This is a genomic window from Mesorhizobium sp. URHB0026, from assembly GCF_054059755.1.
Map to the genome: position 1 here is coordinate 618,188 of NZ_JBSSCN010000001.1, position 107,691 is coordinate 725,878.

119 protein-coding genes, 1 tRNA gene and 2 pseudogenes (2 of these 122 only partly in view) are annotated in these 107,691 nt (G+C 63.4%); 61 read left to right on the top strand and 61 right to left on the bottom strand.

The features are described 5' to 3' along the window. On the top strand, positions 1–295 hold the 3' portion of the coding sequence (locus ACVWWD_RS03065; protein ID WP_352546704.1) for a hypothetical protein. 32 nt of this gene lie to the left of the window's left edge; only the last 295 of its 327 coding nucleotides appear in the window; the start codon falls outside the window, past its left edge; it ends in the stop codon at positions 293–295. Positions 296–668: 373 nt separating this feature from the next. Here the strand turns inward: ACVWWD_RS03065 and ACVWWD_RS03070 are convergent, their stop codons facing one another. After that, positions 669–1,178, bottom strand: coding sequence for a hypothetical protein (locus ACVWWD_RS03070; RefSeq protein ID WP_352546703.1), 510 nt, complete (start codon positions 1,176–1,178; stop codon positions 669–671). Continuing rightward, entirely contained in the window at positions 1,178–1,441 is a 264-nt protein-coding gene (locus ACVWWD_RS03075) for a hypothetical protein (protein WP_457102903.1), read from the bottom strand. The genes ACVWWD_RS03070 and ACVWWD_RS03075 overlap by 1 nt, the downstream gene beginning before the upstream one ends. Positions 1,442–1,516: 75 nt before the next feature. On the opposite strand from ACVWWD_RS03075, the gene ACVWWD_RS03080 reads away from it, so the two are divergent. From ACVWWD_RS03080 to ACVWWD_RS03090, 3 genes are all read left to right on the top strand, one after another. Continuing rightward, positions 1,517–1,843, top strand: coding sequence for a hypothetical protein (locus ACVWWD_RS03080; protein ID WP_352546701.1), 327 nt, complete (start codon positions 1,517–1,519; stop codon positions 1,841–1,843). A 254-nt stretch (positions 1,844–2,097) separates the two neighbouring features. Next, on the top strand, positions 2,098–2,301 hold the full coding sequence (locus ACVWWD_RS03085; RefSeq protein WP_352546700.1) for a hypothetical protein: 204 nt from the start codon (positions 2,098–2,100) through the stop codon (positions 2,299–2,301). Positions 2,302–2,314: 13 nt separating this feature from the next. Then, a complete protein-coding gene (locus ACVWWD_RS03090; RefSeq protein WP_352546699.1) occupies positions 2,315–2,569 on the top strand; it encodes a DUF6894 family protein in 255 nt (84 codons plus the stop codon). Positions 2,570–3,023: 454 nt separating this feature from the next. Here ACVWWD_RS03090 and ACVWWD_RS03095 read toward each other — a convergent pair whose 3' ends face one another. The 4 genes from ACVWWD_RS03095 to ACVWWD_RS03110 all read right to left on the bottom strand — a co-directional run bounded on the left by ACVWWD_RS03095 (position 3,024) and on the right by ACVWWD_RS03110 (position 4,067). Then, the gene (locus ACVWWD_RS03095) at positions 3,024–3,227 is read right to left on the bottom strand and encodes a hypothetical protein (RefSeq protein WP_352546698.1); all 204 of its coding nucleotides are present in this window, start codon (positions 3,225–3,227) and stop codon (positions 3,024–3,026) included. Next, a complete protein-coding gene (locus ACVWWD_RS03100; protein ID WP_352546697.1) occupies positions 3,224–3,442 on the bottom strand; it encodes a hypothetical protein in 219 nt (72 codons plus the stop codon). Before ACVWWD_RS03100 ends, ACVWWD_RS03095 begins: the two co-directional genes overlap by 4 nt. Then, positions 3,439–3,675: a hypothetical protein gene (locus ACVWWD_RS03105; protein ID WP_352546696.1), complete on the bottom strand. Its 237-nt coding sequence runs from the start codon at positions 3,673–3,675 to the stop codon at positions 3,439–3,441. Before ACVWWD_RS03105 ends, ACVWWD_RS03100 begins: the two co-directional genes overlap by 4 nt. A gap of 302 nt (positions 3,676–3,977) precedes the next feature. Continuing rightward, positions 3,978–4,067 (bottom strand) — tRNA-Ser (locus tag ACVWWD_RS03110). Positions 4,068–4,468: 401 nt separating this feature from the next. Between ACVWWD_RS03110 and ACVWWD_RS03115 the strand changes: the two genes are divergently transcribed. From ACVWWD_RS03115 to ACVWWD_RS03130, 4 genes and pseudogenes are all read left to right on the top strand, one after another. After that, positions 4,469–5,170, top strand: coding sequence for a hypothetical protein (locus ACVWWD_RS03115; protein WP_352546695.1), 702 nt, complete (start codon positions 4,469–4,471; stop codon positions 5,168–5,170). Between the two features lie 132 nt (positions 5,171–5,302). Next, positions 5,303–5,627: pseudogene (locus tag ACVWWD_RS03120) on the top strand (hypothetical protein). A gap of 245 nt (positions 5,628–5,872) precedes the next feature. Further along, positions 5,873–6,862, top strand: coding sequence for a BMP family lipoprotein (locus tag ACVWWD_RS03125; protein ID WP_015315759.1), 990 nt, complete (start codon positions 5,873–5,875; stop codon positions 6,860–6,862). Positions 6,863–6,962: 100 nt separating this feature from the next. Further along, positions 6,963–7,439, top strand: a complete 477-nt coding sequence (locus ACVWWD_RS03130) for a GNAT family N-acetyltransferase (protein ID WP_352546694.1) — start codon at positions 6,963–6,965, stop codon at positions 7,437–7,439. On the opposite strand, the gene ACVWWD_RS03135 is transcribed toward ACVWWD_RS03130, so the two are convergent. Together ACVWWD_RS03135 and ACVWWD_RS03140 are read right to left on the bottom strand one after the other, a co-directional pair. Beyond that, entirely contained in the window at positions 7,418–7,816 is a 399-nt protein-coding gene (locus ACVWWD_RS03135; protein WP_352546693.1) for a hypothetical protein, read from the bottom strand. The two genes, ACVWWD_RS03130 and ACVWWD_RS03135, sit on opposite strands and share 22 nt — an antisense overlap. A 22-nt stretch (positions 7,817–7,838) precedes the next feature. Beyond that, a complete protein-coding gene (locus ACVWWD_RS03140) occupies positions 7,839–8,045 on the bottom strand; it encodes a SlyX family protein (protein ID WP_198026135.1) in 207 nt (68 codons plus the stop codon). 216 nt (positions 8,046–8,261) lie between these two features. Here ACVWWD_RS03140 and ACVWWD_RS03145 point away from each other — a divergent pair, with 216 nt between their 5' ends. The 6 genes and pseudogenes from ACVWWD_RS03145 to deoA all read left to right on the top strand — a co-directional run bounded on the left by ACVWWD_RS03145 (position 8,262) and on the right by deoA (position 14,504). Then, a complete protein-coding gene (locus tag ACVWWD_RS03145) occupies positions 8,262–9,794 on the top strand; it encodes an ABC transporter ATP-binding protein (protein ID WP_457102904.1) in 1,533 nt (510 codons plus the stop codon). Then, positions 9,791–10,930 carry an ABC transporter permease gene (locus tag ACVWWD_RS03150; protein ID WP_352546691.1) on the top strand — a complete coding sequence of 380 codons (1,140 nt, stop codon included), beginning with the start codon at positions 9,791–9,793 and terminating at the stop codon, positions 10,928–10,930. Before ACVWWD_RS03145 ends, ACVWWD_RS03150 begins: the two co-directional genes overlap by 4 nt. Before the next feature lies 1 nt (position 10,931). Beyond that, positions 10,932–11,904 (top strand): annotated as a pseudogene (locus tag ACVWWD_RS03155) (ABC transporter permease). A 65-nt stretch (positions 11,905–11,969) separates the two neighbouring features. Then, on the top strand, positions 11,970–12,362 hold the full coding sequence (gene cdd, locus ACVWWD_RS03160) for a cytidine deaminase (protein WP_023770583.1): 393 nt from the start codon (positions 11,970–11,972) through the stop codon (positions 12,360–12,362). Between the two features lie 13 nt (positions 12,363–12,375). After that, positions 12,376–13,185 carry a purine-nucleoside phosphorylase gene (locus tag ACVWWD_RS03165; protein WP_352546690.1) on the top strand — a complete coding sequence of 270 codons (810 nt, stop codon included), beginning with the start codon at positions 12,376–12,378 and terminating at the stop codon, positions 13,183–13,185. After that, entirely contained in the window at positions 13,185–14,504 is a 1,320-nt protein-coding gene (deoA, locus tag ACVWWD_RS03170; RefSeq protein ID WP_352546689.1) for a thymidine phosphorylase, read from the top strand. The genes ACVWWD_RS03165 and deoA overlap by 1 nt, the downstream gene beginning before the upstream one ends. 6 nt (positions 14,505–14,510) lie before the next feature. Here the strand turns inward: deoA and ACVWWD_RS03175 are convergent, their stop codons facing one another. The 3 genes from ACVWWD_RS03175 to ACVWWD_RS03185 form a co-directional block, all read right to left on the bottom strand. Continuing rightward, positions 14,511–15,074: a TIGR02281 family clan AA aspartic protease gene (locus tag ACVWWD_RS03175; protein WP_352546688.1), complete on the bottom strand. Its 564-nt coding sequence runs from the start codon at positions 15,072–15,074 to the stop codon at positions 14,511–14,513. 120 nt (positions 15,075–15,194) lie between these two features. Beyond that, a complete protein-coding gene (gene upp / locus ACVWWD_RS03180; protein WP_015315749.1) occupies positions 15,195–15,824 on the bottom strand; it encodes a uracil phosphoribosyltransferase in 630 nt (209 codons plus the stop codon). Positions 15,825–15,972: 148 nt separating this feature from the next. After that, entirely contained in the window at positions 15,973–16,947 is a 975-nt protein-coding gene (locus ACVWWD_RS03185) for an adenosine deaminase (protein WP_352546687.1), read from the bottom strand. Between the two features lie 133 nt (positions 16,948–17,080). Between ACVWWD_RS03185 and ubiE the strand changes: the two genes are divergently transcribed. The 3 genes from ubiE to coaBC all read left to right on the top strand — a co-directional run bounded on the left by ubiE (position 17,081) and on the right by coaBC (position 21,063). Then, complete coding sequence (gene ubiE, locus ACVWWD_RS03190; protein ID WP_352546686.1) at positions 17,081–17,857, top strand: bifunctional demethylmenaquinone methyltransferase/2-methoxy-6-polyprenyl-1,4-benzoquinol methylase UbiE; 777 nt, start codon at positions 17,081–17,083, stop codon at positions 17,855–17,857. Positions 17,858–17,927: 70 nt separating this feature from the next. Next, a complete protein-coding gene (gene ubiB / locus ACVWWD_RS03195) occupies positions 17,928–19,502 on the top strand; it encodes a 2-polyprenylphenol 6-hydroxylase (RefSeq protein WP_352546685.1) in 1,575 nt (524 codons plus the stop codon). A gap of 88 nt (positions 19,503–19,590) precedes the next feature. Then, positions 19,591–21,063, top strand: a complete 1,473-nt coding sequence (gene coaBC / locus ACVWWD_RS03200) for a bifunctional phosphopantothenoylcysteine decarboxylase/phosphopantothenate--cysteine ligase CoaBC (RefSeq protein ID WP_352546684.1) — start codon at positions 19,591–19,593, stop codon at positions 21,061–21,063. Between the two features lie 59 nt (positions 21,064–21,122). On the opposite strand, the gene ACVWWD_RS03205 is transcribed toward coaBC, so the two are convergent. Beyond that, positions 21,123–21,704, bottom strand: a complete 582-nt coding sequence (locus ACVWWD_RS03205) for an invasion associated locus B family protein (protein WP_352546683.1) — start codon at positions 21,702–21,704, stop codon at positions 21,123–21,125. 381 nt (positions 21,705–22,085) lie between these two features. On the opposite strand from ACVWWD_RS03205, the gene ACVWWD_RS03210 reads away from it, so the two are divergent. Together ACVWWD_RS03210 and ACVWWD_RS03215 are read left to right on the top strand one after the other, a co-directional pair. Beyond that, the gene (locus ACVWWD_RS03210; protein WP_023781198.1) at positions 22,086–22,394 is read left to right on the top strand and encodes a hypothetical protein; all 309 of its coding nucleotides are present in this window, start codon (positions 22,086–22,088) and stop codon (positions 22,392–22,394) included. A gap of 127 nt (positions 22,395–22,521) precedes the next feature. Next, positions 22,522–22,998 (top strand): NUDIX hydrolase, encoded by a 477-nt coding sequence (locus ACVWWD_RS03215; protein WP_023781197.1) that lies wholly within the window; start codon positions 22,522–22,524, stop codon positions 22,996–22,998. Positions 22,999–23,001: 3 nt separating this feature from the next. Here the strand turns inward: ACVWWD_RS03215 and ACVWWD_RS03220 are convergent, their stop codons facing one another. From ACVWWD_RS03220 to ACVWWD_RS03240, 5 genes are all read right to left on the bottom strand, one after another. Further along, the gene (locus ACVWWD_RS03220; RefSeq protein WP_023781196.1) at positions 23,002–23,853 is read right to left on the bottom strand and encodes a citryl-CoA lyase; all 852 of its coding nucleotides are present in this window, start codon (positions 23,851–23,853) and stop codon (positions 23,002–23,004) included. Further along, entirely contained in the window at positions 23,850–25,034 is a 1,185-nt protein-coding gene (locus ACVWWD_RS03225; RefSeq protein ID WP_023781195.1) for a CaiB/BaiF CoA transferase family protein, read from the bottom strand. Before ACVWWD_RS03225 ends, ACVWWD_RS03220 begins: the two co-directional genes overlap by 4 nt. A gap of 15 nt (positions 25,035–25,049) precedes the next feature. After that, positions 25,050–26,573: a tripartite tricarboxylate transporter permease gene (locus ACVWWD_RS03230; protein ID WP_023793776.1), complete on the bottom strand. Its 1,524-nt coding sequence runs from the start codon at positions 26,571–26,573 to the stop codon at positions 25,050–25,052. A 4-nt stretch (positions 26,574–26,577) separates the two neighbouring features. After that, a complete protein-coding gene (locus tag ACVWWD_RS03235; protein ID WP_352546682.1) occupies positions 26,578–27,114 on the bottom strand; it encodes a tripartite tricarboxylate transporter TctB family protein in 537 nt (178 codons plus the stop codon). Positions 27,115–27,243: 129 nt separating this feature from the next. Further along, positions 27,244–28,221 carry a Bug family tripartite tricarboxylate transporter substrate binding protein gene (locus tag ACVWWD_RS03240; RefSeq protein ID WP_023770597.1) on the bottom strand — a complete coding sequence of 326 codons (978 nt, stop codon included), beginning with the start codon at positions 28,219–28,221 and terminating at the stop codon, positions 27,244–27,246. 184 nt (positions 28,222–28,405) lie between these two features. Here ACVWWD_RS03240 and ACVWWD_RS03245 point away from each other — a divergent pair, with 184 nt between their 5' ends. After that, positions 28,406–29,176: an IclR family transcriptional regulator gene (locus tag ACVWWD_RS03245; RefSeq protein ID WP_023770598.1), complete on the top strand. Its 771-nt coding sequence runs from the start codon at positions 28,406–28,408 to the stop codon at positions 29,174–29,176. A gap of 176 nt (positions 29,177–29,352) precedes the next feature. On the opposite strand, the gene ACVWWD_RS03250 is transcribed toward ACVWWD_RS03245, so the two are convergent. Next, on the bottom strand, positions 29,353–29,886 hold the full coding sequence (locus tag ACVWWD_RS03250) for a GNAT family N-acetyltransferase (RefSeq protein WP_352546681.1): 534 nt from the start codon (positions 29,884–29,886) through the stop codon (positions 29,353–29,355). A gap of 108 nt (positions 29,887–29,994) precedes the next feature. Next, the gene (locus ACVWWD_RS03255; RefSeq protein WP_352546680.1) at positions 29,995–30,195 is read right to left on the bottom strand and encodes a YdeI/OmpD-associated family protein; all 201 of its coding nucleotides are present in this window, start codon (positions 30,193–30,195) and stop codon (positions 29,995–29,997) included. Positions 30,196–30,397: 202 nt separating this feature from the next. Between ACVWWD_RS03255 and ACVWWD_RS03260 the strand changes: the two genes are divergently transcribed. Then, the gene (locus ACVWWD_RS03260) at positions 30,398–30,853 is read left to right on the top strand and encodes a DUF2214 family protein (protein WP_023793768.1); all 456 of its coding nucleotides are present in this window, start codon (positions 30,398–30,400) and stop codon (positions 30,851–30,853) included. Here ACVWWD_RS03260 and nth read toward each other — a convergent pair. Next, positions 30,841–31,653, bottom strand: a complete 813-nt coding sequence (gene nth, locus ACVWWD_RS03265; protein ID WP_023793765.1) for an endonuclease III — start codon at positions 31,651–31,653, stop codon at positions 30,841–30,843. The two genes, ACVWWD_RS03260 and nth, sit on opposite strands and share 13 nt — an antisense overlap. A 22-nt stretch (positions 31,654–31,675) precedes the next feature. Here nth and ACVWWD_RS03270 point away from each other — a divergent pair, with 22 nt between their 5' ends. Then, on the top strand, positions 31,676–32,170 hold the full coding sequence (locus tag ACVWWD_RS03270; protein ID WP_023770603.1) for a DUF2244 domain-containing protein: 495 nt from the start codon (positions 31,676–31,678) through the stop codon (positions 32,168–32,170). 76 nt (positions 32,171–32,246) lie between these two features. Here the strand turns inward: ACVWWD_RS03270 and ACVWWD_RS03275 are convergent, their stop codons facing one another. Beyond that, the gene (locus ACVWWD_RS03275; protein ID WP_352546679.1) at positions 32,247–32,432 is read right to left on the bottom strand and encodes a hypothetical protein; all 186 of its coding nucleotides are present in this window, start codon (positions 32,430–32,432) and stop codon (positions 32,247–32,249) included. A 228-nt stretch (positions 32,433–32,660) separates the two neighbouring features. Here ACVWWD_RS03275 and ACVWWD_RS03280 point away from each other — a divergent pair, with 228 nt between their 5' ends. From ACVWWD_RS03280 to ACVWWD_RS03320, 9 genes are all read left to right on the top strand, one after another. After that, entirely contained in the window at positions 32,661–33,539 is an 879-nt protein-coding gene (locus ACVWWD_RS03280) for a bifunctional helix-turn-helix domain-containing protein/methylated-DNA--[protein]-cysteine S-methyltransferase (RefSeq protein WP_352546678.1), read from the top strand. Between the two features lie 220 nt (positions 33,540–33,759). Beyond that, complete coding sequence (locus ACVWWD_RS03285) at positions 33,760–34,230, top strand: hypothetical protein (protein ID WP_023770606.1); 471 nt, start codon at positions 33,760–33,762, stop codon at positions 34,228–34,230. Positions 34,231–34,251: 21 nt separating this feature from the next. Then, positions 34,252–34,644: a hypothetical protein gene (locus ACVWWD_RS03290; protein ID WP_023770607.1), complete on the top strand. Its 393-nt coding sequence runs from the start codon at positions 34,252–34,254 to the stop codon at positions 34,642–34,644. Next, positions 34,611–35,129, top strand: coding sequence for a hypothetical protein (locus ACVWWD_RS03295; protein ID WP_023770608.1), 519 nt, complete (start codon positions 34,611–34,613; stop codon positions 35,127–35,129). Before ACVWWD_RS03290 ends, ACVWWD_RS03295 begins: the two co-directional genes overlap by 34 nt. Then, positions 35,104–35,586, top strand: a complete 483-nt coding sequence (locus tag ACVWWD_RS03300; RefSeq protein ID WP_023770609.1) for a hypothetical protein — start codon at positions 35,104–35,106, stop codon at positions 35,584–35,586. The genes ACVWWD_RS03295 and ACVWWD_RS03300 overlap by 26 nt, the downstream gene beginning before the upstream one ends. Positions 35,587–35,672: 86 nt before the next feature. Further along, positions 35,673–36,578, top strand: a complete 906-nt coding sequence (locus tag ACVWWD_RS03305; protein ID WP_457102905.1) for a ribokinase — start codon at positions 35,673–35,675, stop codon at positions 36,576–36,578. 1 nt (position 36,579) lies between these two features. Next, positions 36,580–38,025: an amidase gene (locus ACVWWD_RS03310; RefSeq protein WP_352546676.1), complete on the top strand. Its 1,446-nt coding sequence runs from the start codon at positions 36,580–36,582 to the stop codon at positions 38,023–38,025. A 94-nt stretch (positions 38,026–38,119) separates the two neighbouring features. Continuing rightward, entirely contained in the window at positions 38,120–38,734 is a 615-nt protein-coding gene (locus tag ACVWWD_RS03315) for a LysE family translocator (protein ID WP_352546675.1), read from the top strand. A 37-nt stretch (positions 38,735–38,771) separates the two neighbouring features. Then, entirely contained in the window at positions 38,772–38,933 is a 162-nt protein-coding gene (locus ACVWWD_RS03320; RefSeq protein WP_352546674.1) for a hypothetical protein, read from the top strand. A gap of 45 nt (positions 38,934–38,978) precedes the next feature. Here ACVWWD_RS03320 and ACVWWD_RS03325 read toward each other — a convergent pair whose 3' ends face one another. Next, positions 38,979–39,923, bottom strand: a complete 945-nt coding sequence (locus ACVWWD_RS03325) for a nucleoside hydrolase (RefSeq protein ID WP_457102906.1) — start codon at positions 39,921–39,923, stop codon at positions 38,979–38,981. Positions 39,924–40,258: 335 nt separating this feature from the next. Between ACVWWD_RS03325 and ACVWWD_RS03330 the strand changes: the two genes are divergently transcribed. Beyond that, the gene (locus ACVWWD_RS03330; RefSeq protein ID WP_013893014.1) at positions 40,259–40,684 is read left to right on the top strand and encodes an Hsp20 family protein; all 426 of its coding nucleotides are present in this window, start codon (positions 40,259–40,261) and stop codon (positions 40,682–40,684) included. A 64-nt stretch (positions 40,685–40,748) separates the two neighbouring features. Next, complete coding sequence (locus tag ACVWWD_RS03335) at positions 40,749–41,006, top strand: BQ00720 family protein (protein ID WP_023770616.1); 258 nt, start codon at positions 40,749–40,751, stop codon at positions 41,004–41,006. A 70-nt stretch (positions 41,007–41,076) separates the two neighbouring features. Here the strand turns inward: ACVWWD_RS03335 and ptsN are convergent, their stop codons facing one another. The 6 genes from ptsN to lptC form a co-directional block, all read right to left on the bottom strand. Next, a complete protein-coding gene (gene ptsN, locus ACVWWD_RS03340) occupies positions 41,077–41,541 on the bottom strand; it encodes a PTS IIA-like nitrogen regulatory protein PtsN (protein WP_023770617.1) in 465 nt (154 codons plus the stop codon). 57 nt (positions 41,542–41,598) lie between these two features. Beyond that, entirely contained in the window at positions 41,599–42,183 is a 585-nt protein-coding gene (gene hpf, locus ACVWWD_RS03345) for a ribosome hibernation-promoting factor, HPF/YfiA family (RefSeq protein WP_352546672.1), read from the bottom strand. Positions 42,184–42,447: 264 nt separating this feature from the next. Further along, positions 42,448–43,971: an RNA polymerase factor sigma-54 gene (gene rpoN / locus ACVWWD_RS03350; RefSeq protein ID WP_457102907.1), complete on the bottom strand. Its 1,524-nt coding sequence runs from the start codon at positions 43,969–43,971 to the stop codon at positions 42,448–42,450. Positions 43,972–44,170: 199 nt separating this feature from the next. Then, positions 44,171–44,989, bottom strand: a complete 819-nt coding sequence (gene lptB / locus ACVWWD_RS03355; protein ID WP_352546670.1) for an LPS export ABC transporter ATP-binding protein — start codon at positions 44,987–44,989, stop codon at positions 44,171–44,173. Continuing rightward, entirely contained in the window at positions 44,989–45,597 is a 609-nt protein-coding gene (locus ACVWWD_RS03360; RefSeq protein WP_023770620.1) for an LptA/OstA family protein, read from the bottom strand. The genes lptB and ACVWWD_RS03360 overlap by 1 nt, the downstream gene beginning before the upstream one ends. Continuing rightward, a complete protein-coding gene (gene lptC, locus ACVWWD_RS03365; RefSeq protein WP_352546669.1) occupies positions 45,584–46,297 on the bottom strand; it encodes an LPS export ABC transporter periplasmic protein LptC in 714 nt (237 codons plus the stop codon). Before lptC ends, ACVWWD_RS03360 begins: the two co-directional genes overlap by 14 nt. Positions 46,298–46,653: 356 nt before the next feature. Between lptC and sppA the strand changes: the two genes are divergently transcribed. The 4 genes from sppA (at position 46,654) to lhpI (ending at position 49,443) form a co-directional block, all read left to right on the top strand. Further along, a complete protein-coding gene (sppA, locus tag ACVWWD_RS03370; protein ID WP_023770622.1) occupies positions 46,654–47,610 on the top strand; it encodes a signal peptide peptidase SppA in 957 nt (318 codons plus the stop codon). Positions 47,611–47,689: 79 nt separating this feature from the next. Further along, positions 47,690–47,974: an integration host factor subunit beta gene (locus ACVWWD_RS03375; RefSeq protein ID WP_006200394.1), complete on the top strand. Its 285-nt coding sequence runs from the start codon at positions 47,690–47,692 to the stop codon at positions 47,972–47,974. 50 nt (positions 47,975–48,024) lie between these two features. Continuing rightward, positions 48,025–48,441, top strand: a complete 417-nt coding sequence (locus ACVWWD_RS03380) for a DUF1049 domain-containing protein (RefSeq protein ID WP_457102908.1) — start codon at positions 48,025–48,027, stop codon at positions 48,439–48,441. Positions 48,442–48,477: 36 nt separating this feature from the next. Continuing rightward, positions 48,478–49,443, top strand: a complete 966-nt coding sequence (lhpI, locus tag ACVWWD_RS03385; protein WP_352546668.1) for a bifunctional Delta(1)-pyrroline-2-carboxylate/Delta(1)-piperideine-2-carboxylate reductase — start codon at positions 48,478–48,480, stop codon at positions 49,441–49,443. Here lhpI and ACVWWD_RS03390 read toward each other — a convergent pair. Beyond that, positions 49,433–49,870 carry an EVE domain-containing protein gene (locus tag ACVWWD_RS03390; protein ID WP_023770625.1) on the bottom strand — a complete coding sequence of 146 codons (438 nt, stop codon included), beginning with the start codon at positions 49,868–49,870 and terminating at the stop codon, positions 49,433–49,435. The two genes, lhpI and ACVWWD_RS03390, sit on opposite strands and share 11 nt — an antisense overlap. A 204-nt stretch (positions 49,871–50,074) precedes the next feature. Between ACVWWD_RS03390 and ACVWWD_RS03395 the strand changes: the two genes are divergently transcribed. The 7 genes from ACVWWD_RS03395 to olsB all read left to right on the top strand — a co-directional run bounded on the left by ACVWWD_RS03395 (position 50,075) and on the right by olsB (position 57,724). Continuing rightward, entirely contained in the window at positions 50,075–50,584 is a 510-nt protein-coding gene (locus ACVWWD_RS03395; RefSeq protein ID WP_457102909.1) for a DUF1772 domain-containing protein, read from the top strand. Positions 50,585–50,672: 88 nt separating this feature from the next. Then, entirely contained in the window at positions 50,673–51,755 is a 1,083-nt protein-coding gene (locus tag ACVWWD_RS03400) for a class I SAM-dependent rRNA methyltransferase (protein WP_352574472.1), read from the top strand. Between the two features lies 1 nt (position 51,756). Next, a complete protein-coding gene (locus ACVWWD_RS03405; RefSeq protein WP_015315708.1) occupies positions 51,757–52,614 on the top strand; it encodes a TrmH family RNA methyltransferase in 858 nt (285 codons plus the stop codon). Positions 52,615–52,627: 13 nt separating this feature from the next. Next, positions 52,628–53,125 (top strand): signal peptidase II, encoded by a 498-nt coding sequence (lspA, locus tag ACVWWD_RS03410; RefSeq protein WP_023770628.1) that lies wholly within the window; start codon positions 52,628–52,630, stop codon positions 53,123–53,125. Positions 53,126–53,179: 54 nt separating this feature from the next. After that, complete coding sequence (gene acuI / locus ACVWWD_RS03415; protein WP_457102910.1) at positions 53,180–54,169, top strand: acrylyl-CoA reductase (NADPH); 990 nt, start codon at positions 53,180–53,182, stop codon at positions 54,167–54,169. A 144-nt stretch (positions 54,170–54,313) separates the two neighbouring features. After that, complete coding sequence (locus ACVWWD_RS03420) at positions 54,314–56,608, top strand: response regulator (protein ID WP_457102911.1); 2,295 nt, start codon at positions 54,314–54,316, stop codon at positions 56,606–56,608. 240 nt (positions 56,609–56,848) lie between these two features. Then, complete coding sequence (gene olsB, locus ACVWWD_RS03425; RefSeq protein WP_041163320.1) at positions 56,849–57,724, top strand: l-ornithine N(alpha)-acyltransferase; 876 nt, start codon at positions 56,849–56,851, stop codon at positions 57,722–57,724. A gap of 16 nt (positions 57,725–57,740) precedes the next feature. Here the strand turns inward: olsB and ACVWWD_RS03430 are convergent, their stop codons facing one another. Both ACVWWD_RS03430 and grpE read right to left on the bottom strand, forming a co-directional pair. Beyond that, a complete protein-coding gene (locus ACVWWD_RS03430) occupies positions 57,741–58,373 on the bottom strand; it encodes a trimeric intracellular cation channel family protein (RefSeq protein ID WP_352553418.1) in 633 nt (210 codons plus the stop codon). A gap of 104 nt (positions 58,374–58,477) precedes the next feature. Continuing rightward, entirely contained in the window at positions 58,478–59,110 is a 633-nt protein-coding gene (grpE, locus tag ACVWWD_RS03435; protein WP_352553416.1) for a nucleotide exchange factor GrpE, read from the bottom strand. 237 nt (positions 59,111–59,347) lie between these two features. Here grpE and ACVWWD_RS03440 point away from each other — a divergent pair, with 237 nt between their 5' ends. Together ACVWWD_RS03440 and ACVWWD_RS03445 are read left to right on the top strand one after the other, a co-directional pair. Continuing rightward, entirely contained in the window at positions 59,348–59,548 is a 201-nt protein-coding gene (locus tag ACVWWD_RS03440; protein WP_352553414.1) for a hypothetical protein, read from the top strand. A gap of 88 nt (positions 59,549–59,636) precedes the next feature. Next, positions 59,637–60,659, top strand: a complete 1,023-nt coding sequence (locus ACVWWD_RS03445; protein ID WP_352553412.1) for a fatty acid desaturase — start codon at positions 59,637–59,639, stop codon at positions 60,657–60,659. Between the two features lie 46 nt (positions 60,660–60,705). Here ACVWWD_RS03445 and ACVWWD_RS03450 read toward each other — a convergent pair whose 3' ends face one another. From ACVWWD_RS03450 to cysG, 6 genes are all read right to left on the bottom strand, one after another. Beyond that, the gene (locus tag ACVWWD_RS03450; protein WP_023770636.1) at positions 60,706–61,326 is read right to left on the bottom strand and encodes a DJ-1/PfpI family protein; all 621 of its coding nucleotides are present in this window, start codon (positions 61,324–61,326) and stop codon (positions 60,706–60,708) included. A 149-nt stretch (positions 61,327–61,475) separates the two neighbouring features. After that, positions 61,476–62,009 carry a DUF934 domain-containing protein gene (locus tag ACVWWD_RS03455; RefSeq protein WP_352553410.1) on the bottom strand — a complete coding sequence of 178 codons (534 nt, stop codon included), beginning with the start codon at positions 62,007–62,009 and terminating at the stop codon, positions 61,476–61,478. Positions 62,010–62,178: 169 nt separating this feature from the next. Then, entirely contained in the window at positions 62,179–62,943 is a 765-nt protein-coding gene (locus tag ACVWWD_RS03460; RefSeq protein WP_023770638.1) for a phosphoadenylyl-sulfate reductase, read from the bottom strand. Beyond that, positions 62,918–64,588: a nitrite/sulfite reductase gene (locus ACVWWD_RS03465; RefSeq protein WP_457102912.1), complete on the bottom strand. Its 1,671-nt coding sequence runs from the start codon at positions 64,586–64,588 to the stop codon at positions 62,918–62,920. The genes ACVWWD_RS03460 and ACVWWD_RS03465 overlap by 26 nt, the downstream gene beginning before the upstream one ends. 45 nt (positions 64,589–64,633) lie before the next feature. Beyond that, positions 64,634–64,927 carry a DUF2849 domain-containing protein gene (locus tag ACVWWD_RS03470; RefSeq protein ID WP_015315695.1) on the bottom strand — a complete coding sequence of 98 codons (294 nt, stop codon included), beginning with the start codon at positions 64,925–64,927 and terminating at the stop codon, positions 64,634–64,636. After that, positions 64,924–66,372: a siroheme synthase CysG gene (gene cysG / locus ACVWWD_RS03475; RefSeq protein WP_352553406.1), complete on the bottom strand. Its 1,449-nt coding sequence runs from the start codon at positions 66,370–66,372 to the stop codon at positions 64,924–64,926. The genes ACVWWD_RS03470 and cysG overlap by 4 nt, the downstream gene beginning before the upstream one ends. A 380-nt stretch (positions 66,373–66,752) precedes the next feature. Here cysG and ACVWWD_RS03480 point away from each other — a divergent pair, with 380 nt between their 5' ends. After that, entirely contained in the window at positions 66,753–67,202 is a 450-nt protein-coding gene (locus ACVWWD_RS03480; RefSeq protein WP_015315693.1) for a baeRF12 domain-containing protein, read from the top strand. A 224-nt stretch (positions 67,203–67,426) separates the two neighbouring features. Further along, positions 67,427–69,211 (top strand): cation:proton antiporter domain-containing protein, encoded by a 1,785-nt coding sequence (locus ACVWWD_RS03485; RefSeq protein ID WP_457102913.1) that lies wholly within the window; start codon positions 67,427–67,429, stop codon positions 69,209–69,211. A 96-nt stretch (positions 69,212–69,307) separates the two neighbouring features. On the opposite strand, the gene ACVWWD_RS03490 is transcribed toward ACVWWD_RS03485, so the two are convergent. Further along, positions 69,308–70,060 carry an SDR family NAD(P)-dependent oxidoreductase gene (locus tag ACVWWD_RS03490; RefSeq protein ID WP_023770642.1) on the bottom strand — a complete coding sequence of 251 codons (753 nt, stop codon included), beginning with the start codon at positions 70,058–70,060 and terminating at the stop codon, positions 69,308–69,310. A gap of 156 nt (positions 70,061–70,216) precedes the next feature. Here ACVWWD_RS03490 and ACVWWD_RS03495 point away from each other — a divergent pair, with 156 nt between their 5' ends. Further along, positions 70,217–70,582: a nuclear transport factor 2 family protein gene (locus ACVWWD_RS03495; RefSeq protein ID WP_023781171.1), complete on the top strand. Its 366-nt coding sequence runs from the start codon at positions 70,217–70,219 to the stop codon at positions 70,580–70,582. Positions 70,583–70,594: 12 nt separating this feature from the next. Here ACVWWD_RS03495 and ACVWWD_RS03500 read toward each other — a convergent pair whose 3' ends face one another. From ACVWWD_RS03500 to ACVWWD_RS03530, 7 genes are all read right to left on the bottom strand, one after another. After that, the gene (locus tag ACVWWD_RS03500) at positions 70,595–72,868 is read right to left on the bottom strand and encodes a transglycosylase domain-containing protein (RefSeq protein WP_457102914.1); all 2,274 of its coding nucleotides are present in this window, start codon (positions 72,866–72,868) and stop codon (positions 70,595–70,597) included. A 569-nt stretch (positions 72,869–73,437) separates the two neighbouring features. Beyond that, positions 73,438–74,352 carry a hypothetical protein gene (locus ACVWWD_RS03505; protein WP_023770645.1) on the bottom strand — a complete coding sequence of 305 codons (915 nt, stop codon included), beginning with the start codon at positions 74,350–74,352 and terminating at the stop codon, positions 73,438–73,440. 28 nt (positions 74,353–74,380) lie between these two features. Beyond that, on the bottom strand, positions 74,381–74,527 hold the full coding sequence (locus ACVWWD_RS03510) for a hypothetical protein (protein WP_023770646.1): 147 nt from the start codon (positions 74,525–74,527) through the stop codon (positions 74,381–74,383). A 25-nt stretch (positions 74,528–74,552) separates the two neighbouring features. Further along, positions 74,553–74,807, bottom strand: coding sequence for a GlsB/YeaQ/YmgE family stress response membrane protein (locus ACVWWD_RS03515; protein WP_352551559.1), 255 nt, complete (start codon positions 74,805–74,807; stop codon positions 74,553–74,555). A 108-nt stretch (positions 74,808–74,915) separates the two neighbouring features. Further along, on the bottom strand, positions 74,916–75,119 hold the full coding sequence (locus tag ACVWWD_RS03520; protein ID WP_023770648.1) for a hypothetical protein: 204 nt from the start codon (positions 75,117–75,119) through the stop codon (positions 74,916–74,918). A gap of 13 nt (positions 75,120–75,132) precedes the next feature. Continuing rightward, positions 75,133–75,753, bottom strand: coding sequence for a ribonuclease D (locus ACVWWD_RS03525; RefSeq protein WP_031247688.1), 621 nt, complete (start codon positions 75,751–75,753; stop codon positions 75,133–75,135). A gap of 78 nt (positions 75,754–75,831) precedes the next feature. After that, a complete protein-coding gene (locus ACVWWD_RS03530; protein ID WP_352551561.1) occupies positions 75,832–77,217 on the bottom strand; it encodes a M20/M25/M40 family metallo-hydrolase in 1,386 nt (461 codons plus the stop codon). A 427-nt stretch (positions 77,218–77,644) separates the two neighbouring features. On the opposite strand from ACVWWD_RS03530, the gene polA reads away from it, so the two are divergent. Beyond that, positions 77,645–80,575 carry a DNA polymerase I gene (gene polA / locus ACVWWD_RS03535; protein WP_457103613.1) on the top strand — a complete coding sequence of 977 codons (2,931 nt, stop codon included), beginning with the start codon at positions 77,645–77,647 and terminating at the stop codon, positions 80,573–80,575. A gap of 16 nt (positions 80,576–80,591) precedes the next feature. Here the strand turns inward: polA and ACVWWD_RS03540 are convergent, their stop codons facing one another. Then, a complete protein-coding gene (locus tag ACVWWD_RS03540; RefSeq protein WP_015315682.1) occupies positions 80,592–80,996 on the bottom strand; it encodes a Fur family transcriptional regulator in 405 nt (134 codons plus the stop codon). A 171-nt stretch (positions 80,997–81,167) separates the two neighbouring features. Here ACVWWD_RS03540 and ACVWWD_RS03545 point away from each other — a divergent pair, with 171 nt between their 5' ends. Further along, positions 81,168–81,644, top strand: coding sequence for a hypothetical protein (locus tag ACVWWD_RS03545; protein WP_352551563.1), 477 nt, complete (start codon positions 81,168–81,170; stop codon positions 81,642–81,644). Next, a complete protein-coding gene (locus ACVWWD_RS03550; RefSeq protein WP_352551565.1) occupies positions 81,644–82,231 on the top strand; it encodes a trypsin-like serine protease in 588 nt (195 codons plus the stop codon). The genes ACVWWD_RS03545 and ACVWWD_RS03550 overlap by 1 nt, the downstream gene beginning before the upstream one ends. On the opposite strand, the gene mgrA is transcribed toward ACVWWD_RS03550, so the two are convergent. The 7 genes from mgrA to ACVWWD_RS03585 form a co-directional block, all read right to left on the bottom strand. Further along, on the bottom strand, positions 82,182–83,228 hold the full coding sequence (gene mgrA, locus ACVWWD_RS03555; RefSeq protein WP_352551567.1) for an L-glyceraldehyde 3-phosphate reductase: 1,047 nt from the start codon (positions 83,226–83,228) through the stop codon (positions 82,182–82,184). The two genes, ACVWWD_RS03550 and mgrA, sit on opposite strands and share 50 nt — an antisense overlap. Positions 83,229–83,360: 132 nt before the next feature. Beyond that, positions 83,361–84,518 (bottom strand): Gfo/Idh/MocA family protein, encoded by a 1,158-nt coding sequence (locus ACVWWD_RS03560; protein ID WP_352551569.1) that lies wholly within the window; start codon positions 84,516–84,518, stop codon positions 83,361–83,363. Positions 84,519–84,529: 11 nt separating this feature from the next. Next, positions 84,530–85,276, bottom strand: a complete 747-nt coding sequence (locus ACVWWD_RS03565) for a sugar phosphate isomerase/epimerase family protein (RefSeq protein WP_352551598.1) — start codon at positions 85,274–85,276, stop codon at positions 84,530–84,532. Positions 85,277–85,331: 55 nt separating this feature from the next. After that, complete coding sequence (locus ACVWWD_RS03570; protein ID WP_023781074.1) at positions 85,332–86,435, bottom strand: ABC transporter ATP-binding protein; 1,104 nt, start codon at positions 86,433–86,435, stop codon at positions 85,332–85,334. Continuing rightward, entirely contained in the window at positions 86,435–87,370 is a 936-nt protein-coding gene (locus tag ACVWWD_RS03575) for a carbohydrate ABC transporter permease (RefSeq protein WP_023770658.1), read from the bottom strand. The genes ACVWWD_RS03570 and ACVWWD_RS03575 overlap by 1 nt, the downstream gene beginning before the upstream one ends. Beyond that, positions 87,363–88,256, bottom strand: a complete 894-nt coding sequence (locus ACVWWD_RS03580) for a carbohydrate ABC transporter permease (protein ID WP_023770659.1) — start codon at positions 88,254–88,256, stop codon at positions 87,363–87,365. Before ACVWWD_RS03580 ends, ACVWWD_RS03575 begins: the two co-directional genes overlap by 8 nt. A gap of 97 nt (positions 88,257–88,353) precedes the next feature. After that, entirely contained in the window at positions 88,354–89,592 is a 1,239-nt protein-coding gene (locus ACVWWD_RS03585) for an ABC transporter substrate-binding protein (RefSeq protein WP_352551571.1), read from the bottom strand. Between the two features lie 401 nt (positions 89,593–89,993). On the opposite strand from ACVWWD_RS03585, the gene ACVWWD_RS03590 reads away from it, so the two are divergent. Beyond that, the gene (locus ACVWWD_RS03590; protein ID WP_023770661.1) at positions 89,994–91,043 is read left to right on the top strand and encodes a LacI family transcriptional regulator; all 1,050 of its coding nucleotides are present in this window, start codon (positions 89,994–89,996) and stop codon (positions 91,041–91,043) included. On the opposite strand, the gene ACVWWD_RS03595 is transcribed toward ACVWWD_RS03590, so the two are convergent. Next, entirely contained in the window at positions 91,025–91,897 is an 873-nt protein-coding gene (locus tag ACVWWD_RS03595) for an NAD(P)H-dependent oxidoreductase (protein WP_352551573.1), read from the bottom strand. The two genes, ACVWWD_RS03590 and ACVWWD_RS03595, sit on opposite strands and share 19 nt — an antisense overlap. A gap of 95 nt (positions 91,898–91,992) precedes the next feature. Between ACVWWD_RS03595 and ACVWWD_RS03600 the strand changes: the two genes are divergently transcribed. Then, positions 91,993–92,925: a LysR family transcriptional regulator gene (locus ACVWWD_RS03600; RefSeq protein ID WP_023770663.1), complete on the top strand. Its 933-nt coding sequence runs from the start codon at positions 91,993–91,995 to the stop codon at positions 92,923–92,925. 50 nt (positions 92,926–92,975) lie between these two features. Here the strand turns inward: ACVWWD_RS03600 and gndA are convergent, their stop codons facing one another. From gndA to ACVWWD_RS03630, 6 genes are all read right to left on the bottom strand, one after another. Continuing rightward, a complete protein-coding gene (gene gndA / locus ACVWWD_RS03605; RefSeq protein WP_352551575.1) occupies positions 92,976–94,400 on the bottom strand; it encodes an NADP-dependent phosphogluconate dehydrogenase in 1,425 nt (474 codons plus the stop codon). A gap of 116 nt (positions 94,401–94,516) precedes the next feature. Next, the gene (locus ACVWWD_RS03610; protein ID WP_457102915.1) at positions 94,517–96,151 is read right to left on the bottom strand and encodes a copper resistance CopC/CopD family protein; all 1,635 of its coding nucleotides are present in this window, start codon (positions 96,149–96,151) and stop codon (positions 94,517–94,519) included. Positions 96,152–96,203: 52 nt separating this feature from the next. Further along, a complete protein-coding gene (locus ACVWWD_RS03615; protein WP_023781069.1) occupies positions 96,204–96,722 on the bottom strand; it encodes a YcnI family copper-binding membrane protein in 519 nt (172 codons plus the stop codon). 38 nt (positions 96,723–96,760) lie between these two features. Beyond that, positions 96,761–97,303: a copper chaperone PCu(A)C gene (locus tag ACVWWD_RS03620; RefSeq protein WP_352551580.1), complete on the bottom strand. Its 543-nt coding sequence runs from the start codon at positions 97,301–97,303 to the stop codon at positions 96,761–96,763. A 95-nt stretch (positions 97,304–97,398) separates the two neighbouring features. Further along, positions 97,399–97,755: a DUF2946 family protein gene (locus ACVWWD_RS03625; RefSeq protein WP_352551601.1), complete on the bottom strand. Its 357-nt coding sequence runs from the start codon at positions 97,753–97,755 to the stop codon at positions 97,399–97,401. A 118-nt stretch (positions 97,756–97,873) separates the two neighbouring features. After that, positions 97,874–98,776: a GntR family transcriptional regulator gene (locus ACVWWD_RS03630; RefSeq protein ID WP_023770669.1), complete on the bottom strand. Its 903-nt coding sequence runs from the start codon at positions 98,774–98,776 to the stop codon at positions 97,874–97,876. A 206-nt stretch (positions 98,777–98,982) separates the two neighbouring features. On the opposite strand from ACVWWD_RS03630, the gene ACVWWD_RS03635 reads away from it, so the two are divergent. The 6 genes from ACVWWD_RS03635 to ACVWWD_RS03660 all read left to right on the top strand — a co-directional run bounded on the left by ACVWWD_RS03635 (position 98,983) and on the right by ACVWWD_RS03660 (position 106,706). Further along, positions 98,983–100,488 carry a UxaA family hydrolase gene (locus ACVWWD_RS03635; protein WP_352551582.1) on the top strand — a complete coding sequence of 502 codons (1,506 nt, stop codon included), beginning with the start codon at positions 98,983–98,985 and terminating at the stop codon, positions 100,486–100,488. Positions 100,489–100,549: 61 nt separating this feature from the next. After that, positions 100,550–101,548 carry an aldo/keto reductase gene (locus ACVWWD_RS03640; RefSeq protein ID WP_352574455.1) on the top strand — a complete coding sequence of 333 codons (999 nt, stop codon included), beginning with the start codon at positions 100,550–100,552 and terminating at the stop codon, positions 101,546–101,548. Positions 101,549–101,877: 329 nt separating this feature from the next. Continuing rightward, positions 101,878–102,870, top strand: coding sequence for an ABC transporter substrate-binding protein (locus tag ACVWWD_RS03645; protein ID WP_023770671.1), 993 nt, complete (start codon positions 101,878–101,880; stop codon positions 102,868–102,870). A 149-nt stretch (positions 102,871–103,019) separates the two neighbouring features. Next, positions 103,020–104,573 (top strand): sugar ABC transporter ATP-binding protein, encoded by a 1,554-nt coding sequence (locus tag ACVWWD_RS03650; RefSeq protein ID WP_023770672.1) that lies wholly within the window; start codon positions 103,020–103,022, stop codon positions 104,571–104,573. Further along, entirely contained in the window at positions 104,570–105,535 is a 966-nt protein-coding gene (locus tag ACVWWD_RS03655; RefSeq protein WP_023770673.1) for an ABC transporter permease, read from the top strand. Before ACVWWD_RS03650 ends, ACVWWD_RS03655 begins: the two co-directional genes overlap by 4 nt. Before the next feature lie 64 nt (positions 105,536–105,599). Continuing rightward, positions 105,600–106,706: a zinc-binding alcohol dehydrogenase family protein gene (locus tag ACVWWD_RS03660; protein WP_352551587.1), complete on the top strand. Its 1,107-nt coding sequence runs from the start codon at positions 105,600–105,602 to the stop codon at positions 106,704–106,706. On the opposite strand, the gene phnF is transcribed toward ACVWWD_RS03660, so the two are convergent. Beyond that, a complete protein-coding gene (gene phnF, locus ACVWWD_RS03665) occupies positions 106,624–107,373 on the bottom strand; it encodes a phosphonate metabolism transcriptional regulator PhnF (protein WP_352551589.1) in 750 nt (249 codons plus the stop codon). The genes ACVWWD_RS03660 and phnF overlap by 83 nt on opposite strands. A 119-nt stretch (positions 107,374–107,492) precedes the next feature. Between phnF and phnG the strand changes: the two genes are divergently transcribed. Continuing rightward, on the top strand, positions 107,493–107,691 hold the beginning of the coding sequence (phnG, locus tag ACVWWD_RS03670; protein WP_352551591.1) for a phosphonate C-P lyase system protein PhnG. 263 nt of this gene lie beyond the right edge of the window; 199 of the gene's 462 nt are visible here — the first part of the coding sequence; the start codon lies at positions 107,493–107,495; its stop codon lies off the right edge, out of view.

A 107,691-nucleotide genomic window follows, 5' to 3' on the forward strand; every position in this document is an offset into this window, starting at 1 on the left:
GGCCACTATCCCGAAGCCCGGTGATCAGCACGACCCTACTGTACGTGCTCACCAGGCGACGTTTCAGGAGCGGTTCGGCGACTTCAAAAGCCGGCATGTTGTCGGCCTGCACTTCGGCCCGGCGCCGAAAGGCGAATGGGTCGGCATCATCATGGACATGGAAGACGGCTCGACCGTCAAGGTCGCGATCCCGTTCAACTACTGGCAGGCCTTCGGCAATGAGTACGCGCTGGCGATGATGACGGCGGCCGAGCTCATCCAGGTTGCATACGGGCCGGCAGGGGGCCAGGCATGAAAATTACTGCGTTGGAAGTGCCTTCCCACGTCGAACTTGTCGTGGATGATACTCCCCCGTTATGCCGCAATACGGGCAGCGGATGGACAATTTGGTGGGAATATCCGCCCAAAGTGGCTGCTCGCCCTCGACCGACGGCTCTATCTCAATCGGGATCGGTTTCTGGCAACCAGGATTCAGGCAAGTGACCGTCAGATACCATTTCTCTTGCTCAACCATGGCTCCGCCTCCCTGCCCAAGCGGAAGGAAACCAGAAAATCAGAGGGGAGTCGAACGATGATCGCCTGGCTGACCTTCTCGATCGCTTGCGGCGTCGTGCTGGCGATGGCGTGGCCGTTCTGAATGGAGGAAATGAAGATGGAAGACGAAGATGCTATTGGCATCCTGGAAAGCTGCCGGCGACCTGCAGAACAAAACCTGCCAAGATCAGCATGGCCGATAGATTCAACGCTCGCCGTTCAACATTGAGTCCCAAGATCGATAGTTCATCGCCGCGCTGGGCAGCTAGGCCGGCCGAGCGGCGTAAGCTATCTCGGGCTCGACCTGATTCCCTATGCAACTCGGCGCTAGCCCGTTCGAACGATCGCTGAAAATTCTCGATGTCCCTCTGTTGGCGGATCTGACTTACACGTGGCGCTTTGCTCTGAAGTTCAGCCATCTTGCGACCGGCCTGCCATTCGATTTGGTCTGCCCTATCCCCTGTCGCTATAGCGAGCCTCCGGTGTGTTTCAGCCGTTTCGGAGAGGGTCAATTTGTGCTCGGCAGATAGCCACAAGGTGAAGAAACCCGCGATATCGAGCAAAAGGCCTGCGAGGCTGTACCAGTTGGACCCGAAGCCAGCGACCGTGCAGAGCAAGTGGAAGTCGTCGGCGCGAGACATCATCAGGCCGCTCGAACGTCATCTGGAATGTGTTCGACCAACATCGAGAGCGCCGCGCTGATCTCCACTCCTGTAACACCCTGATCGGTGACACCGGTATTGATGGAGCTGGTCATCACCAGCATTCCATATTCTTCGGCGTCGGCCTTCAGCTTTTCGGCGGCGGCAACCGGGTCAGGCGTGCGCAAGCAGTGCTCGACGGCCAACCTCTGGACCAGCCATTCGATCGCGCAAAGGCGATCATGTCCCTCTGGAAATCCTGTCATGGATAAGCCCCCCGATGCCCAAGTTGTCGATGATGCGGTATTTATCCGGTCGTTGTCGAATCCTTGGAGCAGCAAATGCGAGACAGCGAGCTTACCCAACGCCCTGGCCGGGGCTGGTCGAAGTGGGCCGAGGGTAACGGCGACGTCCTGATCGAGCGCACCTGGTGGCAGGCTAAGATCCTGCATTTTCCAAAGCTCAATGTGACGGTCTGGTTTGACGGGTCCGAAGTGGTCGGCTTGGAGCACTGGGGCTTCCGCGATCCCAAGTGGTGCATGCGACTGCCGCCGGCCGATTGGCAGCCGATGCCGGCCGGCTATAGGCAGGGGGCCGAGCAGGCTTGGCTGCGGTGGCAGGCGGCCACAGGGACGCGCCACGACGCGCTGGGCGCTTCGGTGGCGTAGGACAGCGCTGTGCGAGGCGCGCGTTAACGTCCTGTTAACCATTTGAGATCACCGTAACCATGCGGCTCAAGAACCGCATCTTTACAGGCAACCGACAAAAGGCCCGTCGCTCCCCCCCGTACCCCTGCGAGCGACGGGCTTTGCCTTCAGGGCGGGTCGCAAGGCCGATTTGCCTGATTTGTACGATTTATACGCAGGCTTGCGAGCTATTTTCACAAGGGGTACGTTTCGCTTTCGCCATGGGAGCATTTGCCATGAACGAACTCGATAACTCGAAAATTCTCATCGCCAGCACTCGACAAAACATTGCTCGCACCAGAGTTGTTATCGATGAAGCGCGGCTTACGATTGATGGCAGCCGCCGCATCCTTGAAGAGGCGCGCCAGCTTCTACAGCGAGCAACCGAGCAACTCACCCGGAGCCGCACATTAGATGCGGATACAGAGGCGGCGTTTTAAGGTTCGTAGAGTCATGGAACTGTATTATTTCGATTTAACCGACAACGGAACCGCCTACCTGGACACAGAAGGAACCGACCTTCCGAGTCTGGAATCCGCTGAAGACGAGGCATCGAAGGCGCTGCTTGAAATAGCACGGGGGCGGATGCCGGACGGCACTTTCCGAGAGGTCGCCTTGCATGTGCATGCCGGTACGAGCGAACCGCTGTTTGTGGTAAAACTCACTTTCGAACTGGTACGCAACCGGTCTGCTAGACGCGCCGCATAATCGAGGAATCCCGCAAGCTGCTGGATCGGCTTGCCGCCAAGTCAGGCGCTAACGTCCCATCGACCGGGAACTCTTCTTCGCGGTCATCCCTTGCGGGCATCCAGCGAACACGAAACCGGGTTGGAAGCCGACGTTCGAGCGTGGGTGAATCTGGCCAACTGTGCCATTTCGGGACTGCGGGGTGCTGGCATTCATTTTGCATGCTACCAGTTCGCCGGCGATACCGGTCTGATCGCGTAATTCTGATCAGGTAGTAGGCTCGTCGGGCGAGTTTGGGGAATTGGGGTTCCTCGCCCGGCGAGCGCACCTGCTTGCCCCCCACAGACACCCGTCGCCTACGCCTTCCGCAGCCTCACCCCGGCGGCGCCACCATTCTCGGCGATGAACTCGACGCCCGCCACTGAAAAGCCCGCCACCATCGGCAGCGGGCCAAATGCGCCAACGTTGGCGGTTTTCAGTTCGCCTTTTGGCGGATCATCTCGGAAAAATAGGTGCGGAACTCCGCGCCCATCTCTGGCGACATGCGGAGCGAGCGCCCGCCGCTGGCGTCCTCTGTCTTGAACACCAGGATCATATCCCCGTTCGCCATGTCGACTGTCGGGATGATTAGCTCCAGACGCTCGGCGCTCTCCATGTAGTGGCGGATCCTGTCTTTCATGACGCGCGCTCGCCGTGATGCGCCTTATTCACGGCCTCTCTGACTAGCCGCAGGGTGTTGATCGCGTCGTTCAGCGTGTTCGCGATTGCGTCGGTCATCGTGTCGTCGAGCAGGTCGCGGGTGTGTAGCGCCAGCCAAGCGGTGCGCAACAGATCCATGCCGGCGTCCATTTGGTCGATCGCGGCGATGTCTCTCTCTGGCAGGGTGATCGTCATGATGCCCGGCTCCTATCCTCAACGATCAGGGCGAACCCATGCTCATGGTCGACGGTGACCCGCCATTCGCCGCCGTGCATGGCTCTCATTGATGCCGCCAACTTCTCCGCATGCCGCTGAGGGAGGTCGTCCCGTTCATCCAAGTTTTGGAACTCGATCGGGTGCGCTCTGGTGCCCGCCGCGTAGACATGCGCTTTCCAGGCGCCGCCGATGTCAGCGTTCCAATCGACCATTGCGGCCGAGAGCTCCCTTGCAAGGCGCCTGACGCGCTCCGAGATGTGTTCCGGTGTTTCGGTAGCGGGAAGCACGGAAAGCGATCCCGCCGCGGCTGTAGCGGCTCCTATGACGGGGACCGAAGCGAAGGCACTAAGCAGGGCGCGGCGGGAAAATCTCCCGGTGATCGGGCTCTGGGTCTGGAAAAATCGGTGCATAATCCAAGTCTCCTTCGGTTGCAGTTTCCTTTGGGAACGCATTGGGAAGGAGGCAAAAGGCTTGTACGAATAGTCAGCGAAATCAATCTATTATGAGAGAAATCTGGCGGAGAGAGCGGGATTCGAACCCGCGTTACGGTCTCCCGTAAACACACTTTCCAGGCGTGCGCCTTCAACCACTCGGCCACCTCTCCGTCCTTGCATTTTTCGCGACGGCCGGTTTCGCCGCGCGGGTTGGGGACAATGCGGTCCCTTCAGGGAGCGGTAGCGATTTCCGCTATGGGTGCCGCCAACCAGCGGACACCTCTCCCGGCACCTGAGCCGTCAAAGCAACAGGCGCGGGGCTCATCTAGTCGATCCCGCGCCGAATGCCAAGCCATAACGACAGTCTATTCGCTTTGCCGGCCACACAACGCTTCGTGAGGCCGCCGCGGCATCCGGTTCAAGGTGCCGACGCCCCGAATAATGTGCACAGGCGAGCCCGCAAGGCCGGGCGCGCTTGACTTCGTCGCGGGCCACCTGTCGAGTGGAACGGAGGCTTTGCGGGGGGCATCGTCTGGGCATGACATCAGGCAGTGAACAACCGGGCGGTGGCATGCCGGTTAGTGGGCAGGCGCCAACCGGGCGGCCGGACAGCGGGCTGTCCTACGTGCCGGCGGGCTGGCTCATCTTCGTCATGGCATGGTCGGTCTACGGCCTGGCCTCCGCCTGGTGGCTGACCGGCAATTCCGGCCTGCCGGACAGGATCTTCTATTTCCTCCTTGGCGGGCTTGCCGTCGACATCATCACCATCCTGTGGGGGCTTTATTTGCTCGGCCTTGCCTTTGGCCGCTCGGCGCGCTTCCCGCGCCAGTTCATCATCTGGCAGGTGGCGACCATCGCCTGGGTGCTGGCCAGGCAGGCCTATGTGCTCGCCGTGCCCGATTTCGTCTTTTCCGCCAGGAGCCTGCTTATCGGCGGCGCCGAAATCGCCATCGGCCTGCTCTGCATCTATCTGCTGCGCCGTGGCTCCGGCGCCGAGGGCGTCTATGCTAGGCCGCGCGCCGAAGCGCCGTCGGTCTTCGTTTCCATCGTGGCTGCCTTGCTCGGCATCGTCCTGGGCGCGGTCATCGGCGCCGTTGGCGGTTTCCTGGCTGGCTCGGTGATCGCCGATGTCGCCGAGGTCAGCTGCTTCGAGGGCGGCTGCGGCTACTTTGCCGCCTTCATCGGACTGGCCGGGCTGGTGGTCGGCGCCATTGCCGGAGGCATTCTTGCCGTCTGGCTCGTTCACCGCCCCAGGCGCCAGCCGGTCGCATAGGGGCTCAGAAAGCGCCGGCCTTCAAATTCGCGTATCGCGATTGCAGCCGAACCGCACGCATTCTATGTCTGTTTCGGATATGTGCCGGTGGTCTTCTGGTCAGCGTCCAGGGTGAACCGGGGGAGAGCCTTGATGTTTCGCTTCGTCTTTTCGTCTTGCGGCCATGGTCGCGCTGTCGGTTTCCGTCATCATGGCGGTGCTCGACACGACGCGCACGGTGGCGGCTTCGGCCCTTGTGCTGACCCCGCTCAACGCCAGTTGGCTGGCCGTCTCGCCGGACACGCGGGCCGCCTTCGAAACCTTCGTCCGCGCCAAGGCCGGTCCGCTGCTGTGGGACACAGTCATCGCCTGGGGGCTCAACCAGCCGGGCTTTGCCGTCTTCGCGGTGCTGGCCTTCCTGCTGTACGCCATCGGTTATCGGCGGCAGCGGCGCACGGGACAGTTCGCCACCAACTGAACCCATCTCCCGCACCATTCCGGCCGGCTGTTGAAAGCTTGCACGCAAGATCGGATCGCGGCGGGGCTTGCCCATGGTACGCTTTTCCAAAAGGTCAAAATTCCGCGTGAATTTTGTTTCGGGCCGTGCCAGATTGCCCGGGAGCGGGAGGGGAATGCACTCCTGGCTAACGTCGTTTGCTTGCCGGAGAACCGGGCAGGCAGGCGGTGTGTAACGGAAAAAATAACCGACAGGGTGTGGATCACATGAAACGTATCGTTCTCGGCCTCCTGGCCGCAACCGCAATGGTTCTTCCGGCATTCGCCGCGGATGTCCAGCCGGCCATCCTCTATGATCTGGGCGGCAAGTTCGACAAATCCTTCAACGAGGCTGCCTACCATGGCGCCGAAAAGTTCAAGACCGAGACCGGCGTCGCCTATGTCGAGTTCGAAGTATCCAACGCCTCGCAGCGCGAGCAGGCGCTGCGCCGCTTCGCCGAGGACGGCCACAACCCGATCGTCATGGCCGGCTTTGCCTGGGAGGATGCGCTGAAGAAGGTCGCGGCCGAATACCCGGACCTCAACTTCGCCATCATCGACGATGCGGTCGACCTGCCCAATGTCCGCTCGCTGGTGTTCAAGGAGAATGAAGGCTCCTATCTCGTCGGCATCATGGCCGCGATGGCGTCGAAGTCGAAGAAGGTTGCCTTCGTCGGCGGCATGGACATCCCGCTGATCCGCAAGTTCGAATGCGGCTATGTCGGCGGCGCCAAGTCCGCTGGCGCGACCGACGTCATCCAGAACATGACTGGCGATACGCCGGCGGCGTGGAACGATCCAGCCAAGGGTGGCGAGATCGCCAAGACGCAGATCGACCAGGGAGCCGACGTGGTTTACGCGGCCGCCGGCGGCACCGGCGTCGGTGTGCTGCAGGCGGCGGCGGATGCCGGCAAGCTCGGCATCGGCGTCGATTCCAACCAGAACGGACTGCAGCCCGGCAAGGTGCTGACCTCGATGCTGAAGCGCGTGGACGTTGCCGTCTATACCGCCTTCATGGATGGCAAGAACGGCACCTTCAAGGGTGGCGTCGAGAATCTGGGCCTCAAGGAAGGCGGCGTCGACTACGCCATGGACGACAACAACAAGGCACTGGTGACCGACGAAATGAAGGCGGCCGTCGAAAAAGCCAAGGCCGACATCATCGCCGGCACGGTCAAGGTGCACGACTACACAGCCGACAACGCCTGCCCCTATTGATCCGCGGCGCCATACGGCCATGATCCGCAACCGCTGGGCGAAAGCCCGGCGGTTTTGCTTTGCCGATCGAACGAAACTCGCGGATGGCATGGAGCGAGAAATGCAGCCGACGATCGAACCCATGAACGGGCATGACATCGAAGTCGTGGCGCGACTGCGGATTGCCGCCTTCTTCGAGGGGACGGGAAGGACGCTGGAAGAGGAAGCCGCAGGGCTGCGCAACCTGCTGACCAGCGACGGTCTTGAAAAGGCTCTGGTTGCCCGTGTGAACGAAATGCCGGTAGGCACCTGCCTGCTGGTCCGCCATGAACTGGAACCGGCGCATGATCTGACACCGTGGCTGGCCGGGCTTGTCGTCGATGCCGACCATCGGGGCAAGGGAACCGGCACCGCGCTGGTCAAGGCGATCGAAGCGCATGCGGCATCAGCCGGGGTCGAGACGCTCTACCTCTACACCTGGCAGGCGCGCGATTTCTACGCGGCGCTCGGCTGGGACGCGATCGAGGTGTGCGAGCAGGATGGCGAAACGATGATGCTGATGTCGCGCCGGCTCGATCACAATGTGCCCAGGAGATAGCCGAGCGCGAAGGCCGCAATCAGCCCGGCCATGACGACAAGTCCATGCCTACCGCCGAGCGAATGCACGCCGACGCCGTACGGCTGTCGGGACGGGCTTCGGATTACTGTCGGCCACTTGGCATCGTTGCCGCCCAGGCCAACGCCTCGCATCTGCGGCATTTCGGCGAGGCGCTGCGTAACCAGTTCCCAATGATTGACGCCGGCTGGTTGTTGGGCCCGATCGAAGACACGCATGCGTTCGGCCAGCTGCACCACCGCGTCGCGGAACGCAGGGTCGATCTCGAGATCGCGCTCGGCCCGCTCGCGGTCGGCATCGTTCATCAGGCCCAGCACATAGTCGCCGGCCCTTGCGATACGATCGCTCTCACCAGCCATGATCCGTGCCCTCCCCCTCTCCTCACCAGTGTGGCGGCTTGGTCACCGGCACATCCTGTGCCGACTGCTCTTCAAGCGCCAGGAAGCGGTCGGTCAGCGCATCGAGCTTGCGCTGCATGCGTTCGATCACCTTCCACTGCTCGGCGATCTGGCCCGACAGTTCCTCGATGGTCTTCTCCTGCTCGGCGGCGCGGATTTCCAGCGTCGTCAGCCGGTCGGCGGGCATGATCATGCAAAGTCCCCAGTTTGTACCGCGACACCTTGCGCCGCAACGTCAAATCGACCTCGTCATAGTAGCGAATGTGAGAGCTTCGGCCACGTTCGAAATTGACAAGCGTGCGGGGATTTGTCGAGAGTGGATGCTGCTCCGGACAATTGGCATAAGCGGAGCGCCATGCTAGGCGTTTTGACCAAGCGATAAAAAAATAAGAGTGGGACAGGCTGCATGGCGCAAGCCGCAATCGAACTGATCGGCATCAACAAGAGTTTCGGCGCGGTGCGCGCCAACCGCGACATCAATCTGGAGATCGCGCGCGGCACCATCCATGGCATCGTCGGCGAAAACGGCGCCGGCAAGTCGACGCTGATGTCGATCCTCTATGGCTTCTACCAGGCCGACAGCGGCGAGATCCGCGTCGGCGGCAAGCCGGCATCGATCAAGACACCCAACGACGCGATCGCGCTCGGCATCGGCATGGTGCACCAGCATTTCATGCTGGTCGACAATTTCTCGGTGCTGGAGAACATCATCCTCGGCGCCGAAACCGATGCGCTGCTGAAGAGCAGCATTGCCAAAGCGCGCTCCGAGTTGGACCGGCTTGAGCGAGAATACGGGCTGGAAGTCGATCCCGATGCCATCATCGAAGAACTGCCGGTCGGCCTGCAGCAGCGCGTGGAAATCCTGAAGGCGCTTTATCGCGGTGCCGAAATCCTGATCCTCGACGAGCCGACGGGCGTTTTGACGCCGGCCGAGGCCGACCACCTGTTCCGCATCCTCAGGCAGTTGAAGGAACAGGGAAAGACGGTGATGCTGATCACCCACAAGCTGCGCGAGATCATGGCCATCACCGACACCGTGTCGGTGATGCGTCAGGGCACGATGGTGGCGACCCGGGAGACCAGGAAAACCACGGTCGAGGAACTGGCCGAACTGATGGTCGGGCGGCGTGTCCTCTTGAGGGTCGAAAAGGGCGAGGCCGAGGCCGGTGCCGTCAAGCTCGCGGTCAAGAACCTGACGGTCAGGGATTCGCGCGGCGTCACCATGGTCGACGACGTCTCCTTCGATATCAGAGCCGGCGAGATCGTCGGCATCGCCGGCGTCGCCGGCAACGGGCAATCCGAGTTGCTTGAGGCGATTTCCGGCATCAGGCACGCCGTTTCCGGTTCCGTGATGCTCGACGGCAAGCCGATCGATCTCACCGGCAAGGCCGATCCCGGCGAATTGCGCGACCGTGGCCTCGCCCACGTACCGGAAGACCGCCACCATGTCGGGCTGGTGCTGGCCTTCGAGGAGAACGAGAATTCCATCCTCGGCTACCACGACGATCCCCGTTACCTCAGAGGACCGTTCCTCAACATCGATGCAATCATGGCCGACGCCAGGGACAAGATCGAGAAATACGACATTCGTCCCGGCAATCCGCGCCTGAAGACGGCCAATTTTTCCGGCGGCAACCAGCAGAAGATCGTGCTCGCGCGTGAAATCGAACAGGACCCCGGCGTGCTGATCGTCGGACAGCCGACGCGGGGCGTCGACGTCGGCGCCATCGAGTTCATCCACAAGCGCCTGATCGCCATGCGCGACCAGGGCAAGGCGGTGCTGGTGGTCTCGGTCGAGCTAGACGAGATCCGCTCGCTTTCCGACCGCATTCTGGTGATGTTTGCCGGAAGGGTCGTCGGCGAGCGCGGCCCCGACGCGACCGAAGGCGAGCTCGGCCTGCTGATGGCCGGTGTCGAGCATCAGGAGGCGGCGCAATGAGCACGCCTTACGCCAAATTGCCTGCCTGGGCCGACTACGGGCTGATCCCGCTGATCAACCTGTCGGTCGCCTTCATCGTCGCTGGCTTCGTCGTCATGCTGGTCGGCGAAAACCCATTCCGCGCCGCCGTCATCCTGGTCGAAGGCGCCTTCGGCAAGGGCACAGGCATCGCCTTTACCCTCTTCTATGCCACGACGTTCATATTCACCGGGCTTTCGGTGGCTGTGGCGGCGCATTGCGGACTGTTCAACATCGGCACCGAGGGACAGGCCTACATCGCCGGCCTCGGCATCGCCATCGTCTGCCTTCCCCTCGACAGCACACTGCCCTGGTGGCTGACTTTTCCGCTGGCGATCGTGGCCTCCGCACTCGTGGGCGCATTGTGGGCGTTGATCCCCGCCTACCTGCAGGCCAAGCGCGGCTCGCACATCGTCATCACGACGATCATGTTCAACTTCATCGCCGCCTCGATCATGGTCTACCTGCTGGTCGGTCCGCTGAAGCCGGCAGGGTCGCAGGCGCCGCAGACGCGCAACTTCCTCGCCGGCGCGGAGTTGCCGAAACTCAACTGGATCATCGAATTGTTCGGCGCCAAGATCCGATCGGCCCCGCTCAACATCTGCTTCCTGCTGGCGCTGGTGATGGCTTTCCTGGTGTGGCTGCTGATCTGGCGCACCAAGCTCGGCTACGAGATGCGCACCTATGGCCACAGCCCGAAAGCGGCCCGCTATGCCGGCATTTCGGAAACCCGCATCATCATCACTGCGATGATGATTTCGGGCGCTCTGGCCGGCATGATGGCGCTCAACCCGGTGATGGGCGACCAGCACAATGTCGCGATCGACTTCGTTTCGGGCGCCGGGTTCGTCGGTATCGCCGTGGCGCTGATGGGCCGCCTGCATCCGGTCGGCATCGTGCTGGCGGCGATCCTGTTCGGCATGCTTTACCAGGGCGGCGCCGAACTCGCCTTCGAGATGCCGGCAATCAGCCGCGACATGATCGTCATCATTCAAGGATTGGTCATCCTCTTCGCCGGCGCGCTGGAGCATATGTTCCGGCCCTATATCCAGGCTCTGTTCGCCTCGTTCAGCCCGAAGTCGGTGGGCATGCAGGCCGTCAACGGGAAGGGCGCCTGAGATGGATATCTTCAACGCGGTCATCCAGGTGCTGGACTCTACCATCCGCTTGTCGGTGCCGCTGCTGCTTGCCTGCCTCGCCGGCCTCTATTCGGAGCGGGCCGGAATTTTCGACATCGGCCTCGAAGGCAAGATGCTGGTCGGCGCCTTCGCGGGTGCTGCCGCGGCTTCGGTGTTCCATTCCGCGCTTATCGGCCTCGGCATGGCGATCCTGATCTCCGTCGCCTTCGCTTTGGTGCACGGCTTTGCCTCGATCACCCATCGCGGCAACCAGATCGTTTCGGGCGTTGCGATCAACTTCGTCGCCGCCGGATCGACCATCATTCTTGGCCAGGCATGGTTCCAGCAGGGTGGCCGCACGCCGGCGCTACAACCGGGCGAACGATTTCGAGGCGATCATCTGGCCCGGCGCCGATGCAATCAGGGGCGTGCCGATCATCGGTCCGATCTATGCCGAACTGATCTCCGGCCATTCGATCCTCGTCTATTTCGCCTTTGCGATGGTGCCGTTCACCTGGTGGGTGCTGTTTCGCACGCGCTTTGGGCTCAGGCTGCGCGCGGTCGGCGAGAATCCGGCCGCGGTCGACACCGCCGGCATCTCGGTCGCCTGGCTGCGCTATCGCGCGCTGATCTGCACGGGCATCCTGACCGGATTCGCAGGGGCCTATCTTTCGATGGTGCAGAATGGCGGCTTCGTGAAGGACATGACGGCGGGCAAGGGCTACATCGCGCTGGCCGCGCTGATCTTCGCCAAATGGAAGCCGGTCAACGCCATGTTCGCCTGCCTGCTGTTCGGCTTCCTCGACGCGGCGTCGATCCGCCTGCAGGGAACACCGCTGCCCATTGTCGGCAAGGTGTCGGTGCAGTTCATGCAGGCCCTGCCCTATATCCTCACCGTCATCCTGCTTGCCGGCTTCATCGGCAAGGCCATCCCGCCGCGCGCCGGCGGCGTGCCCTATGTCAAGGAACGCTAACGCTCGACAGTTCGGCGCGGACGAAGCGCCGGGTGTTGGACATGATCGTCGGAGAGAACACCTGAATGTCGCATGATCTGTTCGAAGCGGCCAAGGCTGCCATGGCCAAGGCCTATGCGCCCTATTCCAAGTTCCCGGTGGGCGCCGCCCTACGCACCGAGGACGGACGCGTCTTCACCGGCGCCAATATCGAGGTCGCCTCTTATCCGGAAGGCTGGTGCGCCGAGACCACCGCGCTTGGCCATTACATCATGGGCGGCGGCGGCAAGATCGTTGAAATCGCCGTCCTTGCCGAACGCATGGCCAAATGCTCGCCTTGCGGCGGCTGCCGCCAGCGGCTGGCCGAATTCTGCCGCCCGGAAACGAAGCTCTATCTCTGCGATGCTACAGGCGTCGCAGAAACGGTCACGATGGGCGACATGCTGCCCTATGGCTTCCGCGGCGACATCTTGAAATGAAGAGCTGGCTGTTATGACGCAAAAAACGGTCGACCACCTTATCGAAAGGCTGGACGGCCTGGCGCCGTCGACCGCGCTGGTGTTGGGTTCCGGCTTGGGCGGCTTGGTCGACCGGATCGAGAATCCGATTCGCGTCTCCTATGCCGACCTGCCCGGCTTTCCCAGGAGCGGTGTCAGCGGCCACGCCGGCCAAGTGGTCGCCGGGCTGTTTGCCGGCGTTCCGGTGCTCATGCTGTCCGGCCGTGCCCACTACTATGAGCATGGGGACGCCGCGGCAATGCGACCGGTGCTGGAGGTGCTCGCCGGCATCGGCGTCACGAAACTGATCCTCACCAACGCAGCCGGCTCGGTCGATCCGGATATGCCGCCGGGTTCGGTGATGCTGCTCACCGATCATATCAACTTCTCCGGCACCAACCCGCTGATCGGCGAGCCCAGCGACCGCCGTTTCGTCGGCCTGACCGAAGCTTATGATGCCGGCATCCGCGACGCGATCGAAGGCGCGGCGAAGGCGACCGGCACAGCGCTGCACAAGGGCGTCTACATGTGGTTCTCGGGCCCCTGTTTCGAGACACCGGCCGAAATCCGCATGGCGCGCATCATGGGCGCCAACGCCGTCGGCATGTCGACCGTGCCGGAAGTCATTCTCGCGCGTTTCCTCGGCCTGCGCGTCGCCGCCTGCTCGGTCATCACCAATTTGGCCGCCGGCATGACCGGAGCCGAGCTTTCGCACCAGGAAACCAAGGACATGGCGCCGGTCGGCGGATCGCGGCTGGCAACGGTGCTGCAGCGCGTGTTCCGTGACGGGCTGCTGGAGAGCTGATGCTTCCACAGGAAATTATCCGTCACAAGCGCGACGGCCACAGGCTGGCGCCTCACGAGATCGCCGCCTTCATCGACGGCGTGACGTCTGGTACCGTAACCGACGGCCAGGTCGCGGCCTTCGCCATGGCGGTGTTCTTCAACGGCATGAACCGCGACGAGGCGGTGGCGATGACGCTGGCCATGCGCGATTCCGGCGACGTGCTCGACTGGTCGGATTTGCCAGGCCCTGTCACCGACAAACATTCCACGGGCGGTGTCGGCGACAATGTCTCGCTGATGCTGGCGCCGATCGTTGCCGCCTGCGGTGCCTATGTGCCGATGATCTCGGGCCGCGGCCTCGGCCATACCGGCGGCACGCTGGACAAGATGGATGCCATCCCCGGCTACATCAGCCAACCCGACATCGCGCTGTTCCGCAAAGCCGTGCTGGAAACCGGCTGCGCCATCATCGGCCAGACCGCCGACCTGGCCCCTGCCGATCGCCGGCTCTACGCCATCCGCGACGTGACCGGAACCGTGGAGTCCGTGCCGCTGATCACCGCATCGATCCTGTCGAAGAAGCTCGCGGCGGGTCTGCAATCTCTGGTGCTCGACGTCAAGGTCGGCAATGGCGCGTTCATGGAGAAGTCCCGGGATGCGACCGCGCTTGCCAATAGCCTCGTCGAGGTTGCCAGCGGCGCCGGACTGAAAGTCTCGGCGCTGATCACCGGCATGAACGAACCGCTTGCCTCCGCCGCCGGCAATGCCGTCGAGGTGCGCAATGCCGTCGATTTCCTGACCGGCCGCCTGCGCGACCGGCGGCTGGAGGAGGTGACGCTGGCGCTGGCCGCCGAAATGCTGCAGTCGGCGGGACTGGTATCGTCGAACCAGGACGGCATGCGCCGCGCCACCGAGACGCTCGCCAGCGGCCGCGCCGCCGCCACCTTCGCGCGCATGGTGACGGTGCTTGGCGGCCCCATTGATTTCATCGAGAAGCCGGAGAAATATCTGTCGGAAGCAGAAACGGAAATCGCGGTGAAGGCGACGTCAGAGGGTTTCGTCACTGGCATCGCCACCCGCGACATCGGTCTTGCGGTCGTCGGCCTAGGCGGTGGCCGCACCCGGCCCGACGACAAGATCGACTCCTCGGTCGGCATCACCAGGCTGCTGCCCATAGGCGCGGAAGTACACGTCGGAGATGCCCTGGCGCTGATCCACGCCCGCTCACCGTCCGATGCCGAGACGGCAGCCGCGACCGTGCTCTCAGCCTATGCGATCGGTGCTTCGAAGCCGGCCGCCGACAAGTCGGTCATCCGGCGGATTCTGCCGCGTGGCTGAGTGGACCTACTGAACCAGAAGCAATGTGCCGTTCTCAGCCTGGTATTTGCCGAGCCTGTTGAGGAAGCTCATGCCGATCAGGTTGGTGCGCAGTGCCCTGTCGTCGAGCACGATCGCCTGCACACCCTCGACGCTGATGCTGCCGATCTGCAGGCGATCGATCGTCACCACGGCTGCCTTGATGGTGCCGTTGGCGGTGTTGACCTCGTGGCTGAAATCGGAGGGATTGAGCGACAGTCCGATCCGACGTGCCGTCGACATATTGACCGCGACCAGCGTCGCACCGGTGTCGATCATGCCGTCGACTTGACGGCCGTTGAGCTTGAAGGTCGACGAGAAGTGTCCGCGCCCGTCCGCCGCGACCACGACCTTCCGGCCGGTCGGCAGCGGCGCTACCGGCTTGTCGGGAACGGAAGCCAGGCTGACATCCGGTTGCGTCTCGCCCGCTGGCTTGGCCGTCACCGCCGATTTCAGCAGGTTTTCGAATATTCGCGGATTCGACTGGTAAACGACCGGGATCGATGCCGACGCACCGGCAAAGACGCTGAGAATGAGAAGCTTGCGCAGCATGGATCGGCCTTTGTGAAGAGCTGATCATTAGCGCCGGATGGTGTTTGCCGCTTTAAGGCGCGCCGGAACCCCGTCTTTGCGTAAACGCCTGGTAAAAAACACCAAGCACATTGTTCGGTGTTACTTCGTCCCGTACATGCGGTCGCCGGCATCGCCAAGGCCGGGCATGATGTAGCCCTTCTCGTTGAGCTGGCGGTCGATGGACGCGGTAAAGACCGGAACATCCGGATGCGCCTTGGTAAAGCGCTCGATGCCTTCGGGCGCCGCCAGCAGGCACAGGAAGCGGATGTTGGTGGCGCCGCGCTCTTTCAACTTGTCGATCGCCGCGATCGCCGAATTGGCTGTCGCCAGCATCGGGTCGACGACGATGACCAGCCGATCGGCGAGGTCGCTCGGCGCCTTGAAGAAATACTCGACGGCCTCCAGCGTTTCGTGATCGCGGTAGAGGCCGACATGGGCGACGCGGGCCGCCGGCACCAAGTCGAGCAAACCTTCGAGCAAGCCGTTGCCGGCGCGCAGCACCGAGGCGAAGACCAGCTTCTTGCCCTCCAGCGTCGGAGCCTCCATCGTCTCCATAGGCGTTTCGATGGTTGTCGTTGTCAGTTCGAGGTTGCGGGTGACCTCATAGCCGAGCAGCAGCGATATCTCACGCAGCAACCGCCGGAAGCCGGCCGTCGAGGTTTCCTTCTTGCGCATGATGGTCAGCTTGTGCTGGACAAGCGGATGATCGACGACGGTGACGCCCTTCATGATGTTCTCCTGATGCGTGTCGCCCGAGACCGCGCGCATGGATCCTTTCGGATATGCCGCGCTTCAAGCTGCTTGGGCGAACCCTAGCGACAATGGACCGGCCAAGGAACCGCTTGGCCCGCACCGACCACAGCTTTGTCGGAAGAAATCAGCGTGTCGCGCCGTTCAGCCGGGCGAGAAGCGCTGTCTTGGTCTTCCTGTCGACGAAGGCGGCTTCGATGGCTGTTCTGGTGACAGCGGCAAGCGCCTTTTCGCTCATCGAGAAATGTTCGGCGGCGATATCGTATTCGCGCTTCAGCGAGGTCCAGAAATAGGGCGGGTCGTCGGAGTTGAGTGTCACCTTGCAGCCGGCCGCCTGCAGGGCGGGAAAGGGATGATCGGCGAAACTGTCGAACACCTTGAGCGCGATATTGGAGCCGGGGCAGCATTCCAGCACGACACCCTCGTCGGCGATACGCCGGACAAGGTCGGTGTTTTCGATGGCGCGCACGCCATGGCCGATGCGCGACGGGCGGATATGGTCGAGTGCCGCTTGGACGGTTTCCCAGCCCGTCAGTTCGCCGGCATGGACGGTGATGCCGAGCCCGGCCTCGCGCGCGATCTCGAAAGCCCTGACATAGTCCTCCATCTCGCCCACGCGCTCATCGCCGGCGACGCCGAACCCGGTGACCAGCGGGTGGCCGCAACGCGCCGCGAAGCGTGCCGCACGCTCGATCGACTCGACACCGACATGGCGCACGCCGGTGACGATCATGCGCCCCTCGATGCCGGTTTTTGCCTTGGCGCGCAGCATGCCTTCGCCGAGCGCATCGGTGTAGGCCTTGGGTGACAGCCCGGCTTTCGCCGCGTGGTCCGGCGAGGTGAACACCTCGGAGTAGATGGCGCCATCGCGGGCCAGGCTGGTCAGATAGTGGTCGGCCAGCCGCGCATAATCCTCCTCGGTCCGGAACAGGTCGGCGGAGAAATCATAGGCTGCGAGAAAGGAGGTGAAATCGTGCCAGACGAAGGAACCGTTCTGGATATAAGGCGAGGTGTCCTTGTCGTATTTCTGCGCCTGGCGGATGACGAGATCGGGCGCCGCTGCCCCTTCGATGTGGCAGTGCAGTTCCGCTTTCAGAGGCATTCAATCATCCCGTCGGTCAGTCCAGGTCTTGAAACCCACCACCTGGAAGCGCGGCTGAACACCGCGCCTTAAACAATAGCGCCCGCATCATCGATCGGCTATGGTCCCGCCGGTTTTATGACGGATCAAAAAAATGTCAGTTGAGAGAACCACGGCCGCCGGCGGCATGGAAACCTCCTATGGTTTCAAGCGTGTAGGGGAAGGCGAGAAGCAATCCCTGGTCAACGATGTTTTCCACAAGGTCGCCAACCGCTACGACCTGATGAACGACCTGATGTCTGCCGGCCTGCACCGGCTGTGGAAGGATGCCATGGTCGCCTGGCTCAATCCGCCCAAGCTCGCGGGCTGGCGCGTGCTCGATGTTGCCGGCGGTACCGGCGACATCGCTTTCCGCATCGTCGATGCCAGCCATGGGCATGCCCATGCCACCGTGCTCGACATCAACGGCTCGATGCTCGCCGTCGGCCGCGACAGGGCCGAGAAGAAGGGTTTGTCCGCCAACACCGATTTCGTCGAGGCCAACGCCGAGGAACTGCCCTTCCCTGACGCCAACTTCGACGCCTACACCATCGCCTTCGGCATTCGCAATGTCCCGCATATCGACGTGGCCCTGGGCGAGGCGTTCCGCGTGCTGAAGCCCGGGGGTCGTCTCCTGTGCCTGGAGTTCTCGGAGGTCGAGATGCCGCTGCTCGACAAGGTCTACGAAGCCTGGTCGTTCAATGCCATCCCCAGGATCGGCAAGTTGGTCACCGGGGACGGCGAGCCCTATTCCTATCTGGTCGAATCGATCGCGAAATTCCCCAATCAGCAAAACTTCGCGGCGATGATTTCTCGGGCCGGCTTCGGCCGCGTTTCCTTCCGCAACTATTCCGGCGGCATAGCGGCCCTGCATTCGGGCTGGAAGCTTTGAAGCCGTCGCCGATCTTCCTCACGCGACGAGCCTTGCGCCAGTTCGATGAACCGGTAGGGCGGATGCGGCCATGAGCACCGTCAGCGCGGGGTTCCGGCTCGTACGGGCCGGTTGGGTGCTGGTGCGCGAGGGCGTCGTTGCCGCCTTGCCCGGCGAGGAACTGTCCGGCCTGCCGAAATTCGGCTGGCGGCTGGCTCGGCTGTTCACCCGCCGCCGCGCGCTCGCCTATCAGCGCAGTGATCGGCTGGCCAAGGCGGTGGTCCGGCTCGGCCCATCCTACGTCAAGCTTGGTCAGTTCCTGGCCACGCGGCCCGATGTCGTCGGCAACGACATGGCGCTCGATCTCGCCATGCTGCAGGACAAGATGCACACCTTCCCGACGGCCGAAGCGGTCGCCGCGATCGAAGCCTCGCTCGGACGCAAACTCGGCGATCTTTACAAGCAATTCGGCGACCCGGTCGCCGCGGCTTCCATCGCTCAGGTCCATGCCGCTGAAACCGTCGATGGTGGTGTCGTCAGGAAGGTAGCGGTCAAGGTCATCCGGCCGGGCGTGCGACGCCGCTTCTTTCAGGACCTCGAAAGCTATTTCCTCGCCGCCCGCCTGCAGGAGAAATACATACCGTCGTCGCGTCGGCTGAGGCCGGTCGAGGTGACCGAGACGCTGGCGCAGACCACCAGGATCGAGATGGACCTGCGCCTCGAGGCGGCCGCGCTCTCGGAACTTGGCCAAAGCACCAGGGAAGACCCTGGCTTCCGCGTCCCTTCGGTGGACTGGGAACGCACCGGCCGCGACGTGCTGACCATGGAATGGGTGGACGGCGTCAAGATGAACGACATCGCCGGCCTGCAAAGCGCCGGCCATGACCTTAAGGCAATCGCCGCCAACCTCATCCAGTCTTTCCTGCGCCATACGCTGCGCGACGGCTTCTTCCACGCCGACATGCATCCGGGCAATCTGTTCGTCGAGGCGAACGGCACCATCGTCGCCGTCGATCTCGGCATTGCCGGGCGCCTCGGCAAGAAGGAGCGCCGCTTCCTCGCCGAGATCCTCTACGGCTTCATTACACGCGACTATCTGCGCGTCGCCGAGGTGCATTTCGAGGCCGGCTATGTCCCGCGCCAGCACAATGTCTCTGCCTTCGCCCAGGCGATCCGTGCCATCGGCGAGCCGATCCACGGCCAGCCCGCCGAAACCATTTCGATGGCCAAGCTTCTGACGCTGCTGTTCGAGGTGACCGAACTCTTCGACATGGCGACACGGCCGGAATTGATCCTGTTGCAGAAGACCATGGTGGTTGTCGAGGGCGTGGCGCGCACGCTGGATCCGGCTTTCAACATGTGGAAGACCGCCGAACCGGTGGTCGGCGGCTGGATAGCCGGGAACCTCGGGCCGCGCGGCTTGCTGGCCGACGCGCGCGACGGCGGCAAGGCGATGCTGGCGCTGATCCGCCAGGCGCCGGAACTCGCGGCCCGTACGGAACGGCTGTCGCGAGAGATCGACCTGATGGCCGAGCGCGGCCTGCGCTTCGACGAGGCGACCGCCCGAGCCATAGGTAAGGCCGAAGCGCGCTACAACCGTTCCGGCCGTGTCGCCTTATGGGTGATCGCGCTGACGCTGGTCTACATTGCCTGGACGCTTCACTAGGCCCGTATTGGCGGCAAGCCAGCTGGTTGCGGCAATTTGATTGCATTGCTATCATCGCTATCAGGCAAGATGAGTAGAGTGCAATCACATGGCCAGCATCACGATCCGTAACCTAGACGATGAGGTCAAGGAGTTGCTGCGCGGCCTGGCCGCGGCAAACAATCGCTCCATGGAAGAACAGGCGCGGGTGATGATCCGGGCCGCTGTCGACGGCCAAGTGGGCCCGGTTGGTCGTCTCGACCAGATCGAGAAAGCCCTGCAAGAACTCACCAATTCGCAAGGCACGCCGATCCGGGCGTCAGCCTTGACAGGCAAGAGCTTGCCGCGAGGCACGCTTTCCAACAAGCGCATCCTGCTTATCATCGGCGGCGGCATCGCCGCTTACAAGGCGCTCGACCTTATTCGCCGGCTGCGCGAGCGCGGCGCGGCGGTACGCGTCGTCATGACATCGGCGGCGCAGGAGTTCGTCACCACGCTGTCGGTCGGTGCGCTCTCCGCCGACCATGCCTTCACCGACCTGTTCGACCGCAAGGATGAGCACGATGTCGGCCACATCAGGCTGTCGCGCGAGGCGGACCTCCTGGTGGTGGCGCCCGCCACCGCCGACCTGATGGCCAAGCTCGCCAATGGCCATGCCAGCGATCTGGCCTCGACCGTGCTCATCGCCACCGACAAGCCGGTCCTGATGGCCCCGGCGATGAACCCCAGGATGTGGTCGCATCCCGCCACCCGCCGTAACCGCGCGAGCTTGGGCAAGGACGGCATCACCTTCGTCGGCCCCGCCAAGGGTGAGATGGCCGAGAGCAACGAGGCCGGCGAAGGCCGCATGGCCGAACCGCTGGAGATCGTCGCCGCGGTCGAGGCGCTGCTCGATGCCGGCCCCAAGCCACTGGCGGGACGCAAGATCATCGTCACGTCGGGCCCGACGCACGAGCCGATCGACCCGGTGCGCTATATCGCGAACCGCTCGTCCGGCAAGCAGGGCCACGCCATCGCCGCGGCATTGGCAAGGCTCGGCGCCGATGTGCGCCTCGTCTCCGGTCCCGTCACCATCGCCGATCCGACCGGAGTGAAGACCCTCCATGTCGAACGGGCGCAGGAGATGCGCGACGCGGTGGAACAGCTTCTGCCCGCCGACGCCGCGGTGTTCGTCGCCGCCGTTGCCGACTGGCGCACCGAGAATTCAGCCGGTGAGAAGATCAAGAAGGTCGCGGGCGAAGGCCCGCCGGTGCTGCGCATGGTCGAAAACCCCGACATATTGGCGAGTGTCGGCCACCACGAGCAGCGACCAGCTCTGGTCGTCGGCTTTGCCGCCGAGACGCAGGATCTCTTGCGCAACGCCGAGGCCAAGCTCAGGAAGAAAGGGGCCGATCTTATCGTCGCCAACGATGTGTCGCACCAAAGCGGCATCGGTTCTTCAGGCGTGATGGGCAGCGATCGCAACCGGGTGCGGATCGTGTCGAAGGCCGGCGTCGAGGAATGGCCTGAAATGACCAAGGACGAGGTAGCGGCACGGCTTGCCGCGCTCATCGCCGAGCGGTTGAAGACGATCGTCGTCTGACAAGTGTCGGCGGAAGCGTTGGCCGCCAACACCCCTGTCGCTTGCGGTGAGCCAAGCCGTCAGTTGGCCAAAAGCTCCGCCGTGCGGGCAAGCGCACCGCTGAAGCCATTGAGCGGAATGGAAAAGCTTACGACTTGCCCCGTATCGGCCGCGAACGCATCGATCTTGAGTGTGGTGCCGTTCTTGAGCAGCGGCGTGACATTGGCATCGAACGCCACTGGCACTAGGCAGCCGATCACCTGGCAGGTGCTGAACGGCGGGCTGCCGTCGAGCTTCTGATCGTCGACGGTCAGCGCGACACCCTTTGCAAGCGCCAGACCGAAAGGCAGGGCGAGCGTTCCGGTCGCATCCTCGCCGGTCTTGTTCGACAGCTCGATCGACAAAAGCCGCTGGTTGCTTCGCTTGTTAAACTGCTGATGCGACAGGCTGCAGACCTTGTTCGTGCTCGATATCTGGCAATTGACCGTCCAGTCACCATGGGTTTCGGACAAGGCCGAAGCACCACCCGGCAGTTGCGGCGCGTCAGTTGCGGCGGGCGGCGTTGCCGTCACCTTGTCGCCCTTGGTTTGCGCCGCCATGGCCGGCAGGCCTGCGATGCAGGCAGCACCCAGCACTGATGCGAAATACGCGTATTTCCTCATCAAGATCTCACCCGCCCGGCTCCGCCTCCGTTTCCCGAAGGCGCCATTATACCTGACGGACATGCCGACGCCATTGCCGCAATTCAGCTCGAGGCAGGCGCCGACCCGATAGAGCGGCGAATCGATCGCCTCCGTCAGTGCAATGCGGGGTTGCCAGCAGATTCTCCGCCGCGGCGAAGCGGCCTTCGATCTCCCCCTCCTTGGTGGAAAAAGTTGAAACCGGCAACCGACCCTTCTTCCTTACCGGAACACGCAGCCAGCGCGCGGGTACCAGCCCTTGCGCGGCTCGGTTGGCGTGAGGCTGATCGGCATTCGCCATGGCATCGCCGGGCAAACGTCCTATATATCTGGTGTGATGAGATTTCTTGCAGGAATGGATGGATGTATACGCGTCGTTCATCGATGATTTTCCCATTGGTGGTGCTGGCTGGAGCGGTTTCCGCCGGCTTTGCGACGCCCGCTTCCGCGCAGGTGCTCAATCCCGCGGTCAGAAACAACACACTCATCCAGCAGAACGATCTGCAAGCCTTGCAAAACCGGGTTCAGCGGCAGCAGTTTCAGCAGCAGCAACAGCAGTATCGTGCCCAGGATCGCATCATCGTCCAGCAACCGCCGCCGGTCGTGCCGCAGGTCAGGCCGAGCTGCCAGACGCAAATAATCGGCAACACCGCCGTGAGCACCTGCCGCTGACGGACGGGCAGCTTCTTTTATTTAGCCGACTTACATGATAGGGCACTTCGGATGTCCCTGCGGTAGTTTGGATTTTCCAAAGGCGTCGCGGCACGCTAAGGGGCATTGCAGCGACTGGATTATTGAGATGGCAGCCACCAAGAAAAAGGCCGTACGCCAAGCCAAGCGGGGCGAAGGGATCCGCCAGGTGGCGGCGATACCCTTCCGGGTAAACGCGCATGGCGGCATCGAGGTGATGCTGGTTACATCGAGAACCACGAGACGCTTCATCGTGCCCAAGGGATGGCCGATGAAAGGCAAGAGCGGGCGCAAGGCAGCCACCATCGAGGCGCTGGAGGAAGCCGGCGTGCTCGGCAAGACGCTGAAGCAGCCGGCGGGCACCTATTCCTATTGGAAACGCTTGGCCAACCGCTTTGTCCGCGTCGACGTCGTCGTGTTTCTGCTGGAAGTGACGGAAGAGCTTGCCGATTGGCAGGAAGCCAAGCGGCGGCAGCGGGCCTGGCTGGCGCCGGCCGACGCCGCGATGCTCATCGACGAGCCCGATCTCTCGACGCTGGTGAACACCTTGAAGCTTCCCGGGCCCACGCCGCTCGAGCAGGCATAAGCCTCAATTGTCCGCGCCCTCATCTCCGGGAAGCGGCCGTGCCGGCGGACCGCTATAGGCCCACAGCCATTCGCGCGGCAGCGGCCCCTTGTTGCGCTCGGACTGCTGAGATTGCTCCCAGGCATGCGCCAGGATGCCGACGGAACGCGACAGCACGAAGAGCCCGCGCGTCAGCGGCGGCGGAAAGCCGAGCTCGCCATAGATGACGGCGGTGGCGCCATCGATGTTGAGCGGGATTTTTTTGCCCTTGCGCCGCGCTACGTCGGCCTCGACGGCCTCGGCGATGTCGGCAAAGCGGCCGTTGACCACGCCACGCGCGGCAAAATCTCTGACCAGTTCCAGCAGGCGCGGCGCGCGCGGATCGACAGGATGGAAGCGATGGCCAAGCCCCGGCACATAGCCCTTCTCCTGCCCGAAGAACCGGTCGAGACGTGTCGAAACCGCTTCGTTTAGGGCCATGCCGCCATCGAGCGCCACGGCAATATCGCCATAGAAGGAAAGCGCCTGCTCGCCGGCGCCGCCATGCACGTCGCCCAGCACGTTGATGGCCGAGGCCATGGCGCTGTTGATGCCGACGCCACAGGTGGCCGCCATGCGGGCGATGGCGATCGACGGCGCCTGTGGCCCGTGGTCGACGGCCGCCCCCAAGGCAATGCCGAGCAGTGCCGCCTCGTCCTCGCTGGGCAATTCGCCACGCAGCATCAGCCAGATGACAGCCGGGAAGCTGACGCGGCCGATCAGGTCCTGGATCTCGTAGCCGCGCAGCCGGATCACACCGGGGCTCATCTCGATGATGCCGGTCTGCCACCATTCCTCGCCGCGCGCGCGGCCTGTTTTCTTCTCCACGCCGCTCATGTCAGGGCCTTTGCCTTGGCGTGCGGCGGCAGACCGGCGAACACCTCGTCCATGTGCTCGCCCAGCACTGGCGGCGGCCGCGTCGGCAACGGTGCCGTGCCGTCTATCATGAAACCGCCGCGCAGGACGGTCAGCGGCCCTTCCATTCCAGCCACATTCTCGAAACGAGCCGTCACCTGGCGTTCGAGCACCTGTGGTTCGGTCAGCACTTGTGGGATCGTCAGTACCCGGCCCGCCGGCACGCCGGCTCGGTTGAGCGTCTCTTCCCAAATTGCCGCCGGATCGCTTGCCAGAGCATCCTCGATCTCGGCCTTGAGCGCGGCGCGGTTCTGCTTGCGGGTTTCGCGCTCGGCAAAGCGCGGGTCCGACGCCAGTTCCGGCCGTCCGATCAGACGGCACAGCGCCACGAACTGCTCCTGCTTATTGGCGGCGATGTTGATGAGCCCGTCGCCGGTGCGGAAGGCGCCGGAGGGAGCCGCCGTCATGTTCTCATTGCCCATCGGCTTGGGATCGACCCCTGCCGTCAGATAGTTGGAAACAGGCCAGCCAAGTGCGGAAAGCGTGCATTCGAGCATCGACACGTCGAGGAACGCCCCCTCGCCCGATGTCTTCAGCCTGACCAGTGCCGCGGCGATGGAGAACGCGCCGACCAAGCCTCCCAGCGTGTCGGCGACGGGATAGCCGACGCGCAGCGGCGCGGTTTCCGGCGTGCCGGTTATGCTCATGATCCCGGAAAGACCCTGGATGATCTGGTCATAGGCCGGGTTGTCGCGCATTGGCCCGCTCTGCCCGAAACCCGATATCGCGCAATAGACGAGGCCCGGGCGGACCGCCCTCAGCATCTCGTAGCCAAGCCCGAGGCGTTTCATCACGCCGGGACGAAAATTCTCGACCAGCGCATCGGCGCTGGCGACCAGGTCGAGGAAGCGCTCGCGATCCGTCTCGTTCTTGAGGTCGAGCATGACCGATCGTTTGCCGGCGTTCTGGGCCAGGAACGATGCGCCCATACCCGCGCTGTTGAGCTTTGGCGAGCCGCCGAGCTGGCGCGCCAGGTCGCCGCCTTGCGGCCCTTCGACCTTGATCACGTCAGCTCCCAGCAAGGCCAGCTGATAGGCACAGTAAGGCCCGGCGAGAACATTGGTCAGGTCGAGGACGCGGATACCGGAAAGCAGGTCTGTCATATCTTTTCAGATCGCTCAGGCATCGCCCGGCACATGTTCGGGACCACGCCGCCGCCGGTGCTCGATGAAGGCCCAGACATGCGGCCCGACGAGGCCGATGAAGGCGAGCGTCAGCAGGGTCAGCGACAGCGGATGCTTGTAGAACACCGACCAGTCGCCGTTGGAGATAGTCATCGCCCGTCGGAACTGGGTTTCGGCAAGCGGTCCCAGGATCATGCCGATGATGACGGGCGCGGTCGGGAAATCGAATCGCCGCATCAGGAAGCCCGCGGCGCCCAGGAGATAGAGGATGACGAGATCGATCGGCGACTGCGAGATGCCGTAGGTGCCGACAGTGGCGAACACCAGGATCCCGGCATAAAGTTGCGGCGCCGGGATCTTCAGCAGCCGCACCCACAGGCCGATCAGCGGCAGGTTGAGGATGACCAGGATGACATTGGCGATGAACAGGCTGGCGATCAGCCCCCAGACGAGATCGGCCTGTGTCGTCAACAGCAGCGGTCCAGGGTTGATACCGTAGCTCTGGAAGGCCGACAGCATGATCGCCGCCGTCGCCGAAGTCGGCAGCCCAAGCGTCAGCATCGGCACCAGCACGCCGGCCGCGGACGCGTTGTTGGCGGCTTCGGGGCCTGCAACGCCCTCGATGGCGCCGACCGTGCCGAACTCCTGCTTGTGCTTCGACAGTTTCTTTTCGATGGCATAGGACAGGAAGGTCGGGATCTCGGCGCCGCCGGCCGGCATGGCGCCGATCGGAAAGCCGATCGCCGCTCCCCGCAGCCAAGCCTTCCATGAGCGGCCCCATTCGGCCGCCGTCATGTAGAGCGAGCCTTTCAGCGGCACGATCTCGTCCTTGCCGGCATAGCGGCGCGAGGCCATGTAGAGCGTCTCGCCAACCGCGAACAGACCGACGGCGGCGATGATGACGTCGACGCCGTCGAGCAATTCCGTCATGCCGAAGGTGAAGCGCGGCTGGCCCGTCTGCAGATCCACGCCGATCATCCCGATTACAAAGCCGGCAAACAGGCTGGTCAGGCCTCGCACCGCCGACGACCCAAGCACCGCCGAAACCGTGATGAAGGCGAGCACCATCAGCGAAAAATACTCCGCCGGGCCAAAAGCCAGCGCGAACTTGACCACGACCGGGGCCAGGAAGGCGACGCCGAGCGTGCCAAGGGTGCCGGCGACGAACGAGCCGATCGCGGAGGTGGCGAGCGCGGCGCCGCCGCGGCCGGAGCGGGCCATCTTGTTGCCTTCCAGCGCCGTCACGATGGTTGCGCTCTCGCCTGGCGTGTTGAGCAGGATCGACGTCGTCGAGCCGCCATACATGGCGCCGTAATAGATACCGGCGAACAGGATGAAGGACGCCTCCGGCGCCACCTGATAGGTGATCGGCAACAGCAGCGCGATGGTCAGTGCCGGCCCAAGTCCAGGCAGCACGCCGATGGCGGTGCCAAGCGTCGTGCCGAGCAGGCACCACAAAAGATTGGTCGGGCTGAAAGCGACCGCGAAACCATGTGCGAGATGGCTGAGCGTATCCATGGTCTCAGCCTCCCAGCGTGCTTGTGAACGCGTCGATCACCATGTTGAGCTGGTTCTCGACAAAACCGGCGCCGATGTTGACGCCGAGCGCCTTGGCAAAGCCGAAATAAGCAGCCAGCGCCAGCACAAGGCCGGTGAGCACATCCCGCAGCGTATGCCTGCTGCCGAAGCCGTAACAGACCAGAACGAACATGATGACCGATGCGGCCGTGAAGCCGAGCGGCTGGATGAGCACAAGATTGGCCAGCAGACCGATGACGACGAAGCCCATCGCCTTCCAGTCGGTCGGCGTTTCCTTTTCCTCCTCCGGCTGCCAGCCGCCGCGAAGCGCGGCGAGGATGAGTGCCAGGGAAAGCACAACCAGTCCGACCATGGTGAGATAGGGAAAGACGGTCGGACCAACCTTGGAATAGAGCGGCGAGATCGGGATCGCCAGCGTCTGCCAGGCCACGGCCCCGGCGCAGGCCAGGAGGCCGACGCCGATCAGCAATTCCGGCACGGCCAGCCGCGAGGGCGCCGCCTGCTGGTTGATGGTGCTCATGAATGTCCTCCCGCTATGGATGGCCGAGACCGCGGCCAACCTTCGCCGTGCCCTCTAGTACCGATCGCCTCCCTGCGGCCGGCTGCAATTGAAGAATGTGGGACGGCTCGCGCCGTCCCTTGGGGAAAATCAGGCGAGACCGAGATCTTTGAGGATGGCCTCGATGCGAGCCGAATCCTCGGTGACGAATTTCGCGTAATCGTCGCCGGTGAGCAGGATGGACGTCCAGTTGCGGTTCTTGCATTCGGTCGCCCATGCATCGCTCTTGGCCATGGTTTCGACCAGCGTGATCATCGCCGCCTTGTCGGCGTCGGAAATGCCGGGCGGCGCGAAGACGCCGCGCCAGTTGAACAGTTCCACATCGATGCCGGCTTCCTTCAGCGTCGGCGCGTCGATGCCGTCCTGGCGCTTGTCGGCCGAAATGGCGAGCAGCCTGAGCGCGCCCGCCTTGACTTGCTCGGAGAACTCGCCGAAGCCGGAAATGCCGGCCGCCACCTGGTTGCCGAGCAATGCCGACAGAGCTTCGCCGCCCCCCGCGAACGGTACATAGGAGAGGCTGGGAGCCGGAACGCCAACCGTCTTGGCGATCAGGCCGAACAGGATGTGGTCGGAGCCACCGGCCGAGCCGCCCGCGACAGGAACCTTCGTCGGGTCGGCCTTGAGCGCCGCGACGAAATCGGCGGCCGTCTTGAACGGCGAGTCAGCCGGCACCACCAAGGCCTCGAACTCACCGGTGAGACGAGCGATGGGCGTGACTTGGGTCAGGTTGTTGGCTGCCTTGTTGGCGATGATAGCCCCCACCATGACCATGCCCGCGACCATGAGCGAATTGCCTTTGCCGCTCCACTGATTGATGAACTGCGGCAGCCCTACCGTGCCGCCGGCGCCACCGACATTGGTGATCTGGGAGCCGGAGATGAGCTTCTCGCCGCGCAGCACCTGATCCATCGTGCGCGCCGTCTGGTCCCAGCCGCCGCCGGGCGCTGCCGGCACGAAGATTTGGACTTGAGGTGCACCTTCGGCGAAGGCGGGTGAGAAATGCGATGCCACCAGCCCGGCCGCGCCAGCCGCCACCGTGCTCATCAAAAATCTGCGTCTGTTCAGCATGGGATTCCTCCAGATCACGACACCTCCTCCGGTGCCTGCCAAAACGCGCCTGTTCACAGACCCGTGATCAAGTTCAAGCAGATTTTACCTTGTTCCGTCAACAGGAACGACATTCTTCTGGACAGAACGGTGCGGTGGCGCGACAGAGTGGTTCCGCTCGGGCTTCTCCGGATTGGGAACCGCAATGGACTTACAAGGCAACTCGGCTGATGCCGAAATCCGGCGCACCTCCGTCGAAGGTGTTGCGGCACTCGACCGGGCGATCGCCATCCTCGATGCCTTCAGCACGGCCGACCGCTCGCTAAGTCTTGCTGAAATCGCGATGCGCACTGGGCTTTACAAAAGTACGATACTGCGGCTCGCCAATTCGCTGTTGCGCGGGCAACTGCTCGAGCGCCTGGACGATGGGCGCTATCGCGTCGGACCCGCCGCCTTTCGGCTTGGCGCGCTTTACCAGCGTTCGGTGGTGGCGGCGGACATCCTGTTGCCGATCATGCGCGATCTCTCCGAACGAAGTTGGGAGAGTGTTGCCTTCTACGTCCGCTCGGGAGACGTGCGCACCTGTCTTTATCGGGTCGAATCCAAGCATCCGATCCGCTACACGATACGCGAAGGCGACGTATTGCCTCTGCTGGCCGGCTCGGGCGGGCGCGTGCTGGCGGCGTTTTCGGGACAGCAGGGCGAACCCTACGAAACCATCCGTAAAACGTTCAATTGTCTCGCTGTGGGTGACCGGGACCACGAAACGGCAGGCGTCTCGGCACCGGTTTTTGGGCCGGGCCACGTGCTGCTTGGCGCCTTGACGCTGGCTGGTCCAAGCACGCGCGTCGACGCTGCCTTCCTTGGGCGCATGAAGCGCCCGCTGCTTGAGGCGGCGGCCCGCGCCACTCGCGCCTTCGGCGGGGATGCCTCCATGCTGGATCAGGTGAGCCTCGCGACGGAGGCTTGGCCCTAGCTCCCGCCATTATGGCGTCGGAAGACCTCCAACTTCCGTTCGCCGCCCTTGTAGGGAAGCTGCGGCTCAAGGCCGGCCGCGGCAGGTCAGGTGTGCAGCGGTTTTCCGTCCGGAATTGCGCGTTTGTAGCGCCTGGCCGGTTGGTTGTCGGCGCCCTCCGCCTCGCCTGACACCGCTCAGGGCAGCCGCTCCAACAGGATGGTCGGCGCATCGTGATAGAGGGTCTGCGTCAGCTCGGTATAGCCGCACTTCCTGGCGACGTTCAGCGAAGCCGTATTTTCGGGATCGATGATGCAGACGGTTCTGGCACGTCCGAACGTCTCGTCGCCCCAGCCATGCACGCGGCTGACGATCTCCGTGGCAAGGCCGGCGCCGTGCGCGGCCGGGGCGAGCGCCCACCCCGCCTCTGGGATGCCTTCGATCGACGGCTCCATGTCGCGCTTCAGATCGTGGAAACCGGCCTCACCGACGAAGCGGCCGGTCGCTTTCTCCTCGATGGCCCAGAAGCCGTAGCCAAGCAGCGACCACAGGCCGGCATGGCGCAGGAAGCGCATCCAGCTTTCCTCACGCGTGCGCGGCTTGCCGCCGATGAAGCGGGTGACGACGGGGGCGGCCCACATGGCGGTATAGGCATCGAAATCCTCCAGTTGGTGCGCCCTTAGAATGGTTCGCTCGGTCTCGATGACCGGAACGCCGTGCGGATTTTTCATGACGATATGCCTCGCTGATCGTCAGCGCTTAGCAAATCGCTGGTGCGGTGCAAGGGCCAGGGCGATACGCGCCATCATCCAGGGAGGCCTAGTTGATCGAAGAGAACTTCAGCCGTGCCAAACCATATTCATGTAGACACCACCACGCTGCAATTCATCCAGCATCTGGTCGAGCCGCTTTCGCCTGGTGTCCGGACGCTTGGCGCGGCGGATCCAGCCCAGATAGTCGTTCCTCCGATAGTCCGGCCTAGCCTCATAGGCGGTCGTCAGCCCGCGCTCCACCAGGGCAGCGCGGACCGTGTCGGTCATCGGGTTCACGGCTCGTTTCAATCCGGTCACGTCTGCGAACGTAACCTGCCAGGATTCGGCGTCAACGCTGCCTATGGCTAGGTGCGGACTCCGCTATGGGAAATCCATGCGGCGGTGTTATTTTCCCCGCGGGATGATTCAGCACCTGCCAACGCGACCTTTTCACAGGCGAGTTTGGGACCATCGACGTGGAGCGACGAGCATGGATACAACCGACCTTGCGCTTGCCATTGTTCATCACCTGCTGGTGTTCTCGCTGGCGGGGATCATCGGCGCCGAATTCGTGCTGATCCGTGGCGACCTGCCCGCCGCGACACTGAAGCGGCTCGCCGCCATCGACCGCCATTACGGCATCATCGCCGCCCTCATCATCGTCGTCGGCATCGGCCGTCTCGTCTGGGGGCTCAAAGGCTGGGAGTTCTACGTCCACAACTGGGTGTTCTGGGCCAAGATGACGGCGTTTGCGATCGTCGGTCTGCTGTCGATCATCCCGACCGTCCGTTTCATTTCCTGGAACAGGCAGGCCAGCGCCGATCCATCCTTCGCCGTGCCCTTGGGCGAACTGGCTTCGGTGAAGACCTACATCCGCGCCGAGGCCGTCGTCTTCCTGCTGATCCCGGTGTTCGCGGCGGCGATGGCGCGCGGCTACGGCATCTGATCTTCGGCGGCGACAGTTTCAAGCGGAGCGATCGGCACCAGGGGCGCCGGAATGCTGTTCGTCTTCACCTCTGCCTTGCAAATATCGGCAATGACGCAGGCCGGGCAATCCGGCTTGCGCGCCTTGCAGACATAGCGGCCGTGCAGGATCAGCCAGTGATGCGCATGGCGCATATACTCGTCCGGTATGATCTTCAACAACCCCTGCTCGACCTGTTCCGGCGTCTTGCCCGGCGCCAGGCCAAGCCGGTTGCCGATGCGCAAGATATGCGTGTCGACCGCCATCGTATGCTGGCCGAAGGCCATGTTGAGCACGACATTGGCGGTCTTGCGCCCGACACCGGGCAACTTGACCAGTTCATCGCGGTCATCCGGCACCTCGCCGCCATGGTCGCTGATCAGCGCCTGCGATAGGGCGATGACGTTCTTGGCCTTGTTGCGCCAGAGACCGATGGTCCTGATATAGTCGCCGACCTTGGTTTCACCGAGCGCCAGCATCTTTTGCGGCGTGTCGGCAACCTTGAACAGAGCCCGCGTCGCTTTGTTGACACCCGCATCGGTCGCTTGCGCCGAAAGCACCACCGCCACCAGCAGCGTGAAGGCATTGACGTGTTCGAGTTCGCCCCTCGGCTCCGGCCGCTGTACCGAAAAACGCCGGAAAATCTCATGCACTTCGGCCGGGCTGTAGCGGGACGAGCGCCGCAGCGGCCGAGGGCGCGGCTTGGCATTGGACCCATCACGCCGTCCGGCCGGCAGCTCTTTTTCGGGCATGGAAGACTCATTGGACTTGGGACGCGCCATTTCCCTCCTATAATAGTCTGTCATGAGTGACACAAACGCCTCGTTTCAGGCTGACGAGCCCTTCTTTCATGCATTGCTGACCCCGCACCGGTCGCTGGGCAGGACGGGCTTCCTGATCCTGATGGGCGCACTGATGTTCGGCTGGCTGGTGACGGGTGCGTTTTTCCTGTCGCGCGGTGCCTGGCCGGTGTTCGGCTTCTTCGGCCTCGACGTGGTGGCCGTCTACATCGCCTTCCGCGTCAATTACCGGGCTGCACGCGCCCGCGAGGAAGTGTCGGTCTCGCGCACCAGCCTCGACATTCGCAAGACGGCCCCCTCGGGAAAGTCGGAAGCGCATCGCTTCAATCCGTTCTGGGTACGGTTTTCGATCGCCCGGCACGCCGAGATCGGCATCACCAAAATGACCGTGGAAGCACAAGGACAGAACGTGCCGATCGGCGGCTTCCTCGACCCCGATTCGCGCGAGAGCTTCGCCACCGCCTTCTCGCGCGCGCTGGCGACCGCCAAGGCGCGCTAAAGGCAATTCCAGGAAATTTCCGTTGGGAATTGCGTGGAAACAAACAGATAGGGCGGTTCGCGACTAACACTGTGCTTCAGAAGCGATACCGCAGCAGCCTGCCGATCTTGCGCAGCGCCGGAACGTATTTCCAAAGGCGAACGAACAGCTTGGCGGACCAGCCCATTCGGGCAGCGTGCTCAGGCTTGTAGGCCGAGATGCCCTCGCTGAACCGCAGCTTCGGAACCGCCCGTTCCAGTTCGTGCGGGTCGTCGATCGCCAATGGACCTTGGCGCGCCCGTCGCCTTGATCGTCGGATTGAGACGAAGCAGCGTCAGGCCGAAACGGCTATAGGCGTCGAAGACCAGTTCGCCGCCGGGTCCGCGAAATGAACCCAAGCAGCGGATCCGCTCGAACCCCGGGTCTATCTGGGCAAGGGCTGCAAGAAGGCAAGTTTCGGGTGGCGATCCGCGCCCCAAGGGGCGATATTCCAGCCCAAGGAGACAGGTCCATGAGCACACACACGGCAGTCCTCAAGAAGGACATCACGCCTGAGGGCAGCGACTACGAAATCGTGCGCCGCGCCATCGAAAAGATCAGCCTCGACTATCGCGACCAGCCATCGCTGGAAGAACTGGCCGAGGAGGTCGGCGAGACGCCGACCGGCTTGCAAAAACTCTTCACCCGCTGGGCCGGCCTTTCGCCCAAGGCCTTCCTGCAGGCGGTGACGCTGGACCATGCGCGCAGGCTGCTCGATTCAGGAATGCCTCTGCTCGAAACCTCCTTCGAACTGGGCATGTCCGGCCCCGGCAGGCTGCACGACCTGTTCGTCACCCATGAGGCGATGTCACCGGGCGACTACAAGACGCGCGGCGCTGGCCTCACCATCCGCTACGGCTATCACAGCTCCCCGTTCGGCACTGCCCTGATCATGGCCACCGACCGCGGGCTTGCCGGCCTCGCCTTCTGCGACGCCGGCGAGGAACGCACCGCTTTTGCCGACATGTCCGGCCGCTGGCCGAACGCGCTCTATGTCGACGACAGGGAAGCGACAGGGCCCTATGCCGCGCGCATCTTCGAGCCGACGCTCTGGCGCGCCGATCAGCCGCTTCATGTCGTCATGATCGGGACCGACTTCCAGGTCCGCGTCTGGGAGGCGCTGCTCCAGATTCCGATGGGCAAGGCCCGTACCTATTCCTCGATCGCGGCCAGCATTGGTGCGCCGAGCGCCAGCCGCGCGGTCGGCGCCGCCAACGGCGCCAACCCGCTCTCCTTCGTGGTGCCTTGCCACCGCGCCATCGGCAAATCAGGCGATCTCACCGGCTATCACTGGGGCCTGACCCGCAAGCGCGCCATCCTCGGCTGGGAGGCGGGGCAGATTTCGTCGTGAAATGTCGATTTTTGCTTTCCGTCGCATAGAATATACCAATATTTGGAATACGCAGTATTATTGCGCATGAATTTGGAACTTCTGGATACAACCTTGGACAACCGCCGGTTTCTTCACCGCGTTCTTTCAAATCCTTATTTGAGTTTACGCTAAATTAACCACGATAAAGCGATGATGATCCATATTAATTCGGGCGATCCGACTTAATAGGAGGATCTCGATGAAGTTGTTCCGCACCGTGTTTGGTGCAGCCTTGCTGGTCATGTGCCTGGACCACGCGGCGATGGCCACAACGCAGAATGTCATTTTCAATGGCACCATCACCGCGACCTGTACGCTCGTTGTCGGCACCAACGGCACGATGACGGTGAGCGCGGACCTTCAGTCGCTGAGCTCCCACAACAGCGGCGGTTCGGCTGGAACAGTCACGCTCACCACCACGGGGGGTGTTTCACTTAGCGTCGATCCGGTGACCCTCACCACTGTGCCCGCCGCGGACAGCACGGCCACCACCTGGACACCCACCTATTCGGCCAGCGGCGCTCACACGACCGCTGAAACGGGGGCCACCACCGCCCTCACTGTCCCCGGCGCCGACCTTGTCTCGGTCCATCTCGCCGGCACCAAGGGCGGCAGCAACCGCTTCGCCACCGGAAACTATCAGGCAACGGTAACACTGCGCTGCGAATAGGCCGTCGCGAAGGAGGGGTCCTTGAAACATGCACGAGTCCTGGCAACGGCGCTGGCCGTCGGCCTGCCGGCCATTGCCGCCAGCGCCCAGTCGATGTCGCCGATGCGGGGTGAGGTCAACAGTTTCACCGACGCCTTCGCGGTCCGCGTGTTTCCCGCCAATCCCTACGGCCAGAAGATCAAGGTCGAAATCCACGTCTACGATCAGAATTTTCAGCCAGTGGACGCCAAGATCTCTCCGAGCGTTTTCCAACTGGGCTCGCAGGCGTCCCGTCCTGTCCTCGTGGTCGTGCCCTTCGGCGGCGCTGCCGAGCGTAAAGTGCGTATCTGTACCGAGAGCATCCCCTTTCCCAATCAACAGACGCAGATAAGGGCACAGATATGCGGAAAGTTTTTTGGGCACCGCAAGTCCTGACAGTCGCGTTTGCGGCAATCTGGGCAGGGATCTCGCCGGTTTTGGCCGAGGATGTCTACAACCTCAATCAGAATGAGAGCGGCTTCAACCTGCCCGGCGTGACCTTGCCTCAAGGGCAGGATGAGGTCCACGCTTCCGACGGAACCACCTGTCGCTCGGCCGTATCGGGCACCGGTGCCTATCTCGACCTTGGCGTCATCAGAGGCAACAATCAGGCGAACAACGACATCGCCACCTACGGCCGTGTGGTGATTCCGATCGGGCGTACGCCGAAGCGCGTCGATTGCAGCCGCCTCTACGAGCTTGAGGTCGAGCGCCTGCAGCTGGAGCTGAAGCTCCTCAAGATGGGCCTCGGCGGTGACGGGCCGACTGCGAGCGTGGCAGCTAGCGCTCCCACGCCCGTGGCCGCATCACCCGGATGGGCCAACGAAGGCTGGAGCATCAGGACCGGAAGCGGCGATGGCAAGAAAAAGAAGAGGAAATAACCGCGCGCTGCTCGCGATGGCCGCGCTCGCCGGCTGCTGCCTTCCGGCGCAGGCTGCGATCATCGGCACCTGCACCATCATCGTCGGGGCATCGGGCACCATGACCGCAAATCCGGCCATCGGCATACTGGGTTCCAAGCAGGCAGGCGGATCAAGCGCCAGCGCCACCGTGGTGGCAAGTTCCTTTCTGTGCTCGCTGCTCAACTTGCTGGACTGCTATTCGGTTTCAGCACCGGCGCCTGCGGCATTCTCGTCCGCGCCGAGCGGCGGCGGCACCAACGTGACCTTCGCCTCGGTCTTCCGCCTCGATGGCTCGGGGGTCGACAACAACGGAAGCGTGCCGCAAAGGGTCGCCAACGGCACCCACGCCATGCAGATCGACCTCACCGCCACCAAGTCGAGCGGTATCTTTCCCGCCGGCAACTATCAGGGCATCGTCACCGTGCGATGCGAGTGAGGCGGCAAATCACGCTGGACCATTCGCGTGGTCTGGCATCGCAGGGCTCGGCAGGATAGCTTCCGCGCATCAGTAGGAGGCATTTCTTGATTATCGTAGTCGGTTCGATCAACCTCGACCTTATCGCCAATGTCGATCGCTTGCCGAGCCCCGGTGAGACGGTGAGCGGTTCCAGCTTCAAGACGGCCCCCGGCGGAAAGGGCGCCAACCAGGCACTCGCCGCCGCGCGTGCCGGGGCTCAGGTGCGGATGGTCGGCGCCGTCGGCAAGGACAATTTCGCACCGGAGGCACTGGCTTTGCTGCGCGAGGCCAAGGTCGACCTGTCGGGCGTGGGAGAAACCTTCGCCTCGACCGGCACGGCGCTGATCATGGTCGGCGATGACGGCGAAAACATCATCGCCGTCGTGCCCGGCGCCAACGCTTCCGTGGTGCCCGGCGACCTCTCCAAGGCTTTTCTGACAAAGGGCGACGTCGTGCTGCTGCAGCATGAAATTCCGCTCGCGACGGTGGATGCGGCCCTAGACCAAGCAAGGGCGGCCGGCGCGATCACTGTCCTCAACACCGCCCCTTTCCATGCCGGGGCAGCCGCCTTCCTCGGCAAGGCCGACTATGCGGTCGCGAACGAAACCGAATTCGACCTCTATGGCGAAGCCCTTGCCCTGAAAGGCCGCGATCGTGCGGCGCGCATCCGCGACTATGCCAGCAAGACTGGACGCATCATCGTCGTCACGCTCGGCGGCGACGGCGTGATGGCGGCGACGCCGAGCGAATTCCTGACCGTCGCTGCTTTGCAGATCACGCCGGTCGACACGGTCGGGGCCGGCGACACCTTTTGCGGCTATTTCGCCGCCGGCCTGTCGTCGGGCCTCACGCTCGAACAGGCATTGGCGCGTGCCGGCGCCGCCGGCTCGTTGGCTTGCCTCAAGCCCGGCGCCCAGCCGGCGATCCCGCTGGCCAAGGATGTCGACCAGGCCTTGCAGCAAGCCCGTTGAGATGATGCGTCCCCGCACCAGACACGCTGTGCCCGCGGCCAGCGACATCTGCCGCCTGTCGGCTGTCGAGCTTGCCGATGCTATCCGCCGGAAGAAACTCTCCGTGCGCGAGGTGGTGACGGCGTTCCTAGACCGCATCGACGCGGTCAATCCAATGGTTAACGCCATCGTCTCGTTGCGCGACCGTGCCGACATCCTGCGTGAGGCCGATGCCGCCGATATCAGGCGGACGGACGGAACCAGCCCCCTCTTTGGCCTCCCCATCGCCATCAAGGACCTTGCCTCGACCACCGGCCTCAGGACCTCGTTCGGCTCGCCGATCTTCGCCGATTTCGTGCCGCAGGAAGACGATTTCTTCGTCGAACGCATCCGCGACGCCGGCGCCATCATCATCGGCAAGACCAACGTTCCCGAATTCGGGCTCGGCTCCAACACCTACAACAATGTTTTCGGACCGACGCTGAACGCTTTCGATCCGGCGCTGACCGCCGGCGGCTCGAGTGGCGGAGCGGCGGTGGCGCTGGCACTCGACATGGTGCCCGTCGCCGATGGCAGCGATTTCGGCGGCTCGCTGCGCAACCCGGCGGCCTGGAACAATATCTACGGTTTTCGGCCATCGCAGGGGCTCGTGCCCAGCGGTCCCGACTTCGAGGTTTTCCACGCGCAGATGGGCGTCGAGGGGCCGATGGGCCGCAACGTCGCCGACATGGCGCTCTTGCTCGACGTGCAGGCCGGCTACCATCCGCAGGCGCCTCTCTCCTATGAGAAGCAAGGCTCCTTCCTCGAAGGCCTCGCGACGGCGGCGACCGGTGGCCGCATCGCCTGGCTCGGCGATCTCAGCGGTCATCTGCCGACCGAACCCGGCATCCTCGACTTATGCGAGGCAGCACTCGCACGGTTCACGGATGTATCTTTCCTGACCGAGCCCTTGCGACCGGATTTCGATTTCGAGGCACTCTGGCAGGCCTTCGTGGTGCTGCGGCAGGCCAGCAGCGGCTGCGCCTTGAAAGTACACTATGACGATCCCGCCAGGCGTGGCCTGCTGAAGCCGGAAGCCGTATGGGAAGTGGAAAACGCGATGCGGTTGACGGCGCCGGAGATACGAGCGGCCTCGGTCGTCCGAACCTCCTGGTACCGCACGCTGCTGTCGATGTTCGACCGCTTCGACCTTATCGCGCTGCCTACCGCACAGGTCTTTCCGTTCGATGTCGGCACCCATTGGCCCCGCGAAGTCGCGGGACGGATGATGGACAGTTATCATCGCTGGATGCAGGTTTCGGCCTTCGCCACCCTGGGCGGTTGCCCGGCGGTCAATGTTCCCGCCGGCTTCGACGACAGGGGCCGGCCGATGGGCATGCAGCTGATCGGCAGGCCACGCGACGATCTCGCCGTGCTGAAGGCCGCGGCTGCCTATGAGACGACGTTGCCCTGGTCCGCAGGGGCCTGAGCCAGAGGCGGCGCGTGCCGGCTTGCGCCCGTCCTCGCCGCATGCATTGATTGTCGCCTGACAGGCCGTGATAACGGTGTTGCGAGGAAAAATCATGTCGCTGGAACTCTACGCTGCCTATGTCCTTGCCTGCATCGTCATCATCCTGGTGCCGGGACCGACGGTCACACTGATCATCGCCAACAGCATCCGCCACGGTACTCGCGCCGGTCTCGCCAATGTCGCCGGCACGCAAGCCGGCCTTGCAGTCATGATCGCCATCGTCGGCATCGGCCTCAACACGCTGATTTCGGGCATGGGCCACTGGTTCGAGTGGGTCAGGCTGATCGGTGCCGCCTACCTGATCTGGATGGGCGTGCAGATGTTCCGCTCGAAGGGCGCGCTGAACGCCGACGGAACCGCCCGCAAACCGCGCGGCGGCTTCTTCCTGCAGGGCTTGGCCGTGGCGCTGAGCAATCCAAAGACACTGATCTTCTTTGGCGCCTTCTTTCCGCAGTTCATATCTCCCGCCGGCAACTACCCACTGCAGATCGTCATCATGGGCCTGACCGCCATGATCTTCGCCGCCATGTCGGATTCGACCTATGCGCTCGCCGCCGGCCGCGCCGGGCGCATGCTGTCGGCCAGCCGCATCAAGCTCCTGTCGCGGATCAGCGGCAGCTTCATGGTCGGCGGCGGCCTGTGGTTGGCATTTTCGAAGGCAAAGTAAGGCGAAAGCGCGTTCTTCGCAGGGACATGTTGAAGAATTGTACGCTGCTGCACAACTCTACGACGTGCGCCTTGATGACAACACGCCGATATCGATCGACGACGACGTCGAGCGATTGCATCTTGTCGGCTCGCTCGTTCCTATTGAACGGCAACACCACAAGCACGACGTCGACACCTATCGATTGCTCAATGGGTGACAACGCGTGCCGGTGACAACGCGCGCTCGTCGGCGGTTCCAAACGTCAGTTATGCCGCCCCAACCTCTCCACCAGCAGCGCGAAGAAACCATCATGGTCGATGTCGCGCATCACCATGGCGTTCTTTTCCCTGGAGGTAACCCCCCACCAGTCGACCACGGTCATGCCCATGGTCAGTTCGGAGGTGGTTTCCACGGTGACATTGCAATAGCGGCCTTTGAACAGACCTGGCTTCAACAAGTAGGCGATGACGCAGGGGTCGTGCAGCGGTCCGCCATCCGTGCCGTATTTGCCTTCGTCGTAACGCTCGAAAAATTCAAGCATCTCGGCGGCGGCGATGCCGACCTTGGTGCCGAGCTTGCGGAAGGCCTCGATGCGCTTGGACGTGGTCAGCGCCTTGTGGGTGACATCAAGGGGCATCATCACGATCGGGATGCCGGACCGGAAAACGACGTCGGCGGCATGCGGATCGACATAGATGTTGAATTCGGCCGTGGGCGTGACGTTGCCGCCCTCGAAGAAGCCACCGCCCATCAGCACGATTTCCTTGATGCGCGGCGCAATCCGGGGCTCTCGGATCAGCGCCAGCGCAACATTGGTGAGCGGCCCGAGCGGGCAGAGCGTGATGGTGCCGCTCTCTTCCTTCATCAGCGTCTCGACAATGAAATCGACGGCATACTGGTCCTGCAGCTTCATTGTCGGTTCGGGTAAATCCGGTCCGTTCAAGCCCGTCTTGCCATGGACCTCCTCGGCGGTGACCAGTTCGCGAGCCAACGGACGGATGGCGCCGGAGTAGACCTTGATATCGGGCCGGCCGGCCAGTTCGCAGATCTTGCGGGCGTTTTTTTCGGTGAGCTTCAGCGGCACGTTGCCGGCTACGGCCGATATGCCGACGATCTCCAGTTCAGGACTGCCAAGCGCCAGCAGAATCGCGATGGCGTCGTCCTGGCCGGGATCGGTGTCGATGATGATCTTGCGTGGTTGGGGCATTTCAATTCCTTGTTTGGCTGGCCATCAGTTCACCGGACCGGTCCCGCGCCCGAAAGACGCCAACCGGCTGCAAAGCTGCTGAACCGCTTGACGGGGGACGGTTCCGGCCTGCGCGCTTCTCCTTGCATCCGCGCGTCGTTTCAAGCGCCATGTCGATTATTCCTGTGAGTCCACGACCTGATCCTGGGCTATTTCCGTGGGTCCGCGACATGGCCTCCTTGGACGGGTCTTTCGGTGGCTTGAACTTGCTCGCGGGGCGGACCATATCAAGACCATCGGGAAAAATGCCATTTGGGTTTTTCCAGTTTATGTCGCTCTTGAGAGGACAGTGTAACATGAGCCGAATGACGCCTTTCTCCAGCCCGCTTCTCCTGGGTTTCGACGCCATGGAAAAGACCCTGGAGCGTCTGGCGAAGTCCGGTGACAGCTACCCTCCCTACAACATCGAGCGCCTGAGCGGTGCCGACGGCAAGGCCGAAAGGCTGCGCATTACACTCGCCGTCGCCGGTTTCGCCGAAAGCGATCTCGATGTGACAACGGAGGAAAACCAGTTGGTCGTGCGCGGTCGCCAGACCGACGATACCGAGCGCGAATTCCTTCATCGCGGCATTGCCGCACGCCAGTTCCAGCGCTGCTTCGTGCTGGCCGATGGCATGCGTGTGATCGCGGCGGAGCTTAAGAACGGCCTTTTGTCGATCGACCTTGATCGGCCGGAGTCGGAACGGCTGGTACGGAAAATAAACATATCGGTGAAAGACTGATCTTTACCGATGGCTCTCATGCGGGATGGCCTTGAGCGGCGTCCTCGCGCCAAGGAGGCTTGAAATGACCAGAACTGACGAAACCATCACCATGACCAACGGCGAATTCGCCCATCTCGGCGAAGGCTCTGTCGCCTATCTGCGCAAGGTTTCGAGCGACGAACTGCTCGGCCGCTTCCCCAACATCGGTGAAATCGCGCCCGGCATGGAGCTTTGGGCTCTGTTTGGAGCCAATGGCCAGCCGATCCTGCTTTCCGACGCGCGTGACCGCGCGCTGGCCGGCGCCATGGAAAACGACCTGACCACCGTCGCCATTCATTAAAGACAATTGGTTGGCTGAACTGAAAGGGCCGCCCATGGCGGCCCTTGGAGCAATATTTAAAAAGATGGTTTCAGGCCGCGTGCGAGGCCTGCGTATCCGACAAAAGCGCATGGATCGCCGCGGCGTCGCGCGTGCCCCTGACCTTGGCCACGGTGTCGGCGTCGCGCAGCACGCGCGCAATGCGCGACAGTGCCTTGAGATGATCGGCACCCGCCCCTTCGGGCGCCAGCAGCAGGAACACCAGATCGACCGGCTGGTCATCCAGCGATTCGAAATCGACCGGCGTCTCCAGCCGGGCGAAAACGCCGGCGATGCGCTTCACGCCGGCGAGCTTGCCGTGCGGGATGGCGATGCCGTTGCCGACGCCGGTCGAGCCCAGCCGCTCGCGCTGCAGGATGGTGTCGAACACCTCCCGTTCCGGAATGCCTGAAACGGTCGCCGCCCGTTCGGACAGCAATTGCAGAAGCTGCTTCTTGGAGTTCGCCTTCAACGCCGGCAAAATCGCCGGAACGCTGATAAGATCGCTCAGATCCATGCTTGAAAATCCTTGTTCGCCTGCCGCGCCAGTCCCCACCCCTCGTGCGGCTGGCTTTTATCCCTGTGCGACTTTGGTCGTGGACGGATCGATCCAGCCGATGTTTCCGTCGGGCCGGCGATAGACGATGTTGAGATGGTCGGTTCCGGCATTGCGGAAAACAAGCACGGGACTGTCCTTGGTATCGAGTTCGATGACGGCCGAGGCCACCGACATGGTCTTCAGCGTCATGGTCGATTCGGCGACGATGGCCGGTGCGAAATCCTCCGGGATTTCCTCATCGTCATCGGCAAGCGGTGCCATCACCGTGTAAGCGATGTCGGTCAACTCGCCGTTTCCATTGCCTGAATTGTGCGATTTCAGACGGCGCTTGTAACGCCGAAGCCGGGTTTCCAGCCGATCGGCCGCGGCCTCGAAGGCGAGTGTCGGATCCTGGGCATCGCCGGTGGCCTGCAGCGAGGCGCCGGAATCCAGCCGGATCATGCAATCCGCGGAATAGCGCGAGCCCGATTTTATGACCGTGACATGCCCCGCGAAGCCGCGATCGAAATATTTGCCGATCGCTTCACCGACACGATCGGTGATGCGTGTACGGAACGCATCGCCGATATCCATGTGCTTTCCCGAAATGCGCAGATTCATCTGAAAACTGACCTTCCTTGCTCAGGCTTCAAACTGGCCCGAGTTTATACTCGTGATCCGTGCGCACAAGCTTTGCGGCGTCACTCGCGCCGATTTAAATCCGAACTTTCCGGTTGATCACAAGCCGCCTTCTTGACCATCCCGGGTCATTGTCGTGACGGACCATCCGCTAGCGGGCATCAAGCCCGTCTCATGCGGGCGGGCTTCTAGCCACTTCACCGTGGCTTGTCAATGAAACTTGAAAGCTGTGGAAATCGTGAACGCCTAGCGGCCGGCGCTGGCGAGCGCCCGTTTCTCGCGCCGGCGCTGTACCGAGGAGGGAATATTCATGCCTTCCCGGTACTTGGCGACCGTGCGCCGGGCGATATCGACGCCGCTTTCCCTGAGCATGTCCACAATAGCATCGTCCGACAGCACATCGACGGGCTTCTCCTCGTCGATCATTTGCTTGATGCGATCACGCACCGCTTCCGAGGAATGCGCATCGCCACCACCCGATGCCGCGATCGAAGCCGTGAAGAAGTAGCGCAGCTCGAACACGCCGCGCGGGGTGAGCATGTATTTGTTGGCGGTCACCCGGCTGACCGTCGATTCGTGCATGCCGATGGCGTCCGCCACCGTGCGCAGGTTGAGTGGCTTCAGCTGGCGCACGCCATGGACGAGGAAGGCATCCTGCTGGCGCACGATTTCCGAGGCCACTTTGAGGATCGTCTTGGCCCGCTGGTCGAGGCTGCGTGTCAGCCAGTTGGCGTTCTGCAGGCACTCGGCCAGGAAATCCTTCTCCGCCTGGTTCTTCGCGTGCGGCGACACCTGGGCGAAATAGATGTGGTCGACCAGCACGCGCGGCAGCGTTTCGGCATTGAGTTCGACGGTCCAGCTGCCGTCATTGGCCGCCCGCACCTCGACATCGGCGACGATCGCATCGCTGGCACCGCCCGAAAACGCCATGCCCGGCCGCGGGTCGAGCGCCCGGATTTCGGCCAGCATGTCCAGCAAATCCTCTTCGTCGACGCCGCAGAGCCGCTTCAGCGTCTGAAAATCGCGGCGCGCCAGCAATTCGAGATTGGCGACCAGGGCCTTCATGGCCGGATCGAGACGGTCACGCACGGCAAGCTGCAGCGAAAGGCATTCCGCGAGATCCCGGGCAAACAGGCCGGCCGGCTCGAAGGTCTGGCACACGGCCAGCACCTTGCCCACCGCGACCTCGTTGGTGCCAAGCCGCGCGGCGATCTCCGCCAGATCGGCCCTGACATAGCCCGTCTCGTCGAGCCCATCGGCAAGTTCTCCGGCGATCAGCCGCGCGACGGGATCGATGAAGGCGAGCGCGACCTGCTCGCCGACATGGTCGCGCAGCGTGATCCCGCTCGCCGCCATGTCGCCGGCGTCGAGCCCCTCGGACGAGGAGCCTCCACCGCCCGAAGCCGATTTCCATTGCGCCGTCAGGTCGGGCCCCAGCCGCTCGCTGGTGCCGGGGTCATCGGGAAACAGGTTTTCCAGGGATGTGTCGAGCTTTTCCGAGATCGCTTCGGCGCTCCATCCCGCCTCGTTCTCGAACCAGTCGCCATCGGCGGCCGCTTGCGGCTCTACGTCGGGCTTCTGCGCCTGGTCGCTCGCGGCATCATCCTGCGGCTCGGCGCGCTCCAGCAGGGGGTTGCGCTCGATCTCCTCGTCGATGAAGTGCTCGAGTTCGACATGGGTGAACTGCAGCAGCCGAATCGACTGCATCAGCTGCGGCGTCATCACCAGCGACTGCGACTGTCGGAGCTGTAGTTTGGCCGCCAATGCCATGGTTCGGTTTCAAACGCCTCCTCTACGCGTTCCAACTTCCGGAAATGAATTTCACGGCCGGCCATAGAAACTGGCCCGGCTTTTGCTTGTCAAGGCAAAGCCTAGCAAAACCCGCTTACCGGAGCGTTATCCCGGAGCAAAATCGCGGAAAATAGGTCGCTGGCGGGCAAAAAATCGTATCAGGAAACAAATTTCACGCTCAGAGCGTAAAACCCTCGCCGAGATAAAGCCGCCGCACATCGGGATTTGCCACAACTTCGTCGGCGCGGCCGTGAGTGAGCACCTGGCCGGCGTGGATGATATAGGCACGATCGATCAGGCCGAGCGTCTCACGCACATTGTGGTCGGTGATGAGGACCCCGATGCCGCGCGCTGTCAGGTGACGCACCAGTTGCTGGATATCGGCGACGGCGATCGGATCGATGCCGGCGAAGGGCTCGTCGAGCAGCATGTAGGCCGGGCGTGTCGCCAGCGCCCGCGCGATTTCCAGGCGACGCCTTTCGCCGCCCGAGAGCGACATGGATGGCGCCTTGCGTAGATGGCTGATGTGAAATTCCTCGAGCAGTTCGTCGAGGTTGCGCTCGCGGACCTTGCGATCCTTTTCGACCACTTCGAGCACGGCGCGGATGTTCTGCTCGACATTGAGGCCGCGAAAGATCGAGGCCTCCTGAGGCAGATAGCCGATGCCGAGGCGCGCGCGACGATACATCGGCATCGAGGTGACGTCGAAGCCGTCGATTTCGATCGTGCCTTCATCCACCGGCACCAGGCCCGTGACCATGTAGAAACAGGTCGTCTTGCCGGCGCCGTTGGGGCCGAGCAGCCCGACGGCCTCGCCGGCGCGCACGCCCAGCGTAACGCCGCTGACGACCTTGCGGCCCTTGTAGGTCTTGGTCAGACCCTTGGCGATCAAGGTTCCCTTGAACTTCGCCTTGTCGACAGTGACCGTGGCCGGAGCCGAAAGCTTGCCTGCGGCCCGTCCCGGAAGACGCGCCGTCAGCGACGACAGGCTGACCATCAGGGGTTCGTCGCTCCCGATTTCGGCGCATCCGATTTCGGCGGGGGTGTGATCGACATCTGCACACGCTGCCCAGCGCATGGATCGACTTGAGCGAGCCCGGTTTTCATCTGTACGGTGAGCTTGCAGCCGACCAGAACATTGTCGTTTTGCGAAAGGACGACCTTTTTGCCCGAAAGCACCAGCACCTGGCTCTTCATGTCGAAACTGCCCTGATCGCCGGTCGCGACCTGCTGATCCGACTTGATGTAGACCTTGTCGGAGATCTCCAGGTGATCGATGTTGGCCGAGCCGGTCATGGCCGCCGCGCCAGCGGCTTCAGCGCCCTTGGCGCCCGCGTTGGGGTCCTTGACGTAGTAGACCATCATCTTGCCGGCCTTCATCAGCGTCGGCCCCTGGACGACGGTGACATTGCCGGTGAAGATCGCGACGCTGTCGGCCTGATGGACTTCCAGCTTGTCGCTTTCGATCTGGATCGGCTTGTCGCCGGCCAATTTGAGACCCGACACCTGGCTGGCCGCTCCCGACTGCGCCAGCGCCGGCGCCAGGCTGAGCAGGAACAGCGCCGAAGTTGCGGCCGCAAGCCGTGTCGAACTATTGAGCCACATTCGCTTCTTCGCCCTTTGCCTCAGCCGCCTTTAGAACGGCGGGATCGATGTTGACACGAACCTTGTTCTCGAACACCAGGATCTTGCCATTGTCCTGGACCGACATCGAATCCGCCCTGATCTGCGACCCGCCACGGCTGACATCGACGGGATCATCCGTCTTCATAGTGCCTTTGCCCATGTCGAGGAAGACCGATTTGAACTTGGCTTGCAGGCCGTCGGTCGTGGTGATGGTGACGTCGCTGTTCAGCTTCATCGTATTGCCGTCGCGATCGTAGGTACCGCGCGAGGCTTTGATCGCCGCGACATTGTCGGGGGCGATCGGCACCTTGGCGTCTATGCCTTCGAGTTCGATGATGCCTTGCGTGCTCACATCCTGGATGGCACGCAGCGCCGTCATCGAATAGGGCTGCTTCTGCTTGGTGAACCCGTTGAGTTTGGGATTGGCCATCACCAGCTTGCCGTTGGAGAAGGCTGTGCCTTCGGCCTGCACCGCGACGGAGACGGGCGCGGCGAGGTAGGAATAGACCGGGAAGGCGATGGCAATCAGTGCCGCGGCCAAGGGCACGGCGAATTTGAGCACGCGCACGCGGCGCGAATGACGTTGAGCGCGGTCGAAAGCTTCGCCCCGCGTCCAGCCATCCGCCGGGGGAGCCAACTCCGTCTCCGGGTTGGTCGGTTCATTCGGTCGCGCTAACATGACTGCTTTCTTCTAAAAAACCCCTGCCCCGGGAGCACCGCCTATAGGTGGGAGGCCAGCGCCCTCGCGCAAGCACAAGCCGACGAAAACCGCAAAAATGTGACAGCTGCCGTGCACAAACGAAACCCGGGTCGGCGCAACAGCCAATGCTTCATAACAGAAATAGACGCCCTTGCGTCTTTTTTCACCACCGAAGTTCTTCCCACTTACCTTGCGCCGCCCCCACAGGCCAGTCACGAAACAGACAACACGGACCCCTGCGCGCGGATTGCCGCGCCATGTGCGGGACGGAACTGCTTCCCGATGAAGACATCATGGTCTAAAAGCGTCTCTTCCCGATGACTGTGAGGCTGACGATGGCATTGAGAGCCGACGACCTGATCGACCGCCGCCGCTTGCGGCGCAAGCTGACTTTCTGGCGTGTTGCGGCCTTTGGCATCGTGGCGCTCGGGGTGATTGCGCTGTCGGCCTGGTTCTATGGCGACGATTTCGGCGGCTCCGCCGTCGATCACATCGCCAAGGTCAGGGTCGAAGGCACAATCACCGAGGACGACGAACTGATCAAGCGGTTGGAAGCCATCCGCCAGTCGCCGAAAGTAAAAGGCGTGATCCTTGTGGTCGATTCTCCTGGCGGCACCACCGTCGGCGGGGAATCGATCTACGAGGAGGTTCGCAAGCTGGCCGCCGACAAGCCTGTCGTGGCCGAGGTCGGTACGCTCGCCGCGTCGGCGGGCTACATGATCGCCAGTGCCGCCGACCATATTGTCGCCCGCAAGACCTCGATCGTCGGCTCGATCGGCGTGCTGATCCAGTATCCTGACGTCAGCGGCCTGATGGACAAGCTCGGCGTCAAGCTGGAGGAGGTCAAATCCTCGCCGCTGAAAGCCTCACCCTCGCCCTTCAAGCCGACCAATGACGACGAGCGCGCCATGGTCCGCAAGCTCATCCTGGACAGCTACGACTGGTTCGTCGGCATCGTCGCCGAACGCCGCAAGATGACCCACGAACAGGCGCTGGCGCTGGCCGACGGTTCGATCTTCACTGGCCGCCAGGGTGTTGCCAACGGGCTGATCGACGCTGTCGGCGGCGAGTCCGTGGCGATCGACTGGCTGGCGACCAAGGGTGTCGATGCCAAGCTCAAGGTGGTCGAGTGGAAGGACACGGAACGGCGCGGCGGTTTCCTGTTCTCGAAGGCGATGGCACGCACGATCGCCGGCGCGCTCGGCCTGCCGGACTCCGGCGGCGACGTGATCCATGAACTTGGCGCCGACCGCTTGTTTCTTGACGGTCTCGTTTCCGTCTGGCACCCTTGAGACGCGTTGGGACAGCTGAAAAAGCAAGTAAAATCATCCTGATAATTTTGGCCGAACTGCTTTCACGGGGACCCGTCTGATGATCAAGTCCGAGCTTGTGCAGATTATTGCCACGCGCAATCCGCATCTTTTCCTGCGCGACGTCGAAAACATCGTCGGCGCGATTTTCGATGAAATCACCGACGCGCTTGCCGAGGGCAACCGGGTCGAATTGCGCGGTTTCGGCGCTTTTTCGGTGAAGAACCGACCTGCCCGCACCGGCCGCAACCCGCGTACCGGCGAATCCGTCGAGGTCGAGGAGAAATGGGTGCCGTTCTTCAAGACCGGCAAGGAATTGCGTGAAAGGCTGAACGGCGGCAAGTAGGCGCGTCAGCGCCGGACGGCCCTATCGGCCCGCTTGCGACGGAAAACATCATGCTCAATCGCCTCATGCTCATCGTGGTCTTCGTGCCCCTAGCGATCATCCTGATCGCATTGGCCGTGGCTAACCGCGAACTCGTCGCCTTCACGCTGGACCCGTTCAATCCCGGCAATCCGAAGCTGACGCTCACCTTGCCGCTGTTCATCTTCCTGTTCCTGGCGCTCGCCATCGGCATGGTCGTCGGCAGCCTGGCGACATGGGTCAAGCAGGGCCACTACCGCAAACTGGCGCGCCAGCGCGGTGTCGAGGCCGAAAACCTGCGCCAGGCAGTCAGCCGCACGCCCGCGGTGCCGCAGGCATCAGCCCAAGGATCCGCTCAAGGGTCGGCTCAAGGGTCGGCCCAAGGGTCGGCCCAGGGGTCGGCCCAGGGGTCGGCCCAGGGGTCGGCATTGCCGAAGCCGACCAATTGAGCCGCAGGTCGGCGCGTTTCTTTTACGGAGCTTTTCATGCTGACCATTTCGGCCGCGGAGGTCGATCGTGCGCTGACCTTTCCTGGACTGGTCGATACATTGCGCACGGCATTTCGCGAGGGCGCGGTGCAGCCGGTCAGGCATCATCACGCGGTCGAAAGGCCTGACGGCGCGGCGTCGACCTTGCTGCTGATGCCCGCCTGGACCGATTTTCACGCCGCGGGAGGTTCCGCCGGCGGCCATATCGGCGTCAAGATCGTCACCGTCTCGCCTGACAACAACGCCGTCGGCAAGCCCGCCGTGATGGGGCTCTATCTCCTGCTCGATGGCAGCACCGGCGAGCCGGAATCCCTGATCGACGGCCAGCGGCTGACGCAGTGGCGCACGGCGTGCGCCTCGGCGCTCGCCGCGTCCTATCTCGCCCGCGACGATGCCTCGCGGCTGCTCGTGGTCGGCGCCGGCGCGCTGTCGCCCTTCCTGGCCAAGGCGCACAGCGCCGTGCGACCGATCAAGACCATTCGCATCTGGAACCGCACCCCGGCCAACGCCGAGAAAGTCGCGGCCGATCTGCGCGCCGAGGGCTTCGCGGCCGGCGCCGCGACCGATCTCGATGCCGAGCTTGGCCAGGCCGACATCGTCTCCTCGGCGACAATCACCACCACGCCGCTGATCAAGGGCACGTTGCTGCGGCCGGGAACCCATGTCGACCTGGTCGGCGGCTTCACGCCTGCGATGCGCGAAAGCGATGACGACGCGATCATGCGCGCCCGCGTCTATGTCGACACCCGTGCCGGCGCCACCAAGGAAGCCGGCGACATCGTCCAGCCACTGGCCTCAGGCGTGCTGAAGCCGGACGCCATCGTGGCCGACCTGCACGAACTGGCGCGCGGCCAAAAGGAAGGTCGCGGCAGCCCGGACGAGATTACGCTGTTCAAGTCGGTCGGCGCCGCGCTGGAGGACTTGGCCGCCGGCATTGCCGTCTACAAGGCACTCAGGGGCTAGTCGAAGCGAGTTTGGCGCCCATCGTCTCCGCGATCAAAGCGAAATCGGCCATGCTGATGGCGAACAAGCCAAAGCGCAACGGGTAGCCCCAGTTCGATTTGCCTGAGGTGAACTCCAGCCTCTCAAGCAATGGCTTGATCGGCGTTTCCTGTGCCTGTGCCCAGTCGACATCGCGGCGGAACGGCGTGAAGCCGCCGCCCATGTCGCCTTGGTAGGGGTCTCCTTCCCGCACCGTGCCGATCGCCGTGAACGCCTGCAGACCGTCCTTCTCCCCCAAAACCGTGGTCGGCGAGTAATAGACGATGCCGTCACCGGGCCTGACGCGGCGCAGCGGTGCCGCCTTGCCATGGTTGACCTGCATGAAGCCGTCCTGGCGGCCGCGCCGGACATGCTGCGCCGACGCCACCGCGATCCAACAAGCGTTCATGTCTGTTCCTAATTGGCCTGTTGTCCGTCGGCCAACGCTGCCCGGCAATCGGCCCGAAGTGCCGAAGTGCCGAAGTGCCGAAGTGCCGAAGTGCCGAAGTGCCGAAGTGCCGAAGTGCCGAAGTGCCGAACGATAGGGCCAGAGCCGCGGCAATGGCAAGTGCGGCCGTTCGGAACGGCTTCGGCGCGGAATCGTTGTTGCGTCATGCGACTATACGGCTTCCTGCTGTTCTGGTCTGTCTTGACCGCAATGATCGCTGCGCTCAGCCTCGGACCGTCCTTCGCCCATGTCCTGGAATCGGCGCCCCGGCTCACCCGATGGTCCCCGGCGCTTTGGCGCGAGGCCACCGTTTTCAACGGCCAGTTCCTGCTCTTCGCAATCGTTGGCGCGCCGCTGGATGTCGCGGCAATCATTGGCCCGGGACTGCTGGCATGGCTGCTGCGCCAGGATCGGCCGGCGTTCTGGTTCGCACTCGCCGCCACCTTGCTCTATGTACTATCACTCGTGCTTTGGTTCATTCTCGTCAGACCGGCCAATAAAATTCTCGCCACCTGGGTGCCGGGGCGAATTCCAGACAATTTCGAAGTCATACGGCTGCGCTGGGAAACCGGCCACATGGCCGTCACGGCGGCCAAGGCTGCCGGCTTCGTTTCGCTGTTGTCGCACTGCTTTCGATCGGACGTGGCGGCTAAGCCATCGTCCCAATCGCCCTAACCCTCGCAATCGCAATGTGGCTCGGGTTTGTTGCGCCGATGGGCATAGCTGTGGCAGAAGCGGGCCGAACCGCCGGAGAAGCTGTCTCTTGAAGTCTTTTCGCGACAAACGCCGCGACGGCCGCCCGCATCAACCGGGTAAAGGCGAAGCCGCGCAATCGCGTCCACCGGAAGGTCGCGGCGTGGCCAGGCCGGAGGTCAGGCCGCGGCAAGACCTGAAGCCGGACCAGCCCGCACCAAAATCCACGCCCCGCAACCTAGCCCGTCGCGACGGCGTCCTGCCCGCTGAGCAACTTCCGGTAATCCTCGAAGTGGCACCCAACGCGGATTACGCGCTGCTCGACAGCGGCGCGGGACAAAAGCTTGAACAATATGGCCCCTACCGGATCGTGCGGCCCGAGGGCCAGGCGATCTGGCAGAAGGCTCTGCAGGCCAAGGACTGGGAGCGTGCCGACGCGATCTTCACCGGCGACACCGACGAGGAGGGCATCGGCCGCTGGCGTTTTCCCAAGACGCCGCTCGGCGAAACCTGGCCGATGAAGCATGACGGCATCGACTATCTCGGCCGCTTCACCTCGTTTCGCCATGTCGGCGTCTTTCCCGAGCAGGCCTCGCACTGGGACCATATGGCCGGGCTGATCGCCGCCGCCAGGCGGCCGGTCAAGGTACTCAACCTGTTCGGCTATACCGGCCTTGCCTCGCTGGTGGCCGCGCGCGCCGGCGCCGAGGTCACCCATGTCGACGCCTCGAAGAAGGCGATCGGCTGGGCCCGCGAAAACCAGGAGATATCAGGCCTTGGCGCCAAGCCGATCCGCTGGATCGTCGACGACGCGGTCAAGTTCGCCGAACGCGAGGAGCGTCGCGGCAGCCGTTACGACATCATCCTGTTCGATCCGCCGGCCTATGGCCGCGGCCCCAAGGGCGAGGTCTGGCAATTGTTCGAGGACCTGCCTGATTTGACGGATCTCTGTCGCTCGATCCTGACTCCGAAACCGCTTGCCGTGGTGCTGACCGCCTATTCGATTCGTGCCTCCTTCTTCGCCATCCACGCTCTGATGCGCGACACCTTCGCCGGCATGGGCGGCAAGGTTGAATCGGGTGAGCTGATCATCCGTGAAAAGTCCGCCGGCCGGGCGCTTTCGACGTCGCTGTTTTCGCGCTGGGTGGCCTGAGATGAACGAACGGCATGCCGGCGCGCCCGGTCAGGTGAAGGAAGTCACCAGCCTCGCCAATCCGCTGGTCAAGGACATCAAGGCACTTGCCTTGAAGAAATTCCGCGACCAGCAGAACGCCTTCATGGCCGAGGGGCTGAAGCTGGTCATCGATGCGCTCGACTTGGGCTGGCAGATCAGGACGTTGGTTTTCGCCAAGGCCGGACGCGGCAACGCGGCCGTGGAAAAGGTGGCGGCACGCACCGTCGCCGCCGGCGGCACCGTGCTCGAAGTATCGGAAAAGGTGCTTGTCGCCATCACCCGCCGCGACAATCCACAAATGGTGGTCGGCGTCTTCTCGCAGAAATTCCTGGCCTTGAAGGACATCCGTGCCGATAATGGCGATGTCTGGGTAGCGCTCGACCGGGTGCGCGATCCCGGCAATCTCGGCACCGTCATCCGCACCGTCGATGCCGTCGGCGCCAAGGGCGTCATCCTGGTCGGCGACACCACCGATCCGTTTTCGGTGGAAACGGTGCGCGCCACCATGGGGTCGATCTTCGCCATACCGGTGGCCAAGGCAACGACAGAGGCATTCCTTGCCTGGCGCGGCGGTTTTTCAGGGCTCGTTGCCGGCACGCATCTGAAAGGCGCGGTCGACTACCGCTCGGTCGATTTTTCCCGCGGGCCGGTGCTGCTGATGATGGGCAATGAGCAGCAGGGCCTGCCCGAAAGCCTGGCGGCAAGCTGCGACAGGCTGCTCAGGATTCCGCAGGCGGGCCGCGCCGATTCGCTCAATCTCGCGGTCGCCACCGGCATCATGCTGTTCGAGATCCGGCGCGGCGCGCTGAAGCTCGAACCAATTTCGGACCAGCAATGAGGGTTGCCCAATCGTGAAATCATGGTCTCCCTACGCGCTGCTCGTCATCGTCGCCATCGCGCTCGACCAGTGGATAAAGACACTGGTCGAAGCCGGACTGCCCTTCCAGGAAAAGCTCGACCTCCTGCCCTTTCTGGCGCTGTTCCGCACCTACAACACCGGAATCGCCTTCTCGATGTTCTCCTCCTTCGGCGACACCGGCCTGGTTGTCATCGCGGTGCTGGTCGTCGCTTTCGTGCTTTACCTCGCCACGCGCACGCCATCGGGCCATGTCATCGCCCGCACCGGCTTTGCCCTGATCATCGGCGGCGCGCTGGGCAATCTGATCGACCGCGCCGTCTACGGCCATGTCATCGATTACATCCTGTTCCACACGCCGGTCTGGTCCTTCGCCGTCTTCAACCTTGCCGATGCCTTCATTTCGGTGGGCGCGGCGATGGTCGTCTTCGACGAACTCATCGGCTGGCGGCGTGAATCCACGCCTCCGAACGCCAAGCCTTCCGAAGATTGACCTCGCGCGGCCATCGCCGCACAGTCACGCCGAGCAAAGTTCGCGGAGAAAAAGATGACCGAAACCTTCAAAGCCATCCTCGTTTCGCGCGATGCCGAGAAAAAGCAGTCCGTCGCCGTGACCGACCTCACCGACGCCGATCTGATGGAGGGCGACGTCACCATCGCGGTCGAGGCAACGACGGTGAACTACAAGGACGGACTGGCGATATCGGGCAAGGCGCCGGTGATCCGTCGATGGCCATTGGTGCCGGGCATCGACCTTGCCGGCACCGTCATCTCATCTTCCAATCCCCACTGGCGCAAGGGCGACAAGGTCATCCTGAATGGCTGGGGTGTTGGTGAAACCCATTTCGGCGCCTATGCCGGGCGCGCCCGCGTCAAGGGCGACTGGCTGGTGCCTCTGCCGGAAGGCATGAGCGCGCATGATGCCATGGCGGTCGGCACAGCCGGCTATACGGCCATGCTCTGCGTCATGGCGCTGGAGCGGCACGGCATCCTGCCTGAGCGCGGGCCTGTCGTGGTGACGGGTGCTGCCGGCGGCGTCGGTTCGGTCGCCGTCTCAATCCTGTCCAGCCTCGGCTACCATGTCATCGCGTCGACCGGCCGCAACGCCGAAAGCCTCTATCTGATCAACCTCGGCGCCGCCGAGGTGATATCGCGCGACGAACTCAACCAACCCGCCAAGCCGTTGGCCAAGGAGCGCTGGGCCGGCGGCATCGATTCGGTCGGCAGCCACACGCTGGCCAATGTGCTGTCGATGACCTCCTATGGCGGCGCTGTCGCGGCCTGCGGCCTGGCCGGCGGCATGGATCTTCCGTCGAGTGTCGCCCCTTTCATCCTGCGCGGCGTCTCCCTGCTCGGCATCGATTCGGTGATGGCGCCGAAGGCCGTACGCCTCGAGGCCTGGCGGCGCATCGGCTCCGATCTCGATGTGGACAAGCTCGCCAGCCTGTCCACGACCATCGGCTTCGACGGCATCATCGGTGCGGCACACGACATCGTCGACGGCAAGATCCGCGGCCGCGTCGTCGTCGACATGTGACCCGGCTCAGGGGTGGCAGGCGCGGGGCGAAATTCCCCCATTGGCTGGCAAATCCGTCGCCGCCGGGCCAAAAACGCCCGATCAACTAAAATTCGAACGATCCCCCGCAATTTTCCATAATCTCTATCTGGCAAAGGATTTCGCATGATCGCGGAATCCGACAGCCAACAGGCCGACGCCGGCGACGACATCGATGCGGCATCGGCGCAACTGCCGGTATCGGCGCGGCGGTTTATCGCCGCGCCGCCGCTGGTCCCTGATCAGCAACCGGCCAAGCGCGAAGGCCTGCCGGTCCTGACCTTCGTTGCCGTCATGCTGCTGGCCGGCCTCTCATCCCTGACCGGGGCGCCAGTCTTCATCAGCCTTGCCTTGCTGGCAACCGGCCTTGCTGGCCTGGCCATGCATCTGCGCGCCAGACGCAGCGTACGCCGCACCGCGGTCCTGCTCGACGAAACCACCGCCCGCAACCGCGCCGAGATCGAGACGCTGGCCGACCGCATGTGGGAGATGCAGGAAAGCGAGGAGCGCTTTCGCGGTCTCATCGACGCGCTCGGCGATCTCGTCATCCATCGCGACCGCGACGGTTACATCGTCTACGCCAACAAGGTGTTCGCCGACATCGTCGAAACCGATCCGCGCGATCTTGCCGGCAAGACGTTGGCCGAATTCGGGATCGAGGTCGGCATCGTTCCCGATGCGGCTTTCTCAGATCATGAATGCCTGAGTTCCACCGACGTTGCCATCCGCACGCCGACGGGCCCGCGCTGGTTCTCCTGGATCGAGCTGTCGGTGCGCGAAAAGGACAGCGGTGCCGTCTCGCATCGCGCCATCGCCCGCGACATCACAGCACGCAAGCGCGCTGAGTCGTCCATGATCACCGCGCGCGAGCGGGCCGAGTTCGCCAGCCAGGCCAAGTCGCGCTTCCTCGCCACCGTCAGCCATGAGATCCGCACGCCGATGAACGGCATCATGGGCATGGCCAGGCTGCTTGCCGACACCAGCCTTTCGCCGGAGCAGCAGACCTATGTCGGCGCCATCTCGACCTCGGCCAGCGCCTTGCTTGCCCTGATCGAGGACCTGCTCGATTATTCCAAGATCGAGGCCGGACGCTTCGATCCCGAACCGCAGCCCATGTCGGTGCGCGAGATCGCCGACAACATCATCGAATTGATGGCCGCGCGGGCCTTCGCCAAGAATATCGGCCTCGGCTGCCATGTCGAACCGGATGTGCCGCAATTGATCACCGCCGATCCGGGCCGGGTCCGGCAGGTGCTGCTCAACCTCATCGGCAACGCCATCAAGTTCACCGACAGTGGCGGCGTGCTGGTCAGCGTCGCGCGCGCCCGAACCGAGACCAGCGACCGCATCTGCTTCACCATCGCCGATACGGGTCCCGGCCTGCGCGACGAGGACATGGAGCGCATCTTCGAGGAGTTCGAACAGGCCGACGGCACCTCGACGCGCACGCATGGCGGTGCTGGACTGGGACTTGCCATCTCCAAGCGCTTGGTGGCCGCAATGGGCGGCACGATTTCGGTTTCCAGCCGGCTTGGCGAGGGATCGGAATTCGTCTTCGAGATTCCCGCCACGTCAGCCACCGAGCCACCGCAGGGCCGGTTGAACGCGCTTGCCGGGCGACGCGCCGTGATCGTGTCCAAGAACACCGTCGAGGCCGACGCCATCGCCCGCACCATCCGCTCCAATGGCGGCGCGGCCGGCATCGCGACCACCGTGGCTCAGGCCGCATCCTTCGCCGACGGCTGCGACGTGCTTCTGGTCGACGCGGCCATGGAAGAGAGTGACGGAAGGCTGCTCAAGCGGCTTCGCCAGCATGGGTTTTCTGATTGCGAAGCCGTCACGCTGATCGCACCCACCGACCGCGGCATGCTGGGCGAGTTTCGTGCCAGCGGCTACGCGACTTTCCTTGCCCGGCCGGTGCGCGGAGGAACACTTTTGCGTGTCCTTTTGAGCAGCCACGCACCGGTCCGGGCCCAGCCGCAGCCGGAAAAACGCCGCGCGCCGGCGCTTCGTGCCTCAGGCGAACGCCAGCACGGCCTGTCCGTGCTGATCGCCGAGGACAACGACATCAATGCCATGTTGGCCCGCGCGACGCTGTTGAAGGCCGGGCATCGCGTCAAGGTGGTCGGCAACGGCAAGGCCGCCGTCGAGGCGGTCACCGGTGCCGGCAACAAGCACCGCTTCGACGTGGTGCTGATGGATCTCCACATGCCGGTCATGGACGGACTGGACGCCATTGCCGCGATCCGCCGCCATGAAGAGGAGGCCTCCGTGCCGCCGGTGCCGATTATGGTGCTGTCGGCCGACAGCCAGGAAAAAACCCGCCATGCGGTGCTCGCCCACGGTGCCAGCGGCTTCGTCACCAAGCCGCTCGACCCCGATGCACTGGTCAGCGCCGTCGAGGGCCAGGTCGCCGCCTGAGCCTGCTTTTCCGGGTGCGTGGCTGGTCAATGCCGCCGAAAAGCAGCCCATTCTCGGCGCCCGCGAACGCGACGCGCCGTGGGGTCCTGTGACGCAACGTAGCCGGTTGACCGTTTTCGCCAGCCGACGAAGTATTGCCCGCAACGCCGTATCACGGTACTGTCACAATCCTGTTGCACCTACACCGTATCCCCGTGCCAAGAGGGATGGCTCGAAGGAGAATCACTCGTGCATACAGTTATGCCGGAATGTGACACTCGGCCGAACGCCAGCAGCGCCTTGCTCGCCGGACGTAATGTCGATTCCGTCATAAAGGGTGCGGCGCTCGGCCGTATCGGCAATCTCGAAGTGCGGCTCGCCCGCAACGAGGCCGAGATCGCGGCCGCGCAGGAAGTGCGTTACCGTGTATTCTATGACGAGCTTGGCGCCAGGAAGGATTTGTTCCAGGCGCAGGACCGCCGCGACGCCGACCGCTTCGACCCGCTCTGCGACCATCTGCTCGTCCTCGACACCACGCTGTCCGGCCCTGAGCACCGCCGCATCGTCGGTACCTATCGCTTGCTGCGGCAAGAAATCGCGGCAACCGCCGGGGGCTTCTATTCCGAAGGCGAATTCGAGCTGACCAAGCTCATCGCCCGCCATCCCAGCCAGCGGTTCCTTGAACTCGGCCGTTCCTGCGTCTTGCCGGAATACCGTTCGAAGCGCACCATCGAAGCGCTATGGCAAGGCATCTGGGCCTACATCAATCACTACGAGATCGGGGTGATGACCGGCTGCGCCTCGTTCCATGGCACCGTGCCGGCCGCGCATGCGGAGGCGCTCACCTATCTTGCCCATCACTGCCGCACCAACTCGGCCTGGGACGTGCGCGCTGTGTCCGGGCGCTATTGCTCCATGGATCTGATGCCGATCGAGGCGGTCAACACCAAGGCCGCGATCGCGGCGATGCCGCCTCTGGTCAAGGGCTATCTGCGGGTCGGCGCTCGCATCGGCGATGGTTGCGTCATCGACCGCGAATTCTCCACGGTCGACATTTTCGTCGTGATGCCGGTCAAGGAGATCGGTGCCCGCTACGTCAACTACTATGGCGGGGAAGCGCAGCGCTTCGCCGCGTGACGCGAATAGCTTCTTTTCATGGAATGTCTTCCGGCCGCCGGCCGGGCCGGCTCTTGTAGGCTGGAAAGGTCCAGCCGAAACGGAGCGCGCCGCCGCGAACGGCCAACGCCGCGGCGAAGCCGGCCAGCTCTGAAACGATCGGCGGCAATCCTGTGACGTCGCCAGCCGTGAAGATGGCGGCGCCTGCCAGAGCGGCCGTAACATAGATTTCCGGCCTCAGCAGCACCGAGGGCTCGCCGGCCAGCAGATCGCGCAGGATGCCGCCTGACGTGGCGGTGAGCACGCCGGTGATGACGGAGACGACCGGCGAACCCGTAATGGCCAGACCCTTGGCCGCACCCATCACCGAAAAAGCGGCCAATCCGATGGCGTCGAGCCAGAGCAGCCATTTCCAGCGGGATTCGACACGGTGCGCGGCAAAGAACACCAGCACCGCGACCGCCGCGCAGATCAGCACGTAGCTCGAGTTGGCGACCCAGAAAACCGGCAGATTGAGGATGACGTCACGAAGCGTGCCGCCGCCGATGCCGGTGACGCTGGCCAGGAACAGGAAGCCGATAATGTCGAGCTGTTTGCGCGACGCCGCCAACGCCCCCGTCGCCGCGAAGACGGCAACGCCGGCATAGTCGAGGAGGGCGATCGGGTTCATGGAGCGAGTAGTGAAGTAGTCGGTAGTGAATGGCAATTGGCGAAGCAGGCGCCTACTCGTGCCGGTCCTTGCTACTCACTACTCTCTATTCGCCACCCCACTAATCACGCATCTTTCTCGGCCTGCTCATTGACCGGCCCTGGTTCGACCGGCGCGTCGGCGGCAATTTTCGGACCGCCCTTGGCGACGCCGACCATGGCCGGGCGAAGCACCCGCTCGCCGATCGAATAGCCCGGCTGCACGACCTGGACCACGGTGTTGGCCGGGACATCGGGATTGGGCACTTCGAACATTGCCTGGTGGAAATTGGGATCGAACTTCTCGCCCTCGGGAGCAAGTTTCTTGACCCCATGCCGTTCCAGCGCCGACAGCATGGCGCGCTCGGTCAGGTCGACGCCTTCGATCAGCGCCTTGAAGCCGGCATCCCCCGATGCCTTGGCCTCGGCGGGAATGGCATCCAGGGCGCGGCGCAGATTGTCCGACACCGACAGCATGTCGCGGGCGAAATTCGCCACCGCATAAGTGCGCGCGTCATGCACGTCGCGCGCGGTGCGGCGGCGCAGGTTTTCCATCTCGGCCGCGACCCGCAGCGCGCGGTCCTTCAGCTCTTCATTTTCCTTCAGCAGCCGCACAAGCGCTTCGTAGTCGCCATCGATGCTGCCTTCCGTGCGCTCGGCATTGGCCTCGGCCGCCTCGGCTTCATTGGGCGTGCGTTCGTCTTTTGCCTGGTCGCTCATCGCCGTTTCCCGTCATCTCGAATGGCATGGATTTTGTGCCCGATATCGAGGTTCGCAGGCCAAAAATCAAGGGGAAAGCGACGGCAAGAGCCTGCGACCGGATCAGGAAAGCACGGTGGGACGCTTCGATTTTAATTCAAATTTTACCCTACTTGCCGGCTTTGCTTGCCACGAAGCGGTGATGCGGGAACCATTCCGCTGCTGGGGGAGTTTCGGAGCCGACGCAGGATTTTTGAAATGATGACCCGCAACAAGCTTGAAAAAGGAGAAAGGCTCGCTGCGGAGGTTCGGCGCCAGTTTGGCGCCGAGGCAGTGACGCGCTTTCTGCGCACCTTGCCGGCCTTCCGCATCGAACCTGACATCCCGGACCGATTTGAGCAATTGCTCGAGCATCTCGACCGGGTCGAGGATGGCGACGCCGGATGGCCACGGCAGTAAGTCACCCGGGCCTTACGCGACAATTACGCACAGTAACTTTGCGTGATCCCTGGCTTGCGGTGGCGGCACACCCCGCCTATGCTTCCTGATGAACATGATTTCCCCCGAGGCAGCTGCCAACAGCAAGCGCGCCTGGCTAAAGATCCTGGCGCGCTACAAGAAGCCTGACAGGCGGCGTAGCACACTCGAACTGGCCATCACCCTGATTCCTTTCGCCACGCTGTGGGCTCTGTCTTCCGCTGCCTATGCCTATGGTCATTGGTGGGGACTGGTCCTGATCCTGCCCGCGGCCTGTTTCCTGGTGCGGATTTTCATGATCCAGCACGATTGCGGCCATGGCTCCTTCTTTGCCAATCGCATTGCCGATGACTGGATCGGCCGCGCGCTGGGCATCCTGACGCTGACGCCCTACGACTGCTGGCGGCGTGCCCATGCCACCCATCATGCCAGCGCCGGCAACCTCGACGAACGCGGCATGGGCGATATCAGGACGCTGACCGTCGCCGAATACCGGCGGATGTCCTGGCGGGGTCGCCTGGCTTATCGCCTCTACCGCCATCCCCTGGTGATGTTCGGCCTGGGGCCGATCTGGCTGTTCATCTTTTCGCAAAGGTTGCCCGTCGGCATGATGCGCGGCGGCCTGACGCCCTGGGTGTCGTCGATGACCACCAATCTTGGCATCGCGGTTGCCGCGGCCATCCTCATCTGGGTCATCGGCCCTGGTGCGTTCCTGATCGTCCATCTGCCGATCGTCATTCTTGCCGGTTCGGCCGGCATCTGGCTGTTCTATGTCCAGCACCAGTTCGAGGAGACCGAATGGGCGAAGGATGAGGAATGGGAGTTCCAGCGCGCCGCCCTGCACGGCTCGTCCTATTACGACCTTCCGCCGGTGCTGAACTGGTTCACCGGCAATATCGGCGTTCACCACGTCCACCACCTCTCCGCCAAGGTGCCCGGCTACCGGCTGCAGGAAGTGCTGCGGGATTATCCCGAGCTGCGCGGCATCGGCCGCGTCACGCTGCTCGAGAGCCTGCGCTGCGTCAAACTGGCCTTGTGGGACGAAAGCCGCCAAAAACTGGTGTCGTTCCGCGAAGCGCGGATGGCGGCGTAGAGCATACCGCCGCGCCAGCGCGCGGCGGTAGTTCCCCAAACCTTTCTCAGGCCGCTTGCCGCTCGTCGCGCATCAGGATCTGGCCATGGCGGATCTCCGTGCCCAGCACCTTCAGGCATTCGCGGATGAAATTGGACAGGCCCGGCCAGCCCTTGGCCGAAACAAGATTGCCGTCGACATGGGCCCCGTTGGGCGCGACGTCGACATAGATGCCGCCGGCCAGCGTGACTTCCGGCTCGCAATAATGAAGCGCCGCCACTTCCCTGCCCCGCACCACGCCGTCGACCGCGATCAGGATCTGCACGCCATGGCAGATGGTGAAGATCGGCTTTCCTGTCTCATGGAAGTGCCGCACCAGCGCCTGCACGCGCTTGTCGATACGAATGTATTCGGGACCGCGCCCGCCCGCCGCGTAGACGGCATCGTACTGGGCCGGATCCACCTCGGAAAACGTCTTGTTGAGGATGTAATCGTGTCCGGGCTTCTCGGTGTAGGTCTGGTGGCCCTCGAAATCGTGCAGCGATGTCTTCAGCACATCGCCTGCCTTCTTGTCCGGGCAAACGACATGCACGGTATGGCCGACGGCATGCATGGCCTGTTCAAAGACGAAAATCTCATATTCCTCGCTGAACTCGCCAACGAGCATCAATATCTTCTTGCCAGCCATTCCCGGTTCCTCCCTTTGTGGCCATTTATTTCGGGTCGCGAAATAACAGCGATATCCTAAGGGCAAGATGCCGAGAGGAAAAGCGCAAATCGCACAGTTGGTACGACCAGCTTCGAGTGAGAGGGCCTTCGGCCTTCCTGGAAAAAGCGTCAGCTGTTGCGAAGACGCCGCCAGGAATATTTCGGACCCTTGGTCTCCACTATGGCGGCAGGCTGGTAGTAAAGCCCCAACCCGCCGGTTCGGCCCTCTTCAAGGCGCTTCAAGAGCACTGGATTCGAGATCTCGAATTCATCGAAGCCAAGCCGCAGCATGTGCGGCAACGGGTCGACCAGGACCTGCCCGGTGGCACGCAGCGCGCCCGTGAAGTGATAGCGGCTGCGCAGCAGTTCGCCCTTGGAGAAGGAGCGGCCGTCGCCGAAAGCCGGGAAGGCCAGCGCCACCAGCGACAACTGGTCGAGCAGGTCGGCGATCTTGTCGAGCTGGTCGCCGGGCTGCAGCACGACGCCGAGCCGCTCCTTCGCCGAGCGGCGCACCTCCGGGTCGAGATCGAGGAACGCCTGCAGCGGCAGGATGAATCGGCCATTGCCGGAAAGCGCGTCGGCACTTTCGGCATGGCGCCACTCGTCCTCGCGAAAACCCTCCGGGGTCCAGAGCCGGGTCTCCGGTGTCGTCAGTCCAGTCATCAAAATTCCTAAAATTCGAAGAGCTCGAGCATGTGTTGAAATTCAGGTCAGGCTGTGTCGAAAACGGCTGCTTGCGAGAACCGGAGCGGAACGTACTTGAAGTCCATGGGCACCGGAAGCGCAGGAAGCCGCCGTTTGCAGGCCTGCCTCACCTGAATTGCAACATACCCTATAGTGATGCGTCGGTCAGCGACACTTCCAGTCCCGACAGATGGATGCCGCACTCGGTCTTGGCGTGGCCGGCCCAGCGGCCGCTGCGCGCATCCTCGCCCGGCTGCACCGGCTGCGTGCATGGAAAGCAGCCAATCGACAGATAACCATAGGCAACCAGTGGGTTTTCGCGCAGCGCATGCGCGCGCATGTAGTCGGCCTGGTCCGACGTCGTCCAGTGCGCCAGCGGATTGATGCGGATGCGAGGGCCTACCGCCTCGAACACCGGAAGTGCGGCCCGTGTCGAGGCCTGGAAGCGTTTGCGGCCCGTGAACCAGGCGCGGAAGGGTGCGACGCCACGTGCCAGCGGCTCGACCTTGCGCACGTCGCAGCAGGCATCGGTGTTGTTCTGGTGCAGATTGCCGGTCGGGTCGATCCGTTCGAGCGCCGCTTCGTCCGGCTTGATCACCCGGATGTTGGTCAATCCGAAATCGGCGACCAGCGCGTCGCGATAGCCGAGCGTCTCCTCGAAATGCTTGCCCGTATCGAGGAAGATGACCGGTAGCGTACGGTCGATCTTGGCGATCATATGCAGCAGCACCGCCGAATCCGCGCCGAACGAAGACACGGCAGCGATCTCGTCGTGAAACAGATCGTTGGCCGATCGTTCGATGATCTCGATCGGGCTGAGATGACCGTAAAGCGCGTCAAACCCCGCCGCTTTGGCGGCGATGCCGTCATCGACGTCGGCAATATGGTCAAGCGGCCTTGGCTTCGCCAGCATAGAGCGCCTCCTTGAACGGCGCGGGACCGACACGGCGGTAGGCGTCGATGAATTTTTCCTGCGGGTTGAGCCGAAGGCCGAGATAGGTGTCGACGATCTGCTCGATGGCATCGGTGATTTCTTCCGAAGAGAAGCCCCGGCCGATGATCTCGCCGACCGAAGTGTTCTCGTCGGCCGAACCGCCCAATGTCACTTGGTAGAGTTCGGAGCCCTTCTTCTCGACACCGAGGATGCCGATATGGCCGACATGGTGGTGGCCGCAGGCATTGATGCAGCCGGAGATCTTCAGCTTCAATTCGCCGATCTCGCGCTGCCGCTCCAGCGAGGCGAAGCGGCGCGAGATTTCCTGTGCGATCGGTATCGAGCGTGCCGTCGCCAGCGCGCAATAATCGAGGCCCGGGCACGAGATGATGTCCGAGATCAGGTTGGAGTTAGCCGTCGCCAGCCCGATGTCGACCAGCGCGTCATAGACCGCCTTGAGGTCGGCACGCGCCACATGCGGCAGGATCAGGTTCTGCTCGTGGCTGACGCGAAGCTCGTCGAAGGCATATTTCTCGGCAATGTCGGCGACCGCTTCCATCTGGCTGTCGGTCGCATCGCCCGGCACCTCGCCGATACCCTTGAGCGAGATCGTCACCGCCGCGTAGTCGGGGTGGCGGTGCGTCACCACGTTCTGGTCCAGCCAGTCCGAGAAGCCCTTGGAATCCAGCCGCGCCACCTTGACGGCGGCGTCGCCGTCCGGCCGCCGGGTCAGCGCGGGCGGTGCGAAATAAGCCTCGATGGCGCGGATGTCCGCCTCGGGCAGCTTCAGCTCCGCGTCCTTCAATTCCTGCCACTCGGCCTCGACCTGGCGGGTGATTTCCTCGGCGCCGGTCTCGTGGACCAGGATCTTGATGCGCGCCTTGTACTTGTTGTCGCGGCGGCCATGGAGATTGTAAACGCGCAGGATCGCCGTGCAGTAGGAGAGAAGGTCGGCTTCGGGCAAGAAGTCGCGGATCTTCCTCGCCACCATCGGCGTGCGGCCCTGGCCACCACCGACGTAGACGGCGAAGCCGAGTTCGCCGGCGGCGTTCTTCTTGAGGTGCAGGCCGATATCGTGCGTCTGGATGGCGGCGCGATCGCGCTCGGCTCCCGTCACCGCGATCTTGAACTTGCGCGGCAGGAACGAGAATTCCGGATGCACCGAAGACCACTGCCGCAGGATTTCGGCATAGGGACGCGGATCGGCGACCTCGTCGGCGGCAGCCCCGGCAAAATGGTCGGCGGTGACATTGCGGATGCAGTTGCCGCTGGTCTGGATGGCGTGCATCTCCACGCTGGCCAGGTCCGCCAGGATCGCCGGAATGTCCGACAGCGCCGGCCAGTTGAACTGGATGTTCTGGCGCGTGGTGAAATGGCCGTAGCCCTTATCGTATTTGCGGGCGATGTGGCCGAGCATGCGCAACTGCTTGCCGTTCAACGTGCCGTAGGGCACCGCGATGCGCAGCATGTAGGCGTGCAGCTGCAGATAGACGCCGTTCATCAGCCGGAGCGGCCGGAACTGGTCCTCGGTAATCTCGCCGGACAGCCGACGCTCGACCTGGTCGCTGAACTCGGCGACGCGGGCCTGGACAAAATCGTGGTCGAACTCATCGTAACGGTACATGCTTCGTCTTTCAGGGCGCGTCCGCCCGTTCACCTGGTGTCCTGGCTATGCCGCCCGCTCGGCCTGCTTGCCGAGGTCGTTGCGGATGGTCGGGCCGGCAGCGCGGATCTTCTCACGCAGCCGCACCGGCTCGACAACGCCGTCGACGATGTCCGCATCGATCAGATTGACGTCGACCACTTCATTGTCGGCGTGGGCCTTGGCGCCGATCGCCTCCAGCCGATCCTCGGCCGCCTTGTCGTGGGCAAGGTCCGCATGATCCACCGTCTCGGCCCAGCCGCCATCGGCGTACCAGACGGCAATACCGTCGCCGAGGCGATTGGCGGTCAGTATCTTCATGGCTGAACTCCCTCGGCGGCTGCTACGGGCGCGCTCTCGTGCCTGTGTGCCGCGAGCGGCTCGGACCGCTCGAAATTGGCACCGGCGACGGCGTCGCCGATGATGGTCATGACCGGGCCCGACAGATCGGCGCGCGCTTCCAGCGACGGCAAGTCGGCAAGCGTGCCGTGGAAGCGTCGGCGATTGGCCAGACTGGCATTCTCGACCACGGCGACCGCCGTGTCCGGCGACAAGCCTGCCTCGATCAGCCGGCCGGCAACTTCGGCCGCGACCGAGCGGCCCATGTAGACGGCAACGGTAGCGCCGGAAATGGCGAGCTTGGCCCAATCCGGCAGTGAATTGCCCTTGAGATCGTGGCCGGTGGTGAACACCATCGAGGAGGAAACGCCGCGCAGCGTCAACGGCAGTTCGAAATCGGCGGCAGCGGCAAAGGCCGCTGTGACGCCCGGAACCACCTCATAGGCGATGCCGGCGTCACGAAGCGCGGCCATCTCCTCGCCGGCGCGGCCGAACACCAGAGGATCGCCCGATTTCAGCCGCACGACGCGCTTGCCCTGACGGCCGAGATCCACCAGCAACGCATTGATTTCGGCCTGGCTCTTGGTATGGCAGCCCTTGCGCTTTCCCACCGGCAGGCGCTCGGCATCGCGGCGGCCCATGGCGACGACCGCCTCCGGGACCAGCGCGTCATGGACGATGACATCGGCCTCCATCAGCAGACGATGCGCCCGCAGGGTCAGGAGGTCCTCGGCGCCGGGACCGGCGCCCACCAGGGCGATGTGGCCGCGAACGGGCACGTTGGACAACAGCAGGTCGGTGGCGGCTTCGCGCGCCTGCGAAAATTCGCCGGCCTCGACGGCGCGTGCTGGCGCTCCGCCGAAGAAGTCGCTCCAGAAACGGCGGCGTATACTGCCCCTGGGCAATCTCTCGGCGGCATTGCGGAACGACGCCGCAAGCGCTGCCAGTGGCCCGAGCGACGGCGACAGCATGCGGTCGATTCGGCTGCGCAGCATCTGTGCAAGCACGGGGCCCGCGCCTTCGGTACCGATCGCCACGGCGACCGGTGCGCGGTTGACCAGCGCCGGGGTGAAGAAATCACAGAGGTCCGGCCGGTCGACGGCATTGACGGGAATGCCCAGCCGGCGCGCATCGGCGGCGACGCGACGGTCGAGCGCCTCGTCGCCGCTGGCGGCAAACACCATCACGGCGCCTTCGAGCTGCGAGGCGTTATACGCGCCGGGCATATGGTTGGCGCCGGACTCAGCGATGAAGGCCAACAGCTCCGGTTCGGCATCCCTAGCGATGATGTGCAGGACCGCGCTCGACTGGGCGATCAGCCGCGCCTTGGCCAAAGCCTCCTCGCCGCCGCCGACAATGGCCACGGCTTCGCCCTCGACCCGCATGAAGACGGGAAAGGCATTGAGCTTGGTGGTGGCTTGCGACATGACAAAGCAAATCCGGGAACAGGATCGCAGTTTTACGCCCAAGCGTAAAAAAGCAGAAGCAAAGCACTCGCGCATCCGGTGATGGCAGGCAATCGCTTTTTCGCAACCGCGAAGGGCAGGAGAAAAATATTCCATGCCCATGCACCGGGAGCGCCCGAGCTGCTGAAATGCGCCTTGATTTCAGGCACTTTTAGCTGCCGGCGACCTATCCCACAAAACAGTTTTTTCTAATTTCTACCAATTCAGTAGATTAAAGTCGTGCGGCGGTGATTTCGTCTTCAGGGCCTGGCTGCACGGCCACTCGGTCCTCCGTTCGGGTGGAACGTTGACGGGTCAAAATGCGTTCCCGGTATAGCCACCACTCAACAAGGAGCGTTCCCATGAACACGATCAAACTGAAGCATGGCATTTGGGTTTTGGTGGCCGACGGCGAAAAGGCGCTCCTGCTCAAGAACGCCGGCGACACTAAGTTTCCCAACCTTGAAGTCGTGCAGGTGATGGAACAGGAGAACCCGCCCACACGCGAACAGGGAAGCGACAGCCCCGGTCGATACAATGACGGCCCATCCGTGCATCGCAGCGCGGTCGAGGAGACCGACTGGCATCGCATCGGCAAGGAGCGCTTCGCCGAGGAGATTGCCGCCCGCCTCTACAAGCTTGCACATGAGGGTGCATTCGACAGCCTTGTGCTTGTCGCCCCGCCAATGGTGCTCGGCGCGATGCGCAAGAAGCTGCATAAGGAGGTTGGCGACAAGGTGACGGCCGAAATCCCGAAGACCATGACCAACCACGCCATCTTCGAGATCGAGGCGTTGCTGCAGGCAGCCTGACCACGCGCGGCGAAGGGGCCTATCGGGTCGCAGCACGGTTACCACTGAACCCAGGCACTTGACCGGCAGTCACTCAGCCGCCGGTCAAGTTTTTGCCGTCTCGACGTTGATTTCGCGGCTTTGCGGGTTGCATCGCCAACACCCCGTCCACCATATTGCAAACAGGCGGCGGCTTAGGGCGGCGCATATCCAACATCGCTAGCTTGAAAGGCGCTCCATAGACAATGCCGCATGACACGCCCCTTATCGCCACCATCGTCGCCGGTCTGGGGCTGGCATTCGTCTTCGGCGCCCTCGCCAATCGGTTCCGCATTCCGCCACTGGTCGGCTATCTCGTAGCCGGCGTGCTGGTTGGGCCGAACACACCCGGTTTTGTCGCCGACGCTGGCCTTGCCAACGAATTGGCCGAAATCGGCGTCATCCTCCTGATGTTCGGCGTCGGCCTGCATTTTTCGCTGAAGGACCTTCTGTCGGTCCGCGCCATTGCCGTGCCGGGCGCCATTGTCCAGATCGGCTTCGCCACGGCGCTCGGCGCCGGGCTGTCCTGGATGCTCGGCTGGTCGATGGGCGCGGGCCTGGTGTTTGGCCTGGCGCTGTCGGTCGCCTCGACCGTGGTGCTGCTGCGCGCGCTTCAGGAACGCCGCCTGATCGAGACCGAGCGCGGCCGCATCGCCGTCGGCTGGCTGATCGTTGAGGATCTGGCCATGGTGCTGGCGCTGGTGCTGTTGCCGGCACTTGCCGGCGTGCTCGGCGGCCAGGAACAGGCCGATGCCCATTCGAGCGGCCTGCTGTCGCTGCCGGCCATTTATGGCATCTGGGGTGTCGTCGGCATCACGCTGGCGAAGGTCGCCGCCTTCGTCGTCGTCATGCTGGTGGTCGGCCGCAGGGTCATTCCGTGGATCCTGCACTATGTCGCCCATACCGGGTCGCGCGAACTGTTCCGCCTCTCGGTGCTGGCAATAGCGCTCGGCGTCGCCTTCGGCGCGGCAAAACTGTTCGGCGTCTCGCTGGCGCTGGGCGCCTTTTTCGCCGGTATGATCATGAGCGAATCCGAGCTCAGCCACCGCGCCGCGGAAGAATCGCTGCCGCTGCGCGATGCTTTCTCGGTGCTGTTCTTCGTCTCCGTCGGCATGTTGTTCGACCCGTTCAGCCTGTTCAGCAACGGCCTGCCGATCCTGGCGACGCTGGCCATCATCGTCATCGGCAAGTCGCTGGCGGCGTTCGTCATCGTCGTCGCCTTCGGCTATCCGCTGGCCACGGCCTTGATGATTTCGGCCAGCCTCGCCCAGATCGGCGAATTCTCGTTCATCCTGGCCGAACTCGGCGTCGGGCTGAAACTTCTGCCGGAACAGGGACGAGACCTCATTCTGGCCGGCGCCATCCTGTCGATCGTGCTCAACCCGCTGATGTTCCTGATCATCGATTGGATGAGGCCGTGGCTCGAGGCCCGCGCCGCCAGGACGGCACCGCCGGCGGACGCCAAGCCGGTTGGTCCAGCGACGGAACCGGGCCAGGTCGCCTCGGTCGCCGTAGCGTCCAAAAAGGAAGACGGCCCGCCACCAAGGACGGCGCTCACAGGTCATGCCATCCTGATCGGCTACGGCCGCGTCGGCGGCCTCGTCGGCGCGGCGTTGAAAGATGCAGCACGGCCTTTCCTTGTCATCGAGGACGCCGACAAGACGCTGGCGAGGCTGAAAGCAGACGGCATCGAAACCGTCGCCGGCAACGCCGCCAACACCGAAGTCTTCGCCGCCGCCAATCCCGAAGGCGCCACGCGGCTGATCCTTGCCATCCCCAATGCCTTCGAGGCCGGCCAGATCGTGCTGAGGGCGCGCGCCGCCAATCCCAACATCAACGTCGTCGCCCGCGCCCATTCCGACGCCGAGGTCGAGCATCTCAAGGGGCTCGGCGCCAATACGGTGATCATGGGCGAACGCGAAATCGCGCGTGGCATTGTCGACGAGGTGCTTGGCCACAAGTCGCGTGTCGCTGAACCGTCCGCTGCCTGAGCAGGCGCTGCCCACAGGCGCGTTGATCAAGCCACGAATGAATTGCCAAGGCTGTTGTCACCCCGACCAGATGAGCGGGCCTTGGCTCCCACCAGTTCACACGTGCTGGCCGCCATTGATGTGGATTTCCGAGCCGGTGACATAGGATGCCTGCCCGGAGCACAGGAAGAAGATGATGTCGGCGACTTCCGCCGTGGTGCCCAGGCGCCGCAGTGGGATGGTCTCGACGATCTTTTCCGTGCCCGGCGACAGGATCGCGGTATCGATCTCGCCTGGCGCGATGGCGTTGACACGGATGCCGTGCGGGCCGAAATCATGCGCCATCTCGCGCGTCAGCGAGCCGAGAGCGGCCTTCGACGTCGCATAGGCGGTGCCGGCGAAGGGATGCACGCGGGTGCCGGCGATCGATGTCACATTGACGATCGAGCCTTTCGCCGCCGCCAATTCCTTGAACAGGCCGCGTGCCAGCATGATCGGCGCGAAGAAATTGACCTGGAACACGTCGCGCCAGACATGCATCGGCGTGTCGATCGAGTTCATTCGACTGTTGCCATCCTTGAGCTTGGGCGAAATGCCGGCGTTGTTGACCAGCGCGTGCAGCTGGCCGCCATGCGCTTCCAGCCGATGGCGGATTTCCGAGACCGCAATACCGACATCTTCCTGATCGGCGAGGTCGACCTTGATGTGGTCTTCCGGCCCTGCCGGCCACGGGCAATCCTCGGCAAAGGCCTGGCGCGAACAGGTGATGACGCGCCAACCCTCGCGCGAAAAGCGCTTGACCGTGGCATGGCCGATACCGCGGCTGGCGCCGGTCAGCACGATGGTTTTTCTGGTGTCGAGTTCAGCCATGTCGCGGTCTCCGGCCGGAGGTGTAGCCGAACCGTGTCTCGGAGGCGAGAGGCCGAAATGTCACCTTGGGCCGACATGAGGAACCTGGACGCCGGCTTGCCGTTGGTTTCGACAATCGCAAGATCTGGGTTCACACCAATCCATCAGGAGAAAGCCATGGCACAGCCAGCTCCCCTCGACATCGCAACGGCCTTCACGAAGGCGTGGACGAGCCACGACCTTGAAAAGGCGGCGTCCTACGTTGCCGACGATGTCGTTTTCGATGGGCCGATGCAGCAATCGACCGGCAAGGAATCTTACTTGAAGGGGCTTACGAAGCTCTCCGAGGACGTGACCGGTGTGCGCATGATCGCCGCGTTCGGGGACGACCACCAGGCGCTGTTGATGTACGACCTGATGACGAAGTCGTCGGGGGCGCTGTCCTGCGCCAAGCATCTCACCGTCAGCGACGGAAAGATCCACAGCGACAAGCTGACCTTTGACAGCAAGAAACTGGGCAGTGCCAAGCCACGGGCGAACTAGCCGCCGCCCGAACTAGCCGCCGCCAAGGATATCCAGGATCGACGTCTGCCGTTTCTTGAGCCGACCGCCGACGCTGCCTGGCGGCACCGGATGTCCGACCGAAGCGGTGGTGCCGTCATCCGCCGGCATATCGAAGCCATCGGCATCGACGGTCTGGGCAGGCCGCGCCGCACGGACCGGCGCTGGCGTCGCCTGTCCCGCGGCCTGCGCGGCCGGCGCCTGCTGGCCGACGGACGCCGGCGGAACCGGTGCCGGTTGGTTGTTGCTGGCCGAGGGAATTTCGTCGGGCACGATGGTGTCGGCCGGAGTCGATTTCCAGGTGCCGGGCAGCGGCCGCACCGGCACGCCCTCATGCGCGGCGACCATGAATTCGTGCCAGGCCTGCGCCGGCAGCGCGCCGCCGGTGACCTTCTTCATCGCCGTGCCGTCATCATTGCCGAACCATACGCCGGTGGTCAGATTGGCGGTATAGCCGACGAACCAGGCGTCGCGCGAATTCTGGCTGGTGCCGGTCTTGCCTGCCGACGGCCAGGCGAAAGCCGCCTTCCTGGCGGTGCCGACCTCGACCGTGCCGGTCATCATCGAATTCATCATTCCGACGATCTCGGGCTTGATCACGCGCGGTGCGCTGCCGCCGGCGCTATCATAGAGCACCTTGCCGTCCGACGTCGTCACGCGGCGGATGAAATGAACGTCCGGCTTGTAGCCGCCATTGGCGAAGGGCACATAGGCCGAAGTCAGCTCCAGTGGCGTCACTTCCGAGGTGCCGAGCGCGATCGAGGTGTTGGCCTGCAGGTCGGACTGGATGCCCATGCGGTGCGCGGCTTCCACCACCGCGTTCGGCCCGACTTCCATGGTCAGCTGCGCAGCAACCGAGTTCAGTGATTTTGCCAGCGCTGTCGCCAAGGTGACCTTGCCAAAGTACTTGCCGCCGTAATTGTCCGGTGTCCAGTTGCCGATCTTGATCGGCGCATCGTTGCGGATGCTGTCAGGCGTGCGGCCGGCCTCAAGTGTCGCCATATAGACAAACGGCTTGAACGCCGAGCCCGGCTGCCGGCGCGCCTCCGAGGCGCGGTCGAACTGGCTGGTCGAATAGTCGTAGCCGCCGACCATGGCCCGTACCGCGCCGGAATCGTCGATCGACACCAGCGCGCCCTGGGTCACGTTGAGCTTCTTGCCGCTGTCGTCGATCAGCCGGCGGATCGATTTTTCGGCGAGCTTCTGCAGGTTCAGGTCCACGGTAGAATCGATGACGATATCGCCGCGCACGTCGCCGATCAGGTCGGGCAATTCTTCCATGATGGTGTCGGCGACATAATTTTCCGAACCGGTCCAGTAGGATGGCGAGCGCGTCGCCGGTGCGCTGAGCGCCGTTTTCAGCTCCTTTTCGCTGATCTTGCCCTCCTCGCGCATGGCCCCGAGCACCAGCTGCGAACGCTCCTCGGCGGCCTTGGGATCGCGCGCCGGCGACAGCCGCGAGGGCGCCTTCAAGAGGCCGGCAAGCAGGGCGGCTTCGGACAGCGTGACGTCGCGCGCGCTCTTGCCGAAATAACGGCGCGAGGCCGCCTCGACGCCATAGGCGCCGGAGCCGAAATAGACCCGGTTGAGGTACATTTCGAGGATCTGGTCCTTGCTGTGCTTGTGCTCGAGCCACAGGGCCAGCAGCACCTCCTGCACTTTACGCTCCAATGTACGGTCCGGCGTCAGGAACAGGTTCTTGGCCAATTGCTGCGTCAGCGTCGAACCGCCTTGCGAGAAATGCCCGCCGATGAGGTTGGTGACCATTGCGCGCGACAGGCCGATCGGATCGACACCGAAATGCGAATAGAAACGGCGGTCCTCGATGGCGATGACTGCCTCGGGGATATAGGGCGACATTTCGTGCAGGCCGACAGCCTCGCCGCCGCTCATGCCGCGATTGGCGAGCAATTGCCCATCGGCCGAGACGATCTTGATGTTGGGCGCACGATCGGGAATCGACCAGGTCGTGGCCGCCGGCATCTTGGCGCCGTAGTAGATGACGACGCCGGCCACCGCGATGCCGCCCCAGATGGCGAGCACGAAGCACCAGTAGAACAGCCGGCCGAGCACGCCGAACAGCCCGCGCCCGCCTCCGCCGCGCTTCCCCCGCGACGATTTCGCCTTGGATGATTTGCGTTTGGCGGAGGCTTTGCTGTTGCTCGGCACGACGCGGTCCTCCTCGCTCACCGAAAGACCCGTCTGGGATCTCGCTCGCGGCGGTCCCTCGAAGCTGGGCTCGATGCGACTGTCTCTGCGGTTCGCCATGCGCTGCGCTTGATATCCCCGGTGCCAATGGCGCTCGGGTTGAAGAGTAGATGCGGCGATTTAAGGGCGGGTTAAGCAGGCCTTCGGCCAAACCTCTGAATTGCGTTAGGAATTTGTTAATCCTCTTCTCTCCGACACCGTCGGTTCGCCACCAGGGAAACGGCCGGTGCCTAAAAGCGCGCCAAGCCTGGCTCGATCCCCGAGCTTGCCGTTCCGACAATCGACGCCAGCGGATAGAAGGCCAGCGCCTACCTCGCAGGTGACCGCAACGACACTGTTCGATCGGTCGATGTCGAGGCCCTTCGGGCCGCCTTCCTCGACACTGGCCCGCCCCCCAGAAAGGTCTCCTCGTCGCGTACACCGATTGAACGCGCCGGGTCGCGACGCCCGTTGCTCCTCGATCGCCAGCGACCAAACAGTGCGTGCCGCTTTCGGCCGTCGAGACAGTCGACCGCTTGCAGGGCGAGCCGCCAGGTCTGCACGTGCAGCGAGTTGGCCGCGATCTGGATCGGCTGGCTCGCGTTTGTCGATCAAAGGCCATTTGGAGCCGACGCGACATGGCGAACCTTTTAGATCGGCTCGAACTTCACATCCAACTGGTCAGGACCCGCAGCCTGCCGCAACAAGGCGATGAGTTGTTCGCGCCTGTCGACCGGCTGCCTTCGCCAGTTCGAGGCATTGGTAACATGCAGCCAGCCGTCGACCGACATGAAGAAATCCTCGTGCTCGTCATCGCCCTCGCCGCAGCGCAGCAACTTGTTCTCGGTAAATCTGACCAGCGCATGGTCGATCGTGCGGTAGAGCAGCGGCCAGTTGCCGCCACCCGAGTCCATACGGAATTTGTAGCTCGGCGCGAAATCCAGCCGCTGTCGCAACAGGCTTCCGTCGAAAAAACAGAAGGCGGGCCACAAGAACCAGCCGCCCGGCGTCGGCGTGTCGCGGCGGACACTGCCGTAAATGGTCTTGCCCTTCAGCCGGTCGTGGATTGAAAACGGTTCCGTCGGAAAGATGTCATGGTCGATGAAGCCGAAGACCTTCGGGGCCAAGCCGGTCATGAAATTGCGCACGATCCAGTTGAGCGCCTGGCCGTGCGATCTGCTGACCGTCAGCCTGTTCCTCGGCAACGCTACATAGGGGACGTGCTGGCGCTGGCAGAGGTCGCGGATGGCTTCCCTCGCCTCCTCCTTCTTGCTGTTGTCGAAGACGACATAGCTCTCGTGCTCGGCCAGGTGTCGGCGCACGAGGTGGATCTGCCATGCGATCACATCAGGCCGGTTGAAGGCAACAGTGGCCACGACCGCGTCACGGAACGATTGCTGTCGTCCCTGCAATTCGCTGATCGGCGCGGATGTCCTCAGGAAGCGAAAAGTCCGCCAGTAATAGCGCAGCAACGCCTCGCGTCGTGGCGGCCGGTTCAACCTCTCCCATTCCGCCACGGTGATCCTGGGCCGCTCTCCGCTCTGCCATGCGTCGGAAGCCTCCATGTCACGCTCCTGGATCCGCCCTGCGGGTTCAGTTCTGCTGGATTGAAATGCCCTTGTCGTCGATCCTGAGTTCGACGCCTTTCGGCCTGGCCTGCTCGCGGTAGACGTAGACGCCCAGTGCGATGATCACGATGATGAGCGCGCCAATGAGGAGATAGAGCGTGTTCTGCTTCATGGCGCGCCTTCTGTCATGCCGAGCCTCAGGCTCGTTTCAGGACCCTGACCAGAACCAAAAGGATGATGGCGCCGATCGTGGCGTGGATTATGGAGGCGATGATGCCACCGCCGATCGACAAGCCGATGCGCGGAAACAGCCAGCCAGCGATGAAGGCGCCGACAATGCCGACGATGATGTTGCCGATCAGGCCGAAGCCGAAACCCGAAACGATGAGACCGGCGAGCCAGCCGGCGATGGCACCGATGAGGATGAAGACGAGAAGGCTTTCGACACCCATGGCGGGTTTCTCCGTGCAAGAGGGCGGGTGCGGAGCGTAAGGCTCCGAATCGGCCCCGATATCAACGACTTCAGGCTAGTCGAAAGCACCCCGTCCCACCAGCGGCGCTCACTGGTCGTCGTCGTCGCTGGCAGCGGGCCGCCAGCTGGTCGGCTCGACCTTCTTCTGCGTATGACTGTCGGTGTAGACCCACCAGCCGCCGTCGCGGTATTGCGCTATGGATTCATTGAGGACGCCGTCGCTGTCCTTCCAGGTGACGGTGACCTTTGAGCCGTCGGTCGGCGCGGTCGATATCGGCTTTCTGTCCGCCATCTCATCCCTTTTCTCAGCTGTGAGCGAAGATATCCTCTTCGTCCCAGCCCATCAGGTCAAGCTTGGCCCGCGTCGGCAGGAAGCGGAAACAGGCGTCCGCCTCCTTAGTGCGGCCCTCGCGCGCCAGCCGTCCCGCCAGCGCATCGCGCAAACGATGCAGATAGAGCACATCGGAGGCGGCGTATTCGAGCTGTTCGGGCGACAGCGTTTCGGCCGCCCAATCCGACGATTGCTGCGCCTTGGACAGGCCGACGCCGAGAAGCTCGAAACAGATGTCCTTCAGCCCGTGCCGGTCGGTATAGGTGCGCGTCAGCCGCGAGGCGATCTTGGTGCAGAACACCGGCTCGGCCATCACGCCAAACGCGTGGTAGAGCACGGCGAGGTCGAAGCGACCGTAGTGGAACAGCTTGGTCACCCTGTCGTTTGCCAGCAGCTTGACCAGGTTCGATGCCTCCTTCTGGCCCGGCGCGATCTGGATGACATCGGCGCTGCCGTCGCCAGGCGAGATCTGCACCACGCAGAGCCGGTCTCGGTGCGGTTTGAGGCCAAGCGTTTCCGTATCGATCGCCACCGCCGCGACATCGTAGTGCGAAAGGTCGGGCAGATCGTTTTTATGGAAGCGGATATCGCTCATCGTTTTCTCCGGGTCGCGGCGTTACCCGTCCTCGCCGCGATCCGGTGAAAAATCAACAAGAAAACGTGTTTTCCGCGCTCAGCGTGTCAGCGCATCCAGAATGCGCGCCCAGGAGCGCTGGCCCTTGTGGAAGGAGCTGAGCTCGTATTTCTCGTTGGGCGAGTGGATGCGGTCGTCATCGAGGCCGAACCCGACCAGCAGCGATTCCATGCCGAGATAGGTCTGGAAGTCGCCCACGACCGGAATGGAGCCGCCGCTGCCGGTCGTCACCGCGGGCTTTGGCCATTCGTCGGAAAGCGCTGTCTTGGCCTTGGCCAGGAAGGGCGAGTCGTAAGAAAGCTGGATTGCCGGTGAGCCGCCATGAGCGTGGAATTCGACCGTACAATCGGCTGGGATGCGTTCCTTGACGAATTTCTGGAAGGCCGCGCGGATCTTGGCCGGATCCTGCTTATGGACAAGGCGGAACGAGACCTTTGCCGAGGCTTCCGCCGCGATGACGGTCTTGAAACCCTTGCCGGTGTAGCCGCCGATGATGCCGTTGAATTCGGCGGTGGGTCGCGCCCAGGTCAGTTCCAGCACCGAGCGGCCTTTTTCGCCCGATGGGATCGACAAGCCGACAGGGCCGAGGAAGGTCTCGGCCGTCTCGCCCAGCGTCTCCCATGATTTCAGCACCTGCGAGGGGTTTTCCTCGACGCCGTCATAGAAGCCCGGGATGGTGATATGGCCGTCCTTGTCGTGGATGTCGGCCAGCACCTTGGCCAGGATGCGGATCGGGTTGGCGGCAGCCCCGCCATACAGGCCCGAATGCAGGTCGCGGTCGGCGGCCTTCACCGTGATCTCCTCGCCGACCAGACCGCGTAGCCCGACGCAGATCGACGGCGTGTCGCGGTCCCACATGCTGGTATCGCAGACCAGCGCGAAGTCGGCCTTGAGCTCCTCGGCATTGGCCTCGAGGAACGGCTTCAGCGAGGGCGAGCCGGATTCCTCCTCGCCTTCGAACAGGATGGTGACCCGGCACGGCAGGCTGCCGTGCACCTGTTTCCAGGCACGGCATGCCTCGACAAAGGTCATCAGCTGACCCTTGTCGTCGGCCGAGCCGCGCCCGGTGATGATCTTGTGACCAGGTCCGACCTCCTTGATCGCGGGGGCGAAGGGGTCGTTTTCCCACAGTTCGATCGGGTCGACCGGCTGCACGTCGTAATGGCCGTAGAACAGCACATGCGGCGCCCCAGCCGGCCCATCATGATGCGCAACCACCATTGGGTGGCCCGGCGTGTCGCGCACGCTGGCGTCGAAGCCGATCAGTTTGAGTTCCGCCACCAGCCATTCCGCCGCCTTGCGGCAGTCGGCGGCGTAGGCTGGATCGGTGGAGATCGACTTGATCCCGAGCAGGCCGAAGAGCCGCTCCAGGCTCTGGTCGAGATTCTTGTCGAGACGGTCGAGGACGGGGGAGACTGCGGACATTTGGCATAGCCTTTCGATTCAGTGCTGGAACCGTAAAGGCAGAGCGGCGAAACGAAAAGCCCGGGACGATTGGACCACGACCCGGATGGCCGCCGCGGGCAAAAAAATGCCGCCGTGGTGGAGGGGGAACCACGGCGGCCTTTTACTCGAAACGATGCGGCAGCCCGGAGAGGGGGGATAGGCTGCCGCAATTGTCCGGTATAGGCGGGGGACGGGCCTTGCTCCGGACTTCGGCGAAAACTGCCGATGACGTCTATTTGGGTCTGTGAACGTGGCGATTCAAGGGCGTCAACGTTACACTTTTGTAACGTCCCCGTGAGCGGGCCTGTATGCCTCCGATCCGTCCGGGTCACGATCTGTCAGGGTGTTGTATCTGGCGATGTCTTTGGCATGGACCAAGCCATCGCGCCGCGCTATCCCTGCCGGCATGAAAAAAGGCGATCATCTCTTTCTCATCGACGGCTCCGGCTACATCTTCCGCGCCTATCACGCGCTGCCGCCGCTGACCCGCAAGTCGGACGGCCTGCCGGTCGGTGCCGTTTCCGGCTTCTGCAACATGCTGTGGAAGCTGATGCAGGATGCCCGTAACACCGATGTGGGCATAGTGCCGACGCATTTCGCCGTCATCTTCGACTATTCCTCGAAAACCTTCCGCAACGATCTTTATCCCGAATACAAGGCCAACCGTTCGGCGCCGCCCGAGGATCTGATCCCGCAGTTCGGCCTGATCCGCCAGGCAACTAGGGCGTTCAACCTGCCTTGCGTCGAGATGGAAGGCTTCGAGGCCGACGATCTCATCGCCACCTATTGCCGGCTGGCCTGCGAGGCCGGCGGCGACACCACCATCATCTCCTCCGACAAGGACCTGATGCAGCTGGTTGGCGAAACCGTCGGCATGTACGACCCGATGAAGGATCGCCAGATCGGCATTCCGGAAGTCGTCGAGAAATGGGGCGTGCCCCCGGAAAAGATGATCGACCTGCAGGCGCTGACGGGCGACTCCGTCGACAATGTGCCTGGCGTGCCGGGCATTGGGCCAAAGACCGCGGCGCAATTGCTCGAGCAGTTCGGCGACCTCGACGAATTGCTCGCCCGCGCCGGCGAGATCAAGCAGGAGAAAAGGCGGGAATCGATCATCGCCAACGCCGACAAGGCGCGCATCTCGCGCCAGTTGGTGACGCTGAAGAACGATGTGCCGGTGGCGGAAGGATTGGACGATTTCGTCCTGCATGCCCCCGACGGACCGAAGCTGATTGGCTTCCTCAAGACCATGGAATTCACCTCGCTGACGCGCCGTGTGGCGGAAGCGACAGGCACCGAGGCCGGCGACGTCCAGGCCATCGCGGTGCCCGTCGAACGCGCCGATAACGCACATGGCCCCGATGTCGGCGCCGGAACACCGCCCGTTGCCCGGGCTGCTGAAATCGAGACGACGGAGACGCCAAAACAAGGCGACACCCCTTCCCTCCTGGCCGCATTGCGGCTGGAGAGAGCGGCGACCGCCAAGATCGATACCTCGGCCTATGAGGGCATCCGCGATATCGCGACGCTGAAAGCCTGGGTCGCCGAGGCGCGGGAGGCCGGTATCGCTGCCTTCGACGTCAGGGCCACCTCGACCGATCCGATGCAGGCCGAACTGATCGGTTTGGCCATGGCCACAGCGCCTGGCCGCGCCGGCTATATTCCCTTCGCCCACAAGAGCGGCAATGGCGACCTGCTTGGCGGCGGCACGCTCGAAAACCAGATTCCGGTTCGCGAGGCTCTGGCGGTCCTCAAACCCCTGTTCGAGGACAGGTCGGTGCTGAAGATCGCGCAGAACCTGAAATATGATCTGGTCATCATGAGCCGCTACGGCATCGATGTCGCGCCGTTCGATGACACCATGCTGATCTCCTACGTGCTCGACGCCGGCACGCCGCACGGCCACGGCATGGATGCCCTTGCCGACAAATGGCTTGGCCATAAACCCCTTCAACTCAAGGACGTGACTGGCTCCGGGAAGAGCTCTGTCGGTTTTGACCAGGTCGACATCGACAGGGCGACCGCTCACGCCGCCGAGGATGCCGACGTGACGTTGCGGCTGTGGCTGGTGCTGAAGCCCCGGCTTGCGGCCAAGGGCCTGGTCTCGGTCTATGAACGCCTGGAGCGGCCACTGGTGCCGGTGCTGGCGCGCATGGAACAGCGCGGCATTTCGGTCGATCGGCAGATCCTGTCGCGGCTGTCGGGGGAACTGGCGCAAGGTGCGGCCCGGCTCGAGGAGGAAATCTACCTGCTCATCGGCGAGCGCATCAACATCGGCTCGCCCAAGCAGCTCGGCGACATATTGTTCGGCCGCATGGGCCTGCCCGGCGGCTCCAAGACCAAGACCGGCCAGTGGTCGACCTCGGCGCAGCTGCTCGAAGACCTTGCCGCGGAAGGGCACGAACTGCCGCGCAAGATCGTCGATTGGCGCCAGCTGACCAAACTGAAATCGACCTACACCGATGCCCTACCCGGCTTCGTCAATCCCGACACGAAACGCGTCCACACCTCCTACGCGCTCGCCGCGACGACGACGGGCCGTCTGTCGTCTTCCGACCCGAACCTGCAGAACATCCCGGTGCGCACGGCTGAAGGCCGCAAGATCCGGACCGCCTTCATCACCGACAAGAGCCTCCGGCTGGTGTCAGCCGACTACAGCCAGATCGAACTGCGCGTGCTCGCCCATGTCGCCGAAATCCCGCAGTTGCGGCAGGCCTTTGCGGATGGCGCCGACATCCACGCCATCACAGCGTCGGAAATGTTCAACGTGCCGGTGGAGGGTATGCCTTCGGAAGTGCGCCGCCGCGCCAAGGCTATCAATTTCGGCATCATCTATGGCATCTCGGCTTTCGGTCTCGCCAACCAGCTGTCGATCCCGCGCGAAGAGGCGAGCGCCTACATCAAGAAATACTTCGAGCGCTTTCCCGGCATCCGCGATTATATCGAGGAGACCAAGGCCTATGCCCGCGAGCACGGCTTCGTCGAAACGATCTTCGGCCGCCGCATCCACTATCCCGACATCAGGTCGTCGAACCCGTCTCTGCGCGCCTTCAACGAGCGCGCCTCGATCAACGCCCGCCTGCAAGGCACCGCCGCCGACATCATCCGCCGTGCCATGATCCGCATGGAGGAAGCCTTGGACAAGGCCAAGCTGTCGGCCCGCATGCTCCTGCAGGTGCATGACGAACTTATCTTCGAAACGGCGGAAGTGGAAGTCGAGGCGACGATCCCCGTCGTGCGCCATGTCATGGAAAACGCGGCGATGCCGGCGGTTTCGATGTCGGTGCCGCTGCATGTCGACGCGCGGGCCGCCAACAACTGGGACGAGGCACACTAACGCGCTAGCGAGGCCCTCAGGCCGCTTGCGCCAAACATTTCGCGCAGGTCCCGCGAAATTCGATCACCGCCTTCTTGGCGGCGAAGCCGGTCGAGTTGACCCATTCGTTCAGCCGGTGGTCGACGTCGTGATCGGACATTTCGGTCACCTGCCCGCAAGTATCGCAGATGGCGAAGGCCGTCATCGAGTGGCTATGGTCGTGCGGCTCGGCGCAGGCGACGAAGGAATTGATGCTTTCCAGCCGGTGCACGAAGCCTGATTTCACCAGTGTGTCGAGCGCGCGATAGACCTGCAATGGTGCGCGAAAACCGCGCTCGCGAAGCTGATCGAGCAAGGTGTAGGCGCTGAGCGGGCCGCTGGCGATCTCGAGTTTCTCGAGCACGCACAACTGGTTTTTCGTCAGCACATCCCTTGCCGCCATGGTCCTGTTCCACTTGTCCTGCGCTGTTGGCGGGCTGTCTGCGCGTGCAAACGACCCGATCCCATTCAGATAGCGACGAACCGCCTTCTTTGCTACTCTTCTGTTGTTGTCCCGGACCGATCGAACGCGACCGACAAGCCGGCCCTATGGTTCCTGCCGGCCTCGGGCGACGTGACCTTGAAGGATGGCGGCAGGCCGCCGCTGATCATCATCCACCCCGACGATCGCAAGAAGCTGGTCGATGCGACGACCACGAATTTGCGCACCATCTTCCGGGCCACCGGGCTTTCCAGGCTCGCGGCAGCCTCGGACTACAAGCCCGAGGAGGTCGACGTGCAATTCCAGGTCAAGCGTCGCGACGGCGACGGGCTGGAGCCGTTGCAGGCCTCGGTGGTGCCACGCGTCTCGCCTGGCGACGAGGTGCACGTGCTGGCGAAGAACTGCTCGGACCAGCTGGTCGACATCAATGTGCTCTATGTCGGCAGCGACTATTCGATCACCCACATCGTTGCCGAGCGGCTGGCGCCGCAGGCCACGCTCGAGATTGGTGCCGACATCCTGCTTCAGCGTGACGATGCCGAGATCCCACGGGACCACCGTCACCGGCTGGGGCAAGATGCAGGACGGCACCCTTTCCAACCACGCTGATGGTCGCCGATCTCGATCTTCAGCCGAACGGTGCCTGCAACAGCGGCATCAAGGCCATCTATGCGCATGACCTGAAAGCGGCCCTCGGAGACCTGTCGCACCGCATGCGCTATTCGGAAAAGGGCATCGATGCCGCAGCCAATGCGATTGCCGCCGGAATGACCGACCCGCTGACCGGCAACATGATCTGCGCGGGCACCACCAGCGGCGTGCGTGACGCTTGCAATGGCGACGGCGGCGGCCCGCTCTTCATGACCGTCGCCGGCGGCCCGGTCCAGGTCGGCGTCGTCAGTTGGGGTGAAGGTCCGGCTGACGGCAGCGCCGCCTGCGGCCACAAGGACGCCTATGGCATCTACACCCGACTGGCCAACTACACCGGCTGGATCGATGAGAAGATGAAGACCAAGGCTCCAGCGCCCGAAAAACCCAAGGCCGGGCTCGGCACCACCCAGAAGCCAAAGTCGAAGCGGCCGCTTCGGATGGCAATGAAGAACGGCGGGATCCCGCCGTTCTTGCCTGCCGGCTTGCCAAGCGAGCCTATTTCCTCGGCGGGCCTTTGCGTTCGGCGGAAGCAGCCCACAGATTGATGTCGGACTCGCGCGCGTATGTATCGATTTCGGCAAGTTCGACGTCGCTGAAGTCGAGCACCTTCAGCGCTCCGACGCAGTCCTCGACCTGCTCGGGCCGGCTGGCGCCGATCAGCGCCGAGGTAATCCGGCCCCTGCGCAGCACCCAGGCCAAGGCCATCTGGGCCAACGTCTGGCCGCGCTTGCCGGCGATCGCGTTGAGCGCCTTGATGTTGGCAATGGTGCGGTCGTTGATGAAAGCAGTCTTCAGCGACTTGCCCTGGGAGGCCCGGCTGCCATCGGGAATGCCGCCGAGATATTTGTCGGTCAGCATCCCTTGCGCCAACGGCGAGAACACGATGGAGCCGACGCCGAGCCCCTCGAGCGTGTCGAGCAGTCCGTCCTCCTCGACCCAGCGGTTCAGCATCGAATAGCTCGGCTGATGGATGACGCAGGGCGTACCGAGTTGCCTCAATATGTCGGCGGCCTCGCGGGTGCGCTGCGAGTTGTAGGACGAGATGCCGGCGTAGAGCGCCTTGCCCGAACGCACCGCATGGTCGAGCGCGCCCATGGTTTCTTCGAGCGGCGTATCGGGATCGAAGCGGTGCGAGTAGAAGATGTCGACATAATCGAGGCCCATTCGCTTCAGGCTCTGGTCGAGGCTGGCCAGCATGTATTTGCGCCCGCCCCATTCGCCGTAGGGGCCGGCCCACATTTCGTACCCGGCCTTGGTCGAGATGATCAGTTCGTCGCGATAGGCGGCAAAATCGGTACGCAGTATCTCGCCGAAAGCGGTCTCGGCCGAGCCGGGAGGCGGCCCATAATTGTTGGCGAGGTCGAAATGGGTGATGCCAAGATCGAAGGCCTTGCGGACGATCGCCTGCTTGGTCCGATGCGGCGTGTCGTCGCCGAAATTGTGCCACAGCCCCAGCGAGATCGCCGGCAGCTTGAGGCCGGACCGACCGCAGCGGTTGTAGATCATTTTCTCGTAGCGGTTTTCAGCGGCGATATAGGGCATCGGGAAATCCTCGAATCTGAACGGACAGGTACCGTCATCGCAGAGGCGATGACATGCCCCATACCCCATCCTTTACCCCCTCCCCTGAGGAACGGGGAGAGGGTAAAGCAAAATTATCGATAATCCACGCGACTACTTCTTCTTGGCCAGCAGCTCCTTGGCCGGCTTGACGCCAAGCGCGGCCGGACGCTCGCAAGTGGTCTGCATGGCGACGAACTTGCCGGTTTCGCCGGAGCGCAGCAGGCCGGTCATGACATCGACGGCATGCAGCGCGAGTTCCATCGAGCAACGGTGCGGCCGCCCTTCGGCGATCGCCAGCGCCATGTCGGCCAGGCCCGCCGTGCGGTAATTGGCCATCATGCCTTGGCCATGCATCTCATTGGGAATGCCAAGCGGATGCTTCCATTTCGGCAGCTTCTTGACCGGCTTGCCTTCCTCGGTGAAGCGCACGTCGCCGCCGAAGAAGTTCGGATCCGGCACAAACACCGTCCCGGCCTCGCCATAGAGTTCCATCGGCGCGTGGCCGTGAGCCCACACATCCCAGCTGGTGTTCAGCGTCACCACGGCGCCGTTCTCGAATTCCAGCAGGCCATGGATCGTGGTCGGCGTGTTGACTGGGATTTTTTCGCCTGCGCGCGGTTTTGAGCTGATGGTCCGTTCCTTGGCCGGAGTCGTAGCGAAGGCCGCCACCTGCTTCACCGGCCCGATCAGCTGAATCAGATTGGTGATGTAGTACGGTCCGATGTCGAGTACCGGTCCCGCGCCGGGCTGGAAGAAGAAGTCGGGATTAGGGTGCCAATGCTCCATGCCGTGGCCCATGACGTGGCAGGTGCCGCTGGTGATCTTGCCAAGCTTCCCCTCGTCGATCAGTTCGCGCACCAGCTGGTGCGCGCCGCCCAGGAAGGTGTCCGGCGCCGAGCCGATGCGCAGCCCCTTCTTCTGCGCCCGCGCCTTGAGATCCTGGCCCTCCTTGAGCGACAGCACGAACGGCTTCTCGGAATAGACATGCTTGCCGGCATCGAGCACCTGCTTCGACACCTCGTAGTGCACGGCCGGAATGGTCAGGTTGACGATGATGTCGATATCGTCGGCCTTGAGCAGATCCTCGACGGTCTCGGCGCGGAGCTTGAATTCCTTAGCCCGCGCCCTGGCCGCGTCCATGTTGATATCGGCGCAGGCGCGCATCTCGATGCCGCTAAACAGCGGCGCCAGCGAAAAGTACGCCTTCGAGATGTTGCCGCAGCCGATGACGCCAACACCCAGTTTCCCAGTACCCAGCTTCTTTGCCATGGTGGTTGTTCCTAGTAGCTCTTGACGGTTGCGATCGAGCGGCGGGCGAAGCGTTCGATGTCGTTGGGATTGTCTTGTTCCATGACAAAGTATTTCGCCGCGCTCTTGGCCCGCAGCGCCTTGATCAGGCCGGCCCAATCGATCGTGCCGTGGCCGACATCCGACCAGCCATCCTCATCCAGCCCCTCGCCCGCCTTCGCCATGTCCTTGACATGGACGGCGACGATGCGCTGGCCGTGCTTTTCTATCCAGGGCAGCGGATCGGAGCCGCCGCGCACCACCCAGGCGACGTCCATTTCCCAGCCGATATTGGGCGCGGACGACAGGATATGATCCTGCGGCACCGAGCCGTCGGGGAGCGTCTTGAACTCGAAATCATGGTTGTGCCAAGCGAAGCCATAGCCGGCCTTCGACGCGACCTCGCCGACCTTGGCCAGGCGCTCGCCGAAACCGCGCCAGCCGGCGGCGTCGGATGGCCTGTCCTCGGCCATCAGATAGGGACAGATCAAAAGCTTGACGCCGAGCGTTTCCGCGATCCGGCGCACGCCGTCGAAATCATTCTCCAGCGCATCGATGGAAAAATGCCCGGTCGGCATGGCAAGGCCGTTCTTGTCGAGCTCGGCGCGGAAGGCCTTGGGATCGTCATAGACGCCGCCGAACCCTTCGACCTCGGCGTAGCCGAGCTTGCCAAGCATTTCGAGCACATCGGTCCAAGGCAAGAAATTGCGGGCGCTGTAAAGTTGGAATGACCAGTTCATCATCTCTGTCCGTTCTGCTTGGGGATTGTCTTTGGGAGGATGGTTTTCTTGGGAGCTACATGCGGTTGCCGGATGGAGTATCGAACAGCGAGGCGCGGGCAGGATCAAAGCCGATCCGGATCGGGTCGCCATTGCGCAGCGTCTTTTCCGCCTCGACACGGAACGAAAAAATGCGGCTGCCGAGCTTCGTCCACACGAGCGTATCGGAGCCCATCGGCTCGACGATCTCGACGGCGGCATCGGTGGCAAAGGGCATCGAATTCGCGGCCTCGCCAAAGGCAACGTGCTCGGGCCGAATCCCGAACACGCAAGGCCCGCTCTTGTTGCCGGCGCCGTCGAAGGCATAGCGATCGAGCGGTATGGCCAAATCCCCGGTCTTGAACACCGCCGTCGTGCCAGCCTCCAACTGACCCTCGACGAAATTCATCGCAGGCGAACCGAGGAAGCCGGCGACAAACCGGTTGACCGGACGGTTGTAGATGGTCTGCGGGGCGTCGAGCTGCTGGATGACGCCGCCCTTCATCACCGCGATACGGTCGGCCAGCGTCATCGCCTCGATCTGGTCGTGGGTGACATAGATCATCGTGTTCTGCAACTTGCGGTGCAGAAGCTTGATCTCGACGCGCAGCTCCGAACGCAGCTTGGCATCGAGATTGGACAGCGGTTCGTCGAACAGGAAGACGTCGACATCGCGCACCAGCGCCCTCCCGATTGCCACGCGCTGACGCTGGCCGCCGGAGAGTGCCGCCGGCTTGCGCTGCAGCAACGGCTCGATCTGCAGGATCTCGGCGGCGCGCGCGATGCGCTTGGCGATCTCGTCCTTGGCGATGCCGGCGACACGCAGCCCGAACGACAGGTTCTTCTCCACCGTCATTTGCGGATAGAGCGCATAGGACTGGAAGACCATGCCGATGCCGCGGTCCTTGGGCTCTTCCCAGGTGACGTTCTTGCCCTTGATGAAGATGCGGCCTTCCGAAATGTCGAGCAGGCCGGCGATGCAGTTGAGCAAGGTCGACTTGCCGCAGCCGGAAGGCCCGAGCAGCACGATGAACTCGCCTTCGGCGACATCGAGATTGAGCGTCTGCAGCACCGAGACCGCGCCGAAGTTCAGCGACAGATCCTGGATCGAAACGCTGGTGCCGTTCGCCGCCATCGCCATCACCCTTTCACCGCGCCGGCGGCGATGCCGCGCACGAACAATTTGCCGGAAATGAAATAGACGATCAGCGGCACCAACCCGGTCAGGATGGTGGCGGCCATGTTGACGTTGTATTCCTTCACGCCTTGCACCGAGTTGACGATGTTGTTGAGCTGCACCGTCATCGGATAGGTGTCGGGACGGGTGTAGACGACGCCGAACAGGAAGTCGTTCCAGATCCCGGTCACCTGCAGGATGACGGCGACGACGAAGATCGGCAGCGACATCGGCAGCATGATGCGCAGGTAGATGCCCCAGAAGCCGGCGCCATCGACGCGCGCCGCCCGGAACAACTCCTCCGGCATGGAGGTGAAATAATTGCGAAACAGGAGCGTCAGGATCGGCATGCCGAAAATGGAATGCACGATCACCAGGCCGGTAAGGCTGCCATAGAGGCCGATTTCGCGCAGGATGATGACGATCGGATAGATCATCACCTGATAGGGAATGAAGGCGCCGACGATCAGGATGACGAAGAAGGTGTCGGCGCCCTTGAAACGCCAGTTGGCCAGCGCGTAGCCGTTCACCGAGGCGATGGCGATCGACAGGATCACCGAGGGAACGGTGATGCGCACCGAATTCCAGAACCCGCGCGAGAGCCCGTCGCAATTGAGGCCGGTGCAGGCCTGCGACCACGCCTTGACCCAGGGCTCGAAGGTGATCTCGAGCGGCGGCGAGAAAATGTTGCCGAGGCGGATCTCCGGCATGCCCTTCAGCGAAGTGACGACCATCACATAGAGCGGCAGGAGATAGTAGAGCGCCACGACGATGAGTGTGCCGTACAGGAAAATGTTACGGCGCGAGAACATATGCCGCGGCTTTGGTCCGCTCGGGCCGGAGGCGCCAGCCCGGAGGTCTGACGACGTGGCGGACAAGGAGACGGCATGATCAGACACGCTTGCGGCCTCCGAATTCGAGATAGGCCCACGGCACGATGACGATCATCACCGACAGCAGCATCATGGTCGAGGCGGCAAAGCCCTGGCCGAGATTCTGGGCGAAGAACATGTAGTCGTAGACGTATTTGGCCGGCACTTCGGAGGCGATGCCCGGCCCGCCGCTGGTTTGCGCGACGACGAGGTCATAGACCTTGACGATGCCGGACGCGATGATCACCAGCGTGGTGATGAAAACCGGCCGCATCATCGGAATGATGATGAACAGATAAGTCTTCCACATGGGAATGCCGTCCACCCGTGCGGCCTTCCAGATGTCCTCGTCGATGCCGCGCAGGCCCGCCAGCATCAGGCACATGATCAGCCCCGTGCCTTGCCAAAGCGCCGCGATCGATATGCCGTAGATGACGATGCTGGAATTGTAGAGCGGATTAAAGTCGAAGCTGGTCCAGCCGAGGCCTCGTACCACGCCCTGGACGCCGAAATCCGGATTGAGCAGCCACTGCCATACAAGGCCGGTGACGATGAAGGAGAGCGCAAAGGGGTAGAGAAAGATGGTCCGGAACGTGTCCTCGAAACGGATCTTCTGGTCGAGCAGGGCAGCCAGCAGAAAGCCGATCACCAGCGAGAACACCAGTGAGATCACGCCATAGATCAAAAGGTTCTCGATCGAAATCAGCCAGCGCGGCGTCGCCCACAGCCGGTAGTACTGGTCGAGTCCGACGAAATTCAGCCGCGGCAGCAGCTTCGAATTGGTGAAGGAGTAGAGCACCGTCCATGCGGTGCCACCGACAAAGACCACCATCGCGGTGAGGATCATCGGGATCGACGCGACCTTCGCATTGAGATTGCGGAAAAGTTGGCTCGGGCGTTCGCTCTTGCTCATCGGTACAGCCGTGCTGGATCGGATAAGGGCGGAAAGTCAGCACGCCTTGGCTCCCGGCCCTGCCTGGCAAGGTCGGGAGCGGACGGCTCGTCAGTCGTCAATCAGCCGAAGCGATGATGTCGGCGAAGCGCTTCTGCGCCTCTTCAAGGCTCATATCGGGCTTGGCGAAGAACTCCGAGAACAGGTCCTCCTTCTGCTTCTGGCTGTCCTGTGAGAGCAGCTGGTCCGTCCATGGGATGACCGCGCCCTTGGCCAGGATGGCAAGGCCTTTCTTCATGCAATCATTCGCCGCGTTGAGGTCGACGTCGCCGCGCACCGGCAGCGAGCCCTTCTTGAGGTTGAAGGCGACCTGGGTCTTGGGATCAAGCAGTGTCTGCGCCAGCACCTCCTGCGCCTTGGACTTGTCGGCGTCCTTGAGCAGCGGGAAATAGAAGGCGTCGCCGCCCGTTGCGATGACCTCGTTCAGGCCGAGGCCGGGAAGGCAGGTGTAGTCCTTGCCGGCGGTCTTGCCGGCGACCTGGAACTCGCCCTGAGCCCAGTCACCCATGATCTGCCCACCGGCCTTGCCAGTGATGACCATGTTGGTGGCCTGGTTCCAGTCCTGCACATTCGTGTTCTTGGCCATCTTGCGCGCATCGTCGGCCGCCTTGAACACCTTGGCGACTTCAGGACCGGCCGCGAACTTGGCGTCCTTGTTCTTGTAGACCTTGAGGAAGGTGTCGGTTCCGCCGACCGCGGCAAGCAGCACGTCGAAGGCGCCCGATGCCTGCCAGGCCTGTCCGCCGACCGCGAGCGGCACGATGCCTGCCTTCTCCAGCGCCGGAGCGGCGGCCACATACTCATTCCAGTCCTTCGGCACGGGCACGCCGGCCTTCTCGAACGCCGCGTTCGACAGCCACAGCCACTGCCAGGAATGGATGTTGACCGGCACGCAATAAATCTTGCCGTCGATGGTGCAAGAGTCGAGCAGGCTCTTGGGCCGTACCACTTCCGTCCACTTGCCCTTAGTGGCGACGTCGGTGAGGTCGCGCATGAGGCCAGCCTGAACCAGCTCTTCTGCTTGCCTGCCGTGATTGAACTGCGTGGCCCCCATCGGATCGCCGCCGGTGATGCGGCTGATCATGATCGGCCGCGCTGTGCCGCCGGATCCGGCGATGGCGCCGTCGACCCAGTGATTGCCGGTGGCGTCGAACGCCTTCGCGAGTTCGGCGACGGCCGCCGCCTCGCCGCCGGAGGTCCACCAATGGGTCACTTCCAGATCGGTCGCGGCCGCCGGCCCGGCAAAGTTGAGCGCAACAGTCGCGGCCAAGGCAGCGGTCAGGAATTTGTATCGCATTTCGGCTTCCTCCCAGAAATCTGAAACGTTACAGATTTTCGATACGGCAATTGAAGCCCGTACGCAACCCCTTCCGGCAAGTGTCACTTCGACATTTTTCGAGCTACGAACAGAACCACTCGCTGTCGCGACATTGTGCGACGCAATATGCAGAAATGCTCCGCGCCGTAGGCAAAAGCAGCAAGGAACATGCTAGGAGCACGCTTTCCCTCTGAATCCCAACGGTTTTTCGCCACGCGGTTGACGGGGTCTTTTTGCCTCCGCCAGCACCCGTTTTACACTGATCGTGACAGCTGTAACGTTTCAGTATATTCCTTCCACTGCAGGTGACGCGCCATGGGGAGCGGCCGCAACATTGCCGGGCTGCTCGGCTACTGCTATGCGCCTGATGGGCGGGACGGATGGACAAAGAGCGCAAGGCCAAGGATGACGAGGCGACGGCACAGGAGCGGCCGACGCTGAAGACGCTTGCCTTCATGACCGGACTTGGCGTCACCACCGTCTCACGGGCCTTGAAGGACGCGCCCGAGATCGGCGCCGAGACCAGGCGCCGCGTCCAGCTCGTGGCCAAGCAGATCGGCTATCGGCCGAACCGCGCCGGCGTGCGCCTCAGGACCGGCAAGACCAATGTCATCAGCCTCGTGCTCAACACCGAGCACGAACTCATGAGCTTCGTCTCCGACATCATCTATGGCGTCACGGAAGTCATCGCCGACACGCCCTACCACCTGATCGTGACACCATATTCGCGCTCGCAGGATCCGCTGGATCCGGTGCGCTATCTCGTGGAGACAGGCTCCGCCGACGGCGTCATCATTTCACGCACGCAGCCGAACGATCCCCGCGCCCGCTACATGTTGGAGCGCGGCATTCCCTTCGCGACCCACGGCCGAACCGATATGGGGCTCGTGCATCCCTATCATGATTTCAACAATTACGCCTTCGCGGCCGAGGCGGTGCGCCATCTCGCCGGCCTGGGCCGCCGCCGGCTCGCTTTGGTGACGCCGCCGGTGGGTTTGAGCTACTACCGCCACACGGTCAACGGCTTTGCCGACGCTCTGAGCGAAGTGGGCGCCAGCGAGGTGCCGTTCAACACCGTTTCGATCGACCACTCGATCGAACAGATCAGAACCAGGACCGCGCAGCTGATGCGGCGAGACATCAGGCCGGACGGCATCATCAGCAGTGCCGCCGCCGCGACCCTCGCCATCGTCGCCGGCATCGAGGACGCCGGCCTCAAGCTCGGCCGCGACGTCGACGTGGTGTCGAAGCAATCGTCGGAATTGCTGCATCTGTTCAGGCATGAATTACTGGTCGTCAACGAAGACTTCCGCCTTGCCGGGTCGGAACTCGCCCGCTCGGTGCTAGGCTGGATCGGCGGCGCCGCGCCCGGCTCGCTGCAAAGCCTGAGCGAGCCGAAGGGCGTCGTGGCCTATCGACGCTCTGACTGAGCGTCTGCCTGGATCCGAGCGCGCAAATCCACGTCCGTTCCATGAAAGCAGGAACCGTTCTGGTCGGTAGCCCCGCGGTTCACGTGAAGTCCGAAGCCGGCTGCTTCCGGATCGCCTAGTTCGGCACGAAGCCGCATGCTCGGGATCAGATAATCGCCACCATTCTGCCGCCGATAGGGAATGGGCGCCGTGGTCGCCAGTGTCCGCATCCGTTCGCGCAGGCGTTCGGCGACAAGCTCGAAGCCGGCTGCATCGAGACGGTCCGCGCTGTAGACCACGAACGGCGGAAGCACGTCGTAGCCCGGATAATAGAGAATTCCATGATTGATCGGGAACAGCAGGTCGTCGATCGGTCCGTTGACGCCACGCGGGGAATAATGATCCTCCCAGCCGCCGGCTGTCACAATCAGCATCGCTCGCTTGCCCGCGAGTGTGCCCTCGCCGTACCGGTCACCCCATCGCCTGTCGCTATGTTCGCCGACGCCATAGGCGAAGCCGTAGGCGAAGACCCGATCGACCCAGCCTTTCAAAATCGCCGGCATGGTGAACCACCACAGCGGAAACTGCAGGATCAGCGCATCGGCCCAAAGCAGCTTCTCGATCTCGGTCTTGACGTCCGCAGTCAGCGCATTGGACTCGTATGCTTGTTTGGAGGCCACCACCGGCACCAGCCGCGCGTCTGGCGAAAGCTCGGGGAAGTCAGCGCGGTCGACCTCCGATTTCCAACTGTCCACATAGAGGTCGGACACCCGAACCTCGTGGCCTTGAGACTTGAGTTCCTTGACGGCGACGTCACGCAGCGTGCCGTTGAGCGACCGTGGCTCGGGATGGGCAAAGACAAGTAGGACTTTCATGATTCGTCGATCCTCCGTTGGAAACGTTGACCCTGAGATAGCCAGCGGCCGCATCATCCGCTACATGTCGGGAATGAATAATATTCTGCCGATTAATGGATAAATCAGCTGTCACGCTCGAGCGCATGCGCACCTTCGTGCGCGTTGCTGAACGAGGCAGTCTGTCGGCGGTCGCGCGAGAACTCGGGATCGGCCAGTCGACAGTCACGCGCCATTTGAGGGAACTGGAGGACGCCGTCGGGGTCGCCTTGCTCAGCAGGACCACCCGGCGTGTCACGATGACCGATGAGGGCAGCCGCTATTATGCGGACAGCGTGCAGATCCTGCGCCTTGTCGAACAGGCGGGCGATGAGGTTCGCGGCACGCGCGCAGCGCCCGCGGGCACGATCCGGCTCTCCTGCACCGCAGCCATTGGGGTGCTTCATGTCAGCCGGCTTATCTTCGCGTTTCAGGACCGCTATCGCGACATCGGCGTCGATCTCAGCCTCACCGACGAACGCATCGACCTCGTCACGGAAGGCGTCGACATCGCGCTTCGTCTCGGCCCGCTCACCGACAGTTCCATGAAATTGCGGGCGCTCGGCCAATCCCGGCGACTGCTCGTGGGGGCGCCCGGCTATTTCGCTGAACGCGGCAGGCCTGAAAGTCCCGGAGACCTGGCCGATCACGAAGGTATCCGGATGTCAAACGTTGCCGGCAGCGACACCCTTGTGCTGCAAGGACCAGACGGCAACCGCCGTACAGTGCCGTTTGCAGGGCGCCTCCGGGTCGACCACGGACTTGCCGCACGCGAAGCCCTGCTCGCCGGGCGCGGCATTGCGCCCGCCCACCAATGGCTTGTCGGCGATCTCCTGGCGTCCGGCCGGCTTGAAGCGATTCTGCCGGACTATGCGCTGCCGTCGGTTCCGCTCAGCATGCTGATCGTCCCCGAACGGGCGGGCATCGCCCGGGTCCGGCTGCTGGTCGATTCTCTTGCCCAACAGATCGGCGGCATCCCCGGGATCGAGAAGCCGCATGTGGAGCGATAAGTATTCCGGCACGGCATCCAAGCTAAGCCGGATGTTTCCATGAGCGTGATCTAGCCAGCCGCGCCGCTGCCCCACGGTCCGTGGAACGCGCCCTGCTCGCCGATGCGCTCGAAACCATGCGCTCCGAAGAAGTCGCGCTGCGCCTGGATCAGGTTCGAGGTGCCGCGGCCCTGGCGGTAGCTGTCGAAATAGGCAAGAGCCGAAGACAGTGCAGGCACCGGCGCGCCGGCTTCGGAAGCCCTCGCCACGACCCGCCGCAGCGAGGGATGCGCCTCCTGCATCAAGCTGATGAAGGCTGGCGCCATCAGCAGGTTGGTCGAAGCGCCGCCACTGAAGGCCTCGGCCATCGTGTCGAGCATCTGCGAGCGGATGATGCAGCCGGCGCGCCAGATCTTGGCGATGGTCGGCATCGGCAGGTTCCAGTTGAACTCCTTCGAAGCGCCGCTCATCACCGCGAAGCCCTGCGCGTAGGCGGCGATCTTGCCGGCGAACAGCGCCAGTTCGAGGTCTTTCAGCAGCGCGTCCTTGTCGCCGGAAATCCTGGTCACGCCGATATTGCCATAGGCCTTTTCAGCCGCCTGCCGTTCGTCCTTGATCGACGACAGCACACGCGCCGCCACCGCTGCTTCGATCGCGGTCGCCGGAATGCCGAGCTGCTGCGCCTCGATGACGGACCATTTGCCGGTGCCCTTCTGGCCGGCGCGGTCGAGGATGATGTCGACCACCGGCTTGCCGGTCTTCGGATCGTCGGCGGCGAGTACCTTGGCGGTGATCTCGATCAGGTAGGAATTGAGCCGGCCCTTGTTCCAGTTGGAAAATACCGTGCCGATCTCCTTCGGCCCCATGCCGAGGCCGTCACGCAGGATGCCGTAGATTTCGGCGATCATCTGCATGTCGGCATATTCGATGCCGTTATGGATGGTCTTGACGAAATGGCCGGCGCCGTCAGTGCCGAGCCAGGCCGCGCAAGGTTCGTCCTTGAACTTGGCGGAGATGGCGGTCAGCACCTTCTCTACGCGCTTCCAGGAGTCTTCCGTGCCGCCGACCATGATCGAGGGTCCGTGGCGCGCGCCCTCCTCGCCGCCGGAGACACCCATGCCGATGAAGGTCAAACCCGAGCCAGAGAGCTCGGAGAAGCGCCGCATCGTATCGCGGAAATTGGCATTGCCGGCATCGATGACGATATCGTTGTCGGACAGCACGCCACGCAGCGCTTCGATCTGCTCGTCGACCGGCTTGCCGGCCAGCACCATGATGATGATCGGGCGCGGCGGCCGTATCGCGGCGGCGAGTTCCTCAAGGCTGTAGCAGGGGACGACCATGTCCCTGAGCGCACCGGAATTCTCGACGAAAGCGTCGGTGCGGGCCCTTGTGCGGTTGAAGACGGCGATGCGGTGCCCGTGCTCGGCGATGTTCAGCGCCAGGTTGGAGCCCATAGTGCCAAGGCCGATCAGGCCGATTTCGGCTTTTTCCATCGTTTCTTCCCTGCTTTCGGATCTGGTGTTTTCGAGCTTGCGCTCATTGTTGCTTGAATGATTGACGGCCCTACAGGCCCGCGTCAACCGCCTCGCCCAATTGTGTAGCCGGGACGTTACGGTCTGATGTCGACCGGCGCCTCGATCTTCACCATCTCGAAGTCCGAGACCAGGATGTCTATGCGCACCATCCAGCGGCCGGGTACAGGGATGACGAGGTTGTCGACACGCCAGCTGCCGTCGCCGGGCCTGGTGGCCGCGCGCCTCAGCGGTTCGATGCCGGAATCGGGCTTCGACAGCACCAGCGTCACCTCCTTGGCGTCTAGCGGTCCGAAATCGCCGGTCATGATGATCATCGAGGCGACCACCGGCCCAGCATGGCCGGGCGTGATGCTGAGATCGGCCATCGCCTGCAGCGCGTGGATGTGCAGCGAAACCGGCTGCGCCGCCGCGATCGCCAGTGCTCGTGGCGGCGGCGTGAAGCGCCAGCCCGCGGCGACTCCGAAGATCGCCAGCACGATCAGCACTTCGACGCCGACCGAGTGGGTGAGCCTGCGTTGCACCTCGGTCGCTCCCGCCTCGGCCGAAGCGGTGAGCTTCCAGCGATTGACCGCGGCAAGGGTGAACAGGAAGACCAGCAATGCGAGCTTGACCAGCAGCAGCCGGCCATAGGCTGTGTCGGCCATCGCCGAGAGTGTCTGCACCTGGATCACGGCCAGCACGATGCCTGCCGCGGCAAGCAGGGCCACCACGGGCAGGATTGCCCATGAGAAGTGGTGCAGGAATTCGACGGCGCCCGCCGCTTGACGCTTCAGCGCGAGGCCGAGCGGCACCAAGGCGCCGGCCCAGAAAGCGATGCCGACGCCATGCACGAAGACCAGCGGCCGTGTCAGCCATTGCGGCTCGGCCGCACTGGCATGGCCACTGGCGGCGAGTGCGACGCCGACGCCAGCCAGCCCGGCAAGGGCAAGCGGCCTGGCGGCCGCGCGCGGCCCGGCCAGCGACAGCAGGCCAAGTCCCAAGGCGACCAGGGCGATCAGCACCGTCCAGCCGAAGCTGGTGCCGAGCCCGGTGTCCCAGATCACCGCCTGCGCCAGATGGGAGAGCGGCGCCCCGAGCGCATCGAGACCCTGAAAGCCCAGCGACAAGGGGGCCGCCACCAGCCCGCACAAGATCGCGGCCGTGACAAAGCGCTGGCCGGCACGGCCATCCCCGGCCAGCCAGGCAAAGGCGAACGCGCCGCCAATGCCAAGGAAAAGGCCTATGTAGAGAAAAACCTTGCCGATCCAGATCGCCGACCGCAGCGGCCAGTCAATCGCCTCGGCCACGGCCGGCGGCTCGCTTGGCGCGCCGATGGAAAACAGCAGCGAGCCGCCGACCGGATGGCCGTCGGCGGAAATGACACGCCAACTCAGCACATGCGTGCCGGGTTTGAGTGCCCGCGGATTGTCGATCTCGACCGTCTGATCGCCAAGACGGAAGTCGGTCAGCGGAACCGGGGTGCCGTCGGGCGTCATCAACGTCAGCACCAGCGGCGAGACCGGCTCGCTGAAGGTCAGCGAGAACCGCGCCGGGGCCTGCGCCAGCACCGCACCGTCGGCCGGATCGGTCTTGATCAGCGCCGCATGAGCAAGGGCCTGGCTTGTCGAGGCCATGACGATGAGCGCCATGGCCGCGGCGAGCAGCCCGCGGGCAATCCAGCCGACGAGCTTGCTGTTCGTATCGAGCATCCAGGAAGGTGTTGCGATCATGCCATGCCGTGGGGATGCGGCGCTCCGACAAGCAGAGCGCCAGGGAGAACAGCTATTTCTTCGGCGTGAGCTTGATGCTGGGCGCCGGGTTCTCCAGCGCGTCCTCATCCTGTCCGGCCGCCGGTATCTCGATCCAGCGGGCGGCGGCATCGCCGCATTCCTGCACTACCGGGAAGTACAGCTTCTGGCCGGCGGGCAGGTCGGCCGTCAGCGTCGCGCGGAAGACGAACTCATCGTAGAATTCATCTGGCAAATTGCCGCCGCTCCAGTCGACTTCCTTGACCCCGTCGGCGACCGCCTGACCATAGAGCTGGTAGGATTTTTCATATTTGCCCTTCTTGGCCTGCAGCGTCCAGCCGGGCTTCGGCATCGGCTTCACCGCGATCACCCCTTCCGGGATCTGCACGCGCACGGCCGTCGTCGCCTTGCCGTCGCAGCCATGCGGCACGCGCAGCACAGCCTTGTAGGTCGAGCCGACTGCCGCCTCCTGGGTCTCGAGCGTGATGTGCGCGAAGGCGGCATTTGTCCCCAGCACGAGAAACGCGCCGGCCGCCAAAAAAAATTTGTTCATGATGGTCCCTCTGATTTCAAACTTGGTGATCGGCGCGATCAATTGGCGTGGTCGTCCATGCCGCCCATTTCGCCAATGCCTTCGACGGCGAACTCGACATTGACCGTGCCGGCCTTCTCGAAGGTCAGCGTGGCGGCGAATTTTTCACCCTGCTTGGGTTGGCGCTTCAGGCCGATGAACATCAGGTGGTAGCCACCCGGCGCCAGCGCCACCTTGCCGCCTGCCGGGACTTCCAGGCCACCATCCACTGGCCGCATCGTCATGACGCCGTCCTTGACGCCCATTTGATGCAGTTCGGCCTTTTCCGAGACTTCGGATGAAATCGACAGCAGCCGGTCCGGTGTACTGCCCTTGTTGACGATGGTGAAATAGCCGCCGGCCACCTTGGCGCCGGCAGGCGTGGCGCGCGACCAGGGGTGTTCGATCTCAAGATCGCCGACCTTGAATTCATGCCCCAGGACCGCCTGGGCGCCCAGGAAGACAAGCGCGAGGGCCAACGCGGCAAGGCCGAGATTGGCTTTGAAGCGAGACAGGGTTCGGCCGAACACAGTGCCCGCAGACATACGGAAAGGATGGGACATGGTTTGCTCCATGACGTGATGATCGCGCCGTCGCCGGTCGCGAATGTTTGATCTTGGATGAGTACGCTCGCGAAAGGTTCCGCGAGCAAGCAGGCTCAAGCCGCCGGTGGCGGCGCGCGCGGGTTCGATGGGGAGCGTTCGCGGGCGAAGTCGAGATGCGTGGTCGCCGGGAAGACGAAGGCGACGGTCTCGAAGGAAAGGGAGGCAAGCGCAAGCCCGGCATCGGGCGGCGGCGTATAGGCCGGCGAAAACATGCTGCAGCCGAGTGTGCAGCAGGCCGGCAGATGCGACGGGTGCTGGTCGCCGGCGGGAAGCTGGGTAGCGCCGTCCCGGGTACAGATGACGTTGCCGAAGGCATCGAGCTGCGCGGTATCGGGGCCGATGCTGAAGGCGAACGCGCCAAGTGTCGACTGGAGCAACAGCAAACAGGCCGCGACAAGCGCGACCGGCATGCTCCAGCGTCTCTCGCGGCGGTTCACCATTTGCCTCTTCAAACGATCGATGACTATCCCTACCACGGCAGCCAGAGGTCGAAAATCGGCAATTCCATGCTGCGGCAACACGGCAGGATCAGTTCTTTTGGGATGGCCGGCTTTCCGGGATGGAGGTCAGCAATGTCTGGCGCGCCGACTTCAGGTGCTTGCGGCAGGCGGCATCCACCTTGCCGAGATCGCGCGACTTGAGCGCCTCGATATAGGCAAGGTGTTCGCCGATCGCGACTTCGTTGCGCTCGCGTTCCTGCGCCTTGTTCCACTGGTAGTGGTAATGGAAGATCATGGCGATGACGTCGTAGAAATCGACGATGAAGCGGTTGCGGGAGGCACGATGGATGAGCCGGTGCAAGCGCTCGTCCAGCTCCGAGAACTCATTGAAACGCGTCGCGATCTCGCGTGCCAGAACGCGGTGTTCCCCTTCCAGCCGATCGAGATCGCTCCATACCGGACTGTCCTGCGGCAGCGCGGTGAAGGCGGCGGCCGAGCGCAATTCGAACATTTCGCGGATCTCGGTCAGTTCCAGCGCGAAGGCCCGCGTGAAGCCTTTCAGCACCCAATGGCTGTTGCGGCGTTTTTCGATCAGGCCGAAGCGGGAGAAGCGGATCAGGAACTCGCGTACGCTGGTGGTGCCGACGCCGATCTCGCGCGCCAGTTCGAGCTCGTTGATCTGCATGCCGGCCTCGGCGCCGCCGGCCAGCAGCCTGCGCATGAACGACCGTTCGATGATCTCGGCCAGCGTGTCGGTCTCTTCCTCGGGAAAGAAATCATCCGAACGTGGGTCGCGCAGCACCGTCTTGGCGCGCTTGTTCCAGGCGATCAGCCCGGTCTCTTCCATGCGCGCCAGGATGCTGCGCACGGTCGTGCGGCTGACGCCGAGCAGCGCACCCAGCTCCGGTTCCGAAGGCAGGCTGCGCGCTTCATCGAGCAGCCTCAGACAACGGTTAAAGGCGTCCTTGTAGACGTTGTTGCTCTTCGACATCCCCTGACCCGTTGCACGCCAGCGCTTGCGGCGGCCGGCTTGAAGCGCAATATGACGTTCCATCGTCTACAGTGCCACCACTTACCCAGGGCGGAACCGCCGTGAAAAAACGATTGACGCAAAACTGTTTTTTCACGATAAAAGACATTAACTCTTAACAGGCGCGTGTCAATCCGCGCATCCCAGGATCACCCAGGAAACCGCCCGTGAACGTCTCGAATACCATTCTTCTGTCCCCCGCCGACAATGTCGCCGTTGCCAATGGCCGCATCGAAATCGGCACCGCGCTGCCGGGCGGCGCGTTCGCGGCCACCGTCATCGAGCCCGGCCATAAGGTGGCGATCAAGCCGATTGCCGCGGGTGAAGCCGTGGTCAAATACGCTCAGGCGATCGGTCGCGCCACACAGGACATCGCGCCGGGCGAGCATGTCCATTCGCACAATCTGGTTTTCGAGGCCGGCCGCCTCCCCGTGGTGCCGCCAAGCGAGGCCGAGCATGCGACGGAGGCCGACCGCGCCCGGACATTCATGGGCTATCGCCGCGCCGATGGCCGCGCCGGCACCCGTAACTTCATCGGCATCATCGCCAGCGTCAATTGCTCGGCCACCGTCTGCCATTCGATCGCCGATACCGCTAACCGGACCCTTTTGCCGAAATATCCCGGGATCGATGGCTTCGTGCCCATCGTCCACGGCCAGGGCTGCGGCATGAGCGGCACCGGCGACGGCATGATGGTGCTGCACCGCACGCTTGCCGGCTATGCCCGCCACCCGAATTTCGGCGGCGTGCTGATGGTCGGGCTCGGCTGCGAGGTCAACCAGCTCACGCTTTACGGCCAGAAGGGTGCCGCCGCCGGCAAGCGCCACTTCAACATCCAGGATGCCGGCGGCTCGCGCAAATCGGTCGAAAAGGCGATGGGCGTGCTGGCCGAGATCGCCGAGGAAGTCGGCCAGTTGAAGCGCGAGCCGATCCCCGTCAGCGAGATCGTCGTCGGCCTGCAATGCGGCGGCTCCGATGGCATGTCGGGTATCACGGCCAATCCGGCGCTGGGTGCGGCCGTCGACATCCTCGCTGGCGTCGGCGGCATCGGCATCCTCTCCGAGACGACGGAAATCTATGGCGCCGAGCACCTGCTCGCCTATCGCGCCGCAAGCCCCGAGGTCGCCAAGAAGCTCGATGGTTACGTGAAATGGTGGGAGGATCACGTCGCCAAGCATGGCGCCTCGATCGACAACAATCCGTCGCCCGGCAACAAGCGCGGCGGCCTCACCACCATCCTGGAAAAGTCGCTGGGCGCGGTCGCCAAGGGCGGCCAGACGCCGCTCAACGGCGTCTTCGGCTACGCCGAGAAGGTCACCGGCAATGGGCTGGTGTTCATGGACACGCCCGGCTACGACCCGGTCTCTGCCACCGGTCAGGTCGCGGGCGGCGCCAATGTCATCGTCTTCACCACCGGCCGCGGTTCCTGCTTCGGCTGCCGGCCGACCCCCTCGATCAAGGTCGCCACCAACTCGACCATGTATCACCAGATGGAGGAGGACATGGACGTCAATTGCGGCGTCATCGCCTCCGGCGAAAAGACCATTGCCGGCATGGGCCGCGAGATCTTCGAACTGATCGTCGAGACGGCTTCGGGTCGCAAGACCAAGAGCGAGGATTTTGGCTACGGGGACAACGAATTCGTGCCCTGGCATCTCGGCGCGACGCTCTGATTCCGATTGATATCCGATAGACTGCCCGGCCGGACAGGAGACCGGGATAGGGAGGTTGCGCATGGAAAAACGCCGCATCGGCCAGACCGCGTTGGAGGTCACCGAAGTCAGTTTCGGCGGCGCCGCGATCGGCGGCCTCTACCGGGCGTGTTCGCGCGAAGCGGCGATGGAAACGCTGCAGGGCGCCTGGGAGGCGGGCCTGCGCTATTTCGACACCGCGCCCTTCTACGGTTTCGGCCTGTCGGAACGGCGCTTCGGCGATTTCCTGCGCTACAAGCCGCGTGACTCCTATGTGCTGTCGACCAAGGTCGGCCGCCTGCTCCACCCGGTGCCCGAAGATCAGGTGCCAGACCACTCCTACGTCGATCCGCTGCCCTTCGCGCTGGACTACGACTATTCCTATGACGGCATCATGCGCTCGGTCGAGTTCAGCTATGCGCGCCTTGGGCTAAACAGGATAGACATCCTGTTTGTCCACGATATCGGCGTTTACACGCATGGGGTCGAGAAAACCAAATTGCATTTTCGCCAGTTTATGGACGGCGGCCTCAAGGCGCTCGAGGAACTGAAGCGGGCCGGCACGATTTCCGCCTACGGGCTCGGCGTCAATGAAGTCGAGATCTGCCTCGACGTGATGCGCCGCGCGCCGCTCGACTGCATCCTGCTCGCCAGCCGCTATTCCTTGCTCGACCGCAGCGCGGAAGCCGAATTGCTGCCGCTATGCCGGGCGCAACGGACCTCGCTTGTCATTGGCGGGGTTTTCAACTCGGGCATATTGGCGACCGGGCCGGTGCAGGGCGCGCATTTCGACTACCAGCCCGCCAGCCGCGATGTTCTCGACCGTGTCGATGCCATGGAAAAGATTGCCGGTGAAGGGGGCTACCCGCTGCCCGCCGCCGCGTTCCAGTTTCCTTTGCACGAACCCGCGGTTGCCACCGTGCTGACCGGTACTGCAAAATTGGCAAACCTGACGCGCAACCTCGAGCTGCTCGATATCGACGTGCCGGAGACGGAATATGCCAGGTATCGTCCCTATACGGTGGTGCAGGAACTGCATTGAAGCGCATCTTCGCGATGTGCACGGGGGCGCGACCAGCCTTCACGATGTCGCGATCCGGAGAAGAATGAACATTCCATATTGACTGATTTATGGAATTAATATTCCATAGCTTCACAGAACGGAGACGGGAGCGCCTGACCGCGACAAGGAGAAGCCGCCGCCAGGGGAGTCATTGTCGGGAAGAACTGGCTGAAACACCGCTTGCATCGGCTGGATCGATGCACTATCAAAACGGTGCAACTGTTTTTTATTGATAAAGTTCTGTTTGGGCCACGCCTATCCGGACGGAGCTTCCGTTAACGTTCACCGGGCGACTTAGGGAGGATCCTATGAAATTCGTGACCAGCATTCTCAACCGCCGCGCCGTCATGGCCCTGGCGGCAGCATCGATGCTCACCGGCGTCATGCATACCGCACCCGTTTCGGCGGCGGATGTGACCATCCCGATCATCGTCAAGGACACCACGTCCTTCTACTGGCAGATCGTTCTGGCCGGCGCCCGCAAGGCCGGCAAGGATCTCGGCATCAACGTGCCGGAACTCGGCGCCCAGGCCGAGACCGACGTCAACGGCCAGGTCTCGATCCTCGAGAACGCCGTCGCCAGCAACCCCGCCGCGATCGTGATCGCGCCCACCGAATTCAAGGCGTTGGGCAAGCCGATCGATGAAGCGGCCGCCAAGGTCAAGGTCATCGGCATCGACTCCGGCGCCGACTCCAAGGCCTTCACCTCGTTCCTGACCACCGACAACGTGCAGGGCGGACGCGTCGCCGCGGACGGCCTTGCCGCCGCTATCGGCGCCGCCAATGGCGGCAAGGTCGAGGGTGACGTCGCCCTGATCACCAACGCTCCCGGCGCCGGCTCGCTCGAACAGCGCAAGCAGGGCTTCACCGAGCAGCTCAAGGCAAAATATCCCGGCCTGAAGCTGGTCGCCGACAAATACGCCGACGGCCAGGCCACCACCGGGCTCAACATCGCCACCGACCTGATCACCGCCAATCCGAACCTCAAGGGCATCTTCGCCTCCAACCTGATCATGGCGCAGGGCGTCGGCCAGGCCGTCGCCGAAAACAACCTTGGCGGCAAGCTGGCGCTGGTCGGCTTTGACAGCGACGAGAAGCTGATCAAGTTCCTCAACGACGGCGTCATTTCCGCCCTCGTCGTCCAGGATCCCTACCGGATGGGCTATGACGGCATCAAGACCGCGCTTGCCGCCTCGAAGGGCGAGAAGGTCGAGGCCAATGTGGACACCGGCGCCAATCTGGTGACCAAGGCCAATATGAAGGACCCCAAGATCGACGCGTTGCTCAATCCAAAGCTCTAAGCAGCCGGCGTTAAAACCGCTTCCGGGGCCAGGGCCCCGGAAGCATCCGCCGCCAAAGCGGCTTGGCGATCAGCCCGTTTGGCCTTTGCCTGAAAGACGACCGCAGCCTCGCCGAATGCCAACCGCGAGGCCAATCTGGGAGGATTGCCATGACGCCGACGGCGCAGGAACTGCATCCGGCCCCCGTGCTGGAACCCGGCAGGACCATCCTCGAACTACGCGGGCTGGAAAAACGCTACCCCGGCACCCATGCGCTGAAGCCGGTCAATCTCGCCTTCAAGTCAGGCGAAATCCACGCCATCGTCGGCGAGAACGGCGCCGGCAAATCGACCCTCATCAAACTCCTGACCGGCGTCATGCCGCGGACCTCTGGCGAGGTCCTCTGGGAAGGGCAGCCGGCAGCCCTGGCGACGCCGCATGAAGCTATGGCGCTCGGCATCAATGCCGTGCACCAGGAAGTCGTGCTGTGCCGTCACCTGACGGTTGCCGCCAACATGTTCCTCGGCGAGGAAAATTCCCGTTTCGGCATCCTGCAGCAGCGCGCCATGGTCAGGGAAGCGCAGACGATCATCGACGATCTCGGCTTCGACCTGCCGGCGCATGTCGTGCTGGGTGATCTCACCATCGGCCAGCAACAGCTGATCGCCGCTGCCCGCGCCACGGTGCGCGGCACCAAATTCCTGATCTTCGACGAACCCACGGCCTACCTCACCCGCAAGGAGGCCGACCAGCTCTTCACGCTGATCCGCCGCTTGAAGGGTGAAGGGGTGACGATCATCTACATCAGCCATCGCATGGAGGAGGTCTTCGAACTCGCCGACCGGGTTTCCGTACTGCGCGATGGCACGCTGGTCGGCACACGCAACATCGCAGAGACCAATGATGCCGAGCTGGTCAAGATGATGATCAACCGCTCGATCGAGCAGGTCTACCACAAGGAGCATTTCACGCCTGGCGCTCCGATCGTCGAAACAAGGAACCTGTCCGGCAAAGGCTTCGAGAACATCTCGATGACGGTGCGTGCCGGTGAGATCGTCGGCCTCTATGGACTGATCGGCGCCGGCCGCAGCGAGTTCGTCACCTCTCTCTATGGACGTCACAAGAAGTCGGCCGGCCAGATCCTGTGGGAAGGCAAGGACGTCCAGATCAACTCCGAGCACGACGCCATCAAGCTCGGCATGGCGCTGGCGCCGGAAAGCCGTCGCGACCAGGGCCTCTGCCTCAATTTGCCGGTCGGCCTCAACCTCAATTTGCCGATCTACAAGCGCATCTCCAGCAATCTGTTGATCTCGAACGCGAAAGAAAAGGCCGAGGCCGACCGTCAGATCGCCGGCCTCAGGATCAAGACGCCGACGCGCGGGGCGCTGGCGTCGAGCCTTTCGGGCGGCAACCAGCAGAAGATCGTCATCGGCAAATGGCTGGCGCATGGCGCCAAGCTGTTCATCTTCGACGAGCCGACGGTCGGCGTCGATGTCGGCACCAAGGCGGAGATCTATCGCCTGTTCGGGGAACTGTTGTCGAAGGGCGCCGGCATCGTCCTGATATCGTCCTATTTGCCGGAGGTCTACGAACTGGCCGACACGCTGCACGTGTTCCGGCGCGGCAAGCTGGTGGCCACGCACGGGTTCCACACCGCCAGTCACGAGGACATTCTCACGCAGGCGCTCGCCGAGAAACAAGAAAAACTGGGAGGACAGACATGAGCATCGAGGCGATCCCCGCCGAAAAACCGAAGCGCAACTACAACGTCCTGTTCGGGCTGACGCTGCTGGCGCTGCTGGTGCTGCTCTGGATCGTCCTGTCCCTGGCGACGCCAAGCTTCGCCTCGGGCAACAACATCGCCAATCTTCTGCGGCAGGGTTCGATGATCGCCATCATGGCGGTCGGCCAGACCTTCGTCATCATCACCGGCGGCATCGATCTGTCGGTCGGCGCGGTGGTCGGCTTCGCCACCGTCGTCGTCGCCCTGCTGATCAATGCCGGCGTTCCGATCGCGGTCGCCATCCTGATCACCTTGCTCGTCGGTGTCGCCATCGGCCTTTTCCATGGCTTCGGCATCGTCAAGATGGGCTTGCCGCCCTTCATCATCACGCTGGCGACGCTGACCTCGCTGCGCGGGATCGGCCTTTTGATGACCAACGGCAACTCGATCAACATCAACAGCGACAGCTTTACCGCCTTCTCGCGCAATTCCTTTGTCGGCATCCCCAATTTGTTCTGGATGGTGATCCTGGTGGGTGTGCCCGCCTATGTCTTCCTGCATCACAGCCGTTGGGGCCGCTATCTCTTTTCGGTCGGATCCAACGCCGAGGCCTCGCGCCTGTCCGGCGTCAATGTCCAGCGCACCATCTACATGGCTTATACGCTTTCCGGCCTGTGCGCGGCCTTCGTCGGCGTGCTGCTCGCCGCCCGCATCGGCATCGGCAACCCGACCCAGGCCGAGGGCTGGGAGTTGCAGGCGATCGCCTCTTCGGTCATCGGCGGCACCTCGCTGTTCGGCGCGGTCGGCTCCGTGCACGGGCCGCTGCTTGGCGCCTTCATCCTGGCCACCATCAACAACGGCGCCAACCTGCTCAACGTCAACTCGTTCTGGCAGCGCATCATCACCGGCGCGCTGATCATCATCATCGTCTACTTCGACGGACTGCGCCGCCGCGGCAAATGACGCATTCCAATCGATCGCCGGCCTGGCGCGGGCCGGCGATTTCTTGAACAGACTGGATCAAAGCATGAAAGCCGTCGTCTGCCGCTCGCCCGGCGACCTTGTTGTCGAAGACCACCCGGCTCCCGGCGCGCCGCCTCCCGGCTGGGCTCTGGTGGCGGTCAGCCATGTCGGCATCTGCGGCACCGACTACCATATCTTCGAGGGTAAGCACCCTTTCCTCGCCTATCCCCGCATCATGGGCCATGAAGTCTCCGGCACAGTGATCGAGCGCGGCGAAGGCGTCGACCTCGCCCTTGGCGAACCGGTCATCATCAACCCCTATCTTTCCTGCGGCAAATGCATCGCCTGCCGGCATGGCAAGCCCAATTGCTGTGTCAGGATCGAAGTGCTCGGCGTGCACCGCGACGGCGCCATGTGCGAACAGATCCTGGTGCCGGCTGAGAATCTCTATCCCACCAACGGCCTGTCGCTCGCCGACGCCGCCGCCGTAGAATTCCTGGCCATCGGCGCGCATGCCGTCCGGCGCGCCCGGGCCGAGCCTGGCGCCCGCACTCTGGTCATCGGAGCCGGGCCGATCGGGCTCGGCACCGCCATCTTCGCCCGCATTGCCGGGTTGGATGTGACACTTCTCGATATGAGCACCGAAAGACTGGTCTTCGCGGCGAGTGAACTCGGCTTTTCGATTCTCGACGGCTCGCAAGCACCCGTGTCCGATCTGGTGCGTGATGCGACCGGCAGCGAAGGCTTCGACGTGGTCTTCGACGCCACCGGCAACACGCGATCGGTGCAATCGGCCTTCGCCCACGTCGCGCATGGCGGAGCGCTGGTACTGGTCAGCGTCGTCAAGGACGACATTGCCTTTTCCGATCCCGAGTTCCACAAGCGAGAAATGACATTGATCGGCAGCCGCAATGCGTTGCGCGCCGACTTCGACCATGTCGCGGCCTCGATCCGCAATGGTGCCGTGCCGTTGTCCAAGCTTGTCACCCACCGCACCACGCTGGCCGATACGCCAGGCGATCTCGCACGCTGGGCCCACGAAAAGTCGGGCCTGATCAAGGCCGTGATCGAGATCGGACAGCCAGGCGTCACAGCGCCGACAGCTTCAACTCCACTCGCTCGGCCGGAAAACGCGACTCCGAAAACTGGATTGGCTGGCCGTCGGGCGTGACGTTGACCGCCACCGTGACCAGGACGATGGCGCCCGGCTGCAGGTCGAGATCGGCGAGATCGGCGGCGTCGGCATGGCGCGCCGAGAGCACGGTCGATTGCCTGAGATAATCGTCGATACCGAAACGTGCGAGCGAGGCGGTGATAGAACCGGTTTGCGCCATCGCCTTGTCGATCCCGACAAAGCGTCTGGCATCGAACCATCCAGCGGCGCGCGACACCGGCCGTCCGTCAGCCTCGCCGCGTGTCTCCAACCGGATCACCTCAGCACCCCTGGCAAGGCCAAGGCCTTCGGCCACGCGCTGGCTGGCGTGCTCGACCGACGAAGCGAGCAGCACGATGTGCCGTTCCGACGTCTGCCCCTGCAGGCCAGTTGAAAAGCGTGTCCGCGCGCCAATCGGATAGGACAGCCGCTTGCGCGACAGGACGAAGGTGCCGCGTCCCTGCTCGGCCCGCAGCACGCCCTCCTGCACGAGGGCCGATATGGCGCTGCGCACGGTGTGACGGTTGACGCCGTAGCGCTCGGCCAGCGCGACTTCGGGCGGCAGCGCGGCATTTTCGGCGAAATCGCCGGCAGCGATCGATTGCAGGATCCTGTCGGCGATCTGGCGCCACAGTGAGACGCCGCTGCGTCGCTCGATGCTGTCGGCTTGCTGTCGTTCGCTCATGGATTGCCCCCGCTTTCCGTCAGATGTCATCCACCCGTCATGGACTCGCGCTAGGTATTAGGTATAATTTGTATAGTTGTCTATATCAATAGACAAATTTAATGAAGAGGAAATTGGCGATGCGAGGACAGGAAGCCCGCGACCAGGCCGAGCGCAAGGCCGCCATGGCGACGTTGGCGCAATCGAGCGGCGAAGACATCGTCCGGCTCTGGAACGAGTCCGGCCTGCCTTCGCAAGCCGAACTTCTGCGCGGTCCCGAGACGGGCCTGGTCACGCTGCGTGGCCGCATCGGCGGCGGCGGCGCGCCCTTCAATGTCG

Excerpts from the sequence above, each read along its gene's own strand:
- ACVWWD_RS03550 (WP_352551565.1), top strand. The coding sequence starts at position 81,644 with ATGGTCGCCGATCTCGATCTTCAGCCGAACGGTGCCTGCAACAGCGGC.
- mgrA (WP_352551567.1), bottom strand. The coding sequence starts at position 83,228 with ATGCCCTATATCGCCGCTGAAAACCGCTACGAGAAAATGATCTACAAC.
- ACVWWD_RS03465 (WP_457102912.1), bottom strand. The coding sequence starts at position 64,588 with ATGTACCGTTACGATGAGTTCGACCACGATTTTGTCCAGGCCCGCGTC.
- ACVWWD_RS03130 (WP_352546694.1), top strand. The coding sequence starts at position 6,963 with ATGCAGCCGACGATCGAACCCATGAACGGGCATGACATCGAAGTCGTG.
- ACVWWD_RS03630 (WP_023770669.1), bottom strand. The coding sequence starts at position 98,776 with ATGTCGAAGAGCAACAACGTCTACAAGGACGCCTTTAACCGTTGTCTG.
- ACVWWD_RS03420 (WP_457102911.1), top strand. The coding sequence starts at position 54,314 with ATGATCGCGGAATCCGACAGCCAACAGGCCGACGCCGGCGACGACATC.
- ACVWWD_RS03560 (WP_352551569.1), bottom strand. The coding sequence starts at position 84,518 with ATGGCAAAGAAGCTGGGTACTGGGAAACTGGGTGTTGGCGTCATCGGC.
- ACVWWD_RS03240 (WP_023770597.1), bottom strand. The coding sequence starts at position 28,221 with ATGCTGAACAGACGCAGATTTTTGATGAGCACGGTGGCGGCTGGCGCG.
- ACVWWD_RS03080 (WP_352546701.1), top strand. The coding sequence starts at position 1,517 with ATGCGAGACAGCGAGCTTACCCAACGCCCTGGCCGGGGCTGGTCGAAG.
- ACVWWD_RS03460 (WP_023770638.1), bottom strand. The coding sequence starts at position 62,943 with ATGCTGGCGAAGCCAAGGCCGCTTGACCATATTGCCGACGTCGATGAC.
- ACVWWD_RS03270 (WP_023770603.1), top strand. The coding sequence starts at position 31,676 with ATGAGTGACACAAACGCCTCGTTTCAGGCTGACGAGCCCTTCTTTCAT.
- ACVWWD_RS03125 (WP_015315759.1), top strand. The coding sequence starts at position 5,873 with ATGAAACGTATCGTTCTCGGCCTCCTGGCCGCAACCGCAATGGTTCTT.
- ACVWWD_RS03230 (WP_023793776.1), bottom strand. The coding sequence starts at position 26,573 with ATGGATACGCTCAGCCATCTCGCACATGGTTTCGCGGTCGCTTTCAGC.
- ACVWWD_RS03585 (WP_352551571.1), bottom strand. The coding sequence starts at position 89,592 with ATGCGATACAAATTCCTGACCGCTGCCTTGGCCGCGACTGTTGCGCTC.
- ACVWWD_RS03655 (WP_023770673.1), top strand. The coding sequence starts at position 104,570 with ATGAGCATCGAGGCGATCCCCGCCGAAAAACCGAAGCGCAACTACAAC.
- phnF (WP_352551589.1), bottom strand. The coding sequence starts at position 107,373 with ATGAGCGAACGACAGCAAGCCGACAGCATCGAGCGACGCAGCGGCGTC.
- ACVWWD_RS03640 (WP_352574455.1), top strand. The coding sequence starts at position 100,550 with ATGGAAAAACGCCGCATCGGCCAGACCGCGTTGGAGGTCACCGAAGTC.
- ACVWWD_RS03310 (WP_352546676.1), top strand. The coding sequence starts at position 36,580 with ATGATGCGTCCCCGCACCAGACACGCTGTGCCCGCGGCCAGCGACATC.
- ACVWWD_RS03070 (WP_352546703.1), bottom strand. The coding sequence starts at position 1,178 with ATGATGTCTCGCGCCGACGACTTCCACTTGCTCTGCACGGTCGCTGGC.
- cysG (WP_352553406.1), bottom strand. The coding sequence starts at position 66,372 with ATGTCGCAAGCCACCACCAAGCTCAATGCCTTTCCCGTCTTCATGCGG.
- deoA (WP_352546689.1), top strand. The coding sequence starts at position 13,185 with ATGCTTCCACAGGAAATTATCCGTCACAAGCGCGACGGCCACAGGCTG.
- ACVWWD_RS03315 (WP_352546675.1), top strand. The coding sequence starts at position 38,120 with ATGTCGCTGGAACTCTACGCTGCCTATGTCCTTGCCTGCATCGTCATC.
- ACVWWD_RS03090 (WP_352546699.1), top strand. The coding sequence starts at position 2,315 with ATGGAACTGTATTATTTCGATTTAACCGACAACGGAACCGCCTACCTG.
- ACVWWD_RS03105 (WP_352546696.1), bottom strand. The coding sequence starts at position 3,675 with ATGGTCGATTGGAACGCTGACATCGGCGGCGCCTGGAAAGCGCATGTC.
- ACVWWD_RS03175 (WP_352546688.1), bottom strand. The coding sequence starts at position 15,074 with ATGCTGCGCAAGCTTCTCATTCTCAGCGTCTTTGCCGGTGCGTCGGCA.
- ACVWWD_RS03375 (WP_006200394.1), top strand. The coding sequence starts at position 47,690 with ATGATCAAGTCCGAGCTTGTGCAGATTATTGCCACGCGCAATCCGCAT.
- ACVWWD_RS03360 (WP_023770620.1), bottom strand. The coding sequence starts at position 45,597 with ATGTGGCTCAATAGTTCGACACGGCTTGCGGCCGCAACTTCGGCGCTG.
- ACVWWD_RS03500 (WP_457102914.1), bottom strand. The coding sequence starts at position 72,868 with ATGGCGAACCGCAGAGACAGTCGCATCGAGCCCAGCTTCGAGGGACCG.
- ACVWWD_RS03650 (WP_023770672.1), top strand. The coding sequence starts at position 103,020 with ATGACGCCGACGGCGCAGGAACTGCATCCGGCCCCCGTGCTGGAACCC.
- ACVWWD_RS03485 (WP_457102913.1), top strand. The coding sequence starts at position 67,427 with ATGCCGCATGACACGCCCCTTATCGCCACCATCGTCGCCGGTCTGGGG.
- ACVWWD_RS03580 (WP_023770659.1), bottom strand. The coding sequence starts at position 88,256 with ATGAGCAAGAGCGAACGCCCGAGCCAACTTTTCCGCAATCTCAATGCG.
- ACVWWD_RS03480 (WP_015315693.1), top strand. The coding sequence starts at position 66,753 with ATGAACACGATCAAACTGAAGCATGGCATTTGGGTTTTGGTGGCCGAC.
- nth (WP_023793765.1), bottom strand. The coding sequence starts at position 31,653 with ATGGCGCGTCCCAAGTCCAATGAGTCTTCCATGCCCGAAAAAGAGCTG.
- ACVWWD_RS03225 (WP_023781195.1), bottom strand. The coding sequence starts at position 25,034 with ATGACAGACCTGCTTTCCGGTATCCGCGTCCTCGACCTGACCAATGTT.
- sppA (WP_023770622.1), top strand. The coding sequence starts at position 46,654 with ATGGCATTGAGAGCCGACGACCTGATCGACCGCCGCCGCTTGCGGCGC.
- ubiB (WP_352546685.1), top strand. The coding sequence starts at position 17,928 with ATGAGCACCGTCAGCGCGGGGTTCCGGCTCGTACGGGCCGGTTGGGTG.
- ACVWWD_RS03600 (WP_023770663.1), top strand. The coding sequence starts at position 91,993 with ATGGATAAATCAGCTGTCACGCTCGAGCGCATGCGCACCTTCGTGCGC.
- ACVWWD_RS03100 (WP_352546697.1), bottom strand. The coding sequence starts at position 3,442 with ATGACGATCACCCTGCCAGAGAGAGACATCGCCGCGATCGACCAAATG.
- lptC (WP_352546669.1), bottom strand. The coding sequence starts at position 46,297 with ATGTTAGCGCGACCGAATGAACCGACCAACCCGGAGACGGAGTTGGCT.
- polA (WP_457103613.1), top strand. The coding sequence starts at position 77,645 with ATGAAAAAAGGCGATCATCTCTTTCTCATCGACGGCTCCGGCTACATC.
- ACVWWD_RS03280 (WP_352546678.1), top strand. The coding sequence starts at position 32,661 with ATGAGCACACACACGGCAGTCCTCAAGAAGGACATCACGCCTGAGGGC.
- ACVWWD_RS03335 (WP_023770616.1), top strand. The coding sequence starts at position 40,749 with ATGACCAGAACTGACGAAACCATCACCATGACCAACGGCGAATTCGCC.
- ACVWWD_RS03260 (WP_023793768.1), top strand. The coding sequence starts at position 30,398 with ATGGATACAACCGACCTTGCGCTTGCCATTGTTCATCACCTGCTGGTG.
- ACVWWD_RS03510 (WP_023770646.1), bottom strand. The coding sequence starts at position 74,527 with ATGAAGCAGAACACGCTCTATCTCCTCATTGGCGCGCTCATCATCGTG.
- ACVWWD_RS03395 (WP_457102909.1), top strand. The coding sequence starts at position 50,075 with ATGCGACTATACGGCTTCCTGCTGTTCTGGTCTGTCTTGACCGCAATG.
- ACVWWD_RS03215 (WP_023781197.1), top strand. The coding sequence starts at position 22,522 with ATGGCAGCCACCAAGAAAAAGGCCGTACGCCAAGCCAAGCGGGGCGAA.
- ACVWWD_RS03440 (WP_352553414.1), top strand. The coding sequence starts at position 59,348 with ATGATGACCCGCAACAAGCTTGAAAAAGGAGAAAGGCTCGCTGCGGAG.
- ACVWWD_RS03450 (WP_023770636.1), bottom strand. The coding sequence starts at position 61,326 with ATGGCTGGCAAGAAGATATTGATGCTCGTTGGCGAGTTCAGCGAGGAA.
- ACVWWD_RS03570 (WP_023781074.1), bottom strand. The coding sequence starts at position 86,435 with ATGGCGATGGCGGCGAACGGCACCAGCGTTTCGATCCAGGATCTGTCG.
- ACVWWD_RS03590 (WP_023770661.1), top strand. The coding sequence starts at position 89,994 with ATGGACAAAGAGCGCAAGGCCAAGGATGACGAGGCGACGGCACAGGAG.
- ACVWWD_RS03235 (WP_352546682.1), bottom strand. The coding sequence starts at position 27,114 with ATGAGCACCATCAACCAGCAGGCGGCGCCCTCGCGGCTGGCCGTGCCG.
- rpoN (WP_457102907.1), bottom strand. The coding sequence starts at position 43,971 with ATGGCATTGGCGGCCAAACTACAGCTCCGACAGTCGCAGTCGCTGGTG.
- ACVWWD_RS03610 (WP_457102915.1), bottom strand. The coding sequence starts at position 96,151 with ATGATCGCAACACCTTCCTGGATGCTCGATACGAACAGCAAGCTCGTC.
- ACVWWD_RS03075 (WP_457102903.1), bottom strand. The coding sequence starts at position 1,441 with ATGACAGGATTTCCAGAGGGACATGATCGCCTTTGCGCGATCGAATGG.
- ACVWWD_RS03645 (WP_023770671.1), top strand. The coding sequence starts at position 101,878 with ATGAAATTCGTGACCAGCATTCTCAACCGCCGCGCCGTCATGGCCCTG.
- ACVWWD_RS03490 (WP_023770642.1), bottom strand. The coding sequence starts at position 70,060 with ATGGCTGAACTCGACACCAGAAAAACCATCGTGCTGACCGGCGCCAGC.
- upp (WP_015315749.1), bottom strand. The coding sequence starts at position 15,824 with ATGAAGGGCGTCACCGTCGTCGATCATCCGCTTGTCCAGCACAAGCTG.
- ACVWWD_RS03380 (WP_457102908.1), top strand. The coding sequence starts at position 48,025 with ATGCTCAATCGCCTCATGCTCATCGTGGTCTTCGTGCCCCTAGCGATC.
- ACVWWD_RS03300 (WP_023770609.1), top strand. The coding sequence starts at position 35,104 with ATGGCAAGAAAAAGAAGAGGAAATAACCGCGCGCTGCTCGCGATGGCC.
- ACVWWD_RS03495 (WP_023781171.1), top strand. The coding sequence starts at position 70,217 with ATGGCACAGCCAGCTCCCCTCGACATCGCAACGGCCTTCACGAAGGCG.
- ACVWWD_RS03445 (WP_352553412.1), top strand. The coding sequence starts at position 59,637 with ATGAACATGATTTCCCCCGAGGCAGCTGCCAACAGCAAGCGCGCCTGG.
- ubiE (WP_352546686.1), top strand. The coding sequence starts at position 17,081 with ATGTCAGTTGAGAGAACCACGGCCGCCGGCGGCATGGAAACCTCCTAT.
- ACVWWD_RS03455 (WP_352553410.1), bottom strand. The coding sequence starts at position 62,009 with ATGACTGGACTGACGACACCGGAGACCCGGCTCTGGACCCCGGAGGGT.
- ACVWWD_RS03405 (WP_015315708.1), top strand. The coding sequence starts at position 51,757 with ATGAACGAACGGCATGCCGGCGCGCCCGGTCAGGTGAAGGAAGTCACC.
- ACVWWD_RS03285 (WP_023770606.1), top strand. The coding sequence starts at position 33,760 with ATGAAGTTGTTCCGCACCGTGTTTGGTGCAGCCTTGCTGGTCATGTGC.
- ACVWWD_RS03525 (WP_031247688.1), bottom strand. The coding sequence starts at position 75,753 with ATGAGCGATATCCGCTTCCATAAAAACGATCTGCCCGACCTTTCGCAC.
- ACVWWD_RS03470 (WP_015315695.1), bottom strand. The coding sequence starts at position 64,927 with ATGAAGATACTGACCGCCAATCGCCTCGGCGACGGTATTGCCGTCTGG.
- ACVWWD_RS03660 (WP_352551587.1), top strand. The coding sequence starts at position 105,600 with ATGAAAGCCGTCGTCTGCCGCTCGCCCGGCGACCTTGTTGTCGAAGAC.
- ACVWWD_RS03325 (WP_457102906.1), bottom strand. The coding sequence starts at position 39,923 with ATGCCCCAACCACGCAAGATCATCATCGACACCGATCCCGGCCAGGAC.
- ptsN (WP_023770617.1), bottom strand. The coding sequence starts at position 41,541 with ATGGATCTGAGCGATCTTATCAGCGTTCCGGCGATTTTGCCGGCGTTG.
- ACVWWD_RS03135 (WP_352546693.1), bottom strand. The coding sequence starts at position 7,816 with ATGGCTGGTGAGAGCGATCGTATCGCAAGGGCCGGCGACTATGTGCTG.
- lhpI (WP_352546668.1), top strand. The coding sequence starts at position 48,478 with ATGCTGACCATTTCGGCCGCGGAGGTCGATCGTGCGCTGACCTTTCCT.
- cdd (WP_023770583.1), top strand. The coding sequence starts at position 11,970 with ATGTCGCATGATCTGTTCGAAGCGGCCAAGGCTGCCATGGCCAAGGCC.
- ACVWWD_RS03515 (WP_352551559.1), bottom strand. The coding sequence starts at position 74,807 with ATGGGTGTCGAAAGCCTTCTCGTCTTCATCCTCATCGGTGCCATCGCC.
- coaBC (WP_352546684.1), top strand. The coding sequence starts at position 19,591 with ATGGCCAGCATCACGATCCGTAACCTAGACGATGAGGTCAAGGAGTTG.
- ACVWWD_RS03165 (WP_352546690.1), top strand. The coding sequence starts at position 12,376 with ATGACGCAAAAAACGGTCGACCACCTTATCGAAAGGCTGGACGGCCTG.
- ACVWWD_RS03205 (WP_352546683.1), bottom strand. The coding sequence starts at position 21,704 with ATGAGGAAATACGCGTATTTCGCATCAGTGCTGGGTGCTGCCTGCATC.
- ACVWWD_RS03330 (WP_013893014.1), top strand. The coding sequence starts at position 40,259 with ATGAGCCGAATGACGCCTTTCTCCAGCCCGCTTCTCCTGGGTTTCGAC.
- ACVWWD_RS03615 (WP_023781069.1), bottom strand. The coding sequence starts at position 96,722 with ATGAACAAATTTTTTTTGGCGGCCGGCGCGTTTCTCGTGCTGGGGACA.
- ACVWWD_RS03255 (WP_352546680.1), bottom strand. The coding sequence starts at position 30,195 with ATGACCGACACGGTCCGCGCTGCCCTGGTGGAGCGCGGGCTGACGACC.
- ACVWWD_RS03245 (WP_023770598.1), top strand. The coding sequence starts at position 28,406 with ATGGACTTACAAGGCAACTCGGCTGATGCCGAAATCCGGCGCACCTCC.
- ACVWWD_RS03625 (WP_352551601.1), bottom strand. The coding sequence starts at position 97,755 with ATGCCGGTCGCGCTTGTCGCGGCCTGTTTGCTGTTGCTCCAGTCGACA.
- hpf (WP_352546672.1), bottom strand. The coding sequence starts at position 42,183 with ATGAATCTGCGCATTTCGGGAAAGCACATGGATATCGGCGATGCGTTC.
- ACVWWD_RS03565 (WP_352551598.1), bottom strand. The coding sequence starts at position 85,276 with ATGAACTGGTCATTCCAACTTTACAGCGCCCGCAATTTCTTGCCTTGG.
- ACVWWD_RS03520 (WP_023770648.1), bottom strand. The coding sequence starts at position 75,119 with ATGGCGGACAGAAAGCCGATATCGACCGCGCCGACCGACGGCTCAAAG.
- ACVWWD_RS03115 (WP_352546695.1), top strand. The coding sequence starts at position 4,469 with ATGCCGGTTAGTGGGCAGGCGCCAACCGGGCGGCCGGACAGCGGGCTG.
- ACVWWD_RS03185 (WP_352546687.1), bottom strand. The coding sequence starts at position 16,947 with ATGCCTCTGAAAGCGGAACTGCACTGCCACATCGAAGGGGCAGCGGCG.
- ACVWWD_RS03530 (WP_352551561.1), bottom strand. The coding sequence starts at position 77,217 with ATGTCCGCAGTCTCCCCCGTCCTCGACCGTCTCGACAAGAATCTCGAC.
- ACVWWD_RS03095 (WP_352546698.1), bottom strand. The coding sequence starts at position 3,227 with ATGAAAGACAGGATCCGCCACTACATGGAGAGCGCCGAGCGTCTGGAG.
- ACVWWD_RS03620 (WP_352551580.1), bottom strand. The coding sequence starts at position 97,303 with ATGTCCCATCCTTTCCGTATGTCTGCGGGCACTGTGTTCGGCCGAACC.
- ACVWWD_RS03250 (WP_352546681.1), bottom strand. The coding sequence starts at position 29,886 with ATGAAAAATCCGCACGGCGTTCCGGTCATCGAGACCGAGCGAACCATT.
- ACVWWD_RS03430 (WP_352553418.1), bottom strand. The coding sequence starts at position 58,373 with ATGAACCCGATCGCCCTCCTCGACTATGCCGGCGTTGCCGTCTTCGCG.
- ACVWWD_RS03220 (WP_023781196.1), bottom strand. The coding sequence starts at position 23,853 with ATGAGCGGCGTGGAGAAGAAAACAGGCCGCGCGCGCGGCGAGGAATGG.
- ACVWWD_RS03295 (WP_023770608.1), top strand. The coding sequence starts at position 34,611 with ATGCGGAAAGTTTTTTGGGCACCGCAAGTCCTGACAGTCGCGTTTGCG.
- ACVWWD_RS03150 (WP_352546691.1), top strand. The coding sequence starts at position 9,791 with ATGAGCACGCCTTACGCCAAATTGCCTGCCTGGGCCGACTACGGGCTG.
- grpE (WP_352553416.1), bottom strand. The coding sequence starts at position 59,110 with ATGAGCGACCAGGCAAAAGACGAACGCACGCCCAATGAAGCCGAGGCG.
- ACVWWD_RS03595 (WP_352551573.1), bottom strand. The coding sequence starts at position 91,897 with ATGAAAGTCCTACTTGTCTTTGCCCATCCCGAGCCACGGTCGCTCAAC.
- acuI (WP_457102910.1), top strand. The coding sequence starts at position 53,180 with ATGACCGAAACCTTCAAAGCCATCCTCGTTTCGCGCGATGCCGAGAAA.
- ACVWWD_RS03145 (WP_457102904.1), top strand. The coding sequence starts at position 8,262 with ATGGCGCAAGCCGCAATCGAACTGATCGGCATCAACAAGAGTTTCGGC.
- ACVWWD_RS03540 (WP_015315682.1), bottom strand. The coding sequence starts at position 80,996 with ATGGCGGCAAGGGATGTGCTGACGAAAAACCAGTTGTGCGTGCTCGAG.
- ACVWWD_RS03085 (WP_352546700.1), top strand. The coding sequence starts at position 2,098 with ATGAACGAACTCGATAACTCGAAAATTCTCATCGCCAGCACTCGACAA.
- olsB (WP_041163320.1), top strand. The coding sequence starts at position 56,849 with ATGCCGGAATGTGACACTCGGCCGAACGCCAGCAGCGCCTTGCTCGCC.
- lptB (WP_352546670.1), bottom strand. The coding sequence starts at position 44,989 with ATGGTCAGCCTGTCGTCGCTGACGGCGCGTCTTCCGGGACGGGCCGCA.
- ACVWWD_RS03390 (WP_023770625.1), bottom strand. The coding sequence starts at position 49,870 with ATGAACGCTTGTTGGATCGCGGTGGCGTCGGCGCAGCATGTCCGGCGC.
- ACVWWD_RS03210 (WP_023781198.1), top strand. The coding sequence starts at position 22,086 with ATGTATACGCGTCGTTCATCGATGATTTTCCCATTGGTGGTGCTGGCT.
- gndA (WP_352551575.1), bottom strand. The coding sequence starts at position 94,400 with ATGGAAAAAGCCGAAATCGGCCTGATCGGCCTTGGCACTATGGGCTCC.
- ACVWWD_RS03505 (WP_023770645.1), bottom strand. The coding sequence starts at position 74,352 with ATGGAGGCTTCCGACGCATGGCAGAGCGGAGAGCGGCCCAGGATCACC.